An 85,341-nucleotide genomic window follows, 5' to 3' on the forward strand; every position below is an offset into this window, starting at 1 on the left:
CTGACGCCGGTCTTGCCGGTCAAACGACCGTAGGTGGCAGCCATGAAACCTGCAGACTGCTCATGACGGGTCAGTACCAGCTTGATCTTCGACTTGCGCAGGGATTCGAGCAGGTCGAGGTTTTCCTCACCGGGGATGCCGAATACATACTCGACACCTTCATTTTCCAGGCATTGCACAACGACATCGGCGGCCTTGGCCATTTGGGGTACTACCTCAAAATCTTTGTGGGATTGCAGATTTATTAAGCTGCGTGACTGAGATGTTGCAGGATGTCTCAGTGGCGCGCATCGTAGGCCCTCTGGTTAATAATAATAAATATATTGTTATGATGCTTAGCATCACATTTCGTTATGAATGCATCCCGCATGAAAGGTAGCACCCCTCAATGAACCTCAAGGCATTGCGTTGCTGTGTCGAAATCGTCCGCCAAGGCAGCTTCACCAAGGCCGCGCAGCACCTGCACATCGCCCAGCCAGCGCTGAGCATGGCCGTTACCCGGCTGGAAGAAGAACTGGGGGTCACCCTGTTCAACCGCACCACGCGCAAAGTGATCCTCACGGCAGAGGGCGAGCAGTTCTTGCCGCGAATTGCCTCCGCCCTGCGCGAAATGGACATTGCCCGGCAAGAACTGCGCGACATGGCCGATCTCAAGCGTGGTGAAGTTCGCCTGGGTATTCCGCCGATGTTCGGCCTGCACTACGTCCCCGGGTTGATGAACGCCTTCCGCCAGTTGTACCCGGGCATTGCCATGACCGTGTTCGAAGGCAGTGCCGAAGACATTGGCCACCGCCTGGAGCAACGGGAAATCGACCTGGCGCTGCTGGAGTCCCGGCGTGTGCCGCCCGACAAGGAGTCGATCCTGCTGGGCAGCGACGAGATGCTGGCGTGCATGCACCCTGATCATCCCTATGCCGGCAAAGCCTTCCTCACCGCCGAAGACCTGCGCAATACCGACATGGTGGTGTTCGATCGCACCTTCGTTCAACGCCATCTTCTGGATGCGTTCTTCGCCGAACATGGGATCACTTACCAGGTGGCGCTACAGAGCAACTTCGTCTCGCTGGTGGTGCAGGCCGCGCTGGACAACATGGGGGTGGCGACCCTGTTGCGCTCAGTGCAGCAACGTACGCCAGGTATCGTCGGTGTGCCCTTCCGGCCGGCACAGCAAATGAGTTTCCGCTTGTGCTGGCGCTCGGGGGAATACCTGTCGCTGGCGAGCAAGCGGTTCATCGACTTTGCTGCACAGACGCATTACCTGGAGCGCTGAGGGCCAATCGGGGGCAGCATCCTCGACGTTGCAGCCATCGATTGACTATTATCCCGCCTTGAACGTTTCAGCATGTTTCAATAGGGATACAGATGTCAGTCCAGGAACGCCCCCCGCTACCCAGTAAAAACACCGTCGCCAAGATGGAAGCTGCCATGGCACTGGGCAGCTTTGCCATCGGCACCGGCGAATTCGCCATCATGGGCCTGATGCCCGACATTGCCAGCAATTTGCAGTTGAGCGAGCCGCAGGTGGGCCATGCCATCAGCGCTTATGCGCTGGGGGTGATGGTTGGCGCCCCGACACTGGCCATTCTCGGTGCCAAACTGCTGCGCAAGCACATGCTGCTGCTGTTGATGCTGCTGTATGCCGTGGGCAACCTGGCCACTGCCTTTGCCCCCTCGTTCGGTGGCCTGGTCACATTTCGTTTCATCAGCGGCCTGCCCCACGGCGCCTACTTCGGCATTGCCGCAGTGGTGGCCTCGAGCATGGTGGCCAAGGATCAGCGCGCGGGGGCGGTTGCCCGGGTGATGATGGGCCTGACCTTGGCCATGTTGCTCGGCAACCCGGTTGCCACCTTCCTGGGCCAGTACTTCGGTTGGCGTTCGGCATTCGTGCTGGTCGGCGCGATCGCCCTGTGCACCATCGCCCTGGTCTGGCGTTTCGTGCCCCAGCGCCACGACGAAACACGCAGCGATCCGCGCAAGGAGCTACAGGCCTTTGCCCTCCCACAGGTCTGGATGGCGCTGGCCATTGCTTCGATCGGTTTTGCCGGCATGTTCTGCGTGTTCAGCTACCTGGCACCGACCATGCTGCAAGTGACCCAGGTGTCGCCACAGTGGATTCCGTTCGGGCTGGCGGCGTTCGGCGTGGGCGGCATCGTCGGCAACATCGCGGGCGGCAAGCTGTTCGACCGCCTGCAGTTCCGCGCCGTGGGGCTGGTACTGATGTGGTCGATTGCCGTATTGCTGTTCTTTACCTTCGCCGCCCAGGCGCTGTGGAGCCTGCTGCTGGGCATCGGCCTGGTGGGTACCATGATCGCCCTGGCGGCACCGCTGCAAATTCGCCTCATGGACATTGCCCATGAAGCGCCAAGCCTGGCAGCGGCGTCGAACCATGCGGCGTTCAACCTGGCCAATGCCCTGGGGCCATGGCTGGGAGGCATGGCGATTACTGCGGGTATGGGCTGGACCAGCACCGGGTACATCGGCGCCGCGACTGCGCTGGTAGGCCTGGGCATCTACCTGGTGGCGCGGCGGATGAAAGGCGGGCATTGAAGCCGGCATGGTCATAAAGGGTTACCCTACCCCGTTATGCACCCGCCACAGCCGAGTCATTCATGTTCGATTGGGAAGACCTGCGCCATTTCTCCGCCTTCAGCTCGGCCGGCTCGCTGTCGGCCGCCGCCAAGACCCTGGGTGTCGACCACGCCACCGTGGCCCGGCGCATCGCCTCGCTCGAAGCTTCGCTCAAGCTCAAGCTGGTTGACCGGCGCCCCCGCGCCTATGCCCTCACCCACGAAGGCCAACGTGTGGCGGAACTCGCCGAACAGATGGCCATGTCCTCTTTTGCCCTGGAGCATTTCGCCAGCGCCGGCCAACAGGCAGTGGAAGGCGAAGTGGTGCTCTCGGCACCACCGGCGCTGCTGGGCAGTATCGTCGCCCGGCGCCTGGGCGAGCTGTACCAGCGCTACCCACAACTGCGCCTGAAGCTGGTAGGCAGCAAATCCAGGGCATCCCTGGCCCGCCGCGAAGCTGACATCAGCATCGCCCTGGCCAGGCCGACAGAGCCAACCCTGGTGGTCAGCCTGCTGGGGCACCTGGATTACCGGCTGTACGCGTCGCCCGGTTACCTGGCCAGCGCAACGGCAAGGCGCTACATCGGCTACGACGAGTCCCAGGCCCGTTCACCACAACAGCAATGGCTCAACCTCCAGGCCGGCCAGCAGCCGTTCGCATTGCACAGCAATGACCTGCGCATCCAGGCCCAAGCCTGTGCCGGCGGCATCGGTATCGCCTGCCTCCCCGCGTTCATGGCACAGGAACACGGCCTGAAGCAAGCAGGCAGCGCCGAACAGACCATGAGCATCGAAATCTGGCTGGCCGTGCATGAAGACGTACGCGCCACACCGCGGATCAAGGCGGTTACCGACTTCCTCCAGCAGCAGGTCCGGCCGCTGCTGCGCTTGTGAATTCTTGCAGATGGCAAATGCATCAATACGGAATTTTCGCCCAAGTCTTCCAGCGTTAGGCTAACTCCATCACTCACGCCTTTGAAGGAGACGACGATGCAGTACGTAAAGCTGGGTAGCACCGGGCTGGACATTTCAAGGCTGTGCCTGGGCTGCATGACCTTCGGCGAACCCGACGCCGGCACTCATCCCTGGACCTTGGGCGAAGACGCCAGCCGGCCAATCATTCGCCACGCCGTCGAGCAAGGCATCAACTTCTTCGACACTGCCAACAGCTATTCCGCCGGCACCTCGGAAATCATCCTCGGCAAACTCCTGAAGGAGTTTACCCGCCGCGAAGAAACCGTGATCGCCACCAAGGTGTTCTTCCCTGCCAACATGTGGGAAGGCGCCAGCCGGCCCAATGAGCAAGGCTTGTCACGCAAGGCGATCATGGCCAACATCGACGCCAGCCTCAGCCGCCTGGGCACAGACTACGTCGACCTGTACCAGATCCACCGCTGGGACTACCACACTCCCATCGAGGAAACCATGGAAGCCCTGCATGATGTGGTCAAGGCCGGAAAGGCGCGCTACATCGGCGCATCGTCGATGTATGCCTGGCAGTTCGCCAAGGCCCAGCAGGTAGCCGCCAGCCACGGCTGGAGCCGCTTCGTGTCGATGCAGAACTACCTCAACCTGATCTACCGCGAAGAAGAGCGAGAGATGATTCCGCTGTGCCTGGATCAAGGCATCGGCCTGATGCCCTGGAGCCCGATGGCGCGCGGTCGGCTGACCCGGCCGCATGGGCAGCAGACCGAGCGCACGCGCACCGATGTGTCCGGGCAGTCGTTCTATGAAAAGACCGAAGTGGAGGATGGCCGGGTAATCGATGTGGTCGAACAGATCGCCAGCGAACGGGGGGTGCCGATGGCCCAGGTTGCTCTGGCCTGGGTGCTGGGTAAGGCCGGTGTTAGCGCCCCTATCGTCGGCGCCTCGAAGCCCGCCCACCTGGACGATGCCCTGGGCGCACTGTCACTGCAGCTGAGCGAAGACGAGGTGGTGCGCTTGCAGGCCCCTTACGTTCCCCACGCGGTCACCGGCTTCAAATAGCGCGGGCTTGCGGCAGTTGGTATGGGTCCGCGAGCTGGTCAGCCTCGCGGAAACCATTACAATGCCCGGCCCAACCTGAAATATGTTTTCCCCATGAAATCACTGCTTTACGCCATAACCTTATTATTTTCCTTTACCATCCCCGCCTTGGCCAACCCGCCGGCCACCTTCACCGAAGCCAAGGTGGTGGCCAAGCAGAAGGTTTATCTGGACCAGGCCAGCAGTGCCATGGGTGACCTGTACTGCGGTTGCAAATGGACCTGGGTGGGCAAGTCTGGCGGGCGCATCGATGCCGCCTCGTGTGGTTACCAGACGCGCAAGCAGCAGAACCGCGCCGAGCGCACCGAGTGGGAACACATCGTGCCCGCCCACACCTTCGGCAACCAGCGCCAGTGCTGGAAGAACGGCGGCCGTGAGCACTGCGTGGACAACGACCCGGTGTTCCGCGCAATGGAGGCCGACCTGTTCAACCTTTATCCCGCCGTGGGTGAGGTCAACGGTGACCGCAGCAACTTCAACTACGGCATGGTCACTGGCAATGCCGGCGAATACGGCCAATGCACCACCAAGGTCGATTTCGTCCAGCGCACCGCCGAACCGCGTGACGAAGTCAAAGGCCTGGTAGCCCGCACCACGTTCTACATGTTCGACCGCTACAAGCTGAGCATGTCGCGCCAACAGCAACAGCTACTGATGGCCTGGGACAAGCAACACCCGGTGTCGGCCTGGGAGAAAGAACGCGATCGGCGCATTGCCGCGATCATGGGCCATGGCAACCCGTTTGTAAGCGGCGAACGCAAGTGGACTGCCGGCTACAAGCCGGTTGGCAGCGGCGTGGCACAGACGGTGCCGGTAAAAGCGGCCAAGCCTGAGGCCAAACCAAGCCTGGCCAGCGCCGGTTCGGTCGGCGCCGTGCTTGGCAACCGCAACAGCCACGTCTATCACCTGTCAGTCGGCTGCCCGGGCTACAACCAGGTTGCAGCGAAGAATCAGGTCACCTTCGCTAACGAAGGTGAAGCGCAGGCAGCAGGCTATCGCAAGGCAGGTAACTGCCGCTGATCGTTTCAAAGGCTGCGCGGCCCCTGTGGGAACGGGGTCGCGTCAGCCGTTGACCAGGTTTACCGGCCGCTCACCGGCCAGCGCGCTGAGCAGGTTGTCCACCGCGCAACGCGCCATGGCCTGGCGGGTGTCCTCGGTCGCCGAGCCGATGTGCGGGGTCGCTACCACGTTATCCAGCTGCAACAGCGGCGAGTCGGCCGGCAGCGGCTCATGCACGAACACGTCCAGCCCCGCACCGCGGATGCGCCTGGCCCGCAGCGCATCGATCAGCGCCTGCTCATCCACCACGCGACCGCGTGAGATGTTCACCAGAATTGCCTCTGGCTTCATCAACGCAAGTTCCCGTGCGCCTATCAGCCCTTCGGTGCTGGCGCTCAACGGCACCGTCAGGCAAACGAAATCTGCCTGCTGCAACAGCTCATCCAGGCTGCACTGGCATGCGCCATAGCGCGCTTCCACCTCGGGCTTGGCACGCTGGCTGTGATACAGCACGCGCATGCCAAAGCCCGCGGCCGCGCGCCGGGCCAGGGCCTCGCCAATGCGGCCCATGCCGACGATGCCCAGCGTCTTGCCGTGTACATCACTGCCAAAATGCGCTGGCCCCAGGTTGGCCTGCCAGCGGCCGTCACGCACCCAGTTCGCCAGCTCCACCACCCGCCTGGCGGTAGCCAGGATCAAGGCAAAGCCTGTGTCCGCGGTGGTTTCGGTCAACACGTCGGGCGTGTTGGTGAGCATCACACCACGCCTGCTGAGTTCAGCAATGTCGTAGTTGTCTACGCCTACCGAAACGCTCGACACCACTTCCAGTTGCGGGGCAAGGTCGAGCAGGCTGGCATCCAGGCGCAGGCTGGCTCCCAGCAACCCGTGCGCCCCCGGCAACGCATCGCGCAGGCGGGCCAGGCCATCGGGCTGGGTAGTATCCACCCAGGTCACCTCGACGCGATCTCGCAGGCGTGCCATCAGGTCGCCGGACAGGCGTTTATACAGGACGATTCGCTTCTTCATTGCGGGTTTCCTAATGGTTCATGGCCAGACGCGAGCTATCGCGCTTTGCCCGGCCAGAGGTCTGGGAAGTATTGAGCGCAGCGGTAAGCGCCACTGCCGTCAGCAGCGCACCGCACATGAACAGATAAGAGGCGCCGGGCCCGCCCGTAGCCCCATTGAGGTAACCCACCAGCCACGAACCGCCAAACGAGCCCAGCGCCCCCATGCTGTTGATCAGCGCCATGGCGCCGCCTGCGACGTTGGCCGGCAGGATTTCGGGCACGATCGCGAAGAACGGGCCATAAGGTGCGTACATGCAGGCACCAGCAAGCACCAGCAATGCATAAGACAGCCAGAAATGCTCGCTGCCCAAGGCGTAAGAGCCATAGAACGCCACGGCGGCAATCAGCAGCGGCGGCCAGACGAAGCGCTTGCGCTTTTGCAGGCGGTCCGACGCCCAGGACACGCCCACCATCGCCAGCACCGCCGCCAGGTAGGGCACCGAGGCCAGCCAGCCGGCCTGCACGATATCGACGTTCGCCGCCTGCTTGAGAATCGATGGCAGCCACAGCACGAAGCCATACACGCCGATGCTCCAGCAGAAGTACTGCAGCGCCAGGATGATCACCTGCGGCGAGCGAAACGCTTCGCGGTAGTTCTTCACAGGCTTGATACCCTGCTGCTCGGCAGCCAGCGCCTGCGCCAGGGCGGCCTTCTCCTGCTCGCTCAGCCACTTCACCTGGGCCGGGCGGTCATCCACCAGGCGCCACCAGAAGAACGCCCAGATCACAGCGGGCAAGCCTTCGATGATGAACATCCAGCGCCAGTCGTAATGCTTGATCAGGTAACCCGACACCACCGACATCCACAGAATGGTCACCGGGTTGCCCAGCATCAGGAAGGTATTGGCGCGCGAACGCTCGGCCCGGGTGAACCAATGGCACAGGTACACCAGCATGGCCGGCATGACCGCAGCCTCCACCACCCCGAGCAGGAAGCGGATGCCGATCAGCATGTAGACGTTGCTGACCATGCCGGTAAGCGTGGCAAGGCCGCCCCACAGGATCAGGCAGACGAAGATGAGCTTCTTCACGCTGCGCTTTTCAGCGTAGATGGCACCAGGCACCTGGAAGAAGAAGTAACCGAGAAAGAACAGCGCCCCCAACAGCGAAGACATCACCGGGGTGATATGCAGGTCTTCGGCCATGCCGGAGGCAGCGGCGAAGCCGTAATTGGCGCGGTCCAGGTACGCCAGGCTGTAGGTGACGAACACAATCGGGATGATGTACCACCAGCGGCGAGGTGCCAGGCTTTGGCTTTGCATGGTTTGTTTCTCCTGAGCTTGTTGTTTTTGTTGCAACAGGTGATTCGGGGTCGGCTCATGCGCTTCTGCGCAGGTCGTAGGCCTCCAGTTCATGGCGCAGCGGCAACCCTTCCATGTCGCCCCGCGATTGCACGGCACGGCTGCCGCACCAGTTGCCACGCGCTACCGCCTCGACTATCGGACGGCCCTCCAGTAGCGCGCTAAGCACACCGACGGCAAAGGCATCACCTGCACCGACGGTGTCCACCACGCGGCTGACTGGCACGGCGGCTACCTGCCCTTCGCCCTTGGCGCTGCGGAAGTAGGCGCCAGCGTCGCCCAGCTTGATCACCACGAGCTCCACCCCTTGGTCCAGATAGAACGCGGCGATATCAGCCGGGGTGTGCTGACCGGTCAACAACCGCCCCTCTTCCAACCCCGGTAAAACCCAGTCGGCCTTGGCCGCCAGGGCATTGATTTCACGCACCATGCTGCTTTGATCGGGCCACAGCGAGGGACGCAGGTTGGGGTCGAACGATAGGCTTCGCCCGGCTGCGCGCATCCCGTCCAGCAGCGCGTGAGACAGCGTCCGACAGCTGTCCGACAACGCCAGCGGAATACCGGTAGCGTGCACGTGGCGAGCCTGCAGCCAAACGGGGCTCAACATCGCAGGTGACAGCCTGCTGGCCGCCGAACCGCGGCGAAAGTACTCCACTGCCGGGTCGCTGCCATCATCGCTGCGGGCCTTGAGCTGAAAACCCGTCGGGTAGTTGGCATCCACCTCGACGCCGGCACAGTCCAGGCCTTCGCCGCGCAAGCTGTCGAGCACGAAACGGCCCAGCGAATCGTCACCAACCCGGCTCAGCCAGCGTACCTTGAAACCCAGCCGCGCCAGGCCGATCGCCACGTTGCTGTCGGCGCCGGCGATGCGTTTGCCGAACTGTCCGACAGCGGCCAGGTCGCCGGCCTGCTCGGCAACGAACATGGCCATGGTCTCGCCAAAACACAGCACGTCATGTTCATGCATGGTCCAACTCCTGCGCCGCGCCCAGTGCAGACAGGTGACGTACCTGGACCCGGGTCAGCGCCAGCAGGTCGTCGCCCACCAGTGGGTACTCGACAGCGCGCACCACGCCCGGCGCGAACTCGGCCATCAGCGCTGCCCACTCCTGCAGGTCCGCCGCTTGCGGCGGTATGGCAACCAGACGGCCATCGGCCCGACGTTGCACAGCCTTGCAATGCACATAGCGCACCCAACGGCCTAGCTGCCTTGCAGCTTGCCGCGCAGGCTCACCCTGCCACTGCCAGTTACCGATATCGAACGTCATACCCAGGCGCAGCCCAAGCGGGTCGACGCGCTGGAAGAACTGCAGCATCGGTTCGAGCCTGCCACCTTGTGCGGTCTGATCGTTTTCCACCAGCAACAGAGGCCCATGCGCAGGCAGCAGCGACGCCAGGGCCGTCACATCGCAGTGCTCATCGAAGTGCCCCAGGGAAACCTTCAGCGCCACCGCGCCAAGCGACCGGGCAATTTCCAGCTTCTGCACCAGTAGCGGGTCGGGCACGCCTTGCGCGGTCCACAGTTCAAGGGGGGTGGAGTACAGGCATTCCAGGCGCAGCGCGGCAATGACCCTACCCAGCGCAGCGGCGTCCGGTGCACTGGCGAACAATTCTTCGCGCAGTTCGACGCGGCTGACGCCAGCGGCGGCCAGCAGGTCCAGAAACTGCTCCTGGCCACGTTGGCGCACAAAGTCGGCGCCGTAGCTGGAGAGACTGATGGAAACGGGGTTCGCGTGCATTGTTCTTGTCCTTATGAAACCGGTTTCATTTTTTGATCAACAGCAGCAGGCACAAACCTGCTGTTTCTTACTGGGGTTGGGTTGAACCGCGAATGATCAGGTTGGCTTTGAAGTCGATGCGCCGTGCTGCGCCGCTATCGCCGCGCAAACGACCGAGCAGGCTTTCGAATGCCGCCACGCCGATACGCTCGGTGGGCTGGGCCAGTGCGGTAATGCCTTTGCCAACCAAGGGGTACCAGTCGAGGTCGTCGAGGGCGATCAGCCCGACATCGGCAACCAGGTTGCGCCCGGCCTCGAGCAGGGCCCGGGTCACCGCCAAGGTGGCAACGCCGTTGAAGGTGAAGATGGCTTGCGGACCATGGCCACTGTGGGCAAGAAACGAAGCCAATTGGCCCTGCAGCCCTGCGCTGATTTCAAGTACCTGCTGACGCATGCCTGGCCGGCGGCTGATCGACGCGCCGAACGCCTGCACCCGCTCCAGGCGTGAACTGGTGCCATCGAGGGGTTCGCTGACCGCCAGGATGTCGCGGTAGCCCTGGGCCTGCAGGTGGTCGAGGGCCTGCTCGACTGCGTCGGCATTGTCCAGGCCGACAAGGTCCACATTCAGCTCGGGCAATTGGCGGTCGACCAGCACCATGGGGATGTCACGCTGCAGGTTGAGCAGTTCGCCGGGGTGGTGACCGAGCGTGTTCACGATCAACCCTTCGACGTTGTAGCTCTGCAGGGCCACCAGGTGGTGACGCTCCTGCTCGTCGTCGCGGTTGGTGTTGCACACCACCAGGCTGTAACCATGTTGACGGCAGGCGGTTTCCACGCCGTGCATCACGGCCACTGAATAGGGGTTGAGGATATCGGCCACCAGCATGCCGATCAGTCGCGTCTGGCCGCGCTTGAGGCCGCGAGCCATCTGGTTGGGGCGATAGCCGAGGCGTTCGATGACCTCTTCCAGCCGCTTGGCCGTGGCTTCGGCCAGCAATTGGCGGTCGCCACCAATGTAACGGGAGACGGTGGCTTTGGAAACGCCAGCAACACGCGCCACTTCGCTGATGGTGACCCGTTCGCGGGTATGGGCAGGCGCGTCGGTCATGGGTTTTCCTTATGATTGTTTTAATGGGGATGAAACCGGTTTCAATACAGCAAAAATGCGCGGGTTCGTCAACAGGCCGTTGGTCGGGCACGAAGTCAGGAAATGTTAAATCGCATTAATAATATTGCATAAATTATTGATATTTTTAGATTTATATCTATGGAACAGGGCTTACCCTGGAATCTGATTACGTTAGGGGATGGCACGGGCTTCGCCCGTGTTCGCGGGTAAACCCGCTCCTACGGGCGAGGGCGCAGAAAAACACGTCAGCGAAGCGACTTCACGTCACCGGCCGTGACGGCACTGCCTTGGTTACCCCAACTGCTGCGAATGAAATTCACCACCTCGGCAACCTCCTGGTCGCTCAGGCGCCAGCCGAAAGCCGGCATGGTGAAGTTCGACGGCGCAGTGTGCGTTGCCGGTACCGTGCCACCGGCAAGCACCACATGGATCAGCGACGTGGCATCCGCCGTCTGCACCACCGGGTTGCCGGCCAAGGCCGGGAACACGCGGGTGTAGCCCTGCCCGTCGGTGCGGTGGCAGGCCGCGCAGTTGTCGATGTACACCGCCGCCCCAGGCTTGCTGTCGTCACCCTTCCATAGCGCATCCGCGACCTGCTTGTCGTAGACATGCGGCTGGTCATCCGGATTGCTCGGCGGCAGGGTTTTCAGGTAGCGGGCGATCGCGGTCAAGTCGGCATCACTCATGTGCTGCATGCTGTGCTCGACCACATCGCTCATGCCGCCGAACACGGCGCTGCGATCACTGCGCCCAGTCTTGAGAAACTGCACCAACTGCGCTTCGCTCCAACTGCCCAGGCCGTCCTTGTGATCGCCACGCAGGTTCTTGGCAACCCAGCCTTCCAGCGGCGCGCTGCCGGCCAGAAACTGCTCGCCATCGGCCGCGCTCAGGGCCTTTTCCTGCATGGTCAGTGCCCGCGGCGTATGACAAGCGCCACAATGCCCAAGGCCCTCGACCAGGTACGCCCCGCGGTTCACCACAGGGTCGGCTGTCGCGGATGCCTGCCAGGGCTTGGCCTCTGGCGCGAACAGACCGCGCCAGATTGCCAGCGGCCAGCGCATGCTCAGCGGCCAGGGAATGTCAGAGGCCTTGTTCGCCTGCTCGACAGGCTCCACGCCCTTCATGAAATAGGCGTAGAGCGCCTGCATGTCCTGCTCGCTGACCCGCGCATACGACGGGTATGGCATGGCCGGATAGAGCGTACTGCCGTCCTTGCCGATCCCCCTGCGCACGGCCTTGTCGAAGTCTTCGAAGCTGTACTGGCCAATGCCACTGGCCGCCGGGGTGATGTTGGTGGAGTACACCGTGCCAATCGGCGTTTCCATCGGCAACCCGCCGGCAAAGGGTTTTCCGCCTTTGGCGGTATGGCAGGCCACGCAGTCACCGGCGCGGGCCAGGTACTCGCCCAGGCGTACCTGCGCATCGTCATTCGCTACGGCCTGTGCAGCCGCACCGGCACCCAGCACCAGGGTGGCGATCAACAGTGTCTTCATGCTCATCGCTCCTCAAGCCTGGACCAACGGACCGGGGTTTTTCAGGTACTGCTCACGGATGGCGCGGGCCGACCAGTACGTGAGCGCGGCCACCAGCCCGGTCGGGTTGTAACCCAGCCCCTGCGGGAACGCCGAAGCCCCCGGAACGAACACGTTGTGTACGTCCCAGCTTTGCAGGTAGCGATTCAGTGCACTGGTTTTGGGGTCGGTGCCCATGATTGCCCCGCCGTTCAGGTGGGTGGTCTGGTAACGGGTGGTGTTGAAGTGGTCCTTGACCTGCTTGCCCAGCACGGCAATGGCCTTGGGGTTCATCGCTTGGGCGATCTTGCTCAGCTTGTCGACCATGAACTGGTTCATCTTGATGTCGTTTTCCTGCCAGTCGAACGTCATGCGCAGCAGCGGCTGGCCGTAGGCATCGCGGTAGGTGGGGTCCAGGTCCAGGTAATTGCCACGGTAGGACTGATGGGCGCCGTGGGCGTCCATTGACACCTGGTGGGTGTAGTAATCGGCCGTGGCTTTCTTCCAGGCACTGCCCCAGGCCGGCGTGCCCGGCGGGTTGGAGGTACCGGCAATCGGCCGGCTGCCGGCCTGGTTCACCCACATTGGCGAACCGCCGACGAAGCCGTGCGGGCCATGGTCGAAGTTGTCGGCGTTGAAATCGTCGATGGCAATGCCATTGCCACCCGCGCCGATGAAGTTGTTGGTGTAGGTGTCCTTGTCGAAGAACGCCTTGACTGTCCCCATGTTCTGATAGGCGAAGTTACGCCCGACCACACCCTCGTTCTTCACCGGATCATAAGGTTTGCCAATGCCGGAAAGCAGCATCAGACGCACGTTGTTGAACTGGAAAGCCGCCAGAATCACCAGCTCTGCCGGCTGCTCCACCTCGCGCCCCTGGGCATCGATGTAGGTCACGCCGGTGGCCTTGCGCTTGCGGTCGTCCAGGTTCACCCGCAGCACATGGGCATTGGGCCGCAACTCGAAGTTGGGCACCTGACGCAGCGCCGGCAGGATGTTCACGTTGGGCGAGGCCTTGGAGTACATGTAGCACACGTAGCCACTGCAAAAACCGCAGAAGTTGCACGGCCCCATCTGCGCCCCGTAGGGGTTGGTGTATGGCCCTGAGGTGTTGGCTGACGGCAGGTTGTAAGGTTTGTAGCCCAGGTTGGTGGCAGCCTTTTCAAACAGCCTTGCCGATACAACGTTCTTCTGCGCGGGCAGCGGGAACGGGTTGGAACGGTCCGGCGCATAGGGGTTGCCGCCCTTCCCTTCACCGACCACCTGGCCTCTGACGGTCCAGGCCTGGCCTGAAGTGCCAAAGACCCTTTCGGCAAAGTCAAAATAGGGCTCCAGCTCTTCATAACTGACGCCGAAGTCCTGAATGGTCATGCCTTCGGGAATGAACGCGCGCCCGTAGCGCTCTTCATAGTGGCTGCGCAGGCGCAATTCGACGGGGTCGACCCGGAAGTGCACACCCGACCAGTGCAGGCCTGCGCCACCCACGCCCTTGCCCGGCAGGAACGCGCCCAGCTGGCGATTGGGCAATGCCACATCATGCACGCTATGGCGGACAGTGACGGTTTCTTTCGACACATCGACGAACAGCTTCTTGCGCACGCTGTAGGTCAGCTCATCGATCACCTGCGGGTAGCTGCCTTCGGGGTAGGTATCCTGCATCGGCCCCCGCTCCAGGGCTACCACGTGCAGCCCGGCCTCGGTCAGCTCCTTGGCCATGATCGCACCGGCCCAGCCGAAGCCGACGATCACCGCATCCACTTTGTTCAACACAGTCGCCATGCCTCAGGCCCTCTCGCCGCGAATCGATACAGCCGGGAACGGGTAAGGCTCGTTGCGCTCGACCCAGTCCATGAAGTCGGCGCGGGCGCCGGGGAAGCCGATCTGGGTCCAGCCGACCATGCCTTTGTTGCCGCCATGAATCGGGTCGCAGAAGAACCCTTCGCGCGTGTTTTGCACCAGCAGGCTGAAGAACACCTTGGCCGGAACGGTTTCGAAAACCACCTCTCCTGCCTCCAACGTACTGAGAATGCGGTCCTGGGTAGCGCTATCTTGCGCAGCAAAAACCTGTCCGCCATTGGCCTTGCACCAGCCGTCCACGGCAGCGATGCCCAGGCGGTAGATTTGTTGCGGGCTGAGCTGCAACTGGTAGCCCAGCTCGGGCGGGGCGTCGGCGTTGAACGGCCCTTGCATGTACCACTGTGCGCCAGTCGCGTAGGGGGTGTTCATTTGCCTGTCGATAAATTCGGCGGCGCCCGCTTCGAGTGCCCCTGGGCCAAGCTCATCGGCCGGGATGATGCGGGAAACGGCAGCTTGTAAAAAAGCCCATTCTTCGGCGCTGAAGAATGTCGGTTGATAATTGCCCGCAGGCGGCGTAGCCGGCACTTTCGGTTGCTGATGCGGTTGCGGGGCCGCAAGCAGTTGGCTGGCGCCCACGCCAAGCCCTGTACTGGCCACTGTAACGACAGGGATCAGAGTCAAGGTCTTGCGCAGAAAATCCCTGCGCGGGTTGTCTGGGGCATGCTCAGGCATTGCGAATCCTCATCGGCTTTGGGGTGGCCTTGATAAGCGCCATCTGATTTTCAATTGAGAGGTGATCTTGATAGGCCATCAAGAAGACAGCCGAATAATCTAGCGCGTTCAGAAAGGTTTTGAAACCGGTTTCATTCTTACCTTCCCACCCGGCTTAACCTCCAAGGACGCGGTTCCAGATTGCAAGAATAACCGGCCGCGCCTACTGCATGATCTGAGTTCAGAACTCGACTTTGCGCCGCAAATCGGGTTGAAATTACCGCCCCCCAATCCCCCAACCTTGGGGGAACGCAGCCCACCGCCAGCCGCTCGCAAAATCCCCAGCTGAGAGGTTCGAACCCTTGCCCCACAAGGCCTGCAACGCAGACCTCAGATATTGGCACAGCTCTTGCCGATCTCCTCCCAGACGCCCCAAGTCCATGGGCCCGTTTGCAGGAGGAATTGACTCATGCACCGACCGATACCCCACCCGCTGGCAGTGGCGATTTTCGCCAGCATGCTCCAGCTCCCGGCGCAGGCCGCCTTGAACGCTGTCGATCCAGGCGCTTACGTTCCTGCCAACGGCGGCTTCCCCGCCTGGTACCAGGACAGCCACGGTCGAACCCTCGACCTGTGCCTGACCAAGGCCGTCAGCTCCCGGGTCGCCGGCGCGCCTGACGCACCCTCATACATGTGCACGCTGCTGCCCACGCCTGGTGTGTTCGACGATACCCAACCCATCGTCTTCCCCACCAACTTCCCTGACGAAGCGTTCTGGTTCACTGCCGACGCTGCAATCGTCGACGCCGCCCGTGGCATCGACCTCAGCTACGGCACGGCGATCGAAGCGGCATTCGCCGCCGAGGAACCTGTCGAGGGTGACCAGGTCAGCTTTGCCCGAGTCCGTATTCGGGTCGACGTCCCCACCGCGGGCACCTACGTGGTCACCCACCCCTATGGCGTTGAAGTGTTCGATGTACCCGCTGCAGGACGCCGGGCGATCAACATGACCCGCGACATCGGCATCGCCGGCGCAGGCGACTTCACCGGCGCACTCAAGGGCGATGTCGGGCCGTTCCTGCGCAGTGTCAACGGCCCCTACACCGAAGGCAACGAGCGCTTCATCGGCGACCCGAACCTGGAAGAGCAGGTCACCGGCAGCCCATTCAACACCAATTACGTACGCATCGAAGGCCCTGGTGGCATCGACCTGCGCACCGAGCTGTTCGCTGTCTCCGGCAAGCTTTCCGAAGTGGCCCTGCCAACCCCGCTGATGCCACAACGCAGCACTTACTCAAGGCATACCGAGAACGGCGACCTGATCGCCCAGCAAGACATATTCGTGTTGGCCCCGCCGCCACCGGCAAGCGTCACCCTGACCAGCCAAACGCCCAACCTTGGCCTCACCGAGGCCAACGGCACCGGCGCCTGGTACGCACAGTCAGCCCTCAACCCGGCGGCCGGAACCATCGTGACACTGTCCGCTGACAACAGCGTGGCGGTCCCCACCAGCAGCCTGACCACCAGCAACATGCCACTGACCGACCTGGTCACCATCACACAGGCCCAGTACCGCTTGTCCACCGGCGAGCTGACCTTGGTGGCCAACACGAGTGACGAAACCACCCCTCCAGTACTTACCGCACATACCGGCAACGGCACGTTGATCGGCAACCTGGGCGGTACCGGCGCCGTGAAGACGTTGAGCATGACCTTCTCGCCCATTCCGCCGGCCAAGGTGCAGGTCACCAGCGCCAACGGTGGCAGCGACACCGAAGACGTGGTGCTGGTGCCATGAACAGACAAAGGCTCAGCCTTCAAGGAGGCAGCATGAACACTTGGTCGCGCCGTGCGCTGTTGGCCGCCGGTTTCTCTCTTACCGTTACCAGCGCCGCATTCGCCGCGCTGTCTGATGTCGACCCGGGGCCCTACACCTTCGCCACAGGTGGCTATCCGATGTGGTACAAGGACAGCCTCGACCAATCCCTGGAGCTGTGCCAGTCACGTGCCACCAGCACCCGTGCGCCAGGCGCGCCAGGGGCGCCGGCCTACATGTGCACCTTGTTGCCCGAGCCCGGTGTCTATGACGATGCCCTGCCGCTGGTATTTCCAGATAACTGGCCACCGGAGATGTTCTGGTTCCTGGCCGAAACCTCGATACCACAAGTAGGTAACAGCGGTTATGAGCTGGAGGTCTACGTTGCCGGTTTAGAGGCAGCCTTCGCTGCTGAAAACCCGGTAGACGGTGATCAGCAAAGTTTCGCGCGCATCCGTATCCGTGCTTCGGTCCCACGCACCGGCACCTACACCATCACGCACCCTTACGGGGTGGAGACGGTCAACGTCACCACGGCAGGACGTCGTGCGATCAACATCACGCGGGACATAGGCATTGGCGCTCCGGGCAACTTCCAGGGGGCGCTGGAGGGTGCGATCGGCCCTTGGCTGAAGGGGGTTGGCGGGCCGTATACAGAGGTCAACCCTGACACTGGTACCACCGAAACCTACATCGGCGACCCCAATATCACCGAAGCGGTAACCGGTAGCCCCTTCAATACCAACTTCGTGCGCATCGAAGGGCCCGCTGGCACCATTCAGACCAACACGTTCACAGTGTCTGGCAAGGTGCTGGACCAGCGGGCACAAACCCCGGTCACCCTGGAGCGAGCCACGTACTCGCGCAACGGCAGCGGCACCCGCGTGGAAGTGTTCGCCAAGGCCCCGAATGAGGCCAGCCTGTGTATGCGCAATGGCCTGGCACTGATCGGCACGCCGCCTTCGCCGTGTCAGTTCACCCTGACTTCGGACAACAACGGTTTGTTCTTCAGCCAGCAGTTCAACCAGTCGGTGCCGCCAGCGGTGGTGGTTGTCACCGCCAGCAATGCAGTCGGCGGCACCCAGCCGACTGCACTCTCGAGCAAGCTCAGCGACGTGGTCAAAGTCAGCACCGCACGCTATGACTGGGCCAACAAACGTCTGTTGATCGAGGCCAGCTCCAGTGATGAAGTCGTGGTCCCCGACCTGCTCGCCCAAGGCTACGGCCGCATGTCGAAATCGGGCACGCTGCAAAGCATCACGGTCAACGACCTGGCTCAACCGCCCGCCACCGTCACGGTCAAGTCTGCCCATGGCGGTAGCGATGTGGAGCCGGTGATCGTGGTCGGCAACGCCCCGGTCGAGGCCGCCAACCAGCCACCGCTGGCCCAGACCGATGTCGGCAACACCAGTGTCGGTGTCCCGATCACACTCAACCTGCTACTGAACGACAGCGACCCGGATGGCGACGTGCCGCTGACCATCAGCGACCTGACCCAACCCGGGACCGGCCTTGGCGGCGTCGTGATGAACGGCACCACCTCGGTGACCTACACGCCGCCGAGCGGGGCCACACAACCGCTGGTAGCCACCTTCAGCTACCGGGCGATGGATGCCAAGGGCCTGAAGTCGGAACCGGCCACGGTCACCATCAACGTCGCGCCTAACCAGGCACCGACTGCCAACCCGGAGACCGTCGCCACCCTGGGCGTGCCATTGACCATCAACGTGCTGGCCAACGACACCGACCCGGAAGGCAACGTACCGCTGAGCGTGGCCAACATCACCCAGCCAGCCGCCGGCCGCGGCACGGTCAGCACCGACGGCACGACCGTAACCTATACCCCACCGGCCACTGTAACCACAGCCTTCACCACCACCTTCACCTACCAGGCACGTGACTCGCTGGGGGGGCTGTCCACCCCAGGTACGGTCACCGTCAACGTGTCGCCTCGGCCTGCCGCTGAAACCTTCGCTGTCACGACAGCCACAGTAACGGCGCGCTCCAACAACCGTTACAACTGGGACATCAGTGGCACCTCGTCGGTGACTACCGGCAATACCGTGACCGTGCAGGTAACCACAACTACCGGTGTCCAGACCTTGGGTACGGCCACGGTAGCGCTGACCGGGCGCTGGCGCCTGGTGGTCAGCAATAGCACCACGATCATCCCGACTGCGGCACCGACGGCGACGATCACCACCAGCCAAGGCACCACGCGCACCGTCAACGTCATCGTGCAGTAAAAGCCGGAGGCTTCGATGAAACGGCTGTACTCCCTGTTGCTCTGCCTGGCCCTGGCGGGCCAGGCCTGCTGGGCAGAGGACCTGATGGACAATGCCGACCTCGCACCCGGCAACGACCTCGGTGAACCAGTGATCATCCGCCTGCTGCCGGCCGGTGCCGGCCAGGCTGCGGTGATCGAGCAACAAGGGTCAGGCAACCGCGCCGCCCTCGACCAGAACGGTCAGGCTCTGCTGGGCCGTATCGTCCAGTCTGGCGGTGCTCAGGAAGCGTACATCTTGCAGGAAGGCAGTGACCTGATGGCCATCATCAGCCAACAGGGAAATGGCAACAGCGCGTCGATTCGCCAGAGCGGCAGCAGCAACAGCGCCGCCATCGAGCAGATCGGCAACGACAACAGCGCCAGCATCGTGCAGTCCGGCTCGGGGCTCAACAGCTCCGTTACCCAGGCTGGCAATGGCCAGCATGTTCAGATCACCCAATACCGATAGACCTGGAGGCACCACCATGTACAAGCTCGCTCCGCTCAGTGCCGCTATCGTCCTGGCCCTCGCAGGTCAGGCCATGGCTGCTGACAGCACCTCGTCCCAGACCCAGGACGGCAAGGAAAACATCGCCGAAGTCTTTCAGGCTCAGGCCCCCTTCGCCTCGGCCACCCAGCACCAGACTGGCAAGGGCCACAACCACCTCGCCGTGCAAGCCGAAAGCACCAGCGATATTCAGCAGAGCGCCACCGGCCAGTACAACGCCGGCTACGCTGAGCAACTGTTCGAGAACGGCAGCCAGATCACCCAGCAGGCCGCAGGCAGCTACAACGATGCCTTCGCCAGCCAGTCGATAGGGTTGAACAATGAATCGCTGCAAACCCAACAAGGCGTTGGCAATACATCAACCGTGTGGCAGGACAGCCAGGAAGGCAGCAAGGCCACCAGCTGGCAGTCCGGCCAGCGCAACGAGGCGTTCATCGAGCAGACCTTCGGTGGCAGCAACAATCGCAGCACCGTCAACCAGACCGGCCAGGACAACTATGGCACCACCGAGCACCTGAACCATGTCGATGGCGATATCCAGGTCTACCAGGATGGCCACGACAACTGGGCCTATGGCGACCAGCGTGAAGGTACCGGCGGCACCATTGCCATAGGTCAGTATGGGGGCGGCAACTCGGTGGAAGTGTGGCAGGACACACAGGTGGGTAGCCAGGCCTCCGTGGTCCAGACCGGCCAGCTGAACGAAGGCTATATCGACCAGAGCTTCGGCGTCAGCAACAAGGTCAGCCTGTCGCAGCAAGGCAATGCCAACGCCAGTTGGTCGGACCAGTTCGAGACCAACAATTCAACCACCAGCATCACCCAGACCGGCAACAACAACCTGCATTTCACCTATCAGAATGGTGAAAACCTCAACCTCACCATCAACACCCAAGGCAATGGTAACAACATCACCGCCAGTAACTGGAAAGGCGCCAAGATGGGTGGCCAGTTCGGTACCAACCAGAACGCCACCATCAACCAGACCGGCAATGGCAACGGCGTCAACCTGACCCAGAAGGGCGCTGACCAGCTGGCCACGCTGACCCAGACGGGTAAAGGCAACCAGATGTCGACCAAGCAGGATGACGTCAGCAACGAGCTGTACTTCGAACAGAACGGCACCGACAACATTCTGATCGCCGACCAGCGTGGTACCGACAACTATGCCTACGGCAGCAGCCAGGGCACCGGCAACACCATCACCCTCGACCAGTCCGGCTATAGCAACCAGAGCTATACCAACCAACTCTACGGAAGCGGCAACGAAGCCACCATCAAACAGTCTGACAACATCAACGTCGCCTACGTGACCCAGGGAGGCCAGGGCAACATGGCGTTCGTCGACCAGAGCGGTGTCGCCCAATCCGCCACCATCACCCAGCTGGGCAGCGCGAACCTGGCCACTGTGACCCAGCAGTAAACCGCTCCCCCTTGAACCGCGGTGCTCCTCTCCCTGGTGCCGCGGTTCCTTTTTCTGTTGCCCCTCCCTCTGCAGTCTTTCGATCCGGTCGGCATGTGCAAGCCCTTGGAGTGTATCTGTCGGGGTACAATGGCAAACCGATCAAAGATGTGCAGCAGCATGATCCAGTCCGACCTCGACCTGTTCGGCCCCCAGCCGCAACGCCTGGCCAGCCATACCGTGCTGCTGCCCGGCTTCGCCCTGGCCGAAACCGAGGCGCTGCTCGATGCCCTGCGCCCGGTGCTACGTGCCGCGCCGTTCCGGCACATGTACACCCCAGGAGGGCTGCGCATGGCGGTAGGGCTGACCAACTGCGGTACGTTGGGGTGGGTGAGTGATCAACACGGCTACCGATACAGCCCCAGCGACCCACTCAGTGGCCAGCCCTGGCCTGCCCTGCCCCCGGTCCTGCTCGCCTTGGCCGCCCACGCGGCAGCCATGGCCGGGTTTGACGGTTTCGAGCCGGATGCCTGCCTGGTCAACCATTACCTGCCAGGCACACGCTTGAGTCTGCACCAGGACCGCGACGAGCAGGATTTCAGCCAGCCGATCGTGTCGGTGTCGCTGGGCTTACCAGCGGTGTTCCTGTTCGGCGGCCTGCAGCGTGCCGACAAGGCTCAGCGCATTGCGCTGGGCCACGGCGATGTGCTGGTCTGGGGTGGCGAAGACCGCTTGCGCTTCCACGGCGTGCTACCGATCAAGCCCGGTGTTCATCCGCGCCTGGGCGAACGGCGGATCAACCTGACCTTGCGTAAGGCAGGTGCCTGAACAGGGTCAGTCCTCTGCCGCCCAGTGCAGAACAAGATGAACCCACATGAAACACATTGAACATCTTGGCCAGGCAAGCTTCGAATGATAAGCCGCCTACTTCTGTCTGGAGCCTGCCATGCCAAACCCGCCTGGTTCTTCGAGCCGTTGCACCGGAGCCATGTACCGATGAAGATGCCTGGCCGCGCCCCCAATGCCTCGCTGCAGCTCGACTACGTACGCGACACCCTGTTCGGCCCCGTGGCGCAAAGTGTGGAATGCCAATGCCAGCTCGCCGCCCTCAACCTGCAAGGCCGTCCAGGGCTGCGCTTGCACATTTGCCCCCCACTGCCCGACAAGATCGACCGCGCTCACAGTGTGGCCTTTGTCTGGGATGGGCAGAGTTACCATGGCGTGGTCCGCGACAAGGGTAGATGCGGCGACGGTGGCCTGAACCTGCTGCTGGAACTGCAATAAGCCGATCAGCGGCAGCTGCGGCCGCACTTAAGGCTGCCAGGGCTGATACCTGCGCATTGCTAGTCAGCGGCTAGAATGCATGAACCCGGCCAGCCTGGGCTGACCGGGGCACGACAGGTGCGCTCAGGCAATCGCCTTGAGCGGCGCCGGGTGGCTGTCACGCAGCGCATGCAGCTGCTCCACCAGGTTGACCAGATCACGACAACTGTTGAGATTTTGCAGGGCGACCCCGCTGAGGGTCACGCCTTGATCGAGATCCTGGCCCTGGCCCAGGCGGATGGTCAGGTTGGCGCCGTCCGGGCAGCTGACCTCACAGCGATCTGGCAAGCAGGCCTGTTCGATCATTTGCCGCATCTCTAGTATCGAAACGCCTATCAACGACATGGTACGACCCTCTCTGTGGGATGGCCTGTTGTTTGGAAGTACGCCTTTGTCGGGCGGGGCGCCAATTGATATTGCGCATGCTCGGGCAGCAGTCCATGCGCCCGGGCAATGAGCTTGCGGGGAATCCTCTAGCACCTTAGTGGAAGATTCCCTGCGTGGGCCGAGCGTTCGAATGCATTAGCAGACTTGACGACGAGTGGTCTTGGACAGCAAGGCCACCCAATCAACAGGATCAGTGCGCGGCACCTCCCCTCTCATTCTGCATCTGCCCAAACCGCCCGGCATGGAAATCATCGAACGATTCGGCAATCTCCGCCTGGCTGTTCATCACGAACGGACCGTAGCCGACGATCGGCTCATCGATTGGCTCACCGCTGAGCAGCAGCACACTGGCGCCTTCCAGCGCCTCGACCGCTACGTCTACACCCTCTCGGTCGAGCAGCACCAGGCTGGACGGACCTGCTTCGCGTTCGCTGTTGATTCGAACGTTTCCACGCAACACCACCAGCGCCGCAGTGCGACCGGCAGCAACCGGCAACTGCAAGACAGCGCCGGCGTTGAGCCGCAGATCCCACACATCCATCGCGGTGAAGGTCCGAGCCGGCCCCTGGTGCCCATGATAGTCACCGGCAATTACCCGCAAGCTCCCGGCATCACCGTCCAGCGCTAGCACCGGAATGTCGCCGGCCAGCAGCGTCTGGTAGCCGGCCGCTGCACGCTTGTCCCGCGCCGGCAGGTTCACCCACAGCTGGACCATTTCCAGTGTGCCACCACTGCGTGCAAAGTCCGGGGAATGAAACTCCTCATGGAGGATGCCGTTGGCAGCCGTCATCCACTGCACGTCACCTGGGCCGATCAAGCCGCCGGCACCCGTGGAGTCGCGGTGCTCCAGCTCACCTTGGTAGACGATGGTCACGGTTTCGAAGCCGCGATGCGGATGCTGGCCTACGCCGCGTCGTGCTGGGGTCGGGGCGAAATCATGCGGCCCGGCGTAGTCCAGCAGCAGGAATGGGCTGATCCGGCTGGCCAGGTTGTCGTAGGTGAACAGGCTGCGCACCGGGAAACCATCCCCCACCCAATGGGCGTGAGGGCTGTGGTGGATACCCAGAATCTTTTTCATGAGAAGGCTCCTCTCTTGGTTGAGATAACCTTATCAATGACGCCAATCAAGCGGTAGACGGCTGAAATGGCATGCATCGTCCCACCTGCAGAACAGTCAGCCCTGCAAGAAACCGAGCACCTGCTCGGCCGCCATGGCCGGGTCTTCCTGCATGAAACAGTGCCCACCGGGCACTTGCAGTGCGGTCACATTGCGGTTTAGCAGCGCCAGGCGATTCACCGAATGAGGCACAAAGGGATAGGTGTCTTCTCCATACAAGACCCGTGTCGGCGTCCTGATTGCGGCCAGACTGGCCCACATGCGTTTAGGGAACGAGCTGAAGATCTCCACTTCACGGCTGGGCCGGCACTTGAGCACCACGGCCTCGCCACAATCCCCGATGGCATGCTCGACATAGGCCTGCAGCGCCGCATGGGTCCAGCCTTTGAAGATGCCACGCCCTTGCAGCGAGGCCAACGCTGACTCGCGATCGGGCCAGTGGCTGCGACGACTGGCAGCCTTGCGGGCCAGGGCGTGGCGCTGATGCAGGCCGACCAAGGCTGCTGCCCCCATCACGCCGATCATGCGTCGGCTGAACAACACCGGGTCGAGCAGCACGGCGCGTGCAAACAGTTGCGGTTCACTGCTCAGGATCAGCCCTGTGAGCACGCCACCAAAGCTGTGCCCTGCGGCAAACCGCTGTACGTCGCCATACTCGCCACGTCCGCCCTGAAAGGCCTCCACCGCCAAGGCGGCGGTGCGGTTCCAGCCGCGAAACACCCCGCCATGGTCACTGTCGCCATGGCCTTGAACGTCGCAGAGCCACAAGTCGAAATGCTTGCCCAGGTGCATCAACAGCGGTTGGTAGGTCAGGCAACAGAAGCCATTGCCATGCAGGAAGTGCAGCAGCGGTTTGCCACTGGCCGGGGTTCGCCAGCCACGCAGGGTGAAACCTTCGGCGCATTCGTGGGACCAGGGAATCAACTGCATCGGCTTACTGTACTCTCGGGGTCAGGAAAACGCTGATTCTACAAACAGCAGCGGGTACAGTGAAATCACCAGCAACAGGGCCATCACGACATTGAACAGCATCAGCCAGCGTGAATGCTGCAACAGGTTGCGCAGGGCGCTGCCGAACATCACCCATACCCCCACGCTCGGCAGGTTGACCAAAGCGAACAAGGCCGCAATGACGATCACGTTGGTTACATAACCTTGCGCGGGCGTGTAGGTGGTAATCGCCCCCACCGCCATCACCCAGGCCTTGGGGTTGACCCACTGGAACGCCGCTGCTCCCCAGAAGCCCAGCGGTTTGCGGGCACTGGACGAGGCCGTGCCGACCGGCCCGGAAGTGGCGATCTTCCAGGCCAGGTACAGCAGGTAGGCGGCGCCAGTGTAGCGCAGGACCGTATACAGTGGTGGCCAGGCCTTGAATACCTCACCCAGCCCCAGGCCGACGGCCAGCACCATCATCATGAAACCAAAGCTGATACCCAAGGCATGAGGGACCGAGCGGCGCACGCCGAAGTTCACCCCCGAGGCCAGCAACATGGTGTTGTTGGGGCCAGGCGTGATGGAAGACACGAAGGCAAACAGCACAAAGGCGGTCAGCAGGTCGGCAGAGGCAAGCATGGCGGGCATTCCACTTTCTTTATAGGTGCTGTCACACTACCGGAGTCGCCTTCCCCAGCGACCGGTACAGTTTGATTAAATTATGCAGATACACATCACTGTATCTCCAATCCGGACCAAGGAAGCTGTCACCATGAGCCTCACCATTCGCCCTGCCGTGCGTACCGATGCCGAGCAGATCCTCACCTTCGTCACCGAACTGGCCGAGTACGAACGCGCCCGCCACGAGGTGGTCGCTACCCTTGCCGACATCGAGCACAGCCTGTTCGACGAAGGCAGCACCGTGCGCGCCCTGATGTGCGAGCGTGATGGCCGTGCAATCGGCTTTGCCGTGTACTTCTACAGCTACTCGACCTGGCTCGGGCGCAATGGCATCTATCTGGAAGACCTGTACGTGACCCCCGAACAACGCGGCGATGGCGCCGGCCGGCAGTTGTTGCAGCACATTGCCCGCGAAGCGGTGGCGAACAACTGCGGGCGCCTGGAATGGAGCGTGCTGGACTGGAACGAGCCAGCGATCGGCTTCTACCAGAAGCTAGGGGCCGAAGCACAGGATGAGTGGGTGCGCTACCGGCTGGATGGCGACAAGCTGGCGGCATTCGCCCGCGGGTGATCGCCCGGCGCCTGCACTTCTGCCTGCTGGACGAACACCGCAGGCGCGAGGCGGTGGTACCTGCTGTTCGACAGCCTCGCGCTCTGTATGACATTGACGCCAAGCCCGCCCCATGCTCTCCTTATGCCTCGCGTTCAGGTGCCCCTCAGGGGGTGAAACGGGAAACCGGTGCGTCCCAGGCCCTTCAGCAGGGCCGGACAATGCCGGTGCTGCCCCCGCAACGGTAAGCGAGTGAAGCGTCTGTACCACTGTGCCTTGTAGTACGGCATGGGAAGGTGACGCGTTCCAGGAGCCCAGCTCTTCCTCGCAAGCCCGGAGACCGGCCTGACGTTCATGAACACCCCGCGGTGGGCGGGCGCTGTTGCATTCCCTTGGGCGGCCACGCCCGGGGCTGCCGCGCTCGCCCATTGCCCACAAGAAGCAGAGGACCGCGTCATGCCCGTCACCAGCGCCAAACAACACAGCCTTGCGACCCCCGTTACCCTCAGCCAGCGTGTAACCATCGCCATCGGTGCCAGCTTGCTGGGCCTGTGCCTGGTGTACTTTGCCGGTTTCTCGCACATCGAGGCCGTGCACAACGCCGCCCACGACACCCGCCACAGCGCCGCCTTCCCCTGCCACTGAGTACGCCTGATGATCACGCGCATTGCCCGTACTGCGGGCTTCAGCGGGCTTCTTGCAGCCCTGTTGCTGACCTTGCTGCAAAGCTTCTGGGTTGCCCCGCTGATTCTTGAGGCGGAAACCTACGAGTCCTCGGCCCCGGCCGCACACCACGAACACGGTAGCGAAGTGGTCGCTCATGAACACAGCGCCGAAGCCTGGTCGCCGGAAGACGGCTGGCAACGCGTGCTGTCCACCACAGGCGGCAATCTGGTGGTCGCGGTCGGCTTCGCCCTGATCCTCGCCGCCCTGTACAGCCTTCGCGAGCCCAAACGCACCGCCACTGGCGCATTGTGGGGGTTGGCTGGCTTCGCCGTGTTCTGCCTGGCCCCAACCCTGGGCTTGCCACCAGAACTGCCAGGTACTGCAGCCGCCGATCTGGGGCAACGCCAGACCTGGTGGGTCGGTACAGCCAGTGCCACAGCGCTGGGCCTGGCCTTGCTGGTGTTCGCTCGCCACTGGCTGCTGAAGGCACTGGGCGCCGTGCTGCTGGTCATTCCTCATGTGATCGGTGCACCGCAACCTGAGGTGCACGAAAGCCTCGCCCCCGAAGCACTGGAAACCCAGTTCAAAGTAGCCTCCTGGCTGACCAACGCCGCCTTCTGGCTGGCCTTGGGCCTGCTCAGCGCCTGGCTGTTCCGCCGTTCCAGCCAGGCTTGATGCCTGCCTTCTACGCCGGTTTTGGCTGCCGCCGGGGTTGCCCGGCGGATACCTTGCAACGCTTGCTGTGCCAGGCACTGGACAACCAGGGCCTGGCGTTGGCCGACCTGCGCGGCATCGCAAGCATCAGCCTGAAGGCCGACGAACCGGGTTTGCAACAACTGGCAGAGCACCTCGGCTTGCCCTTGGTGCTGTACCATGGCGCGCAACTGCAACCCTATGAACCACTGCTCAGCCACCGTTCCGCCGCTGCCCACCAACACAGTGGCTGCTGGGGCGTCGCCGAGAGCGCGGCACTGGCCCTGGCCAGCCAGCGGCAGGGTACGGCCAGGTTGCTGCTGACGCGCCAGGTACTGGGCCCGGCGACGCTCGCCCTGGCCTGCTGAGCGTTTCGTACCCTCTTTCTTGCCAGGACTTAGCATGACCATCTACTTTATCGGTGCCGGCCCCGGCGACCCGGAACTGATCACGGTCAAGGGCCAACGGCTGATTCGTCAGTGCCCGGTGATCATTTATGCCGGTTCACTGGTACCCGCCGCCGTGCTCGAAGGCCACCAGGCCGAAACCGTGATCAACAGCGCCGAACTGCATCTGGAGCAGATCATCGCCGCCATGCGCAGCGCGCACGAACAAGGGCAGGATGTGGCGCGGGTGCACAGCGGCGACCCCAGCCTTTACGGTGCCATCGGTGAGCAGATCCGCCACCTGCAGGCGCTGGGCATCGATTACCAGATCATCCCCGGCGTTACCGCCACGGCAGCGAGCGCCGCCCTGCTCGGCTGTGAGCTGACCTTGCCTCAAGTGGCGCAGACGGTGATCCTCACCCGCTATGGCGACAGCTCGCCCATGCCGCCTGGTGAGCAGTTGGATGACCTGGCGCGCCATGGCAGCACCCTGGCAATCCATCTGGGGGTCAAGCACCTGTCGCGCATTGTCGATGAGTTGGTGCCGCACTACGGCGCGAGCTGCCCGGTTGCGGTGGTGCATCGGGCCACCTGGCCAGACCAGGACTGGGTGCGCGGCAACCTCGGTGATATTGTCGAACGCGTAGCGGCCAAGGATTTCCGCCGCACGGCGCTGATCCTGGTAGGCCACGTACTGGGGGATACGCCGTTCGCCGAGTCGGCCTTGTACCGAGCCGGGCATGCCCACCTGTACCGTCCTGGCGACTGAGCATTGCCAGCCTTGCCTCGGGCATAGCAGACTCCGGGTTCCCGCCTGCGAACAGGAGCCATGCCCATGCTGGAGTTACGCCCCAACTGCGAGTGCTGTGATGCCGACCTGCCGGGTGACAGCCCCGACGCCCTGATCTGCTCCTTCGAATGCACGTTCTGCCGTGCCTGTGCCGAAACCCGCTTTCAAGGCCGCTGCCCGAATTGTACCGGGCAGTTGGTGGCCCGCCCGACGCGGGTCGGGCAGGCATTGACCAACAACCCTGCCTCCACACTGCGTATACACAAACCGCACGCTGCCTGCGCCTGAATAACTGCAAAGAACCGGCATCACCGCTGTTTCAGGGTGATGCCTTTCCTGTTTCTTGTAGGATTTCTCAACAATAAGTAATAGGGATTTCAACACTTCTATACTCGGCATTACCAAACCTCGGGAATGGTCGTATCGTGCAGCGCTTCCGATAACCCCACTTGCAGACGTATTCCTGAGTGTTCCAGGAAGCGGACCACATCCCTACAGGAGTTTTCCCCATGACAACCGTGCTGATCGTCGACGACCACCCTATTGTCCGGCTGTCCCTGCGCCTACTGCTCGAGCGCGAGCGCTTCCATGTCGTCGGCGAGGTCGGCAATGGCAGTGAAGTGGCTCAGGTAGCCCGTGAACTGCGCCCGGACGTGGTCATTCTCGACATCGGCCTGCCTGGCCTGGACGGTATGGAAGTCATCAAGCGATTGCAGAGCCTGGAGCCGGCACCGAAGATCATGGTGCTGACCGGCCAGGCCACCGATCTGTATGTGCGCCGCTGCCTGGATGCCGGGATAGGCGCCTTCGTCACCAAGGAAGAGGACCACGAGGCACTGCTGTTCGCTCTCAAGGCCCTGATCAAGGGTTATTCGACCTTTCCGCAAATGTCGGTCAACAGCAACTCGCTGGAGAGCGAGCCAGTGCGCCTGGCCAGTCTCTCCAACCGGGAAATGGAGGTGCTGCGGCGCCTCGCGCGCGGCGAGAACAACAAGAACATCGGCACTTGCATGAACCTCAGCGCCAAGACCATCAGCACCTACCGGGGCCGTATCATGGAAAAGCTCAAGACCGAGTCGCTGGTGGAAATGGTCGACCTGGCCAAGCGTAACAACGTCTATTGAGCGCTCGGCTGCCATGAAACAGTTGCTGGCGAGCGTCCTTCTGGCTATTGCTCTAGCCAAGTCCCCGGTGCTGCAGGCCAGCAGCGAGCCACGCCATCTGCTGGCGCGCTCAATCAGCGCCTCTGCCCCGCTGACGTTGTCCAGCGATGATCGCCACTGGCTGAAACAACGCCAACACCTGGTACTGGGCAGTGCGCGCCCCGACTACCCCCCGTTTGAAATCAATGTGAGTCAGCATGACTATGAGGGGTTAAGCGCAGACTACGCCGGCATCATCGGCGAACAGCTTGACATACCTATTGAAGTTCGCCGCTTTAACAGCCGTCACGAGGCCATCACTGCCTTGCGTGATGGCCGTATTGACCTGCTGGGTAGCTCCAACGCCTTCGAAGCGGCGGACGCCCAGCTTAGCCTCAGCACCCCTTATGCCGACGACCTGCCCGTAATCGTCACCCGTGAGGGGCACAGCTTGAAAAGTACGCCCGACCTCGCCGGCCTGCGCCTGGCGATGGTCGATCACTACCTGCCGGCCGTCAGCGTTCGTACCCAGTACCCCAAGGCGCAACTGAGCCTGTACCGCTCGACCCTGGCCGGGCTCGCTGCCGTGGTGCTGGGCGAGGCAGACGCCTATCTGGGCGATGCCATCAGCACCGACTACATGATCGGCAAAAGTTTTCAGGGCACGTTGAAAATCGACCATTTCTCCCAACTGGCCCCAGAGGCTTTTGCCTTCGCCATCGCCAGCGACAACCCGCGCTTGCATCGGCTGGTGGACAAGGCGCTGTCACGCATAAGCGAAAGTGAACGTCTGAACATTCTGCGCCGCTGGAGCAGTGGTAATACCAGCCTGCTGCTGCAGCGCCACCTCACTGCCTTGAGCGAAGAAGAAGAATCCTGGATCACCGACCACCCCACTATCAGTGTACTGGTCAATACCTCGCTGGCACCTCTGACGTTCAACGATGCTCAACACCGCCCTAGCGGTATCACCCTGGACCTGCTCAAGCAGATCTCATTGCGCACGGGGCTGCAGTTCAAACCCGTCGAGAGTGCTTCATCGCAGGTCATGATCGACCGCCTGTTACACGGCGAGGCACAGATGATCGGGGCGCTGGGCTATGGCGCCGACCGTTTGAAGCAACTGCGCTACACCCGCCCCTACCTGGTCAGCCCGCGCGTGCTTGTCACCCGCAACGAAGGCGAATCATCTGCACAGGCCAAGGCCCTGGATGGCAAGCGCATCGCCTTGGTGCGCGGCTCACCGCAGCAGGCCGTTTTGCAACAGCGATACCCGCAGGCCGAGATAGTCGAAGTTGACAACCCACTCGGTCAGATGGAGGCCGTGGCCAACGGTGTTGCAGACGTAGCCCTGAGCAGCCATATCAATGCTACCTATTACATCAGCCATGTATTCAAGGAACGTTTGCGCATCGCCGGCGTGCTCGACGACGCCCCGGCCATTGCCGCCTTTGCCGTAGCCGCCGACCAGCCCCAGTTGCAGGCCATTCTCGACAAGGCGCTGCTAAGCATTCCACCTGAAGAACTCGACCAGCTGATCAACCGCTGGCGTACCAGCACACTGGTGAGCGACAGCCCATGGCGCGACTACCGCACCCTGGCCTTGCAGGTACTGGTGCTGTCGGCCCTGCTGCTGGCCGGGGTGGTGTTCTGGAACAGCTACCTGCGCAAGCTGATCAACCAGCGAACCGAGGCACAGCACGCGCTGCAGGCACAGCTTGCGCTCAGTCGCGGGCTGCTGGAGCAGTTACGCCAGGCCAAGGACGATGCCGAACAGGCCAGCCAGACCAAAAGCACCTTCCTGGCCACCATGAGCCATGAGATCCGGACCCCGATGAATGCCGTGATCGGTCTGCTGGAACTGGCCCTGGAAGATAGCCGCAGCGGCCGCAGCGACGCCCAGACCCTACAGACCGCCCATGATTCAGCCATTGGCCTGCTTGAGCTGATTGGCGATATTCTCGACATTTCCCGCATCGAGTCCGGGCACATCAGCCTACAGCCTGTGCCTACCAACTTGGTCGAACTGGTGCGCGCCACGCTGCGGGTGTTCGAAGGCAATGCCCGGGCCAAAGGGTTGCATCTGCACGGCGAGCTGCCTGCGGAGCCGGTATGGGTGCTGGCCGATCCACTGCGACTCAAGCAAATTCTGTCCAACCTGATCAGCAACGCCATCAAGTTCACCGACCGTGGTGAAGTGCAGGCATGCCTGCTGCTGCCCAAAGTTGCCGGCCAGGGCGTTCTGGCTATCGAGCTGAATGTGCGCGACACCGGCATCGGCATCAGCCCCGCCGACCAGGCGAGGCTGTTCAGTGCCTTCGTTCAGGCCGATGGCCCAAGGGCACGTCAGGGCGCAGGCCTGGGGTTGGTCATCAGCCGCACCCTGGCCGAACTGATGGGCGGCTCCTTGACCCTTCAGAGCGTCGAGGGCGTTGGCACCCGGGTACAAGTCAACCTGCAGTTGCCCGTCTGCGCAGCACCGACACAAGCGGAAGAGCAACTCACGACACATGAAACCAGCAGCGGCCCGCTCAATATCCTGGTGGTCGACGACTACCCGGCCAACCTGTTATTGCTGGAAAGGCAACTGCAAACCCTGGGGCACCATGTGACACTGGCGGAGAATGGCGAAATCGCCCTTGCGCGCTGGCAGGACGCGCGCTTCGACCTGGTGATCACCGATTGCAGCATGCCGGTCATGGACGGACATGAGCTCACCCGGCGCATTCGCAGCCTGGAGTGCGAGGGCGGCCTGCCGGCAGGCCGTATTCTTGGGGTGACCGCCAACGCCCAGGCCGAGGAGCGTACTCGCTGCCTGGCCAGTGGTATGGACGAATGCCTGTTCAAGCCGATTGGCCTGCGCACGCTCAAGGCCCACCTGCCACAGGTACGCCCTCAGCAGCCGTCACCGGGCCCCTGCCATAGTGGGTTCGACCTGGCCGAATTGCGCCACCTGACCCAAGACGACGAACAGTTGACGCGGCATTTGCTGGAGCAATTGTCGATCAGCGTCGGTGAAGACCTGGCCGCCCTGCGCGCCTTGGCAACAGACGCCCCTGATGACGCAGTGCGTGCCTTGGCCCACCGCATCAAGGGTGGCGCCAAAATGATCAGGGTGCGCACCGTGGTCAAAGACTGTGAAGCTATCGAACACGCCCACGCGAAAGGACTGCCGACCGCCGAACAACGCGCGCAATTGCAAGTCAGCCTGCAGGCACTGCTTGACGAGATGCGCGAGGCGCTCAATGCAATTGCAGCGTCGAGCTGATCTGGCTGATGGCATCCACGACGTGCCGTGAGCCTTGCTGGATTTCCATGATCACCGTGCCCGCCTCATTGGCCAGCGCCACGCCGTGACCGGTGCGGTTGAGGCTCGATTGCATACTGGCCACTGCCAATAGCGACAGGTCGTGGTTCTGCCGCACCACATCGACAATTTCCAGGGTGGCCTTGCTGGTTCGCGCGGCAAGGTTGCGCACCTCATCGGCCACCACGGCAAAGCCGCGCCCGTGCTCGCCGGCACGCGCTGCCTCGATGGCTGCATTAAGGGCCAACAGGTTGGTCTGGTCGGCGATGCCACGGATGGTCAGCACAATCTGCCCGATCACATCCGACTGCTTGTTTACCGCATCGATGCTGCGCGCTGCGTCGTTAAGCTCCTGGGAAATCTGCTCGATTACCTGTACTGCCTGCTGCACCACTTCGGTACCCTTGCGCGCGCAGGCATCGGTCTGCACCGAACTGGCATGGGCAGCATGGGCGGCGCTTTGCTGGGTGCAGACCTGCTGGGTGATGTCGCTGGCAAACTTGACCACTTTGCACAGGCGGCCTTTGCTGTCGAAGATCGGGTTGTAGGAGGCCTCCAGGAAAACGGTCTGGCCTTGCTTGTTGACGCGTTCGAAGCGGTGTGAATGGTACTCGCCACGGTTCAGAGAAGCCCAGAACTCACGGTACTGGGCCGATTCGCGTTCATGCGCCAGGCAGAACAACCCGTGGTGGCGGCCAACCACTTCATCGAGGCGGTAGCCCATGGTGTCGAGAAAATTCTGGTTGGCCTTGATCACCCGGCCTTGCGGGGTGAACTCGATCACCGCCATGGAGCGGCTGATGGCCTTGAGCAGGCTTTCGCTCTCGTGCTCCAGCATTACCCGCTGGGTGATGTCCGATGCCACCTTGATTACGCTGGTGACTTGCCGGTGCTCGTCCAGCACAGGCATGTAGCTGGCTTCCAGCCAGACCTCGCGCCCTGCCTTGTCGATGCGCTCGAACGTACCACTGATTGCCTTGCCCTGCCCCAACTCGCGCCACAGTTGCTGGTACTCGGCGCTTTTTGCATAGTCCGGCTCACAGAACAGCCGGTGGTGCTTGCCACGCAGCTCGTCGGCGCTGTAGCCCATGGCCTGGCAGAAACGCTCGTTAGCGTCGAGGATAGTACCGTCGGGGGCGAACTCGATCATCGCCATGGCACGGCTGATAGCAGCCAGTTTGCTTTGCGCATCGGCCAACGCCTGGCGGCTGCGCTGGATTTCTGCCAAATCAGACTTGCGATGGAAATCGAACATGACACGGGGCTCCCTATGCGCGGTTTTCTGAGCATAGATCGCCGTTTGCAAGTCGTGGCATTTGTGGCGCCTGATAGATCCAGCGCCGTTCGCGCGGCGCATCGCGAACAAGCTCGCTCTTACACCTACAGCGCCTGTCTTTAGGCAGGCCGGTTTCCTTGCGATCACTTGCAAGGCGAAAAATCCGCAGCGCCCGGGGAGCTCACCTTCCGGACTCCAGCATTAAGGGCGATGGTGTCTGCGTCTTTTTAAGCGGACGCGATCACCCTTGAGGCGTCAGTGATCATCGAGTTACCCATGGCCGAGCAAATGATCACGGTGAAATGGCCAGCCTCAGATCCCGAAGGCTGCTCGGTGCAGGCGGTGTGATCAGCATGCTGTAAACGCCGGCCATTTGGCCGCTCTACATGTCGTCGTCCAGTACCTGCTCTGGGACAATCGGCGGCATGACTTCCTTGCCCAACCTCGACCAGATGACCCCGGAACAGCTTCGTGCCTAGGTAGCACAGGCGTTGCAGTTGCAGTCTCAGGTCGAGGCGATGAGCAAGAAGATTCAGGCAGTTGCCGCGTAACCTAATTCGTCACGACCCTGAAAACACCCTGTGCGCCTGTGGCTACCGACTTCAACGCATTGGTGAAGACGTCAGCAAGAAGCTGGACTACACGCCGGGCGTATTTACCGTCGAGCAACATAAGCGTGGTAAGTAGGCCCGCCGTCAGTGCGAAACCCTAATTCATTCGCCAGTGCCGGCGCAGGTCATCGACAAAGGTATCCCGACCTAGAAACTTGCGATGGGCATGATCCGTATGCCTATCTCAAAGATGTGCTGACGCGGCTGCCGACGCAGTGGGCCAGTATGATCGGGCAACTGCTGCCTCACCAGTGGAGGCTGGCCTGATTCATCTATGCCTGCCCCATTGAAATTAGTTCATGGAACTACATCCAAACGCGAGCCTCGCCACTTGGCCAGCAGCCACCCTCCTTGGTTTTTGAAGTCAGCATCGAGGAGTACTAGGGATTGAATTCGATTTAATAGGAAGTGCCTGAAGTCCCTGCGAGATTCACACCATGCAGCTAGGATTTCCATATCTTCAAAATATCCAATTCCCAGCGGCCAAACGGTACGCTCCGTCTCTACGGATTTTTCACTCACATAGACTAAGCGAATTTTCGTCTCCAGCCGTATGGCATCGCGTAAGCACTTGGCGTCAAACCCATATGCACCACGAGATTGAGAGGATACAGCGAATAATGGCGTCTTGAACAATCTACCAGCAACAGCTGATGGTAGTATCGCTTCTGCCTTTGACAATACGTCGAGCGCTGCTTGAGCCAACGACGCGTCAGGTTGCTGTGCTACCCAACGCATGCCAAGCATCAGTGCATCGAGCTCTTGCTCATTGAACATAAGAGGTGGGAGAACGAATCCTGGACGGAGTATGTAGCCGATACCAGCCTCACCCCGAATGTCGGCGCCTTGAGCCTGCAATGTAGCAATATCGCGATACACAGTGCGCAGACTTACTGACATCTCCTCCGCAAGCCTCTGTCCAGTCACTGGATGACGGCGCGCGCGCAGAATTTGTACGAGAGAAAGAAGTCGTTGAGTACGGGTCATGCGTCAATGCTGACATTTTTTGTCAGCAGAGTCGAATAGCATCTGAGCCTCAATGTTCGAGGATATTTCATGGCAAGCCCAAACCTATTCCTGTTGTACGTAAAAGACCCTCAGAAAAGCTGTGACTTTTATGAAAAGTTGCTTGAACGGAAGCCGCAGTCGGCATTCCCCAGTTATGTTTCGTTCTTGCTTGATAATGGTACGGCCTTGGGCCTCTGGTCGACCAATGCCAAGGATTACAAAAGCGGAGGTAGCGGTCATCGTACCGAGGTTGCCTTTCTGGTTGAGACGGAAACGCAGGTAGAAGATCTTCATCAAAAATGGACGGCTGAAGGCGTCCACATTGAGCAGGCGCTTCACCACGCAGTGTTTGGTCTGACATTCGTGGCACTCGATCCGGATGGCCATCGACTACGAGTGTGCATGCCTGATTGACTTGATTCTTGGCATGGATTCGAAAAATGTCCATGCCTCGCATTCCTTCAGTCATGCCAAAGCACGCGAAACTGACTCACGTGTACGCTATGCGTCAGGTTCCGCTCTGCTGAGTGTTCGCCGGACGCTTACCAAAATCCATCCGTTAGCGCCCCCGTAGGAGCGGGTTCACCCGCGAACACCGGCACAGCCGGTGCCATGCCCCGCGTCGCCTGCTTCGCGGGTAAACCCGCTCCACATCTGTTTTGGGCCAATCATTCCTGTGGAAGTCGCGCGAGAAGGCCTTGGCGGGCACTCTCAGGTGCTCTCGCGCACCATCAACTCAAAGCCCAGATCCTGCTGCGCATTCGTCACCCGCTTGCCATCCAGCAACGCCAGCAGCGCTTGCGCTGCGCCCCGACCCACCGCAGCCCGTGGTGTACGAATCGAGGTCAGGCGCGGCACCATGTGCGCCGAGGCCGGCAAATCGTTGAAACCGACCATCGCCACCTGACGTGGCACCTCCACCCCTTGACGCAAGGCCTGCAGCACCGCGCCCTGGGCCAGGTCGTCGTTACAGAAGAAGATGCCGTCGACATCCGGCGCCTGCTGCATCAGCTGGCTGAACAGCGCGCTGCCCAGGGCAATCGACGATGGCTCCGGCGCCAACACTTCCAGCTCGGCGGCCTGCAAACCGGCCTCTGCCAGCGCCTGACGGAAACCCTCGGCACGCTGCATCACCCTAGGGTCCAGCTGCGCAGCAATGAATGCCAGACGCTTGCGCCCGCGTTCGATCAGGTGCCGTGCAGCAGCACGTCCGGCCTGATGCTGCGAGAAACCGACCGACAAAGCCCCTGGCTCGCCATTGAGCTCCATCATGTGCACACACGGCACGCCGCTGGCAGCCAGCATCTGCCGCGCAGCTTCGCTACGCTCGAAGCCGGTCAACAAAATGCCGCAGGGCTGATAGGCCAGGTAATTGCGGATCAGGTTCTCTTCTTCGGCGAGGTCGTAGTGATAGTTGCCGATCAGCACCTCGAGCCCACGCGGACGCATGACCTCGTGAATGGCCTCAAGGGTGTCGATGAACAGTTGGTTGGACAACGACGGGATCAATACCACCACCGACTGGCTGCGTGCCGAGGCCAACGCCCGGGCTGCCGGGTTGGCCACATAGCCGAGGCTCGCCGCCGCGGCGATGACCTTTTCCACCAGCGCGGGCGCAACCGTGCTGACCCCACGCAAAGCGCGCGAAGCGGTAATTGGGGAAACCCCGGAAAGCCTGGCAACTTCAGCCAGGGTGGGACGACCTGTAGTACGGGAGCCGATGCGGGACATGAATGTTGTAATTTTACTACTTGCAAGGATAGGGAACGGCCACTAAGGTAGCGCTGTCTCAGGATGCAGGCAATGTAATCTTTGGTAGCAGCCACCACGCGCTTGCCACCAGGCGTCCATACTGCGTAAGGACAAGACCAATAACACCGGGGAGGTGGCTGTTCGTCAATGGCGAGACAGCGCTATCTCACCCGCAGGAGGTACTGATGAATTCTCCCCTGTCCGCCATTGTGGTGATGGGCGTGGCCGGTTGTGGCAAAAGCTGCATCGGCGCCGCCATCGCTGCCAGAAGCGGCGGCCGCCTGATCGAAGGCGACGCTTTCCACCCTGCCGAAAACATCCGCAAGATGAGCGCTGGCATCCCGCTGGACGACAGCGACCGTGCCGGCTGGCTGGTCCGCCTTGGTGAAGAGTTGCAAACCACCACCCAGGCCGGGGAACGCCCGATCCTGACCTGCTCGGCACTCAAGCGCCGCTACCGCGATACCCTGCGCGATGCCATGCCCGGGTTGGTGTTCGTGTTCCTCGAACTGTCGCCTGCCGAGGCTGAAAAACGCGTGCTGGCTCGCCCAGGGCACTTCATGCCGGCCAGCCTCATCGACAGCCAGTTCGCTGCCCTGGAATCGCCACGCGGCGAACCACTGACACTTGCACTGGACGCCACCCAACCGATCGAAGCACTGGCCGAAGCGGTGGACCGCTGGCTAAAGCGCTGCGGTGAGTCGGGCCTGGCGCAAACCGCCTGACCTCGGCGGTTTTTCCGTCTCACCAAAGACAGCGCTACCCCGACCCGTAAAGCGGGCAAAGACTCCATAAAGCTACGCCCAAAACAACGATAAGACCGAGGCCTTCAAACCATGTTCGGACTGGCTACTGATACCTTCCTGCTACTCGACGCGCTGGTTACCATCGTCGGGCTGATCCTGCTGATCACCCACTTCAAGGTTCACCCCTTCGTCGCCCTCACCCTCGCGGCCGGCTTCCTGGGCCTGACCTCCGGCATGCCGGTGGCCAAGGTCATGAAATCGTTCCAGGACGGTTTTGGCGGCGTATTGGGCTTCGTCGGGATCGTGCTCGCCCTCGGCACCATGCTCGGCAAACTGATGGCCGACTCCGGCGGTGCCGACCAGATCGCGCAAACCCTCATCCGCGCCTTCGGCAAGAAGAACGTGCATTGGGCGATGATGTTCGCCGCCTTCCTGGTGGGCATCCCGCTGTTCTTCGAAATCGGCTTTGTGCTGCTGATTCCACTGGTGTTCATCGTCGCCCGACGCTCAGGCGTCTCGCTGGTGAAAATCGGCATTCCGCTGCTGGCCGGCCTGTCGGTGGTGCACGGTCTGGTGCCACCACACCCGGGCCCCTTGCTGGCGATCGGCATTTTCCACGCTGACATTGGCAAAACCATCTTCTACGGCCTGCTCGTTGCACTGCCCACCGCGATCATCGCCGGTCCTCTGTTCGGTAACTTCATTTCCCGCTACATCCCGGGCAACCCGTCCCAGGAACTGATGGACCAGATCGCCAAGGATTCCGACCAGGGCAACCTGCCAAGCTTCAGCATCACACTGATCACCGTGCTGCTGCCGGTCGCGTTGATGCTGCTGAAAACGTTCGCCGACGTGGTGCTGCCTGCCGAGCACATCGTGCGCCAGTGGATGGACCTGATCGGCCACCCGATCACCGCCCTGCTCGCCGCCCTGCTGCTGGCCTTCTACACCTTCGGCTCGGCCCGCGGCTTCAATCGCCAACAGATCATGAAGATGCTCGACCAGAGCCTGGCACCGACTGCCGCCATCGTGCTGATCGTCGGCGCTGGCGGTGGCTTCAAGCAAATGCTGGTGGACACCGGTGTGGGTAGCGTGATTGGGCAAATGGCCGTGCAGGCGGAAATTTCGCCGATCATGCTGGCTTGGCTGGTGGCGGCGGTGATCCGCATCGCAACCGGCTCCGCCACGGTCGCCACCATTACCGGCGCGGGCATCGTGGCCCCGGTGATCGACCTGGTGCCGGGGGTGAACCGTGAGCTGTTGGTACTGGCCACCGGTGCCGGCTCGCTGATCCTGTCCCATGTGAACGACGCCGGCTTCTGGCTGGTGAAGCAGTACTTCAACATGACCGTTGCAGAAACCTTCAAGACCTGGAGCATGATGGAGACGATCCTGTCCATCGTCGGCATCATTTTCATCATGTTGCTGTCACTGGTGGTGTGACCGTTGATCGGGGTAATGGCACCTTCACGTTTCGGGTAAGGCCAAAGGGATGTATGAGCCCTACCCGTATAGCAAAGGAGCCTGCCATGCCCCGCTCAATCATCCTGTCGATCGCCCTGCTCACCTCGCCGCTGGCCTTTGCTGCCGGTACAGGTCCGACCTACCCCGACGACCCGCACAATACGGCGCCACAGCCGGGCGTGGACAGCACCCTCAACCCGATCGAGAAGCCCTTGCCGCGGGACACCGACCCGCGCATACAGGGCAATGACCCGCAAAGCCCGCCGGCGCAGCAGCATGACAACCGCGATCTGCCGGGGATGGATGGCAGTAGGTCGGAAGGTACCGGGCGGCAAGGAGAAGGCAGCACGGGCACAGGTAACCCCTGACGACCCTGCCTGTACTACCACTGACGTTTGTCAGGCCGGGTCAGTCCCAGCTTCTCGATCCGGTAACGCAGCATATCCCGCGACAACCCAAGCATCCGTGCCGACTTGGTCACGTTCCAGTCGGTACGGTCCAGGGTCTTGCAGACAAGGTCACGCTCCATGTCAGGCAGACTTGTACCCGGCTCTGGTTCGTGCCGCGGCATTTCAAACATGGCCGCCATCGGCTGTTGCGCCAACGGCTCGTCAACCAAGGTCATGCACAGGTTCAACTGATGCGCCTGCACGACCTCGTTCGGCGCCAGCAACACGGTCTGCTCCAGCATGTTGCGCAATTCTCGTACATTGCCAGGCCAGCTATAACCGAGCATCAGGCTTTCGGCCTCGGCCGAAAAGCGCAGGTTCGGCTTGCCATAACGGCGGCTATGGTGGGCAAGGAAATGCCGCGCCAATAGCAGTATGTCCTGCCCACGCGAATACAGGCGCGGCACCTTCAGGGCGATAATGCGCAGGCGGAAGAACAGGTCACGGCGGAATTTGCCCTGCTGCACCATTTGTTCCAGGTTACAGTTGGTGGCGCTGATCACCCGCAGATCGACCTTGCGTTCCTTCACAGCACCAATCCGGCGGATGCTGCGGTCTTCCAGCAACTTGAGCAACTTGGCCTGTAGCACCAGGTCCATTTCGCCGATCTCGTCAAGGAACAAGGTGCCGCCATCGGCAGCCTCCACCAGCCCCACCCGGCGCTCCTTGGCATCGGTGAAAGCGCCCTTCTCATGACCAAACAGTTCGGCCTCAAGCAGGTTGGCAGGGATCGAAGCGCAATTGAACTCGATGAACGGCCCTTTGCTGCGCGAACCATCAAAATGCAGGGCACGGGCCACCAGCTCCTTGCCAGTACCGGTCTCGCCTTCGATCAGCACCGGTGGCAGGTCGTCACTGGCCATGCGCCGCTCGGCATCGAGCACCTGGCGCAGGGTGTGCTTGAGGGTGAGCATCACCGGCGACTCGCCGATCAATGCCTGCAACCCGGACTTCTGCGCCTCGCGCTCCTGGTAGAACGACAGCGTGCGCTCCATACGCTCGGTTGCCAGGGCCTTGTCCAGGGTCAGCTTGAGCTCGGCCAGTACCACCGGTTTGGTCAGGTAATGAAAGGCGCCCTCCTTCATCGCCTGCACGGCATCTTCGACATTGCCGTAGCCGGTCATCATGATCACCTTCAGGTCCGGTGCCTGGGCCACCAGGGTACGCAGCAGGTCATGCCCGCTCATGCCTGGCAGCGAGTTGTCGGTCAGCACCGCGTCAGGTTGCGCCCGCTTGATCTGCTCCAGCGCCAGTTCCGCGCTGTGGCACACGATGACATCGTAGCCCTTGAGGCTGAGGTAAGTGCGAATGTTGTCGGCAAGGATTTCATCATCCTCGACGACCAGGATGCTGTGCTCCATGTTCCCCTCCCGCTGCAATATTGAATGTAAGGCTAACGCGGGTTCCTTCCTCTTCGCGGCTGCTCAGGCTGACCGAGCCGCCAAAACGTTCCATGATGCGCTTGACCAGGGCCAGCCCCACGCCAAGGCCACCCTGTTTGGTCGTGAAGAACGGCTTGAACACCATCCGTTCCTGCTGTTGGCTCATGCCTTTGCCCGTGTCGGTCAGCACGAACTCGGCGCGCAGGCCTTCTTGCACATTGACCTGGGCATTGAGCATCCCGCCAGCGGGCATGGCCTCCAGGGCATTGGAAAACAGGCTGTTGAGAATCTGCGTGAGCTGCAGCGGCTGGCTGACCACCCACTGCACGTCAGGCCCTTCGAAATGGAAGCGCACGCCGTTGCGTTCGATCTGCTGGGCGAAGGCCAGGTGGGTGTCTTCGATGGCCGCCACCAGGTCCACGGCCTCGGGTTCTTCACTGGACGGACGCAACGACACCAGCAGGTCGCGCACCCAACGCGACATGCGGTCGACCTGGCTGATGATGTCAGTGATGTTCTTCTGCGCAGCAGGGTTGGCGGTTTCCTGGGCAAGTTCGGCGCTGGAGAGGATATTGGCCAGCGGGTTGCGCATGCTGTGAGCCACTGCCGAAGACATCTCACCCAGCGCCACATAGGTTTCGCTTGCCACCAGCCGCTCCTGCTGCAGGTGCAGCATGTGCGCCGCACGGCGCACGATCCAGAACAGCCCGAAGTAAATTAACGCGCCACCTACCAGAGTCGAGGCCCAGATCAGCAAATAGCCGCGCTGGATGCGCCGGATCAGATCCTGCGGTTCCTTGTAGATTTCCACCATGGCCAGTACCTGCTCACCCTGGCTATCGAACAGCGGGATGTAGTTCTCGATAAACAGGTAGCGTGGTTCGCGCTGGAACTTCTGCTCTTCGCGATCATCCGCAACCTTGTGATAGCTGGCCGACACCGCCTTGCGCGAGCGGAAGGCGCGCTCAAGATCACCATCAACTTCTATCCGCTTGCCAATCAGCTCTGCGTTGGTGGACCAGACAATGGTGCGGTCGCGGGCATAAACGTTGGCCAGCAAGGTGTCCGGCAGGTGCTCGACATGATCGAGGAACTCGACCCGGGTCGACTCGGCCAAGGCCGGGGTGAACTGCCGATGCTGCAGGTCCAGTCGCGGGTCCAGCAACTCGCCCATGGTGGTGCCAGGCGGTAATTGCGAATGACGCACTTCGGCCTGGGCCATTGCCTGAATGAACTGCGCGGTGAGCATGGCATCGCGCTCTACACTGTCGCGCACCACGAAGCGCGTCGAAACGTACCCCAGCCCACCTGCCACCGAGGTAATGATCAACAGGCTGATAACCGAGAACCAGCGCAGCAAGTTGAATTCACGCAAAGGTAAGACCCGTCCGCTGGCGGTCGCACTGACCTTGTCGGGCGCTTCGTTTTCCAGCATCTGCATCGCGTGGTTCCCGCGCTGGGCGTACGTTCAGAACTGCATCAAGGCCAATGGCAGTAGCCACTGGGTAGCAATCCACCCGGGCAGTCGCAGCTGCCATTTGTAGCGTATTGCGCTTCACACATTTCACTGCAAAAACTTAGCCAGCAGAATATGAAAAACTAAAACTGTTATTTTTTAGTAGGTTACAAGCACTTATTAATCCCAATCAGAAGGATATCCCCCACAACTGGGGCATTTTCACCCACAAAAAGTTAATTTCTTTAATATCAATATCTTACAACACTTAAGTGATGTCGTTTGACGAGTTCAAGCCAGTCGAAAACTTAACGAGACCCTCGTGCCATGGCCCTCGCTGCTGCTGAGCCGAACCGCACCGCCGAAGCGTTCCATGATGCGTTTCACCAGCACCAGCCCCACCCCCAGCCCACCCTGTTTGGTGGTGAAGAATGGCCGGAAGGCCATGCGCTGCTGCGCGTCGTTCATGCCCTTGCCATTGTCGGACAGGCGCAAGGTCAGGCTGCGTCGGTTATGACGCACCACTTCGATACGCAACCGCCCGCCCTGCTCCATCGCCTCCAGGGCATTGGCGATCAGGCTACTGAATACCTGGCGCAGCAATACCGGGTGCCCCAACACCTGCACGCTCGGTAACGGTTGCAAGTCCAGGCTTACTCCACCGCGCGCCAGCGGCACAGCGTAGGTCTGCAGGCTTTCCTGCAACGCCTGCGGCAAGTCCACCGCCAATGCCTCGTCGTTCAGCGGGCGCAGTGACTGCAGCATCTGGCGGATCCACTGCGACATCCGGTCGACCTGGCTGATGATATCGTTGACCTGGCGTTGCGCCGGGCCTTCGTCGAACGCCTGTGCCAGTTCGGCACTTGAGCGGATACTGGCCAGCGGGTTGCGCAGGCTATGGGCCACCGCCGACGACACCTCACCCAGTGCCACGTAGGTTTCGCTGTTGATCAGCCGCTTCTGCTGCACCGCCAGCAGCCGGGCGGCGCGGTGCATGATGCCGTAAAGGCCGACATAGACCAGTGCAGCGCCGACGGTGATGGCCAACCAGATCAGGATCAGGCCATGCTCGATGCGTGCGATCAGGTCATGGGGTTCTTTATAGATCTCGACCATCGCTGTGACCTGCTCGCCATCGGCATCGAACAGCGGAATGTAGTTCTCGATCAATAGCTGCTTGGGCGGGGTGATGAACTTCTGCTCGGAGCGGGCATGTTCGAAACTGTGGTAGCTGGCCGAAACGCGCATCTTGTACTCGAAAGCCCGATTCAGGTCTTCATCGCCTTCGATCAACTGGCCGATCAGTGCCGGGTTGCTGGACCAGATCACAGTGCGGTCCAAGGCATAAATATTGGCCAGCAGCATATCGGGCAGGTGAGCGATATGGTCAAGAAACTCGCCGCGGGCCTTGCGCCGGGCATCCGGGTCGACGTCGGGCAAGTTATTGCGGTCGGTGCGCGGATCGAGCAGTTCGCCCATGGTACGCACATTGGGGATCGACACATGGCGCACTTCGGCATCGGCGATGGAGGTGATGAACTGTGCGGTGAGTAACGCGTCACGCTCGACGCTCTCGTCGATGATGAAGCGGCTGGAAATCAGCCCCAGCCCGGCAGCCACCGAGAGAATGATGGCTAGACTGACCCAGGCATACCAGCGCAGAAGGTTGAATGGCCTGCGCGGGGCGGCCAACTCGCTACCGGCAGGCACGTCAATAGTGTCGGAACGAGGGGCGACGTCCATAACGGACACCTCAGCTGGGCACCTTTAGAAGGTTATAGCCCAGAGTTGGGGAAACCATAGTATTAAATTGATGGCATCCGCCGAAGGGTATTTATTCCCTCCCCACTTCACCTGCCCGATACAGCCTGAGGATGGTGTGGCCCCTGTGGGAATGCGTGAGCTGCAAGCCAGTTGTTACAAAGGCGAGTCGTCATTCAACCCTTGCAACTTGCGATACTCGCGCAGCACCGTGGGCACATAACGCCGGGTCTCGGCAAACGGCGGCACGGCACCGCGCCGCAATACAGCATCCGGGCCGGCATTGTAGGCCGCTACGGCCAAGGTGATGTCGTTGTCGAACAGGGTGAGCATCTGCTTGAGGTAGCGCGCCCCTCCGTGCACATTGTCTTCAGGGTCCAGCCGGTCTTGCACCCCCATCTCGCGGGCGGTGTCCGGCATCAGTTGCATCAACCCCACTGCCCCCGCCCGCGAACGGGCTTTGGGGTTGTAGCCAGACTCGGCCTTGATCACCGCGTGCAGCAGCGCCGGCGGCACATTGTGGATGCGCGCAGCCGTGGCGACTACCTCGGCGTAAGGGCGGCCAGTGATCATTTGCGCCTTGACCGGCCCACCCTGGGCCAGCGGCTCGTTGATCACCCTCTCATAGTGGCGCCCTGGTCTATGGACATTGCTCAGCACGTAGCCCCCCTTGGCATCGATTGAGATGTACACATCGGCGTGGGCAACACCTGCCGCCAGCCAGATCAAACCGAGGATGAGTCCACGCATGCCGGTCGCCTCTTCGTCGTGGCCCCGAAGTGGGGGAAATGCCCCGGAAAACCCGAGGACAGTCACCACGACGCAAGCACTGTGCCGCTTCCTGTGCCCCATGGCGCAAGGCCCCGGGGCAGACGTGCACGGCTGTTGCATGGTGCATGTCAACGCGTGTCCCCATAGCAGTGGAGGGCTTCACCATGCAGCGCAGAACCAACCCGCAACGTGGCTTCACTCTGCTTGAACTCCTGGTGGTACTGGTGGTACTCGGCCTGCTGGCCGGCATCGTCGCGCCCAAGTACTTCAGTCAGCTCGGCCGCTCCGAGGCCAAGGTTGCGCGGGCGCAGATCGAGGGGCTGAGCAAGGCCCTGGACTTGTACCGCCTGGAGGTCGGCCACTACCCCAACAGCGAACAAGGCTTGCAGGCGTTGGTGGTCGCCCCCAGTGGCGAGGCTCGCTGGACCGGCCCGTACCTGCAGAAGGCCGTGCCACAAGACCCGTGGGGCCGCCCTTACATCTACCGGCAACCTGGCGAGAACGGCGGTGAGTACGACCTGCTGTCGATGGGCAAGGACGGCCAGCCGGGTGGTGATGGGGAAAACGCCGAAATCACCAGTTGGCAGTAAGGAGAGCGGCCATGCGCTACAGCCTCAAGGCCCTGGGTAGGCAGGGCGTGGTGCAGTTGCAGATCGACGCCGAGGACGCCGACCACGCCCGCCGCCAGGCCGAAGACCAAGGCCTGCGTGTACTCAGCCTGCGCAGCAGCGGCGGCGCCTTGCGCGGCATGGCCTGGCGCCGTGAAGCGGCGTTCGACCTGGTGCTGTTCAGCCAGGAACTGTCAACCTTGCTCAATGCCGGCCTGCCGCTGATCGACGCACTGGAAAGCCTGGCAGAGAAGAGCCCGGCAGCGACAGCGCGCAAGGTGCTCGCCGAGTTGGTACGCCAGCTGTACGAGGGCCGCTCGCTGTCCCAGGCTCTGGGCCAGCAACCGAGGGTATTCCCGCCGTTGTATGTGGCGCTGGTGCAGTCCAGTGAACGCACCGGTGCTCTGGGCGACGCCCTCACCCGCTATATCAGCTATCGCCAGCGCCTGGACCTGGTCCGCCAGAAGCTGGTGGGTGCCTCAGTCTACCCGTTGCTGCTGTTGCTGGTGGGGGGGGGTGTGGTGCTGTTCCTGCTCGGCTATGTGGTACCGCGTTTCAGCCAGGTGTTCGAGGGCATGGGCACCGAGCTACCCTGGCTGTCACGGGTGCTGATGCAGGTCGGCCTGTTTCTGCATGCCCAACAATTGCCGCTGGCGCTGGGCACCGTCGTCGGGGTGGCGACACTTTGGCTGCTGCGCCGGCACCCGCGTGTACGGCACTGGGCCTCCTGCCAACTGCGGCGTCTGCCAGCACTGCATCAGCGCCTGATGATGTATGAGTTGGCGCGTTTCTATCGCTCGCTGGGTATCCTGCTGCAAGGCGGTATTCCCATCCTTACCGCCATGGGGATGGCCCGTGGCCTGCTCGGCAACGCAGCAGCGCAGGGCCTGGAGCAGGCCAGCCTGCGGGTGGGCGAAGGGCTGCCCCTCTCGGATGCACTGGCGGCCGGGCACCTGGTGACGCCGGTATCACTGCGCCTGCTGCGGGCTGGCGAGCAGTCTGGCAACCTGGGCGAGATGCTGGAGCGCTGCGCCGACTTCCATGACCAGGAAATCGGCCGCTGGGTGGAGTGGTTCGTCAAACTGTTCGAGCCGCTGCTGATGACCTTCATCGGCCTGCTGATCGGCCTGATCGTGATCCTCATGTACATGCCGATCTTCGAACTGGCCTCAAGCATTCACTGAATGGCCAGGCCCAGGCTCTCGCGTAACGGGGTGCCTGCACAGGCAGTGCGCTGTGCCCAACCATGGCCGCCATCGATAACTGATCCCCACTTATCATTCGGCGTGATAGTAACCTTCGCCCTGTTCGATTCGTACCTCACGCGCAACACACTCACACTCCGCCCACTACTAATACATTGGCGGAGTTCTCCATGGAACAATCACTCAAACCCTTGCGCTTCCCCCTCGCTGCCCTGGCAGTGGTGGTGATCAGCGCTTGCGGTCGAACCCCCGACGCCGTGCAGGCTCCCGCCGCGCCGAAGGTAAGTGTGGCCAAGGTGATCGAGCAACCGATCACCGAATGGGACGAGTTCACCGGCCGCCTCGAAGCCCCGGAAACCGTCGAAGTGCGCCCGCGGGTCTCCGGCCAGATCGACCGGGTGGCTTTCACTGAAGGTGCCCAGGTCAAGAAAGGCGACCTGCTGTTCCAGATCGACCCGCGCCCGTTCCAGGCAGAAGTCCGCCGCCTCGAAGCCCAGTTGCAACAGGCCAAGGCCACCGCCATCCGCAGCGCCAACGAAGCCCGCCGTGGCGAGCGCCTGCGTGACAGCAACGCCATCTCCGCCGAGCTGGCCGAATCGCGCAGCAGTGCCGCTGCCGAGGCCCGTGCCGGGGTCGATGCAATCCAGGCCCAGCTCGATCTGGCGCGCCTGAACCTCAGCTTCACCCGCGTCACTGCGCCCATCAGCGGCCGTGTCAGCCGCGCCGAGTTCACCGCCGGCAACATCGTCACCGCCGATGTCACCCCGCTGACCAGCGTGGTGTCCACCGACAAGGTCTACGCCTACTTCGACGCCGACGAGCGCGTGTACCTCAAGTACACCCAGCTGGCCCGTGAAGGCCAGCGTGGCCAGAGCACCCCGGTATACCTGGGGCTGACCAACGAAAGCGGCACCCCGCACCTGGGCCACATGAACTTCGTCGACAACCAGGTCAACCCGCGCACCGGCACCATCCGCGGTCGCGCAGTATTCGACAACAGCGACGGCGAGTTCACACCAGGCTTGTATGCGCGTCTGAAACTGGTCGGCAGCGCCCAGTACGACGCCATGCTGATCAACGACGAAGCCGTGGGTACTGACCTTGGCAAGAAGTTTGTGCTGGTCATGGGCAAGGACAACAAAGCCACCTACCGCACCGTGGAACTGGGGCCGAAACTTGAAGGCTTGCGCATCGTACGCAGCGGCCTGGACAAGGGCGAACGCATCGTGGTGAAGGGCCTGCAGCGCGTGCGCCCTGGTTCGCCGGTAACCCCGGAAGAAACACCGATGGCCAGCGAGCAAACCCTCGCCGCCCTCGCACGGCAGCGTCAGGCCCTGGAGGCCAGCAACCCGGCGCCGAAAATGGCGGGCAATCACGTGAAAGTCGCCGGCGCCCAGGCGCCACGCGGTTAAGGGACCCCTACCGATGAACTTCTCGAAATTCTTCATTACCCGGCCGATCTTCGCCGCGGTGCTGTCGCTGTTGCTGCTGATTGCGGGTTCTATCTCGCTGTTCCAGTTGCCGATCAGCGAATACCCCGAAGTGGTGCCGCCCACCGTTGTGGTGCGCGCCAACTTCCCCGGCGCCAACCCCAAAGTCATCGGCGAAACCGTCGCCGCGCCGCTGGAACAGGCCATTACCGGTGTGGAGAACATGCTGTACATGTCCTCCCAGTCCACTGCCGATGGCAAGCTGACGCTGACCATCACCTTCGCCCTGGGTACCGACCTGGACAACGCCCAGGTGCAGGTACAGAACCGCGTCACCCGTACCCAGCCCAAGCTGCCCGAGGAAGTGACCCGTATCGGTATCACCGTCGACAAGGCCTCGCCTGACCTGACCATGGTCGTGCACCTGACCTCGCCGGACAACCGCTACGACATGCTCTATCTGTCCAACTACGCCATCCTCAACATCAAGGACGAGCTGGCGCGCCTGGGCGGCGTCGGCGACGTACAACTGTTCGGCATGGGCGACTACTCGCTGCGCGTATGGCTGGACCCGAACAAGACCGCTTCGCGCAACCTGACAGCCAGTGATGTGGTCGCCGCAATCCGCGAGCAGAACCGCCAGGTGGCTGCCGGCCAGCTGGGCGCACCGCCTGCCCCAGGCTCGACCAGCTTCCAGCTGTCGATCAATACCCAGGGCCGTCTGGTCAACGAGGAAGAGTTCGAGAACATCATCATCCGCGCCGGGGCCGATGGCGAAATCACCCGCCTGAAGGACATCGCCCGGGTCGAACTCGGCTCCAGCCAGTACGCCCTGCGCTCGCTGCTGAACAACCAGCCGGCGGTGGCCATCCCGATCTTCCAGCGCCCAGGCTCCAACGCCATCGAGATCTCCGACGAGGTGCGGGCGAAAATGGCCGAGCTGAAAAAGGACTTCCCTGAAGGGATGGACTACAGCATCGTCTATGACCCGACCATCTTCGTGCGCGGCTCCATCGAAGCGGTGGTGCACACCCTGTTCGAAGCCCTGGTGCTGGTGGTGCTGGTGGTGATCCTGTTCCTGCAGACCTGGCGCGCCTCGATCATCCCGCTGCTGGCTGTGCCGGTCTCGCTGATCGGTACCTTCGCGGTCATGCACCTGTTCGGCTTTTCACTCAACGCGCTGTCGTTGTTCGGGCTGGTGCTCGCCATCGGTATCGTGGTGGACGATGCCATCGTCGTGGTGGAGAACGTCGAACGTAACATCGGGCTGGGCCTGAAACCGCTGGAAGCCACGCAAAAGGCCATGAGCGAAGTGACCGGGCCGATCATCGCCACCGCCCTGGTGCTGTGCGCGGTGTTCGTACCTGCAGCGTTCATTTCCGGCCTGACCGGGCAGTTCTACAAGCAGTTCGCCCTGACCATCGCCATTTCGACCGTCATTTCGGCGTTCAATTCGCTGACCCTGTCGCCAGCCTTGGCCGCGGTGCTGCTCAAGGAGCACCACGCCCCCAAGGACCGTTTCTCGCGGTTCCTCGACAAACTGCTGGGCAGCTGGCTGTTCTCTCCGTTCAACCGATTCTTCGACCGTGCGTCCAACCGCTACGTCGGTGGCGTGCGCCGGGTCATCCGCTCAAGTGGCATCGCCCTGTTCGTGTATGCCGGCCTGATGGGCCTGACCTACCTGGGCTTCTCGTCCACCCCGACCGGTTTCGTGCCGGCCCAGGACAAGCAGTACCTGGTGGCCTTCGCCCAACTGCCGGACGCGGCCAGCCTCGACCGTACCGAAGCGGTGATCAAGCGCATGAGCGAAATCGCCCTCAAGCAGCCTGGCGTGGCCGACTCGGTGGCCTTCCCGGGCCTGTCTATCAACGGTTTCACCAACAGCCCGAACAGCGGCATCGTGTTCACCCCGCTCAAGCCATTCGATGAGCGCAAGGACCCGAGCCAGTCGGCGGCAGCCATCGCAGCCGCGCTGAATGCCCAGTTCGCCGACATCCAGGACGCCTACATCGCAATCTTCCCACCGCCGCCGGTACAGGGCCTGGGCACGATTGGCGGCTTCCGTCTGCAAATCGAAGACCGTGGCAATCTGGGTTACGAAGCGCTGTACAAGGAAACCCAGAACATCATCGCCAAGAGCCACAACGTGCCAGAGCTGGCCGGCCTGTTCACCAGCTACCAGGTCAACGTGCCACAAGTCGATGCCGCCATCGACCGGGAAAAGGCCAAGACCCACGGGGTGGCGATCACCGACATCTTCGACACCCTGCAGGTCTACCTGGGCTCGTTGTACACCAACGACTTCAACCGCTTCGGCCGTACCTATCAGGTCAACGTCCAGGCTGAGCAGCAGTTCCGCCTTGATGCCGAGCAGATCGGCCAACTGAAGGTGCGCAACAACCTTGGCGAGATGATCCCGCTGGCGACCTTCCTCAAGGTCAGCGATACCTCGGGGCCGGACCGGGTCATGCACTACAACGGCTTCATCACTGCCGAGATCAACGGTGCCGCCGCACCGGGCTACAGCTCTGGTCAGGCGGAAGCTGCGATCGAGAAACTGCTGAAAGAGGAACTGCCCAACGGCATGACCTTCGAGTGGACCGACCTGACCTATCAGCAGATCCTCTCGGGCAATACCGCACTGCTGGTGTTCCCGCTGTGCGTGCTGCTGGCGTTCCTGGTGCTGGCTGCCCAGTACGAAAGCTGGAGCCTGCCGCTGGCGGTGATCCTGATCGTGCCAATGACCCTGCTGTCGGCCATCACCGGTGTGATCGTATCGGGTGGCGACAACAACATCTTCACCCAGATCGGCCTGATCGTACTGGTGGGCCTGGCGTGCAAGAACGCGATCCTGATCGTCGAATTCGCCAAGGACGAGCAGGCCAAGGGCCTTGACCCGCTGGCTGCGGTACTGGAAGCCTGCCGCCTGCGTCTGCGGCCGATCCTGATGACCTCGATCGCCTTCATCATGGGCGTGGTGCCCCTGGTGTTCAGCTCCGGTGCAGGATCGGAAATGCGCCATGCCATGGGTGTGGCGGTGTTCTCGGGGATGATCGGCGTCACCGTGTTCGGCCTGTTCCTGACCCCGGTGTTCTTCTTCCTGATCCGCCGTTTCGTCGAGCGTCGCCAGGCCCGCAAGGCTGAACACGCTCAAGTGCTGGAGAACCACGCATGAACCTGCTCAAACCCTTGACCCCAAGCCTGCTGGCACTGGCCCTGGCGGCCTGTGCGGTAGGCCCTGACTACCAGGCGCCAGCCACCGAACCTGCACAACTGGGCAGCGACGTGCAGGCCAAGGCCTACGACCGTAGCCGCTTCGAGAGCCTGTGGTGGAAGCAGTTCGACGACCCGGTGCTGAACCAGCTGGTGCAGGCTTCGCTGGACGGCAACCGTGACTTGCGCGTGGCCTTCGCCCGCCTGAAATCGGCCCGTTCGATCCGCGAAGACGCCGAAAACGACCCGTTCCCGGTGGTCACCAGCCGTGCCAGCAGCGATCTTGGCAAAGGCCAGATCCCCGGCCAGACCACGCAGCGGGTGAACAGCGAGCGCTACGACCTGGGCCTGGACATGGCCTGGGAACTTGACCTGTTCGGCCGCATCCAGCGCCAGATCGAAGCCAGCGAAGCCCAGGAAGCGGTGGCCGCCGCCGACCTGCAGCAGTTGCAGGTCAGCCTGATCGCCGAACTGGTCGATGCCTACGGGCAGCTGCGCGGTGCCCAGTTGCGCGAGAAGATCGCCCTGGCCAACCTGAAGAATCAGCAGGAATCACGCACCATTACCGAAACCCTGCGCGATGCGGGCGTGGGCAATGACCTTGACGTGGTGCGTGCCGATGCGCGCCTGGCCGGGGTCGAAGCCACCGTGCCGCAACTGCAAGCCGAACAGGCACGGGCGCGGCATCGCATCGCCACCCTGCTAGGCCAGGGCCCTGACGCGCTCAGCGTAGACCTGTCGCCCAAGGCGCTGCCGGCCATCGCCAAGGCGCTGCCGGTAGGTGACCCAGGTGAGTTGCTGCGCCGCCGCCCGGACATCCGCAGCGCCGAACGCCAACTGGCGGCCGCCACCGCCAACGTTGGCGTGGCCACCGCCGACCTGTTCCCCCGTGTCAGCCTCAGTGGCTTCCTCGGCTTTACCGCCGCCCGCGGCTCGCAGATCGGCTCTTCGGCGGCCAACGCCTGGGCGCTGGGCCCGAGCATTACCTGGGCAGCCTTCGACCTGGGCAGCGTGCGGGCCCGCCTGCGCGGCGCCAAGGCCGATGCCGAAGGGGCACTGGCCAACTACGAACAGCAGGTGCTGCTGGCGCTGGAAGAGTCGGCCAACGCCTTCAGCGATTACGACAAGACCCAGCAGCGTCTGCTGTCGCTGATGCGCCAGAGCGACGCCAGCCGCAAGGCTGCAGAACTGGCCTCGATTCGATATCGCGAGGGTACCGTGGACTACCTGGTACTGCTCGATGCCGAGCGTGAGCGGCTAAGTGCTGAGGATGCACAAGCCCAAGGTGAAGTCGAGCTGTACCGCGGCATCGTCTCGATCTACAAGGCCCTGGGTGGCGGCTGGCAACCGCAGACCTTGGCCAGCGCACACTGACACACCGCATTTCAACGACTCCTTTGGTTGGCTCCTCCCCCAACCGTTTGCCCCGCAGGCCATGGCCCGCGGGGCTTTTTTATGTTTGCCATCGTATTCACCCCAATACGCAGTGCCTGGAATGCCACCGCAGGCCTGGTGCCTGGCCAGCGGCGTGCCCGGTTCGGTTGCATTTACCCCCCGGCTGGCCCAAGCTCTGCCCTTCCCGCCGCCACGGATCGTCCGATGCCCAGACGCAACCGCTACCTGATCGCCCTGCTGTTGTCGATTCTGGTATCGGCCCTGTTCGGCTACCTGTGGCGCGACGCCCCGCCAACCCCGCCGAACTTGCCAGCACACAGCTACGCCAAAGCGCTGCGCCAGGCTCACGACGGCCAGCCCGGCGCCGCACGGGTGCTGTACCAGCAACTGCAGCGCAACGACCTGCCCGCCATCCGCCGTGCGGCGCTCTACGCCGAGTTGCCCAACTACCCTTCACCGCAGGCATTGAAACTGGCCCGCCAGGACCTGGAACACGCCGAGCCGCTGGTGCGTCGAGCGGCCATTGCCAGTATTCGCCGCCTGTTACCGCCAGCACAGCGCAGCCTGGTACTCGGCCCGCTGCTGGACGACAGTGAGCAAAGCGTGCGTTTTGCCGCCGTGGATGCCCTGCTGGGCCTCGATCCCGACGCCATCGGCCTCTATTTCGGCCCGCTGCAGTCAGCCCTGGAGCAATACCAAAAGGCCCTCGAGCAACAACCCGAAGATGCCGACGCCCAGGTGCACCTGGCGCGCCTGTACCTGCACGAAAACGACTACACGCAGGCCGCTGCGGCCCTGCAACGTGCGCTCGAGGTTGCACCTGCCAACCTCGATGCACTGGCGACTCAGGTACGTCTGCTTGAGCGCCAGGGCCACCACGACGCCTCCCGCCAGGTATTGGGCAAAGCCCTGGCGCTGAGCCCCGACTCGGCCTTTCTGCAGTATGAACTAGGGCTTTGGCTGAAGCGCCACGAACAGCGCGAGTATGCCTTGCTGGCCCTGTCCCGCGCGGTGGAACTGGACCCGGACAACGCCGACTACCGCTATACACTGGCGGTCACCCTGCATCAGCTTGACCAGCTCGACGCTGCCCAGAAGCAACTGGAAACCATCCTCAATCGGCAGCCAGCCAATCGCCGGGCACGGGTGCTGCTGATTCAGTACTGGAAAGAGTCCGGACAGTTGCAGAACGTGCAAGTATCGCTAGCCGAACTGGAGCGCCAGAACCCGGACGACCCTGCGCTGCAACAGGGCCTGTAGGCAGTACCTGGATTCAGTTGAACCCTGAGGCTGTGCCAGGGTCCAGTGGGTATCAGGCCACCCTAAAGGAGAGTCGTTTTGGCCAGTTCGTTGGCGCTGGATGAACGTGCCTTGATCCTCGCACCGCCACAATTGGCGGCGGACACCTCACGTCTGCTTACCTCCGCCGGCATCAACAGCCTCTGCGCGGTCGACCTGGCAAACCTGCAGACGCGTCTGGCCGAGGGCGCAGGCCTGGCGATCATTGCCGAGCAGATGTTCAGCCAAGGCCCAAGCGCCTTGCTGCAGGCATTCATTGACCAGCAACCGAGTTGGTCGGATTTGCCCATTGTGCTGCTGACCCAGGGCGCCTGGTCGGCCGCTGGCGTGAGTCATCATCCGGTGGGCAATCTTCTATGGCTGGTTGCGCCCTACGAGAATGCCCAGTTGCTGCACATGACCCGGTCCGCGCTGCGCAACCGGCGTCGACAGTACGTTACACGTGACCAGCTCTATGGCATGCAGCAGCGCCTGGACAGCCGCCCTTCAACGCCGGGCCAGGAGCAGGACCGCATTGAATTCGCCCGCTGCCAGGCACGCAAGATGGAGGCCATCGGCCAACTGGCCGGCGGCGTCGCCCATGACTTCAACAACCTGCTCACCAGCATCAGCGGCAGCTTCGAACTCATCCAGCGGCGCCTGCGGCAAGGCCGCGACGACGGCCTGGACGGCGTTCTGGGCATGGGCCGCGAGGCCGTTTCACGCGCCGCACGCCTGACTCACCGCCTGCTTGCCTTCTCTTCCCGCCAATCGCTACACAGCCAACGTATAGACCTGCATCCCTTGCTCGACGCAGAGCGCCTGAAGGCTTGCCTGAGCCCGTCGATAACCTTGCAAGTGCATGCGGCCAAAGACCTGTGGCACGTGGAGGCGGATGACCAGCAGTTGCAAGAAGCCCTCGACAACCTCCTGCTCAATGCCAGCGAGGCCATGCCCAACGGTGGCCTGCTACGCATCGAAGCGAACAATCATCACATCGCCACCGAGCAGTTCGCCGGCAGCGCGCTGCGTACGGGCGATTATGTGCGCCTGCAGATCATCGACAGCGGCCAGGGCATGGCGCAAAGCACGCTGGAGCACGCCTTCGAACCGTTCTTCAGCACCAAGGCGACCGGCCAGGGCATTGGCCTGGGGTTGTCGATGGTGTACGGGTTCAGCAAGCAATCCCATGGGCATATCACCCTCCGCAGCGAGATTGGCCAGGGAACCCAGGTGGAGCTGTATTTGCCACGCCATGTCGACCAGCCCCTGCCATCCAGCGAGCCTGTGGCGCCCAGGCAAGACGGCTGCAGCCGACACGTGCTGATCGTCGAGGACGATCCCCATGTGCGCCAACTGCTTTGCCAGGCGCTGCGCGAAAACGGCTTCCCCTGCCAAAGCGCAGCCGACGCCAACGAGGGCCTGAAGGTGCTGCGCTCGGCACAACCGGTAGATTTGCTGATCACCGATGTGGGCTTGCCCGGCATGAATGGCCGGCAACTGGCGGAAATTGCCCGCAGCCTGCGCCCACGATTGCCGGTGCTGTTCATCACCGGCTACGCGGAAACGGCCATGGCCCGCGAAGGCTTCCTGGACGCTGACATGCACCTGATCTGCAAGCCGTTCGAGTTGCAGCAGTTGCAGGCTCGAGTAACACAGATTCTAGGCAAGCCTTGAAGCGCCTTACGCGTCAAGCATGCGTAGCGCCTCATCGGCAAGATGCGCCAGCGAGAACGGCTTGTTCAGCAATGCCGTGCCCGGCTGATCGAGCAATTGCGCTTCAATGGACTGATCCGCATAACCGGTGATGAATAGAATTTTCTGCTGTGCAAGCTGCATGCGCATGGCCTTGGCCACTTGCCGACCACTGAACCCACCCGGCAAACCGATATCGGTGATGACCAGATCGAAAGGGCCGCCATGGCGAAAGCGCTCCAGTGCGCTATTGGCATCGCCCACATCCGTGACGTCAAAACCACGCTCAGTCAGGTACTCGCGCATGACTGCGCGCAGATCAAGCTCATCATCCACCAGCAGCAGGCGCTCGCCCCGTGCCATGCGTTGCGAAAGCGGCACCGGTTCGGGCTCATCGGGAACCGGCTCATGGCTCCTCGGGAAAAGCATGGACACCTTGGTGCCCTGTTCCGGTACCGACTCGATCCAGGCATACCCGCCCGACTGACGGACGAAGCCATACACCATCGACAGACCAAGCCCGGCCCCGTGCCCGAGCGACTTGGTGGTATAGAACGGTTCAAAAGCCCTGGCGATATCCACCGCTGACATGCCATGGCCATCGTCCTCGACATGCACGGCCACATAGTCGCCTGGCGGCAAGCCACCTTCATCCGGGAAAAAGGCTGTGAGCCGTTCGTTGACGCTGCTGATGGTGACATTGCCCTGTTCCAGGCACGCTTCACGCGCATTGGCACACAAGTTGATCAAGGCATTCTCTAACTGGGGCACGTCCAGGCTCACTGTCCAAGGCGCAACGTCCAGCTGCCAGTGCAAACGCATCTCTGCCCCCAAGGCCCGCAGCAACAAGGGCTCGCTCAACCGCAACTGCCGATTGAAGTCCAGTGGCCGAGGGGCCAATGGTTGATGGCGAGAAAACGCAATCAACCGATGGGTCAGGTCCATGGCCCGCTGCACCGAGTCGCGCGCAACGTCCACGTAGGCCCCCACCCGCTCCAGCCGCCCCTCCTGCAGGCGCCGTTGCAGCAGTTCGAGGCTGCCACCGATACCGGACAGCAAGTTGTTCATTTCATGACCCATACCGCCAGCCAACTGACCAACCACCTCCATGCGCTCGCTGTTGCGCATCAGCGCCTCTGCCTGACGCGCCGCCTCTTCACGGTCTGCGGTGATGTCCCGGCCAACCGCTGTCAGCAGGCTGCCGTCAAACCGCGCACTCCAGCGAAACCAGTGGTAGTGGCCATCGTGGTGTCGCAGACGGATCTCCAACTGCTCCGCGTGGCTGCATTGCAGCAGCGCGGACACTGCCAGTCGCACTTCGGCACGCTCTGTCGGATGCACCAGTTCCATTACCGACATCGCCTGCACCTGCTCTTGTGTCCACCCCAGAATGCGGTACCAGGCCGGGTTGGCAGCATGCAGTCTCAATTCAGGGCTAAGCATCATCATCGCTTCGCGCGACAGCAACCAGAACTGCTCTCGCTCGGCCACATGGCGCTCGACCTGGCGTTCAAAGCTCTGCACCTGATCACGCCAATGGCGGTGTGCCTCGACGCTGGCCGTGGTCTCGATCACCGTATGCAGAAACCCCGCCACGTTACCGAGCTCATCGTGCAGGGGTGCATAACCGAATGCGCACCATAGCGGTTCGGCGCCCTCACTGCGGACGATGCGCAGTGGAGGGTCCTCGACAAAATTCGAGTGGCCTTCCAGTGCCTTGAACACCCAGGGCCCCACTGCTGGCCAGATATCACTCCACAGGGTATCGAACGCCATGCCCAGCGCATCCGGTAATGCCCGCAACGCTCGGTAGCCATCGTTATGCACCACACACAGGTCTGCCCCCCACACCACCGCACACGGGAAGGGTGACAAGTGCATCATGTCCACAGCAATGCGCAACGAGGCAGGCCAGCGCGACAATGGCCCAAGCGAGGTACGCCACCAGTCGAACTGGGCAATCCGCTCCCCCATCGGCTCGATCGATGGCAAAACAGGCGACTGCAGGATGACCTGCGACGCAGGCTCGCGTGGTTTACCGTTAGCGACCAATATCGTGACTCCAGCAATGCTCAAGGTTGACCATAGCGCCGCCAAGTCTGGCACGCTCGCCGGTGGATGGGTTCAAGTTAGCACAGCATATCGCGCACACCATGGCGTACTTGCAGGTGGCAGCTATGCTATTTAGGTTTTCCCTCGGGCCAGGGAGCACCGGCCCATTCAGGTTGCCGACGGGAGCAGGGTCATGAGCAAGAAAATTCTGGTGGTGCTGACCAATACAGCGAAGTATCCAACCCTCAAACGGGCGACCGGGTTGTGGCTGGGTGAAGCCGTTCACTTTGTCGATAAAGTCGAAAAGGCCGGCTACACGGTCGACTATGTCAGCCCACAGGGCGGTTACGTTCCCGTGGACCCGCACAGCCTGCAGATGGCCCCTGACCTGGACTGGCAATGGTACGACGACAAGCGCTTCATGACGCGCCTGGGCAATACTTTGGCCCCAGGGCAGGTGAAGGCCGACGAATACAGTGCCATCTACTACACCGGAGGGCATGGGGTGATGTACGACTTCGCCGAAAACCAACCTCTGCAGGAACTGGCGCGCAAGGTCTACGAAAAAAATGGCATTGTTGCGGCAGTCTGTCACGGCGTTGTCGGCCTGCTGAACATCAAGCTGAGTAACAACTGCCTGCTTCTCAAAGGCCGCAAGGTGACCGGCTTTTCCAATATAGAGGAGAAACTGGTCGAACTGGACGACGTAGTGCCTTTCTTGACGGAGAACGAACTTGGGGCTCGCGGCGGTGAGTACAGTAAGCATGATGAGCCGTGGAAGCCTTACGTGGTCGACGATGACCGGCTGATTACCGGACAGAACCCCGCCTCCACTGCCTTGCTGGCCGATGCAGTGCTCAAAAAGCTCAATGGCAGTTAGCTACACCGAGGCGCTCGATTTCCTACCACTTCAACTGCAGCCGGACTACAGCAGCCTGATCAGTAAATACATAGGCTCAGGGCTCAGCTGTTCACCACGAACAGTTTCAGAGCGGAGAACTGTTAGCCTATGTCGAAAATCATGCACGCAGGGCGCAGCATGGTGGAGCTGCTGCTGCTCATCGCAGTGGCGCTGGTGCCTGTGGTTTCCGGTTTGCTGGTGATGGCTTTCCAGCTGGAAGCAAAACTTGCAGAAAACGCGAACATCTCCGTTCAGGAGGCGGTGTTCAGCGTCGACAATGCACTGGACAGAATGCACGAGACGGCCCTGCGCACCCTGCCATTTGCAGGTCAACCTTGCGACAACGTCAAAAGCACCTTGCAGGACCAGGTTGCCCATCGCTCCATCGTCAGGTCACTGACCTTGCTGAAAGACAAGCAACCTTACTGCAGCACAGTTTCAGGTTCGTTGGAGCATTATTCATCGTTCGCGTTGTCCGGCCAGCGGGTCGCACTGTCCTACGGCCCTCCTGATACGCGCCAGAAGCTGCTGGTAGACTTTCACCAGAAGGGCAGAAACAATGGCGTAATCGTGACAGCCTATGCCACGCAGATCCGCAACGAACTGGATGGCTTTCAGGATGGGCTGATACTGCTGGTCGAATTTGGCGACCGCTACATATGGAGCAATGGTGACAGCCGTAACCTTGAACGCCCTTCACAGGCCGAATTTTTTACAAGCGCAATGTCGGCCAGGTATGGGTATACGGTCAAAGGTGGCTACCCAGAGGGTTTCACCGCTCATGAAATCCGCCAGTCGGTGCTACAGATAGCGCCCTCACTGATGCTGGTGGGGATCGTGACCGGCTCGATCGTCTACCTGGCCCTGTTCAGGGCGCGTGCCAACAGGCGGGGTACCGCCGCCGAACGAGCATGACGACGACGGTACTCCAGGGGCGGTCAGTCTGTGCTCAGCACGCCACGGCGTACCTGGTCACGCTCGATGGATTCGAACAGTGCCTTGAAGTTGCCTTCACCAAAGCCATCGTCGCCTTTACGCTGGATGAACTCGAAGAAGACCGGGCCAAGCAGGGTTTCCGAGAAAATCTGCAGCAGCAGGCGCTTGTCTTCGGGTTGCGAGGCACCATCGAGCAGGATGCCACGCGCTTGCAGTTGGTCGACCGGCTCACCATGGCCAGGCAGGCGCTCTTCGAGCATTTCGTAGTAGGTTTGCGGTGGCGGGGTCATGAAGCGCATGCCCAACCCCTTCAGGGCATCCCAGGTCTTGAGCAGGTCATCGGTCAGGAAGGCCACGTGCTGGATACCTTCACCGTTGAACTGCATCAGGAATTCTTCGATCTGCCCCGCGCCCTTGGACGACTCTTCGTTGAGCGGGATGCGGATCATGCCATCAGGAGCAGTCATGGCCTTGGAGGTCAGGCCGGTGTATTCGCCCTTGATATCGAAGTAGCGGATTTCACGGAAGTTGAACAGCTTCTCGTAGAAACCGGCCCAGTAGGCCATACGCCCGCGATAAACGTTATGGGTGAGGTGATCGATGATTTTCAGGCCGGCCCCTACCGGGTTGCGATCCACGCCTTCGATGAAGTTGAAGTCGATGTCGTAGATCGAGCTGCCTTCCTCGAAGCGGTCGATCAGGTAGAGCGGTGCCCCGCCGATACCCTTGATCGCCGGCAGGCGCAGTTCCATCGGGCCGGTTTCGATTTCTACCGGCTGGGCGCCCAGTTCCAGGGCGCGGGCATAAGCCTCATGGGCATTGCGCACGCGGAAGGCCATGCCGCACACCGACGGGCCGTGTTCAGCGGCGAAGTACGAGGCAATGCTTTTGGGTTCATTGTTCAGGATCAGGTTGATGTCACCCTGGCGATACAGGTGCACATCCTTGGAACGGTGGGTGGCCACTTTGGTGAAGCCCAGTATCTGGAATACAGGCTCAAGTACGCCAGGGGTCGGCGAAGCCAGTTCGATGAATTCGAAGCCCATCAGGCCCATTGGATTTTCGAAGATATCAGCCATGTTCGTGTTCTCATCTGCAGCGAAAATTATTGATTGCGTGGGATGTGGAACAGAAACGGCGGTGAGCACGGGATACCCCGCACGCTACGTGCAAGGAAATCACCTATGATCAGCTTGAACCCATGGTATGTCATATGGACCCATTCTCGGCGGGCTTGATCCTTCGGAAGTGAAGGACCTTATTGTTGTATTCGTAAATCGATTCTACAGTGCGTAAAATGGTTTGTCGCGTTTTTAGTTGCTCGTACGCGCCGACAAACGGCTATCCTCTCGTTTTACTTCATGATAGTCAGGTCAGCATGCCCCTTACCGTCAAACGCCGCGCCGCACTCAGCTGGCGCTCGCTCTTGCCTTGGGTCGTCGGCGTGCTGCCGGTCATGTGCGGCCTGGCCGTGATGAACTGGCAGGTCGAGCGTGAAATGCAGGCCAGCAGCCAGGCCACCACCCGCCAGGCACTGGAGCACGTCGAACACATTCTCGACGACCTGTCCCGTGCCGCCAATTCGCTGCTTCCACTGACTGACAGCCCATGCGAGCAGGCCAAGCTTATGCTACGGGCCCAGGTTACCCGCAACGCCTTCGTGCGCTCGACCAACCTGTTCAGGCACAACAACCTTTATTGCACCTCCCTGTTCGGCGAGTTCGAAGAACCGGTCAATCCTGGCGATTACGTCGACGGCAAGTTATGGCTGATGGACGGCAACTCGGTTACGCCGGGCCACCCGCTGCTGGTCTACCGTGCCAGCGACGGCGACCACGGTGCAATCACCACGGTGGATGGCGACCACCTGCTGACAGCACTGCGCCTGATCGGCCCCGATGAAGAACTGCAAATCCGCGTGGGCGACGCCTGGATGGGCAAGGACGGTGTGGTCCACAAAGGCCTATCCCCTGCCGCCCCCAGTGCCAACGTGCTGATAGGCTCGACGCGCTACCCTTTCAGTGTGCAGGGCGGCTACAGTGCCGACAAGCAGGGGCAACTGTTACGTAGCCACTACCCTGGCCTGCTCAGTCTGCTCCTGGTACTGGGTGCCCTGGCGGCGTTGGTGTGCCGCTGGCAGATTCGCCGCGCCACCTCACCGCGTGCCGAACTGGAGCGTGCCCTGCAGGCCGATGAATTCCTGCCGTATTTTCAGCCGGTGGTGCGCAAGGGCGATTACCGCTGGGCCGGCGCGGAAGTGCTGATGCGCTGGCACCACCCACGAGAAGGCCTGGTTCGCCCCGACCTGTTCATCCCCTATGCCGAACACAGCGGGCAGATTGTCGCCATGACCCGCGCGCTGCTGACACATACCGCGCAAAGCCTGGCGCCCTATGCCGGGCTGCTGGAAGACGGCTTCCATATTGGTGTCAACATCACCGCTGACCACTGCCGCGACCTCAGCCTGCTGGATGACTGCCGCACGTTCCTGCAGCACTTTCCGCCCGGCCGGGTGGTGCTGACCCTGGAACTGACAGAGCGCAAGCTGATCGAGCCCACGCCGGTCACCCTTGAGCTATTCGAAAAGCTGCATGCCATGGGCGTGATGATCGCCCTCGACGACTTCGGCACCGGCCAGTCGAGCCTCAACTACCTGCGGCAATTCAAGGTCGACTACCTGAAGATCGACCAGAGCTTCGTTGCCATGATCGGCGCCGATGCGCTGTCAGTGCACATACTCGAGACCATCATCGAGCTGTCGGGCAAGCTGGACCTGGGCATCGTTGCCGAGGGAGTGGAAACCGACCTGCAGCGCGACTACCTGGCCGCGCACGGGGTGGACTTCCAGCAGGGTTACCTGTTCGCCAGGCCCATGCCGGCCGCCCAGTTCCTCGAAGCCCTGGCCACTCGCCCGGGCGCAACGCAGTTGCCGCAAGGCGCGCCCCCTGAGATCATGCGCGGCTGATCAACCCGCTCAATTCCCTTATTCGAGGCATTCGTGTCAAAAGGCATTGTTTCATCGGTCATGGCGTCCTGTTTGTTCGCTGTGATGTACTTCTATACCTCCCTGCTCAAGCCACTTGATGGCGAAGAAATCTTTGGCTGGCGTACCCTGCTGACACTGCCCTGCCTCACCCTGTTCATGCTTGTCTCGAAAGACTGGAAGCGGGTGGGCGAACTGATGGGCCGGGTAAAACGTACGCCGGTGCTGTTGCTCGGCATGGTCGGCACTTCCTGGCTGATGGGGGTGCAGCTGTGGCTGTTTCTCTGGGCGCCCCTGCATGGGCGCAGCCTGGAAGTGTCAATGGGTTACTTCCTGCTGCCACTGGCCATGGTCCTGACCGGGCGGCTGGTATATGGCGAGCGCCTGTCTCGCCTGCAGACGGTAGCCGTGGCCTGCGCCGCGCTGGGCGTGGGCCACGAGCTGTACCAAAATGGCAGTTTTGCCTGGGAAACCCTGCTGGTAACGGTGGGCTACCCGATCTACTTCGTGCTGCGCCGACGCTGCCGCACCGACCACCTGGGCGGCCTGTGGTGCGACATGTGCCTGCTGCTGCCGTGGGCGCTTTACTTCGTGATCCAGAGCCCACTTTCCAGCGCCGATCTGCAAGCACACCCCGGGCTCTATGTGCTGATCCCGATCCTTGGTGCGATCAGCGCTTCGGCGCTGATTGCCTACGTGCTGGCCAGCCGCATGCTGCCATTCAGCCTGTTCGGCCTGCTCAGCTACGTCGAACCCGTGCTGCTGGTAGGCGTGGCGTTGCTGCTGGGCGAAACCATCGGCCCGGATCAGTGGCTGACCTACCTGCCAATCTGGGCCGCGGTACTGGTGCTGGTGCTTGAGGGCTTCAAGCACCTGCTACGTCAGCGTCGCCGTTCGGTGTAAGCCGAACCTGGCGTACCCGTCGCTCTTCAACCGCCTCCACGGTCAGCGTCCAGCCATTCCAGGCCAGCCGGTCACCGACCATCGGCAGGCGGTCGAGCAAGCTCATCACCAGGCCCGCAAGGGTCTGGTAATCCTCGGTAGCACGGGCACTGAAGCCAGTACGCGCCTGCACCTGGCTGAGGTTCAGCGCGCCGCTGACCACAAAGCCTTCCCCCTCCTGAACGATGCCCGGGCCTTCGACTTCACTGGCATCCGGCAGCTCGCCGGCAATCGACTCAAGGATGTCGGTCATGGTCAACAGCCCGGTGAAGTCACCGAACTCGTTGACAACGAAGGCAATGTGGGTCGACTGACCGCGCATTTGCTCCAGGGCATTGAGGATGCTGAAGCTCTCCAGCAGGTTCAATGGCGCCCGGGCCATGTTTTCCAGGTCGGGCTGGTTGCCCGAGAGCAGTTCTTTCAGCAGTTCCTTCTTGTGCACAAAGCCCAAGGGCTCGTCCACGCGACCATCACGGATGAGTGGCAGGCGCGAGTACGGCGAATTGGCCAGGGCCTGGGCAATGGCATCGGCCGGTTGCGCCAGGTCGATCACATCAACCTCGGCACGGGCAGTCATCACCGTACGAATCGGCCGCTCGGCCAGGTTCAGCACGCCGCTGATCATGACCCGCTCACGACGGTCGAACAGCACGTGTTCCCCGCCGCCCTCGACCAGGTCGGCAATTTCCTCGCCTACCTCGTCAGCCTCGACCCGGCGGCCGCCCAGCAGGCGCAGCACGGCATGGGCAGTCCGTTCGCGCAACGGCCGATGCTGTTGCAAGCTGCGCTTGCGGCGGGCACGGGCCAGTTGGTTGAACATCTCGATCAGGATCGAGAAGCCGATGGCCGCGTACAGGTAGCCTTTCGGGATATGGAAGCCCAGACCTTCTGCGGTGAGGCTGAAACCGATCATCATCAGGAAGCCCAGGCACAGCATGATCACCGTCGGGTGGGCGTTGACGAAGCGGGTCAGCGGCTTGCTGGCAACGATCATGATACCGATCGAGAAGATCACCGCGATCATCATCACGGACAGTTCATCGACCATGCCCACCGCCGTGATCACGGCATCCAGCGAGAATACCGCGTCCAGTACCACGATCTGGGCAACGATCGGCCAGAACGCGGCATGGCGCAGCGTGCCACTGGCCTGGGTCACGTGACCTTCCAGACGTTCGTGTAGCTCCATGGTGGCCTTGAACAGCAGGAACACACCACCGAACAGCATGATCAGGTCACGGCCAGAGAAGCTCTTGTCGAACACTTCGAACAGCGGTGCGGTCAGGGTGACCATCCACGAAATGCTGGCCAACAGGCCCAGACGCATGATGAGCGCCAGGCTCAGGCCAATGACCCGCGCGCGGTCGCGCTGATGCGGCGGCAACTTGTCGGCGAGGATGGCGATGAACACCAGGTTGTCGATACCCAGCACCAGCTCGAGGACGATAAGCGTCAACAGGCCTAGCCAGGCCGTGGGGTCGGCTAGCCATTCCATTAGCGGGTACTCACGAGGGAAACGTCACAAGGACGAGGGAAGGATGGCCGGAAAAGCCGAAGACTGGGGGGCTCCGCGAAGGTGCTCATATAGACCTTGATAAAAAATTGGGAGGACGATGCTACAAGCACAGCAGGTTTCTGTAGTAGCGCAAAACTATTACAAAACCTGTAACACCCCTGCATCGCCATTAGCCCTGCAGGCGCGAGTCGTGCGCAGGTACTTTTGTTCAATACATCAGAACGCCAGCCACGCAAGGATAACGCCTCCCCAACCACGCGGATCTTCCTCATGAGCCTGTACCTGTCCATGGCCGCCTTCGCGCTTGCGGCCTCGATCTCCCCCGGCCCGGTCAACATCGTCGCACTCGGCAGCGGTGCCCGCCATGGCCTGCGCGCCAGCCTGGCGCATGTGGCCGGTGCCACGCTGGGCTTCTGCCTGCTGCTGGTGCTGGTGGGGCTGGGCCTGCATCAACTGCTGCTGCGCTGGCCTTTGCTGGGCCTGATGTTGCACTGGGGCGGGGTGGCTTTTCTGCTGTACATGGCGTGGAAGCTGGCCAGTGACGACGGTAACCTGAACAACGCTCAGTCTGGCCGACCCTCTTCAGCCTGGCACGGCGCAGCAATGCAGTGGCTTAACCCCAAAGCCTGGTTGGCAGCCGTTGCCGGGGTGGGAGCCTACACCGGCGGTGAACAGCACTTGCTGTGGCTGTTTACCTGGATCTATGGCCCAATCTGTTTCATTTCGGTGGCCTGCTGGGCGTGGGCCGGCAGCGTGATTCGCCAGTACCTGGACAACCCACGTCACCTGCGCATGCTCAATCGGAGCCTGGCCGTGTTACTGGTCGCCAGCGCGGTTTACCTGATCCTTTAAGGCATGCCCGGCTCCTGCAGGAGCGCCCAGGCTAGCGACGGCGTTTCTGTAATGCCCCGGTGTCGCCGCCAGGTGCTGTTTGAATGCCCGCTGCAGGTGCGCCTGATCAGCAAACCCTGCCTCCTGTGCAACGTCAGCAATGGCCCGGCCCTGGCGCAACTGCGCCCGGGCCAGTTGCACGCGCTGGTCTAGCAGGTAGCCATGCGGTGTCAGGCCAAAGCGTTGGCGAAAAGCACGAATCAGGTAGGACCGAGACAGGCCGCAAGCCCCGCAGATATCCTCGAGGCTGAGCGGGTCACTGCGATGGGCGCGTATGAAAGCTGCCGCTGCATCCAGCCGAGGATTGCCCTCGTCAACCTCGTTGGCATTACCACCAAGCATGCCCGGCAACTCGCTGAACAGGGCCACCAGACGGGCCTCGCGATCAGGCAGCCTGGCATCGAACAGGTCGGCAAAGGCCTGCAACAGCCGCCGATACAACACAGGCGAGCGGCTCCAGGTCTGCGTTGGCAGGGTAAAGCCTACTGACTGCAACCAAGGCTGATCGACGAACAGCATCAGGTAAGACCAGGGATCCCCGGCAACAGGATTGCAGGCATGTACCACGCCCGGGTTCATCAGCACTGTGGTGCCCGCCCCAACCTCAACGCACTGGTCACTGTTGATATAAGTGCTACGCCCCCCCGTGATGACACCAATGGAGAAGCTCTCGTGGGAGTGCGCGGCGTAGCACACCTTGCGCCCGTCCCCTACCCGTCGGGCTTCGACGAACGGCAAGGCAGGATCGCGCCAAAACCGTGAGACCTCAATCATCCTCTACAGCCCTGCTCGCCACTGACGTATGCACGAATACTACACACTTATCGTGGAAACAGATCCAGCGTGCGCTCCACTTCGCCAATATCAATCCTGAAACCGTCGCCTTCCGGTAGGCCAACCACAAAGCCGAAATGCTGGTGATCACGATCCGTCAGGTACTTGTAGTAACTGACGAAACGGTTTGGCGGCTGCAAAGTCAGCAGGCAGCCGCCAGCCTGGAGCACATTCACGCCATGCACCAACTGACTCCCCTCCACCCCGATGACCACTTTAGCCCCGGCGCACGCCGCGACAATACTGGGTACATCGGACTTCAGCGGGTTGACGATGCGAAAACCGCGGGTAGTGCGCAAATGCTCGGCAAGCTCCAGCTCGTTGCGCAGCAGGCGCAGGTCACCATCTCCGCCCCGCAACAGGAAAACCCCCGGGTGCTGCGTGTGCGACACATGCGAGAGCAGCTTGTCACCCATGGCTCGGTAGCGAGCATGCCGGCTGCGGTTGTTGCTCTGGTCATCGAACAGCACCACCTCACGGAAGAACGCACTGCGCAGGCGCAAAGGCTTCATGTCCAGCCAGTCTTCATAGGCCGGTGCCTGGGTAAACAGTGGATACCTGACAGAGGGGGCAGTGGTCACCGGGATGCCCTCGTTGCAGGCCAGCGCATAGGTCGGGCAATCCTCCATCAGCCAGGTGCCGAACCAAGCGTTACCGTTTTGTGTGCAGTAGATCGCGGCGCGGTCGATTTCATGGTCGATGAGGATGGTCGGGAAGGTACACGGCTTCTGCGACAGCCAATGGCTGGCCTTGCCCTTGTACAACGCCCCATCGACCAGCCATACATCCTTGACCAGGTAGCCGCGGGTTGGCCCTTGCAACGTGTGGACACCTCCCCCCATGGTCTGCGCCGGGTGCACGTAAGGGTAAAACCGCTTGCCTTCCCAGCCCGTCACCCGATCGAGCTGGCCAGGCAGGAAAATGGCCGGCGGCGAAACTGTGGCCTCGCCCGGGGCAATGTCCCAACTCTTGGTGGCGAGGCTCTTGATGTCGATCGCCGCTTTCCTGCTCAGCCGCTTGCGCAGCATGTGGCGGTAGGCGGCCAAGGTCCAGGTGTGTTGCCTGGCTGCGGGCGATGCACTGAACTGCGAGATGTCGCTTCCCATGAAGCGTCCCCCCTGATGACGAAGACTGGAGCCCGGCGCCCGGCGCCAGATCAAAGCATCCCTGGCAGTTAGTCAATTGCTCGTGACTCGTTCCATGGTGGGCGGTGACTGCAAGCTGGCGTAACGGCTGCGCAACGTTTCCACAAACGGTTCGCCTGCCCCGCTCCCTCCGTAGAGATAAATCTTGTGCAGGCCACCAAACACCATTTCGTGATAGCGACTGGCAACTTCCTCATCGCTTGGGCCATCCGGCAACCCCAGATGCAACGTCAGCTTGTCGCCTTCGACCGCGAACATCGGCGTGTCCCACAGGAATTTTGCCGTACCGGTCTTGGGCAAACGGACAAACAGGTACGCATGGTTACCCAGCGAATCGATATCACCACCGCGGCGGCGCTTCCACTTCAGCAGGCCGTCGTCCGGGCGCGCCAGACACAGGCCGATGTCGTAATAATCGAAGCCCTGCTCCAGTGCCCACTCGAGCGCCATGAAGGTGGTGATCGAATTCACCTCGCGCAATTTCTTCGCATCGGAAAACACCGCTTCACAATAACCAAAGCGCAACGTGCTCCAGTAACGCTTGCCGTCGCGTACCACTTCACACCCCAGGTGGCAGCCGATCACCTCATCGCCCAGCATGATCAAGTCAAGCCGGCCAACACTCTTGGCAATACGGAACACCTCTTGGGTAGGAAACTGCGCGGCGTGAATGCCCTGCCTGGCCGAAGCGTATGGGCGCAGCAGTTCCCGGTCGGCCATGGCGATTTCTTCGTCCGAAAGGGCTTGGCGCATGTGATATAGGGGCCGGTTCTTGCGAATGCTGCGCCGCAGTTCGCTGTCGTAGCGGGCAGTGATGTCTTCCAGTGGGCGCCCCAGCGGCACCACCGCGCTCAGGTAATGCGGCACTGACAGCGCCCCCGACGTGGGCATTTCACTGATGACCACGACGTGGCTGGCAGCCGCCGTGGCACTTGCACTGTCTACGATCGATGCGCTGCCCTGGCCCTTGCCACCGATCAGCAGCTTGGCCATTTCCCGTTGCTGCTTGCGGCCGATGTAGAGGATTTCGTACGGGCTTTCCTGTTGCGGGCGAAACCTCGCAACTTCCCAACGCCAGAGACAGGCACGCGCCATCATTTCTCGCACTTTGCAGGCCAGCAGCCTGACTTCGTAGCGCGTGGAGGGCGACAGGAGCTTGCGCGCCACAGTCGTCAAGGTCTTTTTCATTTTTTCTTCGACGTCCTTTGAAGTGCACTGTTGGCCAATCGGAACAAGAGAAAAAACCCGGCAAAATCACTTAACACTTTGATTTTTATTGTTTTACTTGAAACTTTATTATCACATTCAGTAACAATTTAAGATGCCTGCAAACGCTTTGGCAAGCGGCTTCTGGCTGACTTCAGATCAAGTTTCATGGCGTCAAATTACCCGCATCAAACCGGTGCTCAGCATAACTTTTGCTATAACCATGCCCATCAAGCGTCCGCCGCCCATTTCGCTATCAATGAATAACCTTTGACGCCTTCTCTTAGCATAAACGACCGTCAGGTTGCCGACTGCTTGCCGCCAGGCATGGGCAGCGATGTTGAGCCAGACTGGTGTTTTTCCGGCAGCCAGTGCATGCTCGTAGCTGAAACGATTCAACCGACTTGAAAACCGCCCTTTGATGTGAGGTGCAGTACCCATGGACCGTTTGCTCGATTCACTCTTCCCCAGCGCCGAGAACATCCCGGAAACCTGGCGCCTGGGGGCCCCACTGGAACAACGCGACTACCTGGTCAACGGAGAGCTCAGGCGCTGGGACGGCCCGTTGGCCACGGTGCGCAGCCCGGTGTGGCTCAAGCAAGGCGACGAAGAGCATCAGGTCATACTGGGCAGCGCCCCGCTGCTGGATGCCGAGACCGCGCTTACCGCCCTCGATGCCGCCGTGCAGGCCTATGACAAAGGCCGTGGCGCCTGGCCGAACATGCGCGTGGCCGAGCGTATCCAGCATGTCGAAACCTTCCTTGCACGCATGCGTGAACAGCGCCAGGCCGTGGTCAAGCTGCTGATGTGGGAGATTGGCAAGAACCTGAAGGATTCGGAAAAGGAATTCGACCGCACCTGCGACTACATCGTCGACACCATCAACGCCCTCAAGGACCTGGACCGCCGCTCCAGCCGCTTCGAACTGGAACAAGGCACCCTCGGCCAGATCCGTCGCGTCCCGTTGGGCGTGGCCCTGTGCATGGGGCCCTACAACTACCCTCTGAACGAGACGTTTACCACGCTGATCCCGGCGCTGATCATGGGCAACACCGTGGTGTTCAAGCCGGCCAAGTTCGGCGTACTGCTGATTCGCCCCTTGCTCGAAGCGTTCCGCGACAGCTTCCCGCCAGGCGTGATCAATGTCATCTATGGTCGTGGCCGGGAAACGGTGAGCGCGCTGATGGCCAGCGGCAAGGTCGATGTTTTCGCCTTCATCGGTACCCATAAAGCCGCCAGCGACCTGAAGAAACTGCACCCACGCCCGCATCGCCTGCGCGCCGCACTGGGCCTGGACGCCAAGAACCCGGGCATCGTGCTGCCCCAGGTCGACCTCGACAACGCTGTCGAAGAGGCCGTCACCGGCGCGCTGTCGTTCAACGGCCAGCGCTGCACGGCACTGAAGATCCTGTTCGTCCATGAGGATGTGGTCGAGGCCTTCCTGGACAAATTCCAGCGCAAACTGGCCGCGCTCAAGCCCGGCATGCCGTGGGAACCTGGCGTGGCGCTGACGCCGTTGCCCGAACCCGGCAAGGTCGACTACCTCGATGGCCTGGTTGCCGATGCGACGGACAAGGGCGCACGCGTGCTCAACGAAAATGGCGGGCACAGCCGCGGTTCATTCTTCTACCCGGCCTTGCTGTACCCGGTCAGCCGGGAAATGCGCGTGTACCACGAGGAGCAGTTCGGCCCGCTGGTACCGGTGGTGCCCTACCGCGACCTGCAAACGGTGATCGACTATGTACTGGACTCCGACTACGGCCAGCAACTGAGCCTGTTCGGCAACGACCCGGCCACCATCGGCAGCCTCGTCGACATCTTTGCCAACCAGGTCGGGCGCATCAACATCAACGCCCAGTGCCAACGCGGGCCGGACACCTACCCGTTCAACGGCCGCAAGAACAGCGCCGAGGGCACGCTGTCCGTAGATGACGCTTTGCGTGTGTTTTCCATCCGGACGCTGGTCGCCACACGCTTCCAGGAGGCCAACAAAGCGCTGATCAGCGAGATCATCCGCAACCGCCAGTCGGGCTTCCTGACCACCGACTACATCTTCTGACCCGCCGCGCTTAGAGACAATCGATCTAGCGTCACTGTCGATTTTCCATCTGGGCGAACGACTCTAAGCAACAGGGCGCCGTCCGGCGCCCATTGCACAGGAGAGTCGAACATGGCAGTCAAACCTATCCCCGAAGGCCAGCACAGCATCACGCCCTACCTGGCCATCAACGACGCCGCCAAGGCCATCGAGTTCTACAAGCAAGCCTTTGGGGCGGTGGAAATGTTCCGCCTCGATGCCCCAGGCGGTCGCGTTGGCCATGCCGAACTGAGAATCGGCGATTCTTCGCTGATGCTGGGCGACCCCTGCGACATGGAAGGCGGCCTCACCGCCAGCCAGAAACTCAGCGGTGCGGGTGTAGGCCTGCACTTGTATGTTGCAGACTGCGACAAGGTCTACGCCCAGGCCTTGGCCGCCGGGGGCATCCAGTTACACCCCTTGACCGACCAGTTTTACGGTGACCGCAGCGGCACTCTGAAAGATCCGTTTGGCAACATCTGGTTCGTTTCCACCCACAAGGAGGACCTGACCCCCGACGAGATTCGCGCCCGCGCCGCGAAGATGTTCGGCGGAAGCCAAGCGGCGAGTTGAAAGCCGCGCGACTTTGCTTGAAGCTTGAGGCTCGTAGCTTGGAGCTGCTTCATGCGAATCATCGACAAAACCGCCACCCAGGTGCGCAGCCTGACCCCCGCCGAAGAGGAACTGCTGGTCGGCTTTGCCACCGGCAGCCTCGCCGGCCCGCGCCTGCTACAGGCCAACCAGCTACTGATGAAAGTGCGCAACGCCAACCAGTGGCTGGCTTGCGACTGCCGCAACGATGCCTTGCCGGTGCTCAACGTCACCCTCAACGGCAGCACCGGTACGCTCTTCCTCAAGAACAACCCGGGCACCGCCGAGCACGCGCCAGGCTGCCCGTTCACCAAGGACGAGCGGGAAGCCGCCGAGCGTGATAACGATCCTGTCCCCCCCGCCGCCTGGCTGCCACCCGATACACCCTTGCGCCTGATCAGCGACTTCCGTGCTGGCACGGCCGGTAGCGTCGGCGATGGCAACGACAGACGCGAACAGCAGCGCCTGCTGTCACTGCTGCTGACCTGGATTGAAACCAGCGGGCTCAACCTTTACGCCACTCACCTGAAAAAAGACCTGACCACACAATTTGCCGAGTTGCGCAGCGTGGCCAGCCGCTATCCGCTGCTGGAGCGGGTGCCCGCCAGCAACTACCTGGAAACCCGCCTGGACATGAAGCACATGATGATGCTCAAGTCCCGCCTGCGCGAAGCCTCCGTGTTCGGCAACCATCGCCGCCACGGCCTGCTGCTGGACTGCGTCGACCAGATCAAAGGGCGCAAGTTGTTCAACAACCGCAGCGAGGAAGGCTTCGACTTCCAGGGGCATCACCTGTACTGGGGCGGGAGCCGCACCACCGGGCCGTTGCTGGCCCTGATGATCTACTCGCCAACCAGCGCCGGTAGCCATTTCTATGAGTTGATCCATGTGGCCAGTGTGCCCGTGCTGTCGCGCGCGCACCTGTTCCCGGTGTACCGCGATGAAGAGCGCGAGCCGCTCAAGGCATTGGTGTCGCTGATCGACTGGATGGCCAGTAAAGGCGTGAAGGTGCAGATGCGTCGCCCCGTGATCGGTGGGCAGGTGATGGATGAGCTGGTGCTGACCTCGGACCAGGACCGGGTGTTGTCAGTGTCGCTGCTGGAACAGCCCATCGGCCCCGAGCCGGACACCGAGAACTTCAAGCGCTACGCCGACTTCAAAAGCCTGGAAACGTTCCGCAAGTTCGTTGCCGGTTTTTTCATGCGCGAGCGTTGAAACCCATTCGTTGGCTCACGCAGCGATCAAAGGCGGCAAGCAAGCGGCTAGACACGCTTGCATTGGCCACACGTGTGCGTCAGCCCAGGAACAGCTTGTACGCCGGGTTGTCAGTCTCGTCCCAATACTGATACCCCATCTCATCCAGCGTCAACGGCAAGCTCGCCAGCTCGTCCGCTGGCACTTCCAAAGCAGCGAACACCCGAGCCTGCGCCGCACCATGGTTGCGGTAATGGAACAGGCTGATGTTCCAGCGCTTGCCCAACCGCTCCAGAAACCCCAGCAACGCCCCTGGCCGTTCGGGGAACTCGAAGCGCATTACCCGCTCATCCGCCCCTGGCGCGGCATGCCCGCCTACGGTATGGCGCACATGCAGCTTTGCCAGCTCGTTGTCGGTCAGGTCGAGCACGCTGTACCCCTGCTCCCGCAAGCTGGCCAGCAACTGCTCACGTGGGTCGTGCACCGGGTGGGTCTGCACCCCCACGAACAGGCGCGCCTCCTTGCCTGCATGGTAGCGGTAGTTGAATTCGGTGATCTGCCGCTTGCCCAGTGCCTGGCAAAAGGCACGAAAGCTGCCCGGCTGTTCCGGAATTGTCACGGCGATGATCGCCTCGCGCTGCTCACCGAGCTCGGCCCGCTCGGCCACATGGCGCAAGCGGTCGAAATTGACGTTGGCGCCGGAGTCGATGGCCACCAGGGTCTGCCCCTGTACACCTTCACGCGCCACGTACTTCTTGATACCTGCCACAGCCAGGGCCCCGGACGGCTCGGTGATCGAACGGGTGTCGTCGTAGATATCCTTGATCGCCGCGCACAGCTCGTCACTGCTCACCGTCACCACCTCGTCGACGAAGTGGCGGCACAGCTCGAAGCAATGGGCACCGATCTGCGCCACCGCCACGCCATCGGCAAAGGTGCCGACCTGCGGCAGGATCACACGTTCGCCGACGGCCATGGCAGCCTGCAGGCAGTTGGAATCCACCGGCTCGACGCCGATCACCTTCACTTCAGGACGCAGGTACTTCACATAGGCGGCAATACCGGCGATCAAGCCGCCACCGCCCACGGGCACGAAGATAGCGTCCAGCGCCCCCGGGCGCTGACGGAGGATCTCCATGGCCACGGTACCCTGCCCGGCGATCACATCCGGGTCATCGAACGGTGGCACGAAGGTCGCGCCTTCGCTGTCGGCCAGCTTCAGTGCGTGGGCCAGCGCATGCGGGAAGCTCTCGCCCTGCAGCACCACATGCCCGCCGCGCGAACGCACGCCTTCGACTTTCAACGATGGCGTGGTGGTGGGCATGACGATGGTTGCCTTGATACCCAGGTGCGATGCCGCCAAAGCCACGCCCTGGGCATGGTTGCCCGCCGACGCGGTGATCACCCCGCGCTGACGCTGCGCATCGGTCAGACGCGACAGGCGGGTATAGGCACCCCGGATCTTGAACGAAAACGTAGGCTGCAGGTCTTCGCGCTTGAGCAACACCTGGTTGCCCAGTGTGGCAGACAAGGCCGGAGCCGCTTGCAGGGGCGTTTCGATGGCCAGGTCGTACACCGGCGCGGCAAGAATGCGCCGCACCTGCTCCGACAGCAGCTGCTGAGGGGTGACGGTAGTACGAGGGACACTGAAGCTGGTCATCGATGACTCCTTGGCTATTTTCACGTTGCCCAGGAGTCAGAGAGAAAGAACCCGCCTCCAGGGCGGGTTCGGTGCACGTACGCGCTAGCCCGCCAAGCTGATAATGGCGGTAATAATAATGGCGTTCACGTGCGGGAATGTATTCATGGTGCTGGAACTTAGCCTGCCTCGCGGCCGAAAGTCAACACTTGGCCTGCTGCGCCGAAAGCGGCACATCGAACACCTTGTCGAAGCCCCACTGGAAGACAAAGGCGTAAACGAAGAAGAACACGAACAGCGCCAGGTTGGTCAGCAGTGCCGCCCACAGGCTCACGTCCAGCCAGTACGCCACCAGCGGCAGCAGAATCACCACCAGCCCACCCTCGAAGCCCAGCGCATGCAGCAGGCGCCGCAGGAAAGTGCGCTCACGCTTGTGCTGGCGCGCTTCCCAACGTTCGAACACCCAGTTGTAACCCATGTTCCAGCTCATCGCGATGCCTGACATCAGCACCGACAGCAGGGTCGACTGCGCCATGCCGGCGCCGAACGCCAGCTCCAGTGCGGGCGCCACGCAGGCGACGGCGATGGCCTCATAGAGAATGGCCTGGACGATCTTGCGGGCCTTGCCTTGCATGTTCAGCTCCCTGAATGAACGACCTGTAAAGCTACAAGATGCAGCCCGCAAGAAACAGCCCGAAATTTGGACAATCCCGCGTTCGGCTGCTTGTATCTATTCCGTACATGACAGTGACATCTCCTGCACCTTCGTCGAGGGAACGAGCGAGGATAAGACGATGGCCCACTCTGCCCTGCCGGTGGCTGACACATGAGCCTGGTATTCATCGATTTTCTCACTTACCTGCTGTTCGGCCTGAAGCTCCTGGCGATCACCCTTGCCTCGTTGATGTTCCTGTTGGGCCTGGACGACCTGTTCATCGATCTGTGCTATTGGGGCCGCACGCTGATCCGGCGTTTTCGCATCTACGGCAAGTTCGAAAGGGCCGATGAGAAGCGCTTGTACGAAGTCCCGGAAAAACCTTTGGCCATCATGGTCCCCGCCTGGAACGAAGTCGGCGTGGTCGGTGAAATGGCCCGCCTGGCCGCTTCGACCATCGACTACGAGAACTACCAGATCTTTGTCGGCACCTACCCCAACGACCCGCAAACCCAGGCCGACGTGGACGCGGTGTGCCTGCACTTCCCCAACGTGCACAAAGTGGTCTGCGCCCGCCCCGGTCCCACCAGCAAGGCCGACTGCCTGAACAACATCATCGACGCGCTGCTGCGCTTCCAGCAGGACGCCGGCATCGAGTTCGCCGGTTTCATCCTGCATGACGCCGAAGACGTGATCTCGCCGATGGAGCTGCGCCTGTTCAACTACCTGCTGCCGAGCAAGGACATGATCCAGATCCCGGTGTATCCCTACGCACCGGAGTGGAAGGGCTTTACTGCCGGCCACTATGTCGACGAGTTTGCCGAAAACCACGGCAAGGACGTGATCGTGCGCGAAGCGCTGACCGGCCAGGTGCCCAGTGCTGGCGTCGGCACCTGCTTCAGCCGCCGCGCCATCAGCGCACTGCTCGAGGACGGTGACGGCATCGCCTTTGACGTACAGAGCCTGACCGAGGACTACGACATCGGCTTTCGCCTTAAGCAAAAAGGCATGAAGTGCATTTTCGCCCGCTATTCCATCACCGATCCGGCGCTGGCCCTGAAGCAGGAATGGCGCCCGGGCATGAGCCGCGAATTCTCCCAGGTGATCTGCGTGCGCGAGCACTTCCCGCGTGACTGGCAGCATGCCATCCGACAGAAGTCGCGCTGGATCGTCGGCATCGTGTTCCAGGGCACCAGCAACCTCGGCTGGAGCCGAAAAGGTGCGCTCAACTATTTCCTCTGGCGTGACCGCCGCGGGCTGTTCGCCTACCTGCTGAGCTTCCTGGTCAACCTGTTGCTGCTGGTGTTGCTGGCCATGTGGCTAGTTACGGTGATTGCGCCGGAGTCATGGCGTTTCATGTCGATCCTCAGCGACAGCTGGTTGCTGTCGACCCTGCTGTGGCTCAACGGCCTGTTGCTGCTCAACAGGTTGTTCCAGCGCGCCTGGTTCGTCACCCGCTTCTATGGCATCGGCGAGGGCTTGCTGTCAGCGCCGCGGATGATGTGGAGCAACTTCGTCAACTTCTTCGCCAACCTGCGTGCCCTGCGCCAGGTAATGGAAATGGGCGATTCGCGGCGCGTGGCCTGGGACAAGACCACCCACGAGTTCCCCGCCATCGCCACCCCGGCTCGCACACCACTGGGCCAGCGCCTGGTGGCCAAGGGCCTGATCACCGACGAACAGTTGCAGCAGGCCATCACCAGCCCGGTTCGTCGGCGCCTGGGCCGCGAACTGCTACTGCGTGGCTGGCTGAACAGTGAGCAGTTGGTGGCCACCCTGGCCGAGCAACTGGACCTGCCCTGGGCACCGCTGAACCCGTTCAAGCTCGACCCGCAACTGATCGCCAAACTGCCGCGCAAGCTGGCCACCCATTATGGTGTACTGCCAGTGGACGAAGACGGCGACACGTTGATCCTGGCCAGTGAAAGCCCGGTCAGCCAGGTGTCGCTGGGTGTGATCAGCCGCCAGCTGAAACGCCCGGTCAAGGCACGCCTGGCCCCCCAGGGCCGGGTCACACTGGGGCTTCGCTACCACTACCCAAGCCCCTGGCAGCATCAAGAAACCCGAGACATGCTGGCCGTGCTCGAACGCCACCAGGACGACGAAGCGCTGCTGGAGCGAGTCAGCCATCACCAAGTCATGCTTGGCGCGCTACTGCAGGTGCGCGGTATGGTCCCTGTCACCCTGTTCAACCAGGCGTTGATCGACTTCGATCCCGAACACCAAAGCCTCGGCGAGCACCTGATCGCCCGCGGTATCATCACCAGGCAGGTGCTGGAACAGGCCCTGATCGAACAGGCCAGTGAACAGCAAGTGGCTATTGATCTGACCCGGGAGGTGGCATGAAGCCGCGTTTTTCCCTTACTTTCACTGGCCTGCTGCTGTGCTCCGCTGCCCTGCCCGTTGCCGCTTCGGCACCGATGACCGACTTCCAGCGGTTCACCAGCTTTCCGTTCATGGACCGCAGCTATCGCGAGGCCAGGAAAGATAACTGGGCTGAAGTCGAGCGCCTGACCCGCCATGTGCTGGGCCGGGTGCCGAACAACGACGAAGCCCGCGCCCTGCTGGTCGAAGCCCTGGCCCGCCAGCGCCGTTACAAGGAGGCTCAAGCGCTGGCCGAACAGCTAGGCGACAGCCCCGAATACGCCGACACCCTGCTGGAGCTGCGCCTGACCTGGATCGAGCAGGACCCGCCACCGGCCAGCCAGGTGGAGCAATGGCTGGTCGCCAGCGACGGCAACCACCGGATACGCCTGTGGCAGGCCTACAGCCTGAGCTTGGCCAAGTTTGGAGGCGCTGCCAAAGCGCTGGAATGGCTCAACCAGCTACCGCCCGGGGGCGACGGCCAGGTACTGCGCCTGGCCCGGGCCAACTTCGCCGAACAGCTGCGCAACTGGAAGGAAACCATCGAGCAACTGCAGCCGTTGGCCGACACAGGCCAGTTGCCTGCCGAAGACTGGCAACGCCTGGCCAATGCCTATATCCAGCAAGTTGACGAAAAGGGCCTGACTGCGCTGCTGGCCCACGCCCCCTCCCTCGCAGCGGCCAACCAGACGCGGCTGGCCATGGCCAACCGCGCCATTGCCGTCGGCCACCACCAGCAGGCCCAACGTTGGCTGCAGTCGCTACCGCCTGATCAACTGCAGAAACCCGAACAGCGCCAGCAACTTTGGCAACTGGCCCGCGAAGGCGACGATGCGGCGCTGGTGCGGCGCCTGAGCAACGACCTGCAGCGCCCCTGCCTCGAAACGGTCGACTGGCTGTCACATCAAGACCCGGACCTGGCCCGGGAACAGTTCAAGGGCTGCTCCGCCAGCTCCGACCCACGGGCTTATGCCGTGCTCAAGCAGCGCCTGTATGGCGCCCCACCGCCGCAGCCGCGCACCACCGCAGAATGGGAACAACGCTATCGACAGACCGGCGACCTCGCCGCACTGGAGCAAACCACCTTCCTGTTGACCGAACAGGGCCACGGCGATCACGCACGGCAATTGCTGGAGCAGGCCTACGACCGCCGCCAGGGCCGCCTAGGCCCATCGCTGCTACAGCGGCTGGGCAACCTGTATGCCCGCAACGACGGGCCCCTGGACAGCCGCCGCATGCTCGGCCTGATACCCCGGGTCAACGCCAACACCCGCGCCCAGTTGCTCGGACGGCTGGCCCAAGCCGGCCAGTGCGATGCCGTACGCCAGGCAGTGCCGGCCAACCCGAGCGAACCTGGCCAGTACCGCGCCCTGGGCCGTTGCGCCATGCCCGACCAGCCGGGTGAGGCGGTGGTCTACTACCAGGCTGCCGAGCGCCTGGGCGGTCCTGGCAACCGTCTGGCGCTGGCCTACGCACTCGAAGCGGCCGGCGACTCCGAAACCGCCCAGCCCATCTGGCGCAGCCTGCCAGACAGCGCCTTCACCGATAATGCCCGCCTCACCGCCGCACGCGGCGCGCTGAATGCAGGCGACGCTGATGCAGCGCGCCGCTACTGGGACGCTGCCGCGCACCAAAGCGCCGACGACTGGGCGTTGGGCGCCGCCATCGCCCAGCGCCAAGGTGACCCGCAGACCGCGCTGGGCTTCCAGCGCCAGGCGCTGGCGCACAACCCGCGCGCCGATCACTACTACGCCGCATCCGGCACTGCGCAACTGGCCGGCAACAGTGCGCAGAGCACCGCCTGGCTAGCCGAAGCCGTGCGCCTGGCTCCCGACCAGCCGCGCTATCGCGCCGACTACGGCATGCGCCTGGCTGGCTCGACGGACAAGGCTCAGCGCATGCAGTCGATCCCCTACCTTGAGCGCGCCACTCGCGACTTCCCCGAGGACTACCGCCTTGGCGAAACACTTGCCTTGCGCTACGACGAACATGCAGACAGCGCTGCGGCACGCCGCGAACTGCGCCGCATCCTCGACGTAGAGCAGAACCTGGTCGACGGTGATGACGAATACGGCAGCCTGGAGGCCCGCAAGTACCGCCAGCGCCGCGCTCACGAGAGCCTGTCACGTCGCGACACCATTACCCTGGCCAGCACCTGGTCGCCGGCTGGCACCTCGACCAACGACAAATTTCTCGACAACGGCCAGCGCAGCGGCAGCTTGCGCCGGGCGCAATCGCAGAACGTGCAGTTGGCCATGTGGGACCATGCTCTGGGCGAGGAGCCCAGCCGCAATGGCAGCACCCTGTCAGTGTATGGCCGGGTACTGTTCGGTGGCCAAAGCCGCACCGACTATGCGCAGAGCATGGGTACCGGTGTCGGCCTGCGCTACAAACCGCTCGGCCAGGCCAACCTCAACCTGTATGCCGAGCTTTACCACCAGCGGCAGATCGACGAAGCCCACTACCGCGGCCTCAGCCTTGGCCAACTGCTGAGCCCGGCCAAGGTCGGCGGCAACTGGGGCGATTTGCGCCACCACGCCGAATCGAGCAATGACCTGCTGCTGCGCGCCACCGCCTCGTTCCTCGACCAGGGAGGCTGGCGCAACGACTGGCGCATCGATGAGGACGACTGGAACGAACGGTTCCTCTACCTCGATGCTGCCTGGTGGACCCGCGCCGGCGACCATGCCTGGCTGTCGCGCTACCAGCAAGGCCACGCCTGGAAGCTGCCGGGCAGCTCGCCGCAAACCCTCATGCCCTACGGCTTTGTCGAGTTCTCCAGCCAGGACCCTGGCAACGACTGGCGCCAGGACGCCCGCGCCGGTGTCGGCGTGCGCTGGCAATGGTGGTTCGACGACGACCGCTACAACGCCTACCGCGGCTCGCTGAAAGTGCGTGCCGAGTACCAGCAATCGTTGGGCGGTAACCTTTACGAGCGCGCCAACGGCGTGCTGGTCGGTGCGGAGATGACCTTCTGATGCGTGCGCTCATCGCCTTCTGCCTGCTGGCCCTGTGCCTACCGGCCACAGCTGACCAGCGCCTGTTCTACCAACCCCTGAACCGCGATGCCAGCGTCACGCCCGCCCAGTGGCAGCACCTGTGGCAAGCCACCGCGGCCCAAGGTGGCAAAACCCTGATCGTGCAATGGAGTGCCTACGGCGACAGCGATTTCGGCGGAGCCAAAGGCTGGCTGGCCAACAGCCTGCGCACGGCGCGTGCCGAAGGCCTGCAGTTGGTGCTGGGGCTGTACATGGACCCGGCCTACTACCAGCGCCTCGACGAGCTGGATGGCGAAGGCCTGAACAGCTACTGGAAAGCGCAGCTGGGGCGTTCGCTCAGCCAGTACCAGCAACTGCGCCAGGCCTGGCAGTTGCCAGTGGACGGCTGGTACCTGCCCATGGAGCTGGACGACCAGCATCTACGCGAGGCCGAACGGCGTGATGCGCTGTACAGCCAGCTACAGGCCTTCAACCGCCGGTTGGACAAGCCGTTGCATATCAGCGCCTTCAGCACGGGCAAGCTGTCGCCGCGGGTCAATGCCGTCTGGCTGGATCAACTGGCCGGCTTGGGCTTGACTGTGTGGTGGCAGGATGGCGCCGGCACCGGACGTTTGCCGGCGTTGGTGCGTCAGGGCTATGAGCAGGCCCTGCCGTGCCGGGTGGGTGTGGTGCGTGAGGCGTTCCGCCAGGTGAGCGCGCCCGAGCAGGCGTTTCGGGCGGAGCCTGCCGAGCCCCGGCTGGGTAGCGGGTGCCATGCCGAGGCAGTGTTTGCCTTGCGCTACCGGCCCTGGGCCAGGGGTGTCTTGCCACAGCAATGAGTCACCAGGGCCGGCCTCTTCGCGGATAAACCCACAGGTCCCCCACACCGTACGGTCCCTGTAGGAGCGGGTTTACCCGCGAAAGGTCCAGGCCTGAAAAAGTAGTAGCCTCAGGAGCCCACCGATGCTCAAGACCATCGAAGCCCACGTACGCCAGCAGGTCGCGCCCGCCGCCCTGCGCGCCGAGTTCCGCCAGCACGAATTCGAGTCCATGCGCTCGTTCTGTCTGCTGGTATTCTCAATAAGCGTCCTGATCTGGCTAATCTTCGACCTGATCGTCAGCTTCCTTGGCGACCAAGGCTTCACCTGGCTGTCCTTCCTGTTCATCGCCCTGCTCGGCAGCCTGATCGTAGTGCTGCGTTTCACCCGCCGCAGCCATCACTTCGACGTGCTCAACCTGCTGTTCATTACCGTCATCACCCTGGGTATGCGCCTGGTGATCGAAGGCCTCCCGATGGCCCTGCGCCCGGTGTGGTTGGTGCTTGGGGTTTCCACCGTACTGTATGCCATGTCGGTGCTGCCAGTGCGGCGCTGGTCATTCTTCTGCGCCATGGTCATCACCTGGGTGATGCTTAATCCGTTCTACCACACCCGCATCGAGCCCCATGCGCTCGAAGGCGCCATGCTGATCAGCTATGCCGTGTTTCTAAGCGGCCTGGTCAGCTACAGCTACCTGCAGATCCGCAAGGCCAAGCTGCACAATTTCTACCTGTCCAAGGTGTTGCTGGAGCAAGCCTACGTCGATGCCCTGACCGACATTCCCAACCGCCGCTCGTTCATGGCCCAGGCCGACCGCCAACTACGGATGGCGACGTCCGGGCAGTACCTGGCAATGATCGATATCGACAATTTCAAGCGGGTCAATGACCGCTTCGGCCATGACGTCGGCGATGAGGTGCTCAAGCGCGTGGCCCTGCATATCAAGGCGAGCATGGCCGACCAAGCGTTTGCCCGACTGGGGGGTGAAGAGTTTGCGATCTTCTTTGAAGGGCTGGATCAGCAAGGGGCCGAGCAGCGAGTGGCAGCGCTGTGCCAGCGCGTGCGCGAGGACGTTGGCGAGCACCCGGTCACCATCAGCATTGGTCTGGCCAGGGTTGACCGGGGAGAGAGCCTGACTACAGCACTGGTCCGCGCCGACCAGGCGCTATATGAAGCCAAACACACCGGCAAGGATCGCTTTGTATTGTGGTCCAGCCAACTGGCAGAGCAGGATTAGCAGGCCCGGCCCCTTCGCGGTTGCAGCCAACCTATGATCCGGCAGGCAAACGAATCCTGAACTGCGCCCCACCCAGCGCCGACTGCGCCAGGGTCAAGGTGCCACCCTGCCCCTCGATCGCCCGCCGGCTGATCGCCAACCCAAGGCCAAAACCACCGGTGTTGCGATCGCGGCTGCGGTCCAGACGGTAGAACGGCTGGAACACCCGCTCGCGCTCCTCCACAGGCACGCCAATCCCGTCATCCTCCACCGTCAGCAGGCAGGCGCCATCGGCTTCCAGGCGCAAGCGCAGCAACAGGCTTTCATCGCAATAGCGCATGGCATTGCGCACCAGGTTCTGCACCGCGCGCGCCGTCAGCCGCGGGTCCAGTACAAAGCGCGGCAACTCACCCTCGGCCCGCACTTCCCAGTGGATACCGCGCCCATCGAGTTCCTCGGCAAAGCCGCCAAGCACACTGTCGACCAGCTCCAGCAGCGATACCTCCACCCGCTCCCGCGCCTGGTCGGCGTTGTACAACCGGCTGTAGGACAGCAGCTCCAGCACCAGTTCATCCAGCTCGCGCACATGCCCGACCAACTCCAGCAGGCGTTTGCGACTGGCTGGCGGCACTTCGTCGAACAGCAGCACCAGGCCGAAATCCAGCCGGGTCAGTGGCGTGCGCAACTCGTGCGAAACCGCATTCAGCAGTTCACGCTGCTGGTTGACGTGGCGTTCCAGGTCACTGGCCATGGTGTCGAATACCCCGGCCAGTTCACCAATGTTGGAGTGAGGCGAAATGTGCGTACGTTCGGCCATCTGCCCCTGGCCCAGGCGCCGAGCGGTCTCCTTGAGGCGCTCCAGATCACGCCAGTGCGGCCAAACCCACAGCAGCAGGCACCCCAGCATGGCTGCACCAATCAACACGGTCACGCCCCACGACAGCACGTTGATGTCCAGCGGGTCTGGCGGGGAATGCAGGCGTACCAGCCACTCCTTGTCCAGCGGCGCCAGCACCGTCTCGTAATAGCCCCACTCGGCAATGCGCACAGCGTAAAGGCCATGCTCCAGGCGCGCCTGCTCCTCATCGCTCAAACCGGCCTGATCCATGCGCAGCAGCTGCAGTTGCAGCGGCGCGAAATCGCTGGCCAGTTCCTGCTCCACCGCTGGCCACTGCTCGCGCGGAGCCTGGCGGAACTGGCGCACGATCAACGCTTGTACACCCTTGGCCTGGTCCAGGTTGTAGGCCATGAACCGGTCGCGGAACAGGCCGACGATGGTGTCAGGGATGAACAGCAACGCGCCGGCGTAGGCGACGATGATCACCAGATACAGCCGCACCAGGATCTTGAGCATGGCCGATCAACACTCCCACTCGACACGGCTGAACAGGTAGCCCTTGCCCCACACGGTCTTGATCTTGCGCGCTTCGCCGGCGTTGTCGTCGAACTTGCGCCGCAGCTTGGAAATGGCCACATCAACGGAGCGATCGGTGCCATTGAACTCGATGCCACGCAACTGTTGCAGAATACGGTCGCGGTTCATCACCTCACCGGCATTGCGCGCCAGCACCACCAGCAGGTTGTACTCGCCGCTGGACAGCTCCACCTCCTCGCCACGCCAACTCACCGTACGCTCGGCCAGGTCGATGCGCAGGCCACCAATCAGGATCAGGTCGTTGTCCAAACGCGGTTCGTTGACACTGCTGCGGCGCAGCAGTGTGCGCACCCGGGCCAGCAGCACGCGTGGCTCACAGGGTTTGGTCACGTAGTCGTCGGCCCCCATTTCCAGGCCAAGCACCTGGTCATGGCTGTCGTCGCGGGCGGTCAGCATCAGGATTGGCAGGGTCTGCGACTCCTGGCGCAGCAGCCGGCACAGCTGCAGGCCATCGATGCCCGGCAGCATCAGGTCAAGGATGACCAGATCAGGCCTTTGCCGACGGTACTCGTCCAACACATGATCGCCCCGGGCGATCACCTGGACATGGAAGTCGTTGCGTTGCAGGTAGCTGGCGATCAACTCGGACAGGGCGCTGTCGTCTTCGACCAGGAAAATGTTCGGCATAGGTGCTTGGGCGTCTGGGTTGAAGTAAGCCTGTGCCGGCCTCTTCGCG

The 85,341-nt window shown here is 62.2% G+C and carries 73 protein-coding genes, 3 pseudogenes and 1 riboswitch; of the genes and pseudogenes, 44 read left to right on the top strand and 32 right to left on the bottom strand.

What is annotated here, in order from left to right:
- The coding region (locus tag ACF8GF_RS09605; protein WP_249226214.1) for a thiamine pyrophosphate-binding protein at nt 1–203 on the bottom strand (203 nt) is incomplete at its 3' end.
- Between the two features lie 185 nt (nt 204–388).
- On the opposite strand from ACF8GF_RS09605, the gene ACF8GF_RS09610 reads away from it, so the two are divergent.
- The 5 genes from ACF8GF_RS09610 (at nt 389) to ACF8GF_RS09630 (ending at nt 5,612) form a co-directional block, all read left to right on the top strand.
- Complete coding sequence (locus tag ACF8GF_RS09610; RefSeq protein ID WP_021783794.1) at nt 389–1,270, top strand: LysR family transcriptional regulator; 882 nt, start codon at nt 389–391, stop codon at nt 1,268–1,270.
- Nucleotides 1,271–1,362: 92 nt separating this feature from the next.
- The gene (locus tag ACF8GF_RS09615; protein ID WP_392488063.1) at nt 1,363–2,547 is read left to right on the top strand and encodes an MFS transporter; all 1,185 of its coding nucleotides are present in this window, start codon (nt 1,363–1,365) and stop codon (nt 2,545–2,547) included.
- A 62-nt stretch (nt 2,548–2,609) separates the two neighbouring features.
- On the top strand, nt 2,610–3,461 hold the full coding sequence (locus tag ACF8GF_RS09620) for a LysR family transcriptional regulator (protein ID WP_392461140.1): 852 nt from the start codon (nt 2,610–2,612) through the stop codon (nt 3,459–3,461).
- Nucleotides 3,462–3,557: 96 nt separating this feature from the next.
- Nucleotides 3,558–4,553, top strand: a complete 996-nt coding sequence (locus ACF8GF_RS09625; RefSeq protein ID WP_176683469.1) for an aldo/keto reductase — start codon at nt 3,558–3,560, stop codon at nt 4,551–4,553.
- 93 nt (nt 4,554–4,646) lie between these two features.
- On the top strand, nt 4,647–5,612 hold the full coding sequence (locus tag ACF8GF_RS09630; RefSeq protein WP_392488064.1) for an endonuclease: 966 nt from the start codon (nt 4,647–4,649) through the stop codon (nt 5,610–5,612).
- A 42-nt stretch (nt 5,613–5,654) separates the two neighbouring features.
- Here the strand turns inward: ACF8GF_RS09630 and ACF8GF_RS09635 are convergent, their stop codons facing one another.
- From ACF8GF_RS09635 to ACF8GF_RS09670, 8 genes are all read right to left on the bottom strand, one after another.
- On the bottom strand, nt 5,655–6,617 hold the full coding sequence (locus tag ACF8GF_RS09635) for a 2-hydroxyacid dehydrogenase (RefSeq protein ID WP_392488065.1): 963 nt from the start codon (nt 6,615–6,617) through the stop codon (nt 5,655–5,657).
- A gap of 10 nt (nt 6,618–6,627) precedes the next feature.
- Nucleotides 6,628–7,920, bottom strand: a complete 1,293-nt coding sequence (locus tag ACF8GF_RS09640; RefSeq protein ID WP_176683466.1) for an MFS transporter — start codon at nt 7,918–7,920, stop codon at nt 6,628–6,630.
- A gap of 55 nt (nt 7,921–7,975) precedes the next feature.
- Nucleotides 7,976–8,926, bottom strand: coding sequence for a sugar kinase (locus ACF8GF_RS09645; protein WP_392488066.1), 951 nt, complete (start codon nt 8,924–8,926; stop codon nt 7,976–7,978).
- A complete protein-coding gene (locus tag ACF8GF_RS09650) occupies nt 8,919–9,698 on the bottom strand; it encodes a sugar phosphate isomerase/epimerase family protein (RefSeq protein WP_392461145.1) in 780 nt (259 codons plus the stop codon). Before ACF8GF_RS09650 ends, ACF8GF_RS09645 begins: the two co-directional genes overlap by 8 nt.
- A gap of 67 nt (nt 9,699–9,765) precedes the next feature.
- Entirely contained in the window at nt 9,766–10,785 is a 1,020-nt protein-coding gene (gene ptxS / locus ACF8GF_RS09655) for a transcriptional regulator PtxS (RefSeq protein WP_064614648.1), read from the bottom strand.
- Nucleotides 10,786–11,051: 266 nt separating this feature from the next.
- Nucleotides 11,052–12,299, bottom strand: a complete 1,248-nt coding sequence (locus tag ACF8GF_RS09660; RefSeq protein WP_392488067.1) for a c-type cytochrome — start codon at nt 12,297–12,299, stop codon at nt 11,052–11,054.
- Between the two features lie 12 nt (nt 12,300–12,311).
- Nucleotides 12,312–14,096 carry a GMC family oxidoreductase gene (locus ACF8GF_RS09665; protein WP_176683462.1) on the bottom strand — a complete coding sequence of 595 codons (1,785 nt, stop codon included), beginning with the start codon at nt 14,094–14,096 and terminating at the stop codon, nt 12,312–12,314.
- 3 nt (nt 14,097–14,099) lie between these two features.
- Complete coding sequence (locus ACF8GF_RS09670; RefSeq protein ID WP_103444449.1) at nt 14,100–14,846, bottom strand: gluconate 2-dehydrogenase subunit 3 family protein; 747 nt, start codon at nt 14,844–14,846, stop codon at nt 14,100–14,102.
- A gap of 448 nt (nt 14,847–15,294) precedes the next feature.
- Between ACF8GF_RS09670 and ACF8GF_RS09675 the strand changes: the two genes are divergently transcribed.
- The 6 genes from ACF8GF_RS09675 (at nt 15,295) to ACF8GF_RS09700 (ending at nt 22,101) form a co-directional block, all read left to right on the top strand.
- The gene (locus ACF8GF_RS09675) at nt 15,295–16,623 is read left to right on the top strand and encodes a hypothetical protein (RefSeq protein ID WP_176683453.1); all 1,329 of its coding nucleotides are present in this window, start codon (nt 15,295–15,297) and stop codon (nt 16,621–16,623) included.
- Between the two features lie 32 nt (nt 16,624–16,655).
- On the top strand, nt 16,656–18,887 hold the full coding sequence (locus tag ACF8GF_RS09680) for an Ig-like domain-containing protein (protein WP_392488068.1): 2,232 nt from the start codon (nt 16,656–16,658) through the stop codon (nt 18,885–18,887).
- A gap of 15 nt (nt 18,888–18,902) precedes the next feature.
- Nucleotides 18,903–19,376: a curlin gene (locus ACF8GF_RS09685; protein WP_176683451.1), complete on the top strand. Its 474-nt coding sequence runs from the start codon at nt 18,903–18,905 to the stop codon at nt 19,374–19,376.
- 16 nt (nt 19,377–19,392) lie between these two features.
- Entirely contained in the window at nt 19,393–20,838 is a 1,446-nt protein-coding gene (locus tag ACF8GF_RS09690) for a curlin (RefSeq protein ID WP_392488069.1), read from the top strand.
- A 159-nt stretch (nt 20,839–20,997) separates the two neighbouring features.
- Nucleotides 20,998–21,645, top strand: coding sequence for a DNA oxidative demethylase AlkB (gene alkB / locus ACF8GF_RS09695; RefSeq protein WP_392488070.1), 648 nt, complete (start codon nt 20,998–21,000; stop codon nt 21,643–21,645).
- A 168-nt stretch (nt 21,646–21,813) separates the two neighbouring features.
- Nucleotides 21,814–22,101 (top strand): hypothetical protein, encoded by a 288-nt coding sequence (locus tag ACF8GF_RS09700; protein WP_392488082.1) that lies wholly within the window; start codon nt 21,814–21,816, stop codon nt 22,099–22,101.
- Between the two features lie 123 nt (nt 22,102–22,224).
- On the opposite strand, the gene ACF8GF_RS09705 is transcribed toward ACF8GF_RS09700, so the two are convergent.
- From ACF8GF_RS09705 to ACF8GF_RS09720, 4 genes are all read right to left on the bottom strand, one after another.
- A complete protein-coding gene (locus ACF8GF_RS09705) occupies nt 22,225–22,485 on the bottom strand; it encodes a DUF1652 domain-containing protein (protein ID WP_176683448.1) in 261 nt (86 codons plus the stop codon).
- 232 nt (nt 22,486–22,717) lie between these two features.
- Entirely contained in the window at nt 22,718–23,605 is an 888-nt protein-coding gene (locus ACF8GF_RS09710; protein WP_392488071.1) for a pirin family protein, read from the bottom strand.
- Between the two features lie 96 nt (nt 23,606–23,701).
- Nucleotides 23,702–24,574 carry an alpha/beta hydrolase gene (locus ACF8GF_RS09715; RefSeq protein ID WP_339533490.1) on the bottom strand — a complete coding sequence of 291 codons (873 nt, stop codon included), beginning with the start codon at nt 24,572–24,574 and terminating at the stop codon, nt 23,702–23,704.
- A 21-nt stretch (nt 24,575–24,595) separates the two neighbouring features.
- Nucleotides 24,596–25,225 carry a LysE family translocator gene (locus tag ACF8GF_RS09720; RefSeq protein WP_176683445.1) on the bottom strand — a complete coding sequence of 210 codons (630 nt, stop codon included), beginning with the start codon at nt 25,223–25,225 and terminating at the stop codon, nt 24,596–24,598.
- Between the two features lie 124 nt (nt 25,226–25,349).
- On the opposite strand from ACF8GF_RS09720, the gene ACF8GF_RS09725 reads away from it, so the two are divergent.
- From ACF8GF_RS09725 to ACF8GF_RS09760, 8 genes are all read left to right on the top strand, one after another.
- Nucleotides 25,350–25,829 (top strand): GNAT family N-acetyltransferase, encoded by a 480-nt coding sequence (locus ACF8GF_RS09725; protein ID WP_392488072.1) that lies wholly within the window; start codon nt 25,350–25,352, stop codon nt 25,827–25,829.
- Nucleotides 25,830–25,948: 119 nt separating this feature from the next.
- Nucleotides 25,949–26,172, top strand: a riboswitch (cobalamin riboswitch).
- Between the two features lie 92 nt (nt 26,173–26,264).
- Nucleotides 26,265–26,453, top strand: coding sequence for a CbtB domain-containing protein (locus tag ACF8GF_RS09730; protein WP_176683443.1), 189 nt, complete (start codon nt 26,265–26,267; stop codon nt 26,451–26,453).
- A 9-nt stretch (nt 26,454–26,462) separates the two neighbouring features.
- Nucleotides 26,463–27,149: a CbtA family protein gene (locus tag ACF8GF_RS09735; RefSeq protein ID WP_339443968.1), complete on the top strand. Its 687-nt coding sequence runs from the start codon at nt 26,463–26,465 to the stop codon at nt 27,147–27,149.
- Complete coding sequence (locus ACF8GF_RS09740; protein WP_176683441.1) at nt 27,149–27,535, top strand: cobalamin biosynthesis protein; 387 nt, start codon at nt 27,149–27,151, stop codon at nt 27,533–27,535. Before ACF8GF_RS09735 ends, ACF8GF_RS09740 begins: the two co-directional genes overlap by 1 nt.
- 34 nt (nt 27,536–27,569) lie before the next feature.
- Nucleotides 27,570–28,322, top strand: coding sequence for a precorrin-4 C(11)-methyltransferase (gene cobM, locus ACF8GF_RS09745; protein ID WP_176683440.1), 753 nt, complete (start codon nt 27,570–27,572; stop codon nt 28,320–28,322).
- Between the two features lie 66 nt (nt 28,323–28,388).
- Nucleotides 28,389–28,631, top strand: coding sequence for a DUF1272 domain-containing protein (locus ACF8GF_RS09750; RefSeq protein WP_176683439.1), 243 nt, complete (start codon nt 28,389–28,391; stop codon nt 28,629–28,631).
- 221 nt (nt 28,632–28,852) lie between these two features.
- Nucleotides 28,853–29,467, top strand: a complete 615-nt coding sequence (locus ACF8GF_RS09755; protein ID WP_176683438.1) for a response regulator transcription factor — start codon at nt 28,853–28,855, stop codon at nt 29,465–29,467.
- Nucleotides 29,468–29,480: 13 nt separating this feature from the next.
- Nucleotides 29,481–32,753, top strand: coding sequence for a transporter substrate-binding domain-containing protein (locus ACF8GF_RS09760; protein WP_392488073.1), 3,273 nt, complete (start codon nt 29,481–29,483; stop codon nt 32,751–32,753).
- Here the strand turns inward: ACF8GF_RS09760 and ACF8GF_RS09765 are convergent.
- Both ACF8GF_RS09765 and ACF8GF_RS09770 read right to left on the bottom strand, forming a co-directional pair.
- On the bottom strand, nt 32,728–33,222 hold the full coding sequence (locus ACF8GF_RS09765; protein ID WP_373604740.1) for a methyl-accepting chemotaxis protein: 495 nt from the start codon (nt 33,220–33,222) through the stop codon (nt 32,728–32,730). The two genes, ACF8GF_RS09760 and ACF8GF_RS09765, sit on opposite strands and share 26 nt — an antisense overlap.
- A gap of 42 nt (nt 33,223–33,264) precedes the next feature.
- Nucleotides 33,265–34,149, bottom strand: a pseudogene (locus ACF8GF_RS09770) (PAS domain-containing protein); the annotation flags it as partial.
- A gap of 344 nt (nt 34,150–34,493) precedes the next feature.
- Here ACF8GF_RS09770 and ACF8GF_RS09775 point away from each other — a divergent pair.
- A pseudogene (locus ACF8GF_RS09775) lies at nt 34,494–34,827 on the top strand (IS66 family transposase zinc-finger binding domain-containing protein); the annotation flags it as partial.
- Nucleotides 34,828–34,847: 20 nt separating this feature from the next.
- A pseudogene (locus ACF8GF_RS09780) lies at nt 34,848–34,946 on the top strand (transposase domain-containing protein); the annotation flags it as partial.
- Nucleotides 34,947–34,976: 30 nt separating this feature from the next.
- On the opposite strand, the gene ACF8GF_RS09785 reads toward ACF8GF_RS09780, so the two are convergent.
- Entirely contained in the window at nt 34,977–35,666 is a 690-nt protein-coding gene (locus ACF8GF_RS09785; RefSeq protein ID WP_392488074.1) for a helix-turn-helix transcriptional regulator, read from the bottom strand.
- Nucleotides 35,667–35,735: 69 nt separating this feature from the next.
- Between ACF8GF_RS09785 and ACF8GF_RS09790 the strand changes: the two genes are divergently transcribed.
- Nucleotides 35,736–36,101 carry a VOC family protein gene (locus ACF8GF_RS09790; protein ID WP_209965612.1) on the top strand — a complete coding sequence of 122 codons (366 nt, stop codon included), beginning with the start codon at nt 35,736–35,738 and terminating at the stop codon, nt 36,099–36,101.
- Nucleotides 36,102–36,398: 297 nt separating this feature from the next.
- Here the strand turns inward: ACF8GF_RS09790 and ACF8GF_RS09795 are convergent, their stop codons facing one another.
- The gene (locus ACF8GF_RS09795) at nt 36,399–37,418 is read right to left on the bottom strand and encodes a LacI family DNA-binding transcriptional regulator (protein WP_176683418.1); all 1,020 of its coding nucleotides are present in this window, start codon (nt 37,416–37,418) and stop codon (nt 36,399–36,401) included.
- Nucleotides 37,419–37,624: 206 nt separating this feature from the next.
- Here ACF8GF_RS09795 and ACF8GF_RS09800 point away from each other — a divergent pair, with 206 nt between their 5' ends.
- The 3 genes from ACF8GF_RS09800 (at nt 37,625) to ACF8GF_RS09810 (ending at nt 40,017) form a co-directional block, all read left to right on the top strand.
- Nucleotides 37,625–38,164 carry a gluconokinase gene (locus ACF8GF_RS09800; protein ID WP_176683417.1) on the top strand — a complete coding sequence of 180 codons (540 nt, stop codon included), beginning with the start codon at nt 37,625–37,627 and terminating at the stop codon, nt 38,162–38,164.
- Nucleotides 38,165–38,275: 111 nt separating this feature from the next.
- Nucleotides 38,276–39,628, top strand: coding sequence for a GntP family permease (locus ACF8GF_RS09805; protein WP_176683416.1), 1,353 nt, complete (start codon nt 38,276–38,278; stop codon nt 39,626–39,628).
- Between the two features lie 86 nt (nt 39,629–39,714).
- A complete protein-coding gene (locus ACF8GF_RS09810; RefSeq protein ID WP_176683415.1) occupies nt 39,715–40,017 on the top strand; it encodes a hypothetical protein in 303 nt (100 codons plus the stop codon).
- Nucleotides 40,018–40,031: 14 nt separating this feature from the next.
- Here the strand turns inward: ACF8GF_RS09810 and ACF8GF_RS09815 are convergent, their stop codons facing one another.
- From ACF8GF_RS09815 to ACF8GF_RS09830, 4 genes are all read right to left on the bottom strand, one after another.
- A complete protein-coding gene (locus tag ACF8GF_RS09815) occupies nt 40,032–41,459 on the bottom strand; it encodes a sigma-54 dependent transcriptional regulator (protein ID WP_176683414.1) in 1,428 nt (475 codons plus the stop codon).
- The gene (locus ACF8GF_RS09820; protein ID WP_176683413.1) at nt 41,428–42,921 is read right to left on the bottom strand and encodes a HAMP domain-containing sensor histidine kinase; all 1,494 of its coding nucleotides are present in this window, start codon (nt 42,919–42,921) and stop codon (nt 41,428–41,430) included. Before ACF8GF_RS09820 ends, ACF8GF_RS09815 begins: the two co-directional genes overlap by 32 nt.
- A gap of 306 nt (nt 42,922–43,227) precedes the next feature.
- Nucleotides 43,228–44,679 (bottom strand): HAMP domain-containing sensor histidine kinase, encoded by a 1,452-nt coding sequence (locus tag ACF8GF_RS09825; protein WP_176683412.1) that lies wholly within the window; start codon nt 44,677–44,679, stop codon nt 43,228–43,230.
- Nucleotides 44,680–44,853: 174 nt separating this feature from the next.
- Complete coding sequence (locus tag ACF8GF_RS09830; protein WP_176683411.1) at nt 44,854–45,447, bottom strand: lytic transglycosylase domain-containing protein; 594 nt, start codon at nt 45,445–45,447, stop codon at nt 44,854–44,856.
- Nucleotides 45,448–45,632: 185 nt separating this feature from the next.
- Between ACF8GF_RS09830 and gspG the strand changes: the two genes are divergently transcribed.
- The 7 genes from gspG to ACF8GF_RS09865 all read left to right on the top strand — a co-directional run bounded on the left by gspG (nt 45,633) and on the right by ACF8GF_RS09865 (nt 56,274).
- Nucleotides 45,633–46,058 carry a type II secretion system major pseudopilin GspG gene (gene gspG / locus ACF8GF_RS09835; protein WP_003253843.1) on the top strand — a complete coding sequence of 142 codons (426 nt, stop codon included), beginning with the start codon at nt 45,633–45,635 and terminating at the stop codon, nt 46,056–46,058.
- Nucleotides 46,059–46,069: 11 nt separating this feature from the next.
- Complete coding sequence (locus tag ACF8GF_RS09840) at nt 46,070–47,260, top strand: type II secretion system F family protein (protein WP_176683410.1); 1,191 nt, start codon at nt 46,070–46,072, stop codon at nt 47,258–47,260.
- Between the two features lie 191 nt (nt 47,261–47,451).
- Nucleotides 47,452–48,693 carry a multidrug efflux RND transporter periplasmic adaptor subunit MexE gene (mexE, locus tag ACF8GF_RS09845; protein ID WP_209965600.1) on the top strand — a complete coding sequence of 414 codons (1,242 nt, stop codon included), beginning with the start codon at nt 47,452–47,454 and terminating at the stop codon, nt 48,691–48,693.
- A gap of 13 nt (nt 48,694–48,706) precedes the next feature.
- Nucleotides 48,707–51,886 carry an efflux RND transporter permease subunit gene (locus tag ACF8GF_RS09850; protein ID WP_339533494.1) on the top strand — a complete coding sequence of 1,060 codons (3,180 nt, stop codon included), beginning with the start codon at nt 48,707–48,709 and terminating at the stop codon, nt 51,884–51,886.
- Entirely contained in the window at nt 51,883–53,298 is a 1,416-nt protein-coding gene (locus tag ACF8GF_RS09855) for an efflux transporter outer membrane subunit (RefSeq protein ID WP_392488075.1), read from the top strand. The genes ACF8GF_RS09850 and ACF8GF_RS09855 overlap by 4 nt, the downstream gene beginning before the upstream one ends.
- Nucleotides 53,299–53,523: 225 nt before the next feature.
- A complete protein-coding gene (locus ACF8GF_RS09860) occupies nt 53,524–54,579 on the top strand; it encodes a HEAT repeat domain-containing protein (RefSeq protein ID WP_176683406.1) in 1,056 nt (351 codons plus the stop codon).
- Between the two features lie 78 nt (nt 54,580–54,657).
- Complete coding sequence (locus ACF8GF_RS09865) at nt 54,658–56,274, top strand: response regulator (RefSeq protein WP_392488076.1); 1,617 nt, start codon at nt 54,658–54,660, stop codon at nt 56,272–56,274.
- Between the two features lie 6 nt (nt 56,275–56,280).
- On the opposite strand, the gene ACF8GF_RS09870 is transcribed toward ACF8GF_RS09865, so the two are convergent.
- Nucleotides 56,281–58,344: a PAS domain-containing sensor histidine kinase gene (locus tag ACF8GF_RS09870; protein WP_176683404.1), complete on the bottom strand. Its 2,064-nt coding sequence runs from the start codon at nt 58,342–58,344 to the stop codon at nt 56,281–56,283.
- A 193-nt stretch (nt 58,345–58,537) separates the two neighbouring features.
- Here ACF8GF_RS09870 and ACF8GF_RS09875 point away from each other — a divergent pair, with 193 nt between their 5' ends.
- The gene (locus ACF8GF_RS09875) at nt 58,538–59,224 is read left to right on the top strand and encodes a type 1 glutamine amidotransferase domain-containing protein (protein WP_176683403.1); all 687 of its coding nucleotides are present in this window, start codon (nt 58,538–58,540) and stop codon (nt 59,222–59,224) included.
- A gap of 129 nt (nt 59,225–59,353) precedes the next feature.
- On the top strand, nt 59,354–60,160 hold the full coding sequence (locus ACF8GF_RS09880; protein ID WP_392488077.1) for a CSS-motif domain-containing protein: 807 nt from the start codon (nt 59,354–59,356) through the stop codon (nt 60,158–60,160).
- Between the two features lie 23 nt (nt 60,161–60,183).
- Here ACF8GF_RS09880 and hppD read toward each other — a convergent pair whose 3' ends face one another.
- Nucleotides 60,184–61,260: a 4-hydroxyphenylpyruvate dioxygenase gene (gene hppD / locus ACF8GF_RS09885; RefSeq protein ID WP_028697182.1), complete on the bottom strand. Its 1,077-nt coding sequence runs from the start codon at nt 61,258–61,260 to the stop codon at nt 60,184–60,186.
- A 299-nt stretch (nt 61,261–61,559) separates the two neighbouring features.
- On the opposite strand from hppD, the gene ACF8GF_RS09890 reads away from it, so the two are divergent.
- Together ACF8GF_RS09890 and rarD are read left to right on the top strand one after the other, a co-directional pair.
- A complete protein-coding gene (locus ACF8GF_RS09890; protein WP_209965589.1) occupies nt 61,560–63,146 on the top strand; it encodes an EAL domain-containing protein in 1,587 nt (528 codons plus the stop codon).
- A 33-nt stretch (nt 63,147–63,179) separates the two neighbouring features.
- Nucleotides 63,180–64,067 carry an EamA family transporter RarD gene (rarD, locus tag ACF8GF_RS09895; RefSeq protein ID WP_176683400.1) on the top strand — a complete coding sequence of 296 codons (888 nt, stop codon included), beginning with the start codon at nt 63,180–63,182 and terminating at the stop codon, nt 64,065–64,067.
- Here rarD and ACF8GF_RS09900 read toward each other — a convergent pair.
- Nucleotides 64,030–65,601, bottom strand: a complete 1,572-nt coding sequence (locus tag ACF8GF_RS09900; RefSeq protein ID WP_176683399.1) for a TerC family protein — start codon at nt 65,599–65,601, stop codon at nt 64,030–64,032. The genes rarD and ACF8GF_RS09900 overlap by 38 nt on opposite strands.
- A 291-nt stretch (nt 65,602–65,892) precedes the next feature.
- Here ACF8GF_RS09900 and ACF8GF_RS09905 point away from each other — a divergent pair, with 291 nt between their 5' ends.
- Entirely contained in the window at nt 65,893–66,474 is a 582-nt protein-coding gene (locus tag ACF8GF_RS09905) for a LysE family translocator (RefSeq protein ID WP_176683398.1), read from the top strand.
- Here ACF8GF_RS09905 and ACF8GF_RS09910 read toward each other — a convergent pair.
- From ACF8GF_RS09910 to ACF8GF_RS09925, 4 genes are all read right to left on the bottom strand, one after another.
- Nucleotides 66,439–67,287, bottom strand: coding sequence for an AraC family transcriptional regulator (locus ACF8GF_RS09910; protein ID WP_392488078.1), 849 nt, complete (start codon nt 67,285–67,287; stop codon nt 66,439–66,441). The two genes, ACF8GF_RS09905 and ACF8GF_RS09910, sit on opposite strands and share 36 nt — an antisense overlap.
- Nucleotides 67,288–67,334: 47 nt before the next feature.
- Nucleotides 67,335–68,453, bottom strand: a complete 1,119-nt coding sequence (locus ACF8GF_RS09915) for a glycosyltransferase 61 family protein (RefSeq protein ID WP_209965584.1) — start codon at nt 68,451–68,453, stop codon at nt 67,335–67,337.
- 72 nt (nt 68,454–68,525) lie between these two features.
- Complete coding sequence (locus tag ACF8GF_RS09920) at nt 68,526–69,680, bottom strand: hypothetical protein (RefSeq protein WP_176683395.1); 1,155 nt, start codon at nt 69,678–69,680, stop codon at nt 68,526–68,528.
- A 192-nt stretch (nt 69,681–69,872) separates the two neighbouring features.
- Complete coding sequence (locus ACF8GF_RS09925; protein WP_176683259.1) at nt 69,873–70,139, bottom strand: hypothetical protein; 267 nt, start codon at nt 70,137–70,139, stop codon at nt 69,873–69,875.
- On the opposite strand from ACF8GF_RS09925, the gene ACF8GF_RS09930 reads away from it, so the two are divergent.
- From ACF8GF_RS09930 to ACF8GF_RS09940, 3 genes are all read left to right on the top strand, one after another.
- The gene (locus ACF8GF_RS09930; RefSeq protein WP_176683394.1) at nt 70,138–71,757 is read left to right on the top strand and encodes an NADP-dependent glyceraldehyde-3-phosphate dehydrogenase; all 1,620 of its coding nucleotides are present in this window, start codon (nt 70,138–70,140) and stop codon (nt 71,755–71,757) included. The two genes, ACF8GF_RS09925 and ACF8GF_RS09930, sit on opposite strands and share 2 nt — an antisense overlap.
- A gap of 111 nt (nt 71,758–71,868) precedes the next feature.
- The gene (locus ACF8GF_RS09935; RefSeq protein WP_176683393.1) at nt 71,869–72,348 is read left to right on the top strand and encodes a VOC family protein; all 480 of its coding nucleotides are present in this window, start codon (nt 71,869–71,871) and stop codon (nt 72,346–72,348) included.
- Between the two features lie 51 nt (nt 72,349–72,399).
- Nucleotides 72,400–73,581, top strand: coding sequence for a hypothetical protein (locus ACF8GF_RS09940; protein ID WP_392488079.1), 1,182 nt, complete (start codon nt 72,400–72,402; stop codon nt 73,579–73,581).
- Between the two features lie 79 nt (nt 73,582–73,660).
- On the opposite strand, the gene ilvA is transcribed toward ACF8GF_RS09940, so the two are convergent.
- Entirely contained in the window at nt 73,661–75,220 is a 1,560-nt protein-coding gene (gene ilvA / locus ACF8GF_RS09945; protein ID WP_392488080.1) for a threonine ammonia-lyase, biosynthetic, read from the bottom strand.
- A gap of 181 nt (nt 75,221–75,401) precedes the next feature.
- On the bottom strand, nt 75,402–75,833 hold the full coding sequence (locus ACF8GF_RS09950) for a PACE efflux transporter (RefSeq protein ID WP_176683390.1): 432 nt from the start codon (nt 75,831–75,833) through the stop codon (nt 75,402–75,404).
- 192 nt (nt 75,834–76,025) lie between these two features.
- Here ACF8GF_RS09950 and nrfB point away from each other — a divergent pair, with 192 nt between their 5' ends.
- The 4 genes from nrfB (at nt 76,026) to ACF8GF_RS09970 (ending at nt 83,251) form a co-directional block, all read left to right on the top strand.
- The gene (nrfB, locus tag ACF8GF_RS09955; protein ID WP_176683389.1) at nt 76,026–78,200 is read left to right on the top strand and encodes a cyclic di-3',5'-guanylate-activated glycosyltransferase NrfB; all 2,175 of its coding nucleotides are present in this window, start codon (nt 76,026–76,028) and stop codon (nt 78,198–78,200) included.
- Complete coding sequence (locus ACF8GF_RS09960; protein ID WP_392488081.1) at nt 78,197–81,196, top strand: phage receptor; 3,000 nt, start codon at nt 78,197–78,199, stop codon at nt 81,194–81,196. The genes nrfB and ACF8GF_RS09960 overlap by 4 nt, the downstream gene beginning before the upstream one ends.
- Nucleotides 81,196–82,035: a DUF4434 family protein gene (locus tag ACF8GF_RS09965; RefSeq protein WP_176683387.1), complete on the top strand. Its 840-nt coding sequence runs from the start codon at nt 81,196–81,198 to the stop codon at nt 82,033–82,035. The genes ACF8GF_RS09960 and ACF8GF_RS09965 overlap by 1 nt, the downstream gene beginning before the upstream one ends.
- A gap of 124 nt (nt 82,036–82,159) precedes the next feature.
- Nucleotides 82,160–83,251: a diguanylate cyclase gene (locus ACF8GF_RS09970; RefSeq protein WP_176683386.1), complete on the top strand. Its 1,092-nt coding sequence runs from the start codon at nt 82,160–82,162 to the stop codon at nt 83,249–83,251.
- 31 nt (nt 83,252–83,282) lie between these two features.
- Here the strand turns inward: ACF8GF_RS09970 and ACF8GF_RS09975 are convergent, their stop codons facing one another.
- Both ACF8GF_RS09975 and ACF8GF_RS09980 read right to left on the bottom strand, forming a co-directional pair.
- Nucleotides 83,283–84,584, bottom strand: a complete 1,302-nt coding sequence (locus tag ACF8GF_RS09975; protein ID WP_176683385.1) for an ATP-binding protein — start codon at nt 84,582–84,584, stop codon at nt 83,283–83,285.
- A 6-nt stretch (nt 84,585–84,590) separates the two neighbouring features.
- Entirely contained in the window at nt 84,591–85,292 is a 702-nt protein-coding gene (locus ACF8GF_RS09980; RefSeq protein ID WP_019437505.1) for a response regulator transcription factor, read from the bottom strand.
- Between the last annotated feature and the right edge of the window lie 49 nt (nt 85,293–85,341).

The organism is Pseudomonas sp. yb_5 (genome assembly GCF_043103865.1).
Classification (GTDB): Bacteria; Pseudomonadota; Gammaproteobacteria; order Pseudomonadales; family Pseudomonadaceae; genus Aquipseudomonas; species Aquipseudomonas putida_Y.

Bases quoted from the DNA above. Each gene is read 5' to 3' on its own strand.
- ACF8GF_RS09610 (WP_021783794.1), top strand. From the start codon at position 389: ATGAACCTCAAGGCATTGCGTTGCTGTGTCGAAATCGTCCGCCAAGGC.
- ACF8GF_RS09615 (WP_392488063.1), top strand. From the start codon at position 1,363: ATGTCAGTCCAGGAACGCCCCCCGCTACCCAGTAAAAACACCGTCGCC.
- ACF8GF_RS09620 (WP_392461140.1), top strand. From the start codon at position 2,610: ATGTTCGATTGGGAAGACCTGCGCCATTTCTCCGCCTTCAGCTCGGCC.
- ACF8GF_RS09625 (WP_176683469.1), top strand. From the start codon at position 3,558: ATGCAGTACGTAAAGCTGGGTAGCACCGGGCTGGACATTTCAAGGCTG.
- ACF8GF_RS09630 (WP_392488064.1), top strand. From the start codon at position 4,647: ATGAAATCACTGCTTTACGCCATAACCTTATTATTTTCCTTTACCATC.
- ACF8GF_RS09635 (WP_392488065.1), bottom strand. From the start codon at position 6,617: ATGAAGAAGCGAATCGTCCTGTATAAACGCCTGTCCGGCGACCTGATG.
- ACF8GF_RS09640 (WP_176683466.1), bottom strand. From the start codon at position 7,920: ATGCAAAGCCAAAGCCTGGCACCTCGCCGCTGGTGGTACATCATCCCG.
- ACF8GF_RS09645 (WP_392488066.1), bottom strand. From the start codon at position 8,926: ATGCATGAACATGACGTGCTGTGTTTTGGCGAGACCATGGCCATGTTC.
- ACF8GF_RS09650 (WP_392461145.1), bottom strand. From the start codon at position 9,698: ATGCACGCGAACCCCGTTTCCATCAGTCTCTCCAGCTACGGCGCCGAC.
- ptxS (WP_064614648.1), bottom strand. From the start codon at position 10,785: ATGACCGACGCGCCTGCCCATACCCGCGAACGGGTCACCATCAGCGAA.
- ACF8GF_RS09660 (WP_392488067.1), bottom strand. From the start codon at position 12,299: ATGAAGACACTGTTGATCGCCACCCTGGTGCTGGGTGCCGGTGCGGCT.
- ACF8GF_RS09665 (WP_176683462.1), bottom strand. From the start codon at position 14,096: ATGGCGACTGTGTTGAACAAAGTGGATGCGGTGATCGTCGGCTTCGGC.
- ACF8GF_RS09670 (WP_103444449.1), bottom strand. From the start codon at position 14,846: ATGCCTGAGCATGCCCCAGACAACCCGCGCAGGGATTTTCTGCGCAAG.
- ACF8GF_RS09675 (WP_176683453.1), top strand. From the start codon at position 15,295: ATGCACCGACCGATACCCCACCCGCTGGCAGTGGCGATTTTCGCCAGC.
- ACF8GF_RS09680 (WP_392488068.1), top strand. From the start codon at position 16,656: ATGAACACTTGGTCGCGCCGTGCGCTGTTGGCCGCCGGTTTCTCTCTT.
- ACF8GF_RS09685 (WP_176683451.1), top strand. From the start codon at position 18,903: ATGAAACGGCTGTACTCCCTGTTGCTCTGCCTGGCCCTGGCGGGCCAG.
- ACF8GF_RS09690 (WP_392488069.1), top strand. From the start codon at position 19,393: ATGTACAAGCTCGCTCCGCTCAGTGCCGCTATCGTCCTGGCCCTCGCA.
- alkB (WP_392488070.1), top strand. From the start codon at position 20,998: ATGATCCAGTCCGACCTCGACCTGTTCGGCCCCCAGCCGCAACGCCTG.
- ACF8GF_RS09700 (WP_392488082.1), top strand. From the start codon at position 21,814: ATGAAGATGCCTGGCCGCGCCCCCAATGCCTCGCTGCAGCTCGACTAC.
- ACF8GF_RS09705 (WP_176683448.1), bottom strand. From the start codon at position 22,485: ATGTCGTTGATAGGCGTTTCGATACTAGAGATGCGGCAAATGATCGAA.
- ACF8GF_RS09710 (WP_392488071.1), bottom strand. From the start codon at position 23,605: ATGAAAAAGATTCTGGGTATCCACCACAGCCCTCACGCCCATTGGGTG.
- ACF8GF_RS09715 (WP_339533490.1), bottom strand. From the start codon at position 24,574: ATGCAGTTGATTCCCTGGTCCCACGAATGCGCCGAAGGTTTCACCCTG.
- ACF8GF_RS09720 (WP_176683445.1), bottom strand. From the start codon at position 25,225: ATGCCCGCCATGCTTGCCTCTGCCGACCTGCTGACCGCCTTTGTGCTG.
- ACF8GF_RS09725 (WP_392488072.1), top strand. From the start codon at position 25,350: ATGAGCCTCACCATTCGCCCTGCCGTGCGTACCGATGCCGAGCAGATC.
- ACF8GF_RS09730 (WP_176683443.1), top strand. From the start codon at position 26,265: ATGCCCGTCACCAGCGCCAAACAACACAGCCTTGCGACCCCCGTTACC.
- ACF8GF_RS09735 (WP_339443968.1), top strand. From the start codon at position 26,463: ATGATCACGCGCATTGCCCGTACTGCGGGCTTCAGCGGGCTTCTTGCA.
- ACF8GF_RS09740 (WP_176683441.1), top strand. From the start codon at position 27,149: ATGCCTGCCTTCTACGCCGGTTTTGGCTGCCGCCGGGGTTGCCCGGCG.
- cobM (WP_176683440.1), top strand. From the start codon at position 27,570: ATGACCATCTACTTTATCGGTGCCGGCCCCGGCGACCCGGAACTGATC.
- ACF8GF_RS09750 (WP_176683439.1), top strand. From the start codon at position 28,389: ATGCTGGAGTTACGCCCCAACTGCGAGTGCTGTGATGCCGACCTGCCG.
- ACF8GF_RS09755 (WP_176683438.1), top strand. From the start codon at position 28,853: ATGACAACCGTGCTGATCGTCGACGACCACCCTATTGTCCGGCTGTCC.
- ACF8GF_RS09760 (WP_392488073.1), top strand. From the start codon at position 29,481: ATGAAACAGTTGCTGGCGAGCGTCCTTCTGGCTATTGCTCTAGCCAAG.
- ACF8GF_RS09785 (WP_392488074.1), bottom strand. From the start codon at position 35,666: ATGACCCGTACTCAACGACTTCTTTCTCTCGTACAAATTCTGCGCGCG.
- ACF8GF_RS09790 (WP_209965612.1), top strand. From the start codon at position 35,736: ATGGCAAGCCCAAACCTATTCCTGTTGTACGTAAAAGACCCTCAGAAA.
- ACF8GF_RS09795 (WP_176683418.1), bottom strand. From the start codon at position 37,418: ATGTCCCGCATCGGCTCCCGTACTACAGGTCGTCCCACCCTGGCTGAA.
- ACF8GF_RS09800 (WP_176683417.1), top strand. From the start codon at position 37,625: ATGAATTCTCCCCTGTCCGCCATTGTGGTGATGGGCGTGGCCGGTTGT.
- ACF8GF_RS09805 (WP_176683416.1), top strand. From the start codon at position 38,276: ATGTTCGGACTGGCTACTGATACCTTCCTGCTACTCGACGCGCTGGTT.
- ACF8GF_RS09810 (WP_176683415.1), top strand. From the start codon at position 39,715: ATGCCCCGCTCAATCATCCTGTCGATCGCCCTGCTCACCTCGCCGCTG.
- ACF8GF_RS09815 (WP_176683414.1), bottom strand. From the start codon at position 41,459: ATGGAGCACAGCATCCTGGTCGTCGAGGATGATGAAATCCTTGCCGAC.
- ACF8GF_RS09820 (WP_176683413.1), bottom strand. From the start codon at position 42,921: ATGCAGATGCTGGAAAACGAAGCGCCCGACAAGGTCAGTGCGACCGCC.
- ACF8GF_RS09825 (WP_176683412.1), bottom strand. From the start codon at position 44,679: ATGGACGTCGCCCCTCGTTCCGACACTATTGACGTGCCTGCCGGTAGC.
- ACF8GF_RS09830 (WP_176683411.1), bottom strand. From the start codon at position 45,447: ATGCGTGGACTCATCCTCGGTTTGATCTGGCTGGCGGCAGGTGTTGCC.
- gspG (WP_003253843.1), top strand. From the start codon at position 45,633: ATGCAGCGCAGAACCAACCCGCAACGTGGCTTCACTCTGCTTGAACTC.
- ACF8GF_RS09840 (WP_176683410.1), top strand. From the start codon at position 46,070: ATGCGCTACAGCCTCAAGGCCCTGGGTAGGCAGGGCGTGGTGCAGTTG.
- mexE (WP_209965600.1), top strand. From the start codon at position 47,452: ATGGAACAATCACTCAAACCCTTGCGCTTCCCCCTCGCTGCCCTGGCA.
- ACF8GF_RS09850 (WP_339533494.1), top strand. From the start codon at position 48,707: ATGAACTTCTCGAAATTCTTCATTACCCGGCCGATCTTCGCCGCGGTG.
- ACF8GF_RS09855 (WP_392488075.1), top strand. From the start codon at position 51,883: ATGAACCTGCTCAAACCCTTGACCCCAAGCCTGCTGGCACTGGCCCTG.
- ACF8GF_RS09860 (WP_176683406.1), top strand. From the start codon at position 53,524: ATGCCCAGACGCAACCGCTACCTGATCGCCCTGCTGTTGTCGATTCTG.
- ACF8GF_RS09875 (WP_176683403.1), top strand. From the start codon at position 58,538: ATGAGCAAGAAAATTCTGGTGGTGCTGACCAATACAGCGAAGTATCCA.
- ACF8GF_RS09880 (WP_392488077.1), top strand. From the start codon at position 59,354: ATGTCGAAAATCATGCACGCAGGGCGCAGCATGGTGGAGCTGCTGCTG.
- hppD (WP_028697182.1), bottom strand. From the start codon at position 61,260: ATGGCTGATATCTTCGAAAATCCAATGGGCCTGATGGGCTTCGAATTC.
- ACF8GF_RS09890 (WP_209965589.1), top strand. From the start codon at position 61,560: ATGCCCCTTACCGTCAAACGCCGCGCCGCACTCAGCTGGCGCTCGCTC.
- ACF8GF_RS09900 (WP_176683399.1), bottom strand. From the start codon at position 65,601: ATGGAATGGCTAGCCGACCCCACGGCCTGGCTAGGCCTGTTGACGCTT.
- ACF8GF_RS09905 (WP_176683398.1), top strand. From the start codon at position 65,893: ATGAGCCTGTACCTGTCCATGGCCGCCTTCGCGCTTGCGGCCTCGATC.
- ACF8GF_RS09910 (WP_392488078.1), bottom strand. From the start codon at position 67,287: ATGATTGAGGTCTCACGGTTTTGGCGCGATCCTGCCTTGCCGTTCGTC.
- ACF8GF_RS09915 (WP_209965584.1), bottom strand. From the start codon at position 68,453: ATGGGAAGCGACATCTCGCAGTTCAGTGCATCGCCCGCAGCCAGGCAA.
- ACF8GF_RS09920 (WP_176683395.1), bottom strand. From the start codon at position 69,680: ATGAAAAAGACCTTGACGACTGTGGCGCGCAAGCTCCTGTCGCCCTCC.
- ACF8GF_RS09930 (WP_176683394.1), top strand. From the start codon at position 70,138: ATGGACCGTTTGCTCGATTCACTCTTCCCCAGCGCCGAGAACATCCCG.
- ACF8GF_RS09925 (WP_176683259.1), bottom strand. From the start codon at position 70,139: ATGGGTACTGCACCTCACATCAAAGGGCGGTTTTCAAGTCGGTTGAAT.
- ACF8GF_RS09935 (WP_176683393.1), top strand. From the start codon at position 71,869: ATGGCAGTCAAACCTATCCCCGAAGGCCAGCACAGCATCACGCCCTAC.
- ACF8GF_RS09940 (WP_392488079.1), top strand. From the start codon at position 72,400: ATGCGAATCATCGACAAAACCGCCACCCAGGTGCGCAGCCTGACCCCC.
- ilvA (WP_392488080.1), bottom strand. From the start codon at position 75,220: ATGACCAGCTTCAGTGTCCCTCGTACTACCGTCACCCCTCAGCAGCTG.
- ACF8GF_RS09950 (WP_176683390.1), bottom strand. From the start codon at position 75,833: ATGCAAGGCAAGGCCCGCAAGATCGTCCAGGCCATTCTCTATGAGGCC.
- nrfB (WP_176683389.1), top strand. From the start codon at position 76,026: ATGAGCCTGGTATTCATCGATTTTCTCACTTACCTGCTGTTCGGCCTG.
- ACF8GF_RS09960 (WP_392488081.1), top strand. From the start codon at position 78,197: ATGAAGCCGCGTTTTTCCCTTACTTTCACTGGCCTGCTGCTGTGCTCC.
- ACF8GF_RS09965 (WP_176683387.1), top strand. From the start codon at position 81,196: ATGCGTGCGCTCATCGCCTTCTGCCTGCTGGCCCTGTGCCTACCGGCC.
- ACF8GF_RS09970 (WP_176683386.1), top strand. From the start codon at position 82,160: ATGCTCAAGACCATCGAAGCCCACGTACGCCAGCAGGTCGCGCCCGCC.
- ACF8GF_RS09975 (WP_176683385.1), bottom strand. From the start codon at position 84,584: ATGCTCAAGATCCTGGTGCGGCTGTATCTGGTGATCATCGTCGCCTAC.
- ACF8GF_RS09980 (WP_019437505.1), bottom strand. From the start codon at position 85,292: ATGCCGAACATTTTCCTGGTCGAAGACGACAGCGCCCTGTCCGAGTTG.